At 69.7% G+C, this 112,890-nt stretch carries 101 protein-coding genes and 2 riboswitches (2 of these 103 cut by a window edge); of the genes, 54 read left to right on the top strand and 47 right to left on the bottom strand.

The annotated features are described in order from the left end of the window. The 3 genes from ACT53U_RS10715 to ACT53U_RS10705 form a co-directional block, all read right to left on the bottom strand. Window positions 1–1,732, bottom strand: the 5' portion of a protein-coding gene (locus ACT53U_RS10715; protein WP_476154889.1) for a chromosome segregation SMC family protein. The gene continues 1,724 nt to the left of window position 1, outside the view; 1,732 of the gene's 3,456 nt are visible here — the first part of the coding sequence; it begins with the start codon at window positions 1,730–1,732; its stop codon lies beyond the left edge, outside the window. Between the two features lie 40 nt (window positions 1,733–1,772). After that, window positions 1,773–2,399, bottom strand: a complete 627-nt coding sequence (locus ACT53U_RS10710) for a DsbA family protein (protein WP_476154887.1) — start codon at window positions 2,397–2,399, stop codon at window positions 1,773–1,775. Between the two features lie 162 nt (window positions 2,400–2,561). Continuing rightward, a complete protein-coding gene (locus ACT53U_RS10705) occupies window positions 2,562–3,038 on the bottom strand; it encodes a DUF721 domain-containing protein (protein ID WP_476154886.1) in 477 nt (158 codons plus the stop codon). Between the two features lie 181 nt (window positions 3,039–3,219). Between ACT53U_RS10705 and mutY the strand changes: the two genes are divergently transcribed. Continuing rightward, window positions 3,220–4,293: an A/G-specific adenine glycosylase gene (gene mutY, locus ACT53U_RS10700; protein WP_476154884.1), complete on the top strand. Its 1,074-nt coding sequence runs from the start codon at window positions 3,220–3,222 to the stop codon at window positions 4,291–4,293. 125 nt (window positions 4,294–4,418) lie between these two features. Here the strand turns inward: mutY and ACT53U_RS10695 are convergent, their stop codons facing one another. After that, window positions 4,419–5,570, bottom strand: a complete 1,152-nt coding sequence (locus tag ACT53U_RS10695) for a DNA methyltransferase (protein WP_476154882.1) — start codon at window positions 5,568–5,570, stop codon at window positions 4,419–4,421. A gap of 183 nt (window positions 5,571–5,753) precedes the next feature. Here ACT53U_RS10695 and ACT53U_RS10690 point away from each other — a divergent pair, with 183 nt between their 5' ends. Continuing rightward, a complete protein-coding gene (locus ACT53U_RS10690; protein WP_476154880.1) occupies window positions 5,754–6,431 on the top strand; it encodes an HAD family hydrolase in 678 nt (225 codons plus the stop codon). Between the two features lie 51 nt (window positions 6,432–6,482). Continuing rightward, window positions 6,483–7,985, top strand: a complete 1,503-nt coding sequence (locus ACT53U_RS10685; protein WP_476154878.1) for an AMP nucleosidase — start codon at window positions 6,483–6,485, stop codon at window positions 7,983–7,985. 15 nt (window positions 7,986–8,000) lie between these two features. Here the strand turns inward: ACT53U_RS10685 and ACT53U_RS10680 are convergent, their stop codons facing one another. The 9 genes from ACT53U_RS10680 to ACT53U_RS10640 all read right to left on the bottom strand — a co-directional run bounded on the left by ACT53U_RS10680 (window position 8,001) and on the right by ACT53U_RS10640 (window position 19,386). Beyond that, entirely contained in the window at window positions 8,001–8,978 is a 978-nt protein-coding gene (locus tag ACT53U_RS10680) for a DUF4424 family protein (RefSeq protein ID WP_476154876.1), read from the bottom strand. A gap of 133 nt (window positions 8,979–9,111) precedes the next feature. Further along, window positions 9,112–10,488 carry a M16 family metallopeptidase gene (locus ACT53U_RS10675; RefSeq protein WP_476154874.1) on the bottom strand — a complete coding sequence of 459 codons (1,377 nt, stop codon included), beginning with the start codon at window positions 10,486–10,488 and terminating at the stop codon, window positions 9,112–9,114. Between the two features lie 20 nt (window positions 10,489–10,508). Next, window positions 10,509–12,026 (bottom strand): M16 family metallopeptidase, encoded by a 1,518-nt coding sequence (locus tag ACT53U_RS10670; protein WP_476154872.1) that lies wholly within the window; start codon window positions 12,024–12,026, stop codon window positions 10,509–10,511. A 59-nt stretch (window positions 12,027–12,085) separates the two neighbouring features. Then, complete coding sequence (locus ACT53U_RS10665) at window positions 12,086–12,715, bottom strand: hypothetical protein (RefSeq protein WP_476154870.1); 630 nt, start codon at window positions 12,713–12,715, stop codon at window positions 12,086–12,088. Between the two features lie 97 nt (window positions 12,716–12,812). Beyond that, window positions 12,813–13,319 (bottom strand): signal peptidase II, encoded by a 507-nt coding sequence (gene lspA / locus ACT53U_RS10660; RefSeq protein ID WP_476154868.1) that lies wholly within the window; start codon window positions 13,317–13,319, stop codon window positions 12,813–12,815. Beyond that, window positions 13,316–16,309, bottom strand: a complete 2,994-nt coding sequence (gene ileS, locus ACT53U_RS10655) for an isoleucine--tRNA ligase (RefSeq protein ID WP_476154866.1) — start codon at window positions 16,307–16,309, stop codon at window positions 13,316–13,318. The genes lspA and ileS overlap by 4 nt, the downstream gene beginning before the upstream one ends. Window positions 16,310–16,647: 338 nt before the next feature. Then, entirely contained in the window at window positions 16,648–17,337 is a 690-nt protein-coding gene (locus ACT53U_RS10650; RefSeq protein ID WP_476154864.1) for an outer membrane protein, read from the bottom strand. A gap of 121 nt (window positions 17,338–17,458) precedes the next feature. Further along, the gene (locus tag ACT53U_RS10645; protein ID WP_476154862.1) at window positions 17,459–18,379 is read right to left on the bottom strand and encodes a DMT family transporter; all 921 of its coding nucleotides are present in this window, start codon (window positions 18,377–18,379) and stop codon (window positions 17,459–17,461) included. Further along, window positions 18,376–19,386, bottom strand: coding sequence for a bifunctional riboflavin kinase/FAD synthetase (locus ACT53U_RS10640; RefSeq protein ID WP_476154860.1), 1,011 nt, complete (start codon window positions 19,384–19,386; stop codon window positions 18,376–18,378). The genes ACT53U_RS10645 and ACT53U_RS10640 overlap by 4 nt, the downstream gene beginning before the upstream one ends. Before the next feature lie 433 nt (window positions 19,387–19,819). On the opposite strand from ACT53U_RS10640, the gene ACT53U_RS10635 reads away from it, so the two are divergent. Beyond that, complete coding sequence (locus ACT53U_RS10635) at window positions 19,820–20,203, top strand: response regulator (RefSeq protein ID WP_476135147.1); 384 nt, start codon at window positions 19,820–19,822, stop codon at window positions 20,201–20,203. Window positions 20,204–20,271: 68 nt separating this feature from the next. Then, the gene (locus tag ACT53U_RS10630; protein WP_476154858.1) at window positions 20,272–20,937 is read left to right on the top strand and encodes a protein phosphatase CheZ; all 666 of its coding nucleotides are present in this window, start codon (window positions 20,272–20,274) and stop codon (window positions 20,935–20,937) included. Window positions 20,938–21,021: 84 nt separating this feature from the next. Here ACT53U_RS10630 and ACT53U_RS10625 read toward each other — a convergent pair whose 3' ends face one another. Further along, on the bottom strand, window positions 21,022–22,584 hold the full coding sequence (locus tag ACT53U_RS10625) for an EAL domain-containing protein (protein ID WP_476154856.1): 1,563 nt from the start codon (window positions 22,582–22,584) through the stop codon (window positions 21,022–21,024). Between the two features lie 248 nt (window positions 22,585–22,832). On the opposite strand from ACT53U_RS10625, the gene ACT53U_RS10620 reads away from it, so the two are divergent. The 6 genes from ACT53U_RS10620 (at window position 22,833) to groL (ending at window position 28,599) form a co-directional block, all read left to right on the top strand. After that, window positions 22,833–23,027 carry a heavy-metal-associated domain-containing protein gene (locus tag ACT53U_RS10620; protein ID WP_476154854.1) on the top strand — a complete coding sequence of 65 codons (195 nt, stop codon included), beginning with the start codon at window positions 22,833–22,835 and terminating at the stop codon, window positions 23,025–23,027. A 124-nt stretch (window positions 23,028–23,151) separates the two neighbouring features. Further along, entirely contained in the window at window positions 23,152–24,909 is a 1,758-nt protein-coding gene (locus ACT53U_RS10615) for a glucan ABC transporter ATP-binding protein/ permease (RefSeq protein ID WP_476154852.1), read from the top strand. A 108-nt stretch (window positions 24,910–25,017) separates the two neighbouring features. Beyond that, on the top strand, window positions 25,018–25,653 hold the full coding sequence (locus tag ACT53U_RS10610) for a cupin domain-containing protein (protein ID WP_476154850.1): 636 nt from the start codon (window positions 25,018–25,020) through the stop codon (window positions 25,651–25,653). Between the two features lie 558 nt (window positions 25,654–26,211). Further along, window positions 26,212–26,358 carry a hypothetical protein gene (locus ACT53U_RS10605; protein ID WP_476154848.1) on the top strand — a complete coding sequence of 49 codons (147 nt, stop codon included), beginning with the start codon at window positions 26,212–26,214 and terminating at the stop codon, window positions 26,356–26,358. Window positions 26,359–26,605: 247 nt separating this feature from the next. Continuing rightward, complete coding sequence (locus ACT53U_RS10600) at window positions 26,606–26,899, top strand: co-chaperone GroES (RefSeq protein WP_476135135.1); 294 nt, start codon at window positions 26,606–26,608, stop codon at window positions 26,897–26,899. Window positions 26,900–26,955: 56 nt separating this feature from the next. Beyond that, on the top strand, window positions 26,956–28,599 hold the full coding sequence (groL, locus tag ACT53U_RS10595; protein ID WP_476154846.1) for a chaperonin GroEL: 1,644 nt from the start codon (window positions 26,956–26,958) through the stop codon (window positions 28,597–28,599). A 196-nt stretch (window positions 28,600–28,795) separates the two neighbouring features. Here the strand turns inward: groL and ACT53U_RS10590 are convergent, their stop codons facing one another. After that, entirely contained in the window at window positions 28,796–29,665 is an 870-nt protein-coding gene (locus ACT53U_RS10590) for a TIGR01459 family HAD-type hydrolase (RefSeq protein ID WP_476154844.1), read from the bottom strand. Window positions 29,666–29,815: 150 nt separating this feature from the next. On the opposite strand from ACT53U_RS10590, the gene mutL reads away from it, so the two are divergent. Then, complete coding sequence (gene mutL / locus ACT53U_RS10585) at window positions 29,816–31,714, top strand: DNA mismatch repair endonuclease MutL (protein WP_476154842.1); 1,899 nt, start codon at window positions 29,816–29,818, stop codon at window positions 31,712–31,714. Window positions 31,715–31,775: 61 nt separating this feature from the next. Here the strand turns inward: mutL and ACT53U_RS10580 are convergent, their stop codons facing one another. The 3 genes from ACT53U_RS10580 to ACT53U_RS10570 form a co-directional block, all read right to left on the bottom strand. After that, window positions 31,776–33,452 carry a methyl-accepting chemotaxis protein gene (locus ACT53U_RS10580; RefSeq protein ID WP_476154840.1) on the bottom strand — a complete coding sequence of 559 codons (1,677 nt, stop codon included), beginning with the start codon at window positions 33,450–33,452 and terminating at the stop codon, window positions 31,776–31,778. Between the two features lie 220 nt (window positions 33,453–33,672). Then, complete coding sequence (gene rsmD, locus ACT53U_RS10575; protein WP_476154838.1) at window positions 33,673–34,224, bottom strand: 16S rRNA (guanine(966)-N(2))-methyltransferase RsmD; 552 nt, start codon at window positions 34,222–34,224, stop codon at window positions 33,673–33,675. After that, window positions 34,221–36,185 (bottom strand): pseudouridine synthase, encoded by a 1,965-nt coding sequence (locus tag ACT53U_RS10570; RefSeq protein ID WP_476154836.1) that lies wholly within the window; start codon window positions 36,183–36,185, stop codon window positions 34,221–34,223. Before ACT53U_RS10570 ends, rsmD begins: the two co-directional genes overlap by 4 nt. Before the next feature lie 161 nt (window positions 36,186–36,346). Between ACT53U_RS10570 and ACT53U_RS10565 the strand changes: the two genes are divergently transcribed. After that, window positions 36,347–36,775, top strand: coding sequence for a nucleoside deaminase (locus tag ACT53U_RS10565; protein ID WP_476155066.1), 429 nt, complete (start codon window positions 36,347–36,349; stop codon window positions 36,773–36,775). A 124-nt stretch (window positions 36,776–36,899) separates the two neighbouring features. Then, on the top strand, window positions 36,900–37,955 hold the full coding sequence (locus ACT53U_RS10560; protein ID WP_476154834.1) for a hypothetical protein: 1,056 nt from the start codon (window positions 36,900–36,902) through the stop codon (window positions 37,953–37,955). Here ACT53U_RS10560 and ACT53U_RS10555 read toward each other — a convergent pair. From ACT53U_RS10555 to purD, 4 genes are all read right to left on the bottom strand, one after another. Then, complete coding sequence (locus tag ACT53U_RS10555; RefSeq protein ID WP_476154832.1) at window positions 37,918–38,763, bottom strand: patatin-like phospholipase family protein; 846 nt, start codon at window positions 38,761–38,763, stop codon at window positions 37,918–37,920. The two genes, ACT53U_RS10560 and ACT53U_RS10555, sit on opposite strands and share 38 nt — an antisense overlap. A 53-nt stretch (window positions 38,764–38,816) precedes the next feature. Then, the gene (locus tag ACT53U_RS10550) at window positions 38,817–39,734 is read right to left on the bottom strand and encodes an alpha/beta fold hydrolase (protein ID WP_476154831.1); all 918 of its coding nucleotides are present in this window, start codon (window positions 39,732–39,734) and stop codon (window positions 38,817–38,819) included. An 86-nt stretch (window positions 39,735–39,820) separates the two neighbouring features. Then, window positions 39,821–41,536: a phospholipase D-like domain-containing protein gene (locus ACT53U_RS10545; protein WP_476154829.1), complete on the bottom strand. Its 1,716-nt coding sequence runs from the start codon at window positions 41,534–41,536 to the stop codon at window positions 39,821–39,823. Window positions 41,537–41,711: 175 nt separating this feature from the next. After that, window positions 41,712–42,992: a phosphoribosylamine--glycine ligase gene (gene purD, locus ACT53U_RS10540; protein ID WP_476154828.1), complete on the bottom strand. Its 1,281-nt coding sequence runs from the start codon at window positions 42,990–42,992 to the stop codon at window positions 41,712–41,714. Window positions 42,993–43,179: 187 nt separating this feature from the next. Between purD and ubiA the strand changes: the two genes are divergently transcribed. After that, on the top strand, window positions 43,180–44,133 hold the full coding sequence (ubiA, locus tag ACT53U_RS10535; protein ID WP_476154826.1) for a 4-hydroxybenzoate octaprenyltransferase: 954 nt from the start codon (window positions 43,180–43,182) through the stop codon (window positions 44,131–44,133). A 68-nt stretch (window positions 44,134–44,201) separates the two neighbouring features. Here ubiA and ACT53U_RS10530 read toward each other — a convergent pair whose 3' ends face one another. Continuing rightward, entirely contained in the window at window positions 44,202–44,798 is a 597-nt protein-coding gene (locus ACT53U_RS10530) for a DUF6101 family protein (protein WP_476155064.1), read from the bottom strand. Window positions 44,799–45,068: 270 nt separating this feature from the next. Between ACT53U_RS10530 and ACT53U_RS10525 the strand changes: the two genes are divergently transcribed. The 6 genes from ACT53U_RS10525 (at window position 45,069) to lpxK (ending at window position 50,702) form a co-directional block, all read left to right on the top strand. Then, window positions 45,069–46,412, top strand: coding sequence for a TldD/PmbA family protein (locus tag ACT53U_RS10525; protein ID WP_476154824.1), 1,344 nt, complete (start codon window positions 45,069–45,071; stop codon window positions 46,410–46,412). Then, window positions 46,399–47,196, top strand: coding sequence for a 3'(2'),5'-bisphosphate nucleotidase CysQ (locus tag ACT53U_RS10520; RefSeq protein WP_476154822.1), 798 nt, complete (start codon window positions 46,399–46,401; stop codon window positions 47,194–47,196). The genes ACT53U_RS10525 and ACT53U_RS10520 overlap by 14 nt, the downstream gene beginning before the upstream one ends. Window positions 47,197–47,251: 55 nt before the next feature. Then, complete coding sequence (locus tag ACT53U_RS10515; protein ID WP_476154820.1) at window positions 47,252–47,488, top strand: DUF4170 domain-containing protein; 237 nt, start codon at window positions 47,252–47,254, stop codon at window positions 47,486–47,488. Window positions 47,489–47,684: 196 nt separating this feature from the next. Beyond that, on the top strand, window positions 47,685–48,380 hold the full coding sequence (locus ACT53U_RS10510) for a lysophospholipid acyltransferase family protein (RefSeq protein WP_476154818.1): 696 nt from the start codon (window positions 47,685–47,687) through the stop codon (window positions 48,378–48,380). After that, window positions 48,373–49,674, top strand: a complete 1,302-nt coding sequence (locus ACT53U_RS10505) for a 3-deoxy-D-manno-octulosonic acid transferase (protein ID WP_476154817.1) — start codon at window positions 48,373–48,375, stop codon at window positions 49,672–49,674. The genes ACT53U_RS10510 and ACT53U_RS10505 overlap by 8 nt, the downstream gene beginning before the upstream one ends. After that, window positions 49,671–50,702, top strand: coding sequence for a tetraacyldisaccharide 4'-kinase (gene lpxK, locus ACT53U_RS10500; protein ID WP_476154815.1), 1,032 nt, complete (start codon window positions 49,671–49,673; stop codon window positions 50,700–50,702). The genes ACT53U_RS10505 and lpxK overlap by 4 nt, the downstream gene beginning before the upstream one ends. Window positions 50,703–50,715: 13 nt before the next feature. Here lpxK and ACT53U_RS10495 read toward each other — a convergent pair whose 3' ends face one another. From ACT53U_RS10495 to ACT53U_RS10480, 4 genes are all read right to left on the bottom strand, one after another. Next, a complete protein-coding gene (locus ACT53U_RS10495; protein ID WP_476135106.1) occupies window positions 50,716–50,937 on the bottom strand; it encodes a DUF2093 domain-containing protein in 222 nt (73 codons plus the stop codon). A gap of 464 nt (window positions 50,938–51,401) precedes the next feature. Then, window positions 51,402–53,279, bottom strand: coding sequence for a monovalent cation:proton antiporter-2 (CPA2) family protein (locus tag ACT53U_RS10490; RefSeq protein ID WP_476154813.1), 1,878 nt, complete (start codon window positions 53,277–53,279; stop codon window positions 51,402–51,404). A 162-nt stretch (window positions 53,280–53,441) separates the two neighbouring features. Further along, window positions 53,442–54,869 (bottom strand): metalloprotease TldD, encoded by a 1,428-nt coding sequence (tldD, locus tag ACT53U_RS10485; protein WP_476154811.1) that lies wholly within the window; start codon window positions 54,867–54,869, stop codon window positions 53,442–53,444. 164 nt (window positions 54,870–55,033) lie between these two features. Further along, the gene (locus ACT53U_RS10480) at window positions 55,034–55,552 is read right to left on the bottom strand and encodes an invasion associated locus B family protein (RefSeq protein ID WP_476136048.1); all 519 of its coding nucleotides are present in this window, start codon (window positions 55,550–55,552) and stop codon (window positions 55,034–55,036) included. Between the two features lie 429 nt (window positions 55,553–55,981). Between ACT53U_RS10480 and coxB the strand changes: the two genes are divergently transcribed. From coxB to ACT53U_RS10440, 8 genes are all read left to right on the top strand, one after another. After that, on the top strand, window positions 55,982–56,875 hold the full coding sequence (gene coxB, locus ACT53U_RS10475; protein ID WP_476154809.1) for a cytochrome c oxidase subunit II: 894 nt from the start codon (window positions 55,982–55,984) through the stop codon (window positions 56,873–56,875). A 35-nt stretch (window positions 56,876–56,910) separates the two neighbouring features. Next, on the top strand, window positions 56,911–58,575 hold the full coding sequence (gene ctaD, locus ACT53U_RS10470) for a cytochrome c oxidase subunit I (RefSeq protein WP_476154807.1): 1,665 nt from the start codon (window positions 56,911–56,913) through the stop codon (window positions 58,573–58,575). Window positions 58,576–58,638: 63 nt separating this feature from the next. Then, entirely contained in the window at window positions 58,639–59,565 is a 927-nt protein-coding gene (locus ACT53U_RS10465) for a heme o synthase (RefSeq protein WP_476154805.1), read from the top strand. A 10-nt stretch (window positions 59,566–59,575) separates the two neighbouring features. Next, window positions 59,576–59,752 carry a hypothetical protein gene (locus ACT53U_RS10460; protein ID WP_476154803.1) on the top strand — a complete coding sequence of 59 codons (177 nt, stop codon included), beginning with the start codon at window positions 59,576–59,578 and terminating at the stop codon, window positions 59,750–59,752. Beyond that, the gene (locus tag ACT53U_RS10455; protein ID WP_476154801.1) at window positions 59,749–60,381 is read left to right on the top strand and encodes a cytochrome c oxidase assembly protein; all 633 of its coding nucleotides are present in this window, start codon (window positions 59,749–59,751) and stop codon (window positions 60,379–60,381) included. Before ACT53U_RS10460 ends, ACT53U_RS10455 begins: the two co-directional genes overlap by 4 nt. Continuing rightward, window positions 60,374–61,246, top strand: coding sequence for a cytochrome c oxidase subunit 3 (locus ACT53U_RS10450; protein ID WP_476154799.1), 873 nt, complete (start codon window positions 60,374–60,376; stop codon window positions 61,244–61,246). Before ACT53U_RS10455 ends, ACT53U_RS10450 begins: the two co-directional genes overlap by 8 nt. 10 nt (window positions 61,247–61,256) lie before the next feature. Then, on the top strand, window positions 61,257–61,658 hold the full coding sequence (locus tag ACT53U_RS10445; RefSeq protein ID WP_476154797.1) for a DUF983 domain-containing protein: 402 nt from the start codon (window positions 61,257–61,259) through the stop codon (window positions 61,656–61,658). Continuing rightward, on the top strand, window positions 61,655–62,404 hold the full coding sequence (locus ACT53U_RS10440; RefSeq protein ID WP_476154795.1) for an SURF1 family protein: 750 nt from the start codon (window positions 61,655–61,657) through the stop codon (window positions 62,402–62,404). Before ACT53U_RS10445 ends, ACT53U_RS10440 begins: the two co-directional genes overlap by 4 nt. A 4-nt stretch (window positions 62,405–62,408) precedes the next feature. On the opposite strand, the gene ACT53U_RS10435 is transcribed toward ACT53U_RS10440, so the two are convergent. From ACT53U_RS10435 to ACT53U_RS10415, 5 genes are all read right to left on the bottom strand, one after another. Next, window positions 62,409–65,258, bottom strand: coding sequence for an EAL domain-containing protein (locus tag ACT53U_RS10435; RefSeq protein WP_476155063.1), 2,850 nt, complete (start codon window positions 65,256–65,258; stop codon window positions 62,409–62,411). Between the two features lie 88 nt (window positions 65,259–65,346). Next, window positions 65,347–66,009 carry a GNAT family N-acetyltransferase gene (locus ACT53U_RS10430; protein WP_476154793.1) on the bottom strand — a complete coding sequence of 221 codons (663 nt, stop codon included), beginning with the start codon at window positions 66,007–66,009 and terminating at the stop codon, window positions 65,347–65,349. Window positions 66,010–66,026: 17 nt separating this feature from the next. After that, the gene (locus tag ACT53U_RS10425) at window positions 66,027–67,295 is read right to left on the bottom strand and encodes a M16 family metallopeptidase (RefSeq protein ID WP_476154791.1); all 1,269 of its coding nucleotides are present in this window, start codon (window positions 67,293–67,295) and stop codon (window positions 66,027–66,029) included. Window positions 67,296–67,317: 22 nt separating this feature from the next. After that, window positions 67,318–68,718, bottom strand: a complete 1,401-nt coding sequence (gene thrC / locus ACT53U_RS10420) for a threonine synthase (protein ID WP_476154789.1) — start codon at window positions 68,716–68,718, stop codon at window positions 67,318–67,320. Window positions 68,719–68,853: 135 nt separating this feature from the next. Continuing rightward, complete coding sequence (locus tag ACT53U_RS10415) at window positions 68,854–69,447, bottom strand: YqgE/AlgH family protein (RefSeq protein ID WP_476155061.1); 594 nt, start codon at window positions 69,445–69,447, stop codon at window positions 68,854–68,856. A gap of 184 nt (window positions 69,448–69,631) precedes the next feature. Here ACT53U_RS10415 and ACT53U_RS10410 point away from each other — a divergent pair, with 184 nt between their 5' ends. Both ACT53U_RS10410 and ACT53U_RS10405 read left to right on the top strand, forming a co-directional pair. After that, complete coding sequence (locus ACT53U_RS10410; RefSeq protein ID WP_476154787.1) at window positions 69,632–70,450, top strand: protein-disulfide reductase DsbD domain-containing protein; 819 nt, start codon at window positions 69,632–69,634, stop codon at window positions 70,448–70,450. A gap of 42 nt (window positions 70,451–70,492) precedes the next feature. Then, window positions 70,493–70,978, top strand: a complete 486-nt coding sequence (locus ACT53U_RS10405) for a redoxin family protein (protein WP_476154785.1) — start codon at window positions 70,493–70,495, stop codon at window positions 70,976–70,978. A 203-nt stretch (window positions 70,979–71,181) separates the two neighbouring features. On the opposite strand, the gene rnhA is transcribed toward ACT53U_RS10405, so the two are convergent. Genes rnhA through ispH form a run of 3 tightly spaced genes read right to left on the bottom strand, consistent with a single transcriptional unit; the run spans window position 71,182 to window position 73,638 of the window. After that, window positions 71,182–71,661 carry a ribonuclease HI gene (gene rnhA / locus ACT53U_RS10400; protein WP_476154783.1) on the bottom strand — a complete coding sequence of 160 codons (480 nt, stop codon included), beginning with the start codon at window positions 71,659–71,661 and terminating at the stop codon, window positions 71,182–71,184. After that, entirely contained in the window at window positions 71,658–72,629 is a 972-nt protein-coding gene (locus ACT53U_RS10395) for a homoserine kinase (RefSeq protein WP_476154781.1), read from the bottom strand. The genes rnhA and ACT53U_RS10395 overlap by 4 nt, the downstream gene beginning before the upstream one ends. Before the next feature lie 4 nt (window positions 72,630–72,633). Beyond that, window positions 72,634–73,638 carry a 4-hydroxy-3-methylbut-2-enyl diphosphate reductase gene (gene ispH / locus ACT53U_RS10390; protein ID WP_476154779.1) on the bottom strand — a complete coding sequence of 335 codons (1,005 nt, stop codon included), beginning with the start codon at window positions 73,636–73,638 and terminating at the stop codon, window positions 72,634–72,636. A 174-nt stretch (window positions 73,639–73,812) separates the two neighbouring features. Here ispH and ACT53U_RS10385 point away from each other — a divergent pair, with 174 nt between their 5' ends. From ACT53U_RS10385 to ACT53U_RS10355, 7 genes are all read left to right on the top strand, one after another. Then, window positions 73,813–74,454: a hypothetical protein gene (locus ACT53U_RS10385; RefSeq protein ID WP_476154778.1), complete on the top strand. Its 642-nt coding sequence runs from the start codon at window positions 73,813–73,815 to the stop codon at window positions 74,452–74,454. A 141-nt stretch (window positions 74,455–74,595) separates the two neighbouring features. Further along, a riboswitch (glycine riboswitch) is annotated at window positions 74,596–74,696 on the top strand. Beyond that, window positions 74,697–74,818: riboswitch (glycine riboswitch) on the top strand. Between the two features lie 55 nt (window positions 74,819–74,873). After that, the gene (gcvT, locus tag ACT53U_RS10380; protein WP_476154776.1) at window positions 74,874–76,004 is read left to right on the top strand and encodes a glycine cleavage system aminomethyltransferase GcvT; all 1,131 of its coding nucleotides are present in this window, start codon (window positions 74,874–74,876) and stop codon (window positions 76,002–76,004) included. A gap of 18 nt (window positions 76,005–76,022) precedes the next feature. After that, window positions 76,023–76,394 (top strand): glycine cleavage system protein GcvH, encoded by a 372-nt coding sequence (gene gcvH, locus ACT53U_RS10375; protein WP_476155059.1) that lies wholly within the window; start codon window positions 76,023–76,025, stop codon window positions 76,392–76,394. Window positions 76,395–76,646: 252 nt separating this feature from the next. Then, on the top strand, window positions 76,647–77,990 hold the full coding sequence (gene gcvPA, locus ACT53U_RS10370; protein ID WP_476154774.1) for an aminomethyl-transferring glycine dehydrogenase subunit GcvPA: 1,344 nt from the start codon (window positions 76,647–76,649) through the stop codon (window positions 77,988–77,990). A gap of 14 nt (window positions 77,991–78,004) precedes the next feature. Next, window positions 78,005–79,570, top strand: coding sequence for an aminomethyl-transferring glycine dehydrogenase subunit GcvPB (gene gcvPB, locus ACT53U_RS10365; RefSeq protein WP_476154773.1), 1,566 nt, complete (start codon window positions 78,005–78,007; stop codon window positions 79,568–79,570). 332 nt (window positions 79,571–79,902) lie between these two features. Beyond that, complete coding sequence (locus tag ACT53U_RS10360; protein ID WP_476154771.1) at window positions 79,903–81,321, top strand: bacteriohemerythrin; 1,419 nt, start codon at window positions 79,903–79,905, stop codon at window positions 81,319–81,321. A gap of 17 nt (window positions 81,322–81,338) precedes the next feature. Next, window positions 81,339–82,412, top strand: coding sequence for an acyltransferase (locus tag ACT53U_RS10355; RefSeq protein ID WP_476154769.1), 1,074 nt, complete (start codon window positions 81,339–81,341; stop codon window positions 82,410–82,412). A gap of 28 nt (window positions 82,413–82,440) precedes the next feature. On the opposite strand, the gene hisG is transcribed toward ACT53U_RS10355, so the two are convergent. The 3 genes from hisG to hisS are packed head-to-tail and all read right to left on the bottom strand — an operon-like array spanning window position 82,441 to window position 86,197. Continuing rightward, window positions 82,441–83,406 (bottom strand): ATP phosphoribosyltransferase, encoded by a 966-nt coding sequence (hisG, locus tag ACT53U_RS10350; protein WP_476154767.1) that lies wholly within the window; start codon window positions 83,404–83,406, stop codon window positions 82,441–82,443. Then, window positions 83,403–84,689: an ATP phosphoribosyltransferase regulatory subunit gene (locus ACT53U_RS10345; RefSeq protein WP_476154765.1), complete on the bottom strand. Its 1,287-nt coding sequence runs from the start codon at window positions 84,687–84,689 to the stop codon at window positions 83,403–83,405. The genes hisG and ACT53U_RS10345 overlap by 4 nt, the downstream gene beginning before the upstream one ends. 14 nt (window positions 84,690–84,703) lie before the next feature. Next, window positions 84,704–86,197 (bottom strand): histidine--tRNA ligase, encoded by a 1,494-nt coding sequence (gene hisS / locus ACT53U_RS10340; RefSeq protein ID WP_476154763.1) that lies wholly within the window; start codon window positions 86,195–86,197, stop codon window positions 84,704–84,706. Between the two features lie 277 nt (window positions 86,198–86,474). Here hisS and ACT53U_RS10335 point away from each other — a divergent pair, with 277 nt between their 5' ends. Next, window positions 86,475–87,596 carry a glycosyltransferase gene (locus tag ACT53U_RS10335; protein ID WP_476154761.1) on the top strand — a complete coding sequence of 374 codons (1,122 nt, stop codon included), beginning with the start codon at window positions 86,475–86,477 and terminating at the stop codon, window positions 87,594–87,596. 4 nt (window positions 87,597–87,600) lie between these two features. After that, on the top strand, window positions 87,601–89,094 hold the full coding sequence (locus ACT53U_RS10330) for an ArnT family glycosyltransferase (protein WP_476154759.1): 1,494 nt from the start codon (window positions 87,601–87,603) through the stop codon (window positions 89,092–89,094). A gap of 10 nt (window positions 89,095–89,104) precedes the next feature. On the opposite strand, the gene ACT53U_RS10325 is transcribed toward ACT53U_RS10330, so the two are convergent. The 3 genes from ACT53U_RS10325 to ACT53U_RS10315 form a co-directional block, all read right to left on the bottom strand. Then, entirely contained in the window at window positions 89,105–89,911 is an 807-nt protein-coding gene (locus tag ACT53U_RS10325; protein WP_476154757.1) for a dienelactone hydrolase family protein, read from the bottom strand. Between the two features lie 110 nt (window positions 89,912–90,021). Beyond that, window positions 90,022–90,663, bottom strand: a complete 642-nt coding sequence (locus tag ACT53U_RS10320; RefSeq protein WP_476154756.1) for a DNA-3-methyladenine glycosylase I — start codon at window positions 90,661–90,663, stop codon at window positions 90,022–90,024. A 94-nt stretch (window positions 90,664–90,757) separates the two neighbouring features. Next, window positions 90,758–91,462 carry a protein phosphatase CheZ gene (locus ACT53U_RS10315; protein WP_476154754.1) on the bottom strand — a complete coding sequence of 235 codons (705 nt, stop codon included), beginning with the start codon at window positions 91,460–91,462 and terminating at the stop codon, window positions 90,758–90,760. Window positions 91,463–91,737: 275 nt separating this feature from the next. Between ACT53U_RS10315 and ACT53U_RS10310 the strand changes: the two genes are divergently transcribed. Then, a complete protein-coding gene (locus ACT53U_RS10310; protein ID WP_476154752.1) occupies window positions 91,738–92,475 on the top strand; it encodes a L,D-transpeptidase in 738 nt (245 codons plus the stop codon). An 84-nt stretch (window positions 92,476–92,559) separates the two neighbouring features. Here ACT53U_RS10310 and ACT53U_RS10305 read toward each other — a convergent pair whose 3' ends face one another. After that, window positions 92,560–93,369, bottom strand: a complete 810-nt coding sequence (locus tag ACT53U_RS10305) for a DUF2189 domain-containing protein (protein WP_476154750.1) — start codon at window positions 93,367–93,369, stop codon at window positions 92,560–92,562. Window positions 93,370–93,714: 345 nt separating this feature from the next. On the opposite strand from ACT53U_RS10305, the gene ACT53U_RS10300 reads away from it, so the two are divergent. After that, complete coding sequence (locus ACT53U_RS10300) at window positions 93,715–94,104, top strand: c-type cytochrome (RefSeq protein WP_476154748.1); 390 nt, start codon at window positions 93,715–93,717, stop codon at window positions 94,102–94,104. A gap of 86 nt (window positions 94,105–94,190) precedes the next feature. Here the strand turns inward: ACT53U_RS10300 and ACT53U_RS10295 are convergent, their stop codons facing one another. Next, window positions 94,191–95,501 carry a DUF3422 family protein gene (locus ACT53U_RS10295; protein ID WP_476154746.1) on the bottom strand — a complete coding sequence of 437 codons (1,311 nt, stop codon included), beginning with the start codon at window positions 95,499–95,501 and terminating at the stop codon, window positions 94,191–94,193. Between the two features lie 299 nt (window positions 95,502–95,800). On the opposite strand from ACT53U_RS10295, the gene ACT53U_RS10290 reads away from it, so the two are divergent. The 6 genes from ACT53U_RS10290 (at window position 95,801) to ACT53U_RS10265 (ending at window position 100,835) form a co-directional block, all read left to right on the top strand. Beyond that, the gene (locus ACT53U_RS10290) at window positions 95,801–96,589 is read left to right on the top strand and encodes a (Fe-S)-binding protein (protein ID WP_476154745.1); all 789 of its coding nucleotides are present in this window, start codon (window positions 95,801–95,803) and stop codon (window positions 96,587–96,589) included. Then, window positions 96,586–98,022 (top strand): LutB/LldF family L-lactate oxidation iron-sulfur protein, encoded by a 1,437-nt coding sequence (locus ACT53U_RS10285; protein WP_476154743.1) that lies wholly within the window; start codon window positions 96,586–96,588, stop codon window positions 98,020–98,022. The genes ACT53U_RS10290 and ACT53U_RS10285 overlap by 4 nt, the downstream gene beginning before the upstream one ends. Then, on the top strand, window positions 98,019–98,687 hold the full coding sequence (locus ACT53U_RS10280; RefSeq protein ID WP_476154741.1) for a LutC/YkgG family protein: 669 nt from the start codon (window positions 98,019–98,021) through the stop codon (window positions 98,685–98,687). Before ACT53U_RS10285 ends, ACT53U_RS10280 begins: the two co-directional genes overlap by 4 nt. Before the next feature lie 13 nt (window positions 98,688–98,700). After that, window positions 98,701–99,210: a hypothetical protein gene (locus ACT53U_RS10275; RefSeq protein ID WP_476154739.1), complete on the top strand. Its 510-nt coding sequence runs from the start codon at window positions 98,701–98,703 to the stop codon at window positions 99,208–99,210. 114 nt (window positions 99,211–99,324) lie between these two features. Then, window positions 99,325–100,266 carry a DMT family transporter gene (locus ACT53U_RS10270; protein ID WP_476154738.1) on the top strand — a complete coding sequence of 314 codons (942 nt, stop codon included), beginning with the start codon at window positions 99,325–99,327 and terminating at the stop codon, window positions 100,264–100,266. A gap of 74 nt (window positions 100,267–100,340) precedes the next feature. Continuing rightward, entirely contained in the window at window positions 100,341–100,835 is a 495-nt protein-coding gene (locus ACT53U_RS10265; protein WP_476154736.1) for a hypothetical protein, read from the top strand. Window positions 100,836–100,847: 12 nt separating this feature from the next. On the opposite strand, the gene ACT53U_RS10260 is transcribed toward ACT53U_RS10265, so the two are convergent. Further along, window positions 100,848–101,732 (bottom strand): LysR substrate-binding domain-containing protein, encoded by an 885-nt coding sequence (locus ACT53U_RS10260; RefSeq protein ID WP_476154734.1) that lies wholly within the window; start codon window positions 101,730–101,732, stop codon window positions 100,848–100,850. Window positions 101,733–101,913: 181 nt separating this feature from the next. Between ACT53U_RS10260 and ACT53U_RS10255 the strand changes: the two genes are divergently transcribed. Further along, entirely contained in the window at window positions 101,914–102,291 is a 378-nt protein-coding gene (locus ACT53U_RS10255; protein ID WP_476154732.1) for a DUF1127 domain-containing protein, read from the top strand. Here the strand turns inward: ACT53U_RS10255 and ACT53U_RS10250 are convergent. Continuing rightward, complete coding sequence (locus ACT53U_RS10250) at window positions 102,273–103,103, bottom strand: DUF937 domain-containing protein (RefSeq protein WP_476154730.1); 831 nt, start codon at window positions 103,101–103,103, stop codon at window positions 102,273–102,275. The two genes, ACT53U_RS10255 and ACT53U_RS10250, sit on opposite strands and share 19 nt — an antisense overlap. Window positions 103,104–103,276: 173 nt before the next feature. Here ACT53U_RS10250 and ACT53U_RS10245 point away from each other — a divergent pair, with 173 nt between their 5' ends. Beyond that, complete coding sequence (locus ACT53U_RS10245) at window positions 103,277–104,650, top strand: glutamate--cysteine ligase (RefSeq protein ID WP_476154728.1); 1,374 nt, start codon at window positions 103,277–103,279, stop codon at window positions 104,648–104,650. Here the strand turns inward: ACT53U_RS10245 and ACT53U_RS10240 are convergent, their stop codons facing one another. Then, the gene (locus ACT53U_RS10240; protein ID WP_476154726.1) at window positions 104,651–105,397 is read right to left on the bottom strand and encodes a 16S rRNA (uracil(1498)-N(3))-methyltransferase; all 747 of its coding nucleotides are present in this window, start codon (window positions 105,395–105,397) and stop codon (window positions 104,651–104,653) included. 151 nt (window positions 105,398–105,548) lie between these two features. Between ACT53U_RS10240 and xseA the strand changes: the two genes are divergently transcribed. From xseA to ACT53U_RS10220, 4 genes are all read left to right on the top strand, one after another. Beyond that, a complete protein-coding gene (xseA, locus tag ACT53U_RS10235) occupies window positions 105,549–107,012 on the top strand; it encodes an exodeoxyribonuclease VII large subunit (protein ID WP_476155057.1) in 1,464 nt (487 codons plus the stop codon). 19 nt (window positions 107,013–107,031) lie between these two features. After that, the gene (locus tag ACT53U_RS10230; protein WP_476154724.1) at window positions 107,032–107,811 is read left to right on the top strand and encodes an SDR family oxidoreductase; all 780 of its coding nucleotides are present in this window, start codon (window positions 107,032–107,034) and stop codon (window positions 107,809–107,811) included. A 135-nt stretch (window positions 107,812–107,946) separates the two neighbouring features. Next, complete coding sequence (locus tag ACT53U_RS10225) at window positions 107,947–108,807, top strand: universal stress protein (protein ID WP_476154722.1); 861 nt, start codon at window positions 107,947–107,949, stop codon at window positions 108,805–108,807. Window positions 108,808–108,992: 185 nt separating this feature from the next. After that, complete coding sequence (locus ACT53U_RS10220; protein ID WP_476154720.1) at window positions 108,993–111,719, top strand: bifunctional acetate--CoA ligase family protein/GNAT family N-acetyltransferase; 2,727 nt, start codon at window positions 108,993–108,995, stop codon at window positions 111,717–111,719. On the opposite strand, the gene ACT53U_RS10215 is transcribed toward ACT53U_RS10220, so the two are convergent. Next, on the bottom strand, window positions 111,713–112,890 hold the 3' portion of the coding sequence (locus ACT53U_RS10215) for a bifunctional aminoglycoside phosphotransferase/ATP-binding protein (protein ID WP_476154718.1). It continues 442 nt past the right edge of the window; 1,178 of the gene's 1,620 nt are visible here — the last part of the coding sequence; its start codon lies beyond the right edge, outside the window — the gene reads right to left on this strand; the stop codon is at window positions 111,713–111,715. The genes ACT53U_RS10220 and ACT53U_RS10215 overlap by 7 nt on opposite strands.

Here is a 112,890-nt window from a genome sequence, read left to right as displayed (position 1 = left end):
GACGCGACAGCAGCGCCGGCGCGCGGACGTGTTTCGCCAACGGCTCGGCGCCGGGCGGCAGGGCGGGATCGGCGGTGCCGGGACCGGGATCGAGCCAATGGACCGGGGCGCCCTCGTCGGCGGAAATCTCGAGGTCGTCGCCCAGCGCCGCAGCGAGGGCCGCCTCGAGGCCGGGGGCGACGGCGATGTGCTCGACGATCGGCGGCCACAGTTGTTCGGCGGCGACGTCGAGCATGCGGGCGAGCGTCTTCGCCTCGGCCTCGAGCCGCGAGAGGTCGCGTTCGGCCTCGGCGAGCGCGACGCGGGCGGCTTCCGATCCCTCGCGGGCGGCATGCGTCGCCTCTTCGGCCTCGGCGACGCGATCCTCGGCCTCGACCACCGCGGCGGTCGCGGTCTCGCAGTCGTCGCGGGCGATCTCCAGCGCCTCGTCGTCGCCGCTCGCCTCCAGCGCGGCGCGGTCGCGGGCGCAGGCGGCGGCTTCCGTCGCGAGACGGGCGAGCCGTTCCTCGGCGGCGCGGCGGGCCTCGTCGAGGGCGCGGCGGCGAGCCTCCGCTTCGGCGAGACGGGCCTGGCGATCGGCGAGATCGGTCTCGGCGACGGCGAGACGCGCCTCGGTCTCGGCGAGACCGTCCTCGGCGTCGGCGAGGATGGCGGCGCTCTCCTCGGCTTCCGCCGCGAGGGTCTCCTCCTCGTCGGCGAGACGGGCGAGCGCCGAGGTCATGTCCTCGGCGAGGCTCGCCTCGCGGGCGGCGTCGGCGGCGAGCTGGGCGAGGCGGCGCTCGAGATCGGCGAGGCGATCGCGGATGCGGCGCTCCTCGGCGTCGATCTCGGCCGAGGCCATGCGCAGGCGCTGCAGCGTCGCGCCGGTCTCGGCCTCGACGCGGCGCAGTTCGGGCAGGTCGTGGGCGGCGACGGCCGCATCGCGGGCGGAACGCGCCTGCGCCTCGGCGCGTTCGTCGGCGCCCCGCGTCGCCTCGGCGAGGGCGGCGGCGGCCTCGTCCTCGCGCGCCACCGCCTCGCACCAGCGCAGCCAGCCGATGGTCGCCTCGGCATCGCGGATCTCGGCGGAGAGGTTGCGATAGCGCACCGCCTGACGGGTCTGGCGCTTGAGGCTCTCGACGCGGGTCTCGAACTCGGTCAGCACGTCCTCGACGCGCTCGAGGTTCTGCTCGGCCGCCTTGAGGCGGATCTCCGCCTCGTTGCGGCGGGAATGGAGGCCGGAGATGCCCGCCGCCTCTTCCAGCACGGCGCGGCGCGCCGTCGGCTTGGCGGCGATCAGTTCGCCGATCTGGCCCTGACGCACCATCGAGGGCGAGCGCGAGCCGGTCGAGGCGTCGGCGAAGAGGAGCTGGACGTCGCGGGCGCGGACGTCGCGGCCGTTGACCCGGTAGCTCGAGCCGGCCTCGCGCTCGATGCGGCGCGAGACCTCGAGCAGATCGGCATCGGCGAGCGGCAGCGCCACCGTGCGGTCGGTGTTGTCGAGGGTGAGCGTCACTTCCGCCGAGTTGCGGCCCGGGCGGCGGCCCGAGCCGGCGAAGATGACGTCGTCCATGCCGGAGGCGCGCATGGACTTCCACGAGTTCTCGCCCATGACCCAACGCAGGGCCTCGACGAGATTGGACTTGCCGCAGCCGTTCGGCCCGACGACGCCCGTCAGCCCCGGTTCGATCCGGAACTCGGTCGGCTCGACGAAGGTCTTGAAGCCCGAGAGCCTCAGCCGGGTGAACCGCACCGTCCCCTCCCCCGTTCGGGCGAAGGCCGCCCGCCCCGCCTCACTTGAGGAAGGGCGCCAGCGCCTCGTCCATCTCGGCGATCGTGCCGATGCCGACGATCTTCTTGCCGTTGACGAAGAAGGTCGGGGTGCCGTCGATCTTGAAGTCCTTGGCGCCGCGCTCGCGGGTCGCGGTGATGCCGTCGAGGAGCTTCTGGTCGGTCAGGCAGGCATTGAACGTGTCGCGGGTGAAGCCCGACTGCTTGGAGAGCTGGAACAGCGCCTCGACCGGGTTCGCGGCCCGCGCCCATTCGCCCTGCTTGGCGTAGAACAGGCCGGCGACATCGAAGTAGCGGTCGCCGGGGGCGCAGCGCGCCAGCATCGAGACGGCGGCGGCGAGCGCATCGAGCGGGAACTCGCGGTAGATGAAGTAGACCTTGCCGGTCTTGATGTACTTCTCGTCGAGATGCGGGAACACCGCCTCGTGGAAGTGGGCGCAGTGGCCGCAGGTCATCGAGGCGTATTCGATCACCGTGACGGGGGCGTTCGGGTCGCCGAGCGTCTTGTCGGGCAGGGTGCCCGGCTGCTTCAGCGCCGTCGTGTCGAACGTGCCCTGGGCGGCGGCGGGGGCAAGCCCCGCGGCGAACACGGCGGCGGAGGCGAGAAGGAGGCTGCGGCGGGTCTGCATCGGGGGAGGATCCTCGAAGGGGCGGGTCGCGGCGAAATCGGCCGATCTTCCCCCTTCAATAGCCCGAATGTGGCGAGACGTCGCCCCCGCGCGCCCGATCACGTCATCGTCAACGGTGGACAACCCGGCGGATATCAACGGATTTCCGCGGGATCAGGCCGCTCACCGCCGCCGCGAGGCGACGACCGCGTGGCCGAGGCGGGAAAGCGCCGCCTTCAGCCCCTCGTCCTCGATGCCCTCGACGAGGGTCGCGAGGTGGGCCTCCTCGCTCGCCGCCAAGGCCCGCAGGCGCGGCGGGCGGGTGACGCGCGGGCGCTCGATCGGCTTCTGCACGATCTTCAGCCGCGCCACCGCGGGAAAGCCGAAATGGGCGTTGATGCGTTCGAGCACGCGCGGCGCGTCGTGCTGGAGAAGGAGGGCGCGGGCGCCCTCGCAGCGCACGATCAGCGTCGCCGGTTCGAAGCCCTCTTCGCCGCCGTCCTCCAGCCGACGCGGCCAGGAGAGACGCTCCGGCTGGGTCGCCTCGGCATGGGCGGCGCCGACGATCTCGGCCCAATGGGCGAAGAGATCGGTCGAGGCGAAACCACGCTTCTTCGCCGCCGGCTTCAGCACGTCGCCGAGCGCCTCGGCGACCGACACGGGTCCGCGCCGGCGGTGAGGCCGGGAGCCTTGGGACGAGAAACGGGTGTCGGGGGCGTTCGCCATGGCGTCACCATGGCGAAGCGGGCGGGCGGAAACAAGGCGGGGAAACGCGCGGGAGGGCCGACGCCACGCGCCCGCGGGCTTTTCTCCCCGCCATCCCCACGCTAGGTGAGGAGGCATGGATGCTGCCCTCACCCTCCCCGCCCCGCGCGCCGCCGATCTCCTTGCCTGGTACGACCGGCACCACCGCCGCCTGCCGTGGCGGGTGACGCCGCCGGAGCAGGCGCAGGGCGTCGTCGCCGATCCCTATCGGGTGTGGCTCTCCGAGATCATGCTGCAGCAGACGACGGTCGCGGCGGTGAAGAGCTATTTCGAGGCCTTCACCGCGCGCTGGCCGCGGGTCGGCGATCTCGCCGCGGCCGACGAGGCCGAGGTGATGAAGGCCTGGGCGGGGCTCGGCTATTACTCCCGCGCGCGCAACCTGCACGCCTGCGCCAAGGCGGTCGTGGCGGAGCACGGCGGGCGCTTCCCGGCGAGCGAAGAGGCGCTCAAGGCACTGCCCGGCATCGGCGCCTATACCGCGGCGGCGATCGCGGCGATCGCCTTCGACCGACGCGCCACCGTCGTCGACGGCAACGTCGAGCGCGTCGTCGCCCGGATCTTCGCCGTCGAAGAAGAGATGCCCGCCGCCAAGCCGGCGCTGCGTCGCCTCGCCGCGACGCTGACGCCGGACGTCCGGCCCGGCGACTTCGCGCAGGCGACGATGGACCTCGGCGCGACGATCTGCACCCCGCGCAAACCCGCCTGTGCGCTCTGCCCATGGACGGCGTCCTGCCGGGCGCGCGCGCTCGGGATCGCCGAGACCCTGCCGATGCGGGCGGCGAAGACGGCGCGGCCGGAGCGGGTCGGCGTCTGCCACGTCGCGGTGCGCGAGGACGGTGCGGTGCTGTTGCGGCGGCGGCCGCCGAAGGGGCTGCTCGGCGGCATGAGCGAGCCGCCGGGCGGCGACTGGGGCGCTGCGGGAACGATCGCCGAGATCGCACCGCCGGTCGCCGGGCACTGGCGGAAGATCGCGACGCCGGTCGTTCATGTCTTCACCCATTTCCGCCTGGAACTGACGGTGATGCGCGGCGACGTCGAGCGCTCGACCCCGGCACCGGCGGGGCACTGGTGGTCGCCGCCGAAGGACATCGCGAGCGAGGCGCTGCCGAGCGTCTTCCGCAAGGCGGTCGATGCGGCGCTGGAAGGCTGAGGCACGGGGCATCGTCCCCGCCCGCGACGCCCGCGAACGAAAGCGCCCCGGGATCGCTCCCGGGGCGTTTCGTCGAGCAACGTGCGCCTCAGGGGGGGACGGCGCGTCGTTCTCGGAACGAAGGGTCAGGCGGCGTCGCCGTGGCGGGTGCGCCATTCCTTGCGCAGCTCGTCGATCACCAGCGGCTGGCCGTTGCGCGAGGCGTGCCAGTAGGTCCAGCCGTTGCAGGCCTCCGCACCCTGGACCAGAGCGCCGACCCGGTGGATCGAACCGACATGACCGAGCGCCTCGAGGCTGCCGTCGATGCGGACGGTGGCGAGATGGCGCCCCTTGGCGTCGAACAGCACTTCACCGGGGGTGATCAGGCCGGTCTCGATCAGGGCGCCGAAGGGGATGCGCGCCTCGGCGCGCTTGCCCCTGACCAGCGACAGTGCCGTCGCGTCGAAGGGCTCGACGGCGGCGATGCGGGCTTCCGCCGCCGCGGCATAGGTGCGGTCGCGCTCGACGCCGACGAAGTGGCGGCCGAGGCGCTTGGCCACCGCCCCCGTCGTGCCGGTGCCGAAGAAGGGATCGAGCACCACGTCGCCGGGGTTCGACGAGGCGAGCAGCACCCGATGCAGCAGGCCTTCCGGCTTCTGGGTCGGGTGGACCTTGTCGCCGGCGGCGTCCTTCAGGCGTTCACCGCCGTTGCAGATCGGGATCGTCCAGTCCGAGCGCATCTGGGTGTCTTCGTTGAAGGCCTTCAGCGCGTCGTAGTTGAACGTGTACTTCTTGGCGTTCTTGTCGCGACCGGCCCAGATCAGCGTCTCGTGGGCGTTCTGGAAGCGCTTGCCCTTGAAGTTGGGCATCGGGTTGGTCTTGCGCCACACCACGTCGTTGAGGATCCAGAAGCCGAGATCCTGGAGGATGGCGCCGACGCGGAAGATGTTGTGGTAGCTACCGATGACCCAGAGCGTGCCGTCGGGCTTCAGGACGCGCCGCACCGCCAGCAGCCAGGCGCGGGTGAAGGCGTCGTAGGCCTCGAAGCTCTCGAACTGGTCCCAGGCGTCGTCGACCGCGTCGACCAGGCTCTGGTCGGGACGATGGAGGGCACCGGCGAGCTGGAGATTGTAGGGCGGGTCGGCGAAGACCAGATCGACCGAGGCCGAGGGCAGTTTCTCGAGCTCCGCGACGCAGTCCCCGATCAGGATCCGGTCGAGGAAATCGGCGCGCGCATGCGGCGTCGAGAGAGAGGCAGGCGAGCCCGTTCGGGCCGTCCGGATACGCGACTGGGACATGAACACGCTCGCCTGAGTTACGCGGCTACTCGATGGCGTCATGGTTACCGATCGCGGTAAAGGCGAGGTAAAGAGCATCGGGCACGGCGCCGCGGGAGGCCGGGGTGCGCGGCGCGCTCTTCCAACCGTCGCATCGCCCCCCTACAAAGGACGGAGACATCCACCCCCGACTCGGGACCAGACATGCTCGTCATCTTCGATTGCGACGGCGTCCTCATCGACAGCGAGGTCGTCGCCGCGCGCCTCGAGGCGGAAGCCGTGACCGAACTCGGCCTGCCGATGACCACGGAAGAGATCTGCCGCCGCTTCGCCGGCGTCACCACCCGCGAGGTGTGGGCGACGCTCGAGAAGGAACTCGGCCGGCCGTTGCCGCCCGGCTTCTTCGAGGCCTTCCTCGTTCGCGTGCGCGAGGTCTTCGCCGACGATCTCGAGGCGATCCCCGGCGCGCGCCGGGCGCTCGAGGCGATCCGGGCGCGGTCGATCCCCTATTGCGTCGCCTCGTCGACGCAGATGCACTCGCTCGTCACCAATCTCGGCACCGCCGGGCTCGCCGACCTCTTCGACGGCAACGTCTTCTCGGCGAGCCTCGTCAAGCGGCCGAAGCCGGCCCCGGACGTCTTCCTGCTCGCTGCCTCGCAGATGGGCGCCGACCCGGCCGACATCGTGGTGATCGAGGACTCGATCGCCGGCGTCACCGCGGCGCGGCGGGCCGGGATGGCGGTCGTCGGCTTCGTCGGCGGCAGCCACGTGACGCCCGGTCACGACGAGCGGCTGACGGCGGCCGGCGCGCGGGCGATCTTCTCGCGCATGGACGACCTCGCGGCGGTGCTGGCGGCCCAGGGCTTCGCCCTCGCCGCTTGAGGAAACAGGGACGCGCGAGGCGGCAGGAGACCGCCCGCGGGAGGAGGAACGATGCAGACGATCGGTCAGGGCGTTCCCTTGGGGACGACCGTCGAGACCCCGGCGGTGCCGGAGCCGGCGTTCTTCGGCGACGCGGCCGCCGCCGTGGCGCGGCTCGAGGCGCTCTACGGCGAGGCGATCGCCTTCCTCTCGCGTCGCTTCCGCGAGGTGGCGGAGAGCGGCGAGGTGAGCGCGCGCATCCGCGCCTTCTATCCCGAGATCCGCATCGCCATCGACACCCATGCCCGGCTCGATTCGCGCCTCGCCTTCGGCTACGTGCAGGGGCCGGGACGCTATGCCACCACGGTGACGCGGCCCGATCTCTTCCGCCGCTACCTGACGATCCAGATCGAGCAACTCCTCGCCAATCACGGCGTGCCGGTCGAGATCGGCGTCTCCGAACAGCCGATCCCGCTGCATTTCGCGCTGACCAGCGACGTCTCGATCAATGGCGACGTCGAGGAGAAGATCGGTCGCCCCCTGCGCGACGTCTTCGACGTGCCGGATCTCGCCGTCACCGACGACGCGATCGTCAACGGCACCTGGACGGCGAAGAACGGCGAGGCGGCCCCCCTCGCGCCCTTCACGGCGCCGCGCATCGACTATTCGCTCGCGCGCCTGCAGCACTACACCGCGACGGCGCCGACGCATTTCCAGAACTACGTGCTCTTCACCAACTACCAGTTCTACGTCGACGAGTTCGTCGCCTTTGCGAAGCGCGCGCTCGACGAGCCGGAGCGCGGCTTCACCGCCTTCGTTGAGCCGGGCAACGTCGTCTGGCGGCCGGGCGAGACGGTGCCCGAGGGTACACAGCCGCCGCGGGCGCCGCAGATGCCGGCCTATCACCTCGTCCGGCCGGGGCATGCCGGCATCACCATGGTCAACATCGGCATCGGCCCGTCGAACGCCAAGACGGCGACCGACCACGTCGCGGTGCTGCGGCCGCACGCCTGGATCATGCTCGGCCACTGCGCCGGCCTGAGGAACACCCAGAAGCTCGGCGACTACGTGCTCGCCCACGCCTATGTCCGCGACGACCACGTGCTCGACGCCGACCTGCCGCTGTGGGCCCCCGTCCCGGCGCTGGCCGAGATCCAGGTGGCGCTGGAACAGGCGGTGGCGGAAGTGACCGGGCTCGCCGGCTTCGAGTTGAAGACGATCATGCGGACGGGCACCGTCGCGACGATCGACAACCGCAACTGGGAACTGCGCGACCAGCAGGAACTGGTCGAGCGCTTCTCGCAGTCGCGCGCCATCGCCCTCGACATGGAATCGGCGACGATCGCCGCCAACGGGTTCCGCTTCCGCGTGCCCTACGGCACGCTGCTCTGCGTCTCCGACAAGCCGCTGCACGGCGAGCTGAAACTGCCCGGCATGGCGAGCGAGTTCTATCGCCGGCAGGTCGGCCAGCACCTCGAGATCGGCATCCGCGCGATGGAGAAGCTCCGCTCGCAGCCGGCGGAGAAGATCCACTCCCGCAAGCTCAGGAGCTTCGAGGAAGTGGCGTTCCAGTGAGGGGGCTGAGCCCCCTCAATACGTGATCGACGGCTTGACGATCAGCACGTTGACGTCGTGCTTCGGCGTGAAGTTCTGGTAGCGGACCTCGAACCGCGTCGGGGCGATCTTCTTGACGCCGGTGCCGCAGAAGGACACCAGGTTCTTCGGGTCGCCCTTGTCGATCACCATGCGGAAGTCGCCGATCGGACCCTTCCAGTTGGCGCCGGAGGTCAGCACGTAGGCGATCCACAGATCGGGGCGATAGCTGTCCTTCCTGGTCACGCCGGCGTCGAAGCCGCGGATGAAGTCGTCGTCGATGCAGAACTTGGCGCGATAGGCGGCGACCTGCTCGGCGAGATCCTTCGCCGTGCGCAGGTCCTTCTTGAGGATCGAGCCGACCGAGCCGCCGACGAAGGGCTTGTAGGCATGCGACACCCGGATCGGGCGTCCGGCCGGGAAGATCTGGGTGCGACTGACGGTGGTCTTCGTCGTCCACAGCGGCGTCCAGCTCGGCGGGGTCGACTGGCCGTCCTCGATCAGGCCTTCGGCGACCAGCGCCTCGCGCTCGGCGGGGGTGAGCGCCTTCACCGCCGCGTCGTACGGCTCCCAAACCGGCATCAACGGGATCTTCGCCGCCTTCAGCCGCGCCGTGACGTCGCGCCCCTTCAGCACCGCGGTCTGCGTCACCGTCAGGTCGGCCGGCTTGCCGTCGACCAGCGTGCGGAAGCCGAGTTCGCCGGTGAAGTCGTAGGCCGGCTTCTCGATGCCGTTCTCGATGTCGGGCAGCGGGAAGGCGACGACCGTCTCGATGTCGGCGCCGGAGGTGTTGAGGAAGACGTAGTCGACGGTGACCTTCTGCTCGGAAATGAACAGGTCTTCCGACTGCATGACGATCGCGTCCGACTTGGTCAGCGTCAGGCCGCCGAGACCGAGTTCGGCGGTACTGTCGTTGGCGAGCGCCGGTTGGGCGACGGCGGCGAGAAGGGCTGCGAACACGACGCTGCGAGACATGGTGACCTCCGACCCGGATCGGAGGGCACGCCACCCTCCCCGTCGGAGTAGAGCCGCAACGGCGCCGCGAGGCAACGGGGATCGCGCATGCGACCGGGCAAGGCCCGGTGCGGACGCCGCCCCCCGGCTCGGCTCACTTCTTCGCCGGTTCGGCGGGCTTCGGCGCCGGGGCGGGCGCGGCGCCGGCGGGCGTCGAGACCGGGCCGACCACCACGACGCTCGGGGCCTCGGCGAGGATGCGCTTGGCCGCCCGCTTGACGTCGTCGAGCGTCACCGCCTGGATCATCGCGTTGCGCCGGTCGATGTAGTCGATGCCGAGATCCTCGATCTGGATGCCGAGGACGGCGCCGGCGATCTTGTCCGACGTGTCGAAGCGCAGCGGGTAGGAGCCGATCAGATAGGCCTTGGCGGCGGTCAGTTCGGCGGCCGTCGGCCCCTGGTCGCGCATCCGCTCCAGCTCCTTGCGCACGATCGCCATCGTCTCGTCGACCTTGTCGGCAGAGGTGCCGAGCGCGCCGACGAACTGTCCGGCATGCAGCTGCGGCGCGAGGCCGGTCGCCACCGAATAGGCGAGACCGCGCTTCTCGCGGACCTCCTGGTAGAGCCAGGACGAGAAGGTGCCGCCGCCGAGGATGTGGTTCATCACATAGGCGGCCATGAAGTCGGGATCGGCCCGCTTCAGCCCCGGACCGCCGAAGCGGACGGCGGCCTGCGGCACGTCCATCGCCTCGCGGGCGGTGACGCCGGCCTTCGGCACCACGTCGGCGACGGCGACGAGTTTTCCCTCCGCCGGCAGCGCGCCGAAGATCCTGTCGAGCGCCGGAGCGAGCGTCTCCGCGTCGATGTCGCCGACGACGGCGATCTTCAGGCCCTTGCGGGTGAAGATCTCGGCGTGGGCCTTCTTCAGATCGGCGACCGTGATGGTGGCGACCGAGGCCTCGGTACCCTCGCCCGGTCGGGCATAGGGATGATCGGGGAACACGGTCTTCGCCCAGGTCCGGGCGGCGACGGCGTCGGGATTGCGCGCGGCGCGGCGGATGCCGGTGATCGTCTGGACCCGCATGCGCTCCACCGCCTCGGCGTCGAAGCGCGGCTTGGCGAGCGCCAGAGCCAGCAGATCGAAGGCGGCGGTGCGGTTCTCCGACAGAACCTTCATCTCGCCGGAGAAGCGGTCGAGCTCGTCGGAGAAGGAGAGATCGATCGACAGTTCCTCGAGGCGCTTCTGGAAGGCCTGCGAGGGAATGTCGCCGGCGCCCTCGTCGAGCAGCGTCGACAGGAGGTTGACGGTGCCCTCCTTGCCCGGCGCGTCCTGGGTCGAGCCGCCGAGGAAGGAGAAATCCAACGCGACGATCGGAACCGCGTGTTCCTCGACCAGCCAGGCCTCGATGCCCGAGGGACTGACGACGCGCTGGATGCGGCCGGCCGAGGCCGGGGTCGCAGCGGCGAGAAGACCGAAGCCGACGACGAGGGCCGCCGTGGCGTGCCGCAGGCGGGAGGCGAAGAAGGTCATGATCGCGATCCTCGTGCGGTTCAACGGAGGGCGTCGAGCGTGGCGAAGCCGGCCGGCGGCTCGGCGTAGCGGATCGGTCCGCCGCCCATCGAGCCGCCCCCCACGGGGAAGGCGGCGCGCGGCCGCGGCTTGCCGGTGGGCGGCGCGCTCTTCAGCTCGCCGGTGACAGCGCCCTGCGGCGAGAGCCATTCGGCCGCCGCCGCCTTGATCGCACTCGGCTCGACGGCACGGATGCGCGCGGGCCAGTTGCGGACGAGGTCGATGTTGCCGCCGGTCGCCATCTCGGCACCGAACAGGCGGGCGAGCGAGGCCTGGTTGTCCTGCACCTTGATCGCCTCGGCGTAGACCTTGGACTTGGAGCGGGCGACTTCCTCGTCCGGCACGCCCTTCTCGGCGACGTCGGCGATCACCGCCTCGATCGCCTTCGACAGCGTGTCGAAGGAGACGCCGTCACGCGGGCTGGCGGCGACGACGAAGCGGCCGTCGTCGAGCGCGTCGCTCTGGTAGAAGGCGCCGACGTTGCTGGCGAGCTGCTTCTCGATGACGATGGTGCGGTAGAGCCGGCTGGTGGCACCGCCGCCGAGCGTGTCGGCGAGCAGTTCCAGCGTCTCCGACTGGCCGGGCGCGGCGGTGTGGCTCGACGGCACCCGCCACATGCGCCGCCACGAGGGCTGGTTGACCAGTTCGTCGGCGAGCGACACGGTGATCGAGGCGACCGCCTCCGGGTCCTTGGGGCGCATCCGCTTCGGCGGTTCGGCGCGGCGGGGCACCCGGCCGTAGTGGGTCAACGCCAGATCGCGCACCGCCACCTCGTCGACGTCGCCGGCCACCACCAGCACCGCATTGTTGGGCGTGTAGAAGCGATCGTAGAAGGCCTTGGCATCGTCGACCGTCAGCTTCTCGATCTCCGAGCGCCAGCCGATCACCGGGATGCGGTATGGATGGCCGGGGTGCAGCGCCGCGTCGACCGCCTCGCCGAGCTTGGCGGAGGGATCGTTGTCGGTGCGCATCGAGCGCTCTTCGAGCACGACCTTGAGTTCGGGCGCGGCGGTCGCCGGATCGAGCGCGAGGTTCTGCATCCGGTCGGCCTCGAGGCTCATGACCAGCCCGAGATGCTCCTTGGCGACCCGCTGGTAATAGGCGGTGTAGTCCCAGGAGGTGAAGGCGTTCTCCTGGCCGCCGATCGCGGCGACCTTGTTGGAGAAGGTGCCGCCCGGATTGGCCTTGGTGCCCTTGAACATCAGATGTTCGAGATAGTGGGCGATGCCCGACTTGCCGGCCGGTTCGTCGGCGGAGCCGGCGCGATACCACACCATGTGGGTGACGACCGCGGCGCGCCGGTCGGGGATGACCACGACGGTCAGCCCGTTCGGCAGCTGGAAGGTCGAGACGTTGGCGCCGATGACCGGGGCGGCGGCGGGGGCCGCCGTCGGTGCCGTGGCGGGCGGGGTCGCGACGGGGCCTTCGGCGAAGGCCGGTGCGGCGAGCGTGGCGGCGAGGACGGAAACGGCGACGAATCGCCCGAGCGAGCGCGGCAAGAACCGAACCTCCTGGAACAGGTGCAGGGCGGCCGGCCACCCGACCGCCGTCGTCTCGATCAGAACGGCAACCAGGACGGCTTCCAGGAGGACTTCTCCTCCGGCGCCGCGACCGGGGCGTTGGGCGAGGGCTTGCGATACTGGTCGGGCGGCTCGATCAGCGTCTTGCGACCGCCCGGATTGGCGGCGCGCTTGATCGCTTCCTCGTTGGCCATGCCCTGACCACGCAGTTCGTCCGGCTTCAGCGGCCGGCTGGTGTCGACCGGCACCGAGGTCGGGCCGGCGGCGCCGTTCTGCATGCGCCAGCGGGCGAGTTCGTCGGGCGACATGATGCGGCCGTCGGTGCCCTTGTCGCCGTCGCGCGCGGCACGGCGCTGCTCGTCGGCGACGTCTTCCGGATTGCGCGGGAAGCGCGGGTCGGCGACGGCGGCGGTCCGCGGCGCCGGCAGCGCCTTGTTCGGCGGCACCACCAGCGGCGCGCGCGGCTTGTATTCGACCGGACGTTCGTTGGTGTCGATCGCGCCGAGACCCTGCATGACGCCCTTGATGGCATTCTGCTCGAGCGTCGTGTCCTCGTCGGCGCCTTCGGGCACGAATCCGTCGGAGGAACTGGCACAGCCGCTCGTCAGAGCGGCGAGGAGGAGGACGACTGGCGCGCCGACGGCGCCGGACCGGAACTTCGTCGACACAGAACACCCTCTCCCTGTCGACCGGCCGCGCGCCGGTCGCCCGCGACCCTTCGGTCGCCATCTGACGTCCGCCCGGCGTCCGCCGGGCCTCTCCGGCTCAGGAAGAGCCTGACTTTGTGGCATCCTCGGGGCCGGAACGAAACGCATCGATCAGAAGACCGACCACGCCCGCCACGATCCAGACGTCCGCCGGATTGAACACGTACCACGAACGCGAGCGATCCGGCAGGAAGAGATGCACGAAATCGACGACCGCGCCCGCCCAGGCCCGGTCGATCGCGTTGCCGATCGCCCCGCCGATCAGAAGTCCGAGCGACAGCGCCAGCAGAACCGACGTCGAACGCCACAGCCAGACCGCCATCACCGCGGAAGCGACCAGCGCCAGCGCCACCAGCACCCAGCGCCCCCACGGATTGTCCTGTTGAAAGAGACCGTAGGAAATGCCGTAGTTCCAGACGAGCCGGAACTCGGCGAAGGGGGCGAGGCGCACCGGACCGTTCTCGGCCAGCCCGTAGCCGTAGACCAGCCACAGCTTGGAGATCTGGTCGACGGCGAGGCCGAGCCCCGCCGTCAGGATGCCGAGGGTGCGGGCCGACACGGTCATGCCGAGGCGGCCTCCGCGGCGAGCCACTCGCGATAGGCGGTCGCGTCGCGGGCCGAGAGATCCGGGAACTCCGGATCCGAGCCGACGTCCGCGACGATCCGCCACGAGCGGGCACAACGCTGCCCCTCGAGCTTGACCGGCACCACCGCGACGCCGGCGACGTCGGCGAGGCGGAAGGCCTCGGCCGGGCCCTCGTCGGCACGCACCACGATCGACGAGGTGATCGCCACCTCGGCGAGGTCGATGCCGTCGAGCGCCGCCATGAGGTCGGCATCCGTCACATGGACGACCGGGCCGGCCTCGAGGCTGGAGCCGATGCGCTTGGCGGCGCGTTCGATCTCCAGCGCGCCGGTGACGACGCGGCGGACGTCGCGGATCTTCGCCCACTTCGCCGCGAGAGCGTCGTCGCGCCAGGTCTCCGGCACGTCGGGGAAGAGCTCGAGATGGATCGAGCCGGCCGCGGGGAAGCGATGACCCCAGGCCTCTTCCATGGTGAAGGGCAGCATCGGCGCCAGCCACTTGGCGAGCGCGTCGAACAGCCGATCGACCACGAAGAGCGCGCCGCGGCGCTTGGCCGAGGACTTGGCCTCGCAGTAGAGCGCGTCCTTGCGGACGTCGAACCAGAAGGCCGAGAGATCGACCACCATGAAGTTCAGCACGGCGCCGACGACCTTCTTGAAGTCGTAGGACGCATAGCCCGCCTTCACCGCGTCCGACACTTCGACGAGGCGATGCAGGATCAGCCGCTCGAGCTCCGGCAGTTCGCTGAAGGCCGGGTCGCCCGCCGCGTCGTGATGGGCCAGCGTGCCGAGCATCCAGCGGATGGTGTTGCGGATCTTGCGATAGCTCTCGACGTTGGTCTGGAGGATCTCCTTGCCGATGCGCAGGTCGTCGGCATAGTCGGAGGTCATCACCCACAGACGCAGGATGTCGGCGCCGGACTGCTTGATGACGTCCTGCGGCGCGACGATGTTGCCGAGCGACTTCGACATCTTGCGGCCGTCCTCGGCCATGACGAAGCCGTGGGTGAGCACGGCGTCGTAAGGCGCGCGGCCATTCGTCCCGCAGCTCTCGAGCAGCGAGGAATGGAACCAGCCGCGATGCTGGTCCGAGCCCTCGAGATACATGTCGGCCGGCCACTTCAGGTCCGGACGCTTCTTCAGGCAGAAGGCGTGGGTCGAACCGGAATCGAACCAGACGTCGAGGATGTCGCGCACCTGCTCCCAGGGGCCGAGATCGTCGACCAGACCGCCGAGGAAGCGCTCCTTGGCACCGGCCTCGTACCAGGCGTCGGCGCCGTGGGCGAGGAAGGCGTCGTAGACGCGCTTCCGCAGCTCGTCGTTCTTGGCGAACGTCGGCCCCGGCGCCAGTTCGCCGGTCACGGTGTTGCGGAAGACGGCGATCGGCACGCCCCAGGCGCGCTGGCGCGACAGAACCCAGTCCGGGCGATTGGCGATCATGCCGTTCAGCCGGTTCTGGCCCGCCGGGGGATAGAAGGTCGTCTCGGCGATCGCCTTGAGGGCGCGGGCGCGCAGCGTATCGGGCTCGTTGGAGCCGGCGGCCTCCGCGGCCGTCCCGCGGATCTGGCGGTCCATGTAGACGAACCACTGCGGCGTGTTGCGGAAGATCACCGGCTTCTTGGAGCGCCAGGAATGCGGATACTGGTGCTTCATCCGCCCGCGCGCGATCAGCGCGCCGGCCTCGACCAGCGCGGCGATGACACGGGGGTTGGCGTCGCCCTTGTCGCCCTTGTCGGTGATGACCGAGGCGCCGACGAAGCCCGGCGCGTCTTCCGTCAGGAAGCCGCCGTCGTCGACGGTGAAGGGGATCGCCGGATCGATGCCGCGCAGCTCGAGCGCGCGGGCATTGTGCATCCAGATCTCGAAGTCCTCGCGGCCGTGGCCCGGCGCGGTGTGGACGAAGCCGGTGCCCGAATCGTCGGTGACGTGGTCGCCGTCGAGCATGGGGACCTTGAAGCCGTAGCCGAGATGGGCGAGCGGGTGGGCGAGGACGAGTCGGTGCAGAACGTTGTCAGGAAGATCGTAGACCTTGGTCAAGGTCTCGATCTTGGCTGCATTTTTGACGTCTTCAGCCAGTTTCGTAGCCAGAAGCAAATGTTCTCCGGGCTTCGCCCAATTTCCCTCGGGTGAGGCGTCAACTCTGTAGAGGGCGTAGGAGACGCGCGAGGAGAATGACACCGCGCGATTGCCGGGGATTGTCCAGGGCGTTGTTGTCCAGATTACAACAGATGAGGCCACATTCAAAATATTTGAAATCATGGCATCTTCGAGAGAAAGTGGGTCGCCATCGAGCTTTCCCACCACCGGGAACTTCACGAAGATCGTATCCGACTGATAGTCCTGATACTCGACCTCGGCCTCCGCCAGCGCGGTGCGCTCGACGACCGACCACATCACCGGCTTGGAGCCGCGATAGAGCTGGCCGGAGACGGCGAACTTCTGCAGCTCGCCGGCGATCACCGCCTCGGCCTCGTAGGCCATGGTGAGATAGGGGTTCTCGAAGTCGCCGATCACGCCGAGGCGCTGGAACTCGGCCGACTGCACGCCCACCCAGTGCTCGGCGAAGGCCCGGCACTCGGCGCGGAACTCGTTGATCGGCACCTCGTCCTTGTTCTTGCCCGCGGCGCGATACTTCTCCTCGATCTTCCACTCGATCGGCAGACCGTGGCAGTCCCAGCCCGGAACGTAGTTCGAATCGAACCCTTCCATCTGCTTCTGGCGGGTGATCACGTCCTTGAGGATCTTGTTCAGCGCGTGGCCGATGTGGAGGTTGCCGTTGGCATAGGGAGGGCCGTCGTGCAGCACGAACTTCGGCCGGCCGGCGGCCTCGGCGCGCTGGGCGCGATAGAGGTCGGCGTCCTTCCACTTGGCGAGGATCTTCGGCTCGTTCTCCGGCAGGCCGGCGCGCATCGGAAAATCGGTCTTGGGCAGGAAGAGAGTCTTGGAATAATCGACGGTCTTGTCGGTCATCTCGGGTCCTCGAGAGAGCGCTCGTGTCTGGGGCAGGCCCGCGCCTCGTGAGCCGAGGGGGCCTCTGGGGCGGGTGTCGCGCGGGGACACGCGACGTCGTTCCCGAACCGGCGGCGTCGCGTCAGGCGCGCGCGCGCAGGTCCGGGCCGATAATTCGCGCGATCGGGCGCGGGGACGGTAGCGCCGTCCGGTCGGTTCGCCGCTGGGTCATGGCCCGCGTTCTAACAGGAGACGCCGAGGATCGGAAGAGGCGAAGGGCCGCGCGCGGCCACGAACGACGACCCCCGCGGACCCGGCAGGGCACGCGGGGGCGAAACGGGCGCGCGGGCGCCGGCGCTTCAGAAGCGATAGTTGACCTTGGCGAGCACCGCATCCGAGGTCGAGCGGAAGCGGACCGAGCCGCCGAGGTTGCTCGACCGGGTCTCGCGGCCGAAGTCGTAGTGCTTCCACTCGAGGCCGGCCGACCAGTTGTTGGTCAGGGCATATTCGAGCCCGAAGCCGGCGGTCCAGCCGACGCGCGAGGTCTTGCCCCAGTCCTGGGTCAGGACGCGGGTCTGGTCGTGGCGGAACTCGGAGAAGGCGATGCCGGCGGTGCCGTAGACGAGCAGGCGATCGAAGGCGTAGCCGGCCTTGGCACGCGCGTCGACGACCCAGCTCTGGCGCGAGCGGCATTCGGTGCCGAGCGCGTTCGAGCACTGGCCCTTGGCGTTGCTGCCGAGCAGACCGACGGAGAGTTCGCCGCCGAGCACGAAGGAATCGATCTGGTAGTTGTAGCCTGCCTGGACGCCGCCGAGCACGCTGCCGGCGTTGAGATCGAACGACGGGGTGGCGAAGCCGTCCCAATGGGTGCCCGACCAGATGCCGCCGAGATGGGCGCCGGCATAGAAGCCGGTCCAGTTGTAGGCCGTCGCGACCGGCGCCATCATCGCCGCCGACGGGGCCGGACGATAGAGATCGGCAGCCGAGGCCGAGCCGGCGATCAGGGCCGCCGGCAGGACGATCGTTGCGAAGACGAACGATTTGCGCATGACGTAATCCCCCCAAACGCAGTTTTACGTATCCAAACGTCAAGATTGCATGTTTCCACGGAAACGCAATCAGAGATTCGAACGCGAAGTCTCGATCGGGGGGCCCTGTGGCGCTTGTGCCTCACTCGGTCGGCGGCAGCACCCGCGACATGCCGCGGATACGCTCGCGGTGCACGATGTAGAGACCCGAGGCGACGATCAGCGCGATGCCGGCCCAGGTCGGACGGTCGGGGAAGTCGCCGAAGACCAGGAAGGACAGCGCCGTCGCCGAGACGATCTCGAGATAGCCGAAGGGCGCCAGCACCGCGGCGGGCGCATGACCGAACGCGGTGACGATCATCCCGTGAGTGACGAAGGAGATGACGCCGATCGAGAAGAAGATCGCCCAACTCCAGCCCGTCGGCCACACCACCGGTCCGGAGAGCCAGCCGGCGTTCGACGAGATCGCCAGCCCGATGCCGAGCGCCACGGTGCCGATCAGGCCGGTGGTGAACTGCACCGCCGTCAGCGTCCCCTGCCCCGACAGGCGCCGCGTCATGACGTGGTAGCCGGCGAAGGTGAAGGCGGCGGCGAGCGGCAGCAGCGCCGTCGTACCGAACTGCTCGAAGCTCGGGCGGATGATGATCAGCGTGCCGAGGAAGCCGACGCCGCAGGCCGCCCAGCGCCGCCAGCCGACCGTCTCGCCGAGGAGCCAGGGCGACACCGCCGTCAGGATCATCGGCTCGGCGAAGGCGATCGCCAGCGCGTCGGTCAGCGGCATGGTGGCGAGCGAGGTGAAGAACAGAAGCGACGTCGCCGCCAGGAACAGGCCGCGCAGCAGATGGCCGGCCGGGTTCGGCGGCATCAGCTGCCGCCCCTCGCCGATGGCGAGACCGACGAGCGTGGCGACCAGCAGCTGACCGACGAAACGCGCGAAGGCCACTTCCATCGCCGGCATCGAGCGGGTGAGGACCTTGGCCAGCACGTCCATCGACGGGACGATCAGCATCGCCGCGGTCATGATGGCGATGCCGCGGACGATCGAGGAGGAACCGGGGGTCACGCGATCTCTCCCGCCAGAGCCCTGTCGAGCGCGGTGCCCGGCGACATCGAGGAGAGGACGGCGCGCGCCTCGGCGGCGTCGAGCCGCATCTGCGCCACCAGTGCGTCGACCGAGGCGAACCTCGCCTCCGGCCGCAGGAAGGAGACGAAGCCGACGTCGACGCGTTTGCCGTAGAGATCGCCGGAGAAGTCGAAGACATGGGTCTCGAGCACCGGCGCGCCGTCGTCGAACTGCGGCCGGCGGCCCCAGTTGGCGACGCCGTGGCGGGTCAGGCCGTCGATGGTGAAGGTCACCGCCCAGACGCCCTGCTTCAGCCGGCAGTTCTCGGGAAGCCGCATGTTGGCGGTCGGGAAGCCGAGCAGGCGGCCGCGGGCGTCGCCGTGGACGATCTCGCCCTCGACGAACCAGCGATAGCCGAGCAGCCCGTGCGCCTCGGCGATGTCACCGGCCTCGAGCGCGGCGCGGATACGGCTCGACGACACCGGCTCGCCGCCCTCGCAGGCGAAGGGCTCGACCACGTCGACGCCGAAGCCGTGGCGCCGTCCCGCCTCGTGCAGGAAGCCGGGCGTGCCCTGGCGGTCGCGGCCGAACTGGAAATCCCAGCCGATGGTGATGCTGGAGGCGCCGAGCCGGCCGACCAGCACGTCGGCGACGAAGTCCTCGGCCGAGAGTGCCGCGAAGGCGGCGTCGAAACGGCCGACCACCAGCCCGTCGAGCCCGAGGGCGTCGACGATGCGGGCCTTGGCCTGCGGCGGCGTCAGGCGGAAGACCGGCCGATCGGGCGTGAAGAAGGAGCGCGGATGCGGTTCGAAGGTCAGCGTGAGCGCCGGCTTCCCCTCGGCCCGCGCCCGGTCGAGCGCCGCACCGAGCACCGCCTGATGGCCACGATGGACGCCGTCGAAGTTGCCGATGGCGACGTGCCCACCGCGAAGGCGGTCGGGCAGGCGATCTGCGAGATCGTACGGCTGCGGCGCGGCGCCTGCACGGCGCTCCACTTCTTGCGACATCGGACCACGTTCTTTCGGAGGCGGCGAAGGCTCGGAGACGATGAATCGACGCCTCGGCGCCCTGATCGTCGCGCCGACCGTGCCGTGCCCGCCCCGGCGGGTCAAGACCGATGCGGAAGGGCCGATCTGCACGCGAAGAGGAACAGGGTTAATCTTCGGTATCCCGAGAAACCACAGAAAAACTGCCGAAATTCGCGATCGTTCGCCCCCCGGTCGGTGGATGGCGAGGTCCAACCCCGGTTCGTTGCGGCGTTTCCGGCGGTTTCATTGGTTTCCCGGCGGGTTCCATTAACGGAATGTTCGAAACTGATGCCTAGATTGCGGTAAAGGCCGGTGATCGACGTCGCGAATGCATGTGACGGCGGTGGGACCGGAGAGTGCGGAAGGGGGCATTCCTCGCCGGGATGCCGCGCAATGTTCGGAGTACCCACTCATGGCGCTTGATCTTTCGATGCCGGTTCTCGTGGTCGACGACTACAAGACGATGATCCGGATCATCCGCAACCTCTTGAAGCAGCTCGGCTTCGAAGACGTCGACGAGGCGTCGGACGGCACCGAGGCGCTCGGCAAGATGAAGGAGCGCCGCTACGGCCTCGTCATCTCCGACTGGAACATGGAGCCGATGACCGGCTACGAGTTGCTCAAGCACGTTCGCGCCGACGGCGGTCTGTCCAAGACCCCGTTCATCATGGTCACGGCCGAATCCAAGACCGAGAACGTGATCGCCGCCAAGAAGGCCGGCGTGAACAACTACATCGTGAAGCCGTTCAACGCGCAGACGCTGAAGGGCAAGATCGAGGCGGTCTTCCAGGACTGACGCACCACACCGCCGGCGAGGGAGGGGATGCCCGCGCCGGAACGGACTTGAACCCAAGGGGACGTATCATGGCTCCGGTCAAACCGGAGCAGCTCAGCCGGATCGTCGAGTTCCTGCAGACGGAACGTCGCGATCTGTCGCTCGACGACGTCATGGCGCTCGCCGAACGCATGGCCGAGACGCTGGACGACACCGTCGCCAGGGTCGATGAGCTGCTCCACGACGAATTCCGTTCGATCGTCGGTGAAATCGCGTCGCTGCGTCGCGACATCGGCGCCTTCCGGCCCGGCCAGATCCGCTTCCAGAAGATTCCGGAAGCCGGACGCGAGCTCGACGCCGTGGTCGAATCGACCGAAGCCGCGACCAACGCCATCATGGAATCCGCCGAGGCCATCATGGCCGCCGACGGGTCCGACCCGGAGGCCTTCAAGACTCTGGTCGACGAGAAGATGGTGACGATCTTCGAGGCCTGCTCGTTCCAGGACATCACCGGCCAGCGCATCCGCAAGGTGGTGCGCACGCTGACCTGGATCGAGGAGCGTCTCGCCGGCCTCGCCAGGACGCTGAAGATCGACGACGCCGAGGGCGAAGCCGAGGAGAGCGAAGAGGAACGCCGCATGCGCGAGCTGATCCTCCACGGTCCCCAGCACGCCGGCGAGGGCGTCGATCAGAACTTCGTCGACGACGTCATGTCGACGTCCGACCAGGACGACATCGACGCGCTGTTCCGCTGATCCCATCCGCACCGACAATCAGAGCCGCCGTCCGGACCCCTCCGGGCGGCGGTTTCGCGTCTCGGGCTCTCGATGTCGGTCGGCTCAGGGATTGCGGCGGGCGGGCGCCGGCGCGCCGGCGGGCACGATCCGGATGCCGGGCCGCGGCGGCTCCTCGGCGACCGGAGTGCCGGCGCGCGCGGGCGCGGGCCGCTTCGATGCCGCCGATCGCGCCTCGGCCATTCTCGCCTCGGCCTGACGCGGCGCGGCGATGCGCGCGGCGACGGCCTGCGGCGTCGCCTCCGGGGCCGGGGCCGGCGGCGGCTCGACCGGGCGGGTCGCGGCGGCGGCACGGGCGAGCGCGCTCGGTTGCGGCTTTTCCGCCATCGCCTCGACCCGGACGGGCCGCGGCGGGGCGAAGAGATTGCCCTGACCGAGGCGGACGCCGTAGTCGAGCACGTCGACCACCTCGGTCTCGCGCTCGACGTGGTCGGCGATCAGCTCCATGCCGAAACGGCGGAAATAGTCGGTGAGGTCGACCGGATGGATGTCGGTGCCGAGCTCGTCGCCCTTGTGCAACAGCCGCTCGGCCGAGATCTTGGCCCAGCGGAAGCCGCGGTCGGCGAGGTTCTGGAACGAGATCTTGAGGTCGGTCATCTGGTCGACCGAGAAGCGGAAGCCCAGCTCCTTCAGCGCCTTCATGCCCTCGCTCTCGATCGGCCCCATGGCGCGCACCGAGGCCTGCGGGAATTCGAGCACCAGCATGTCGGCGAGGTCGCGGTTCTTCTCCATGAACTGGAGGAAGTCGCGGAAGAAGCCGGCGTGCGACAGGCTGGCCGAGGAGAGATTGAGGAAGACGCCGATGTCGCGCGAGCGTTCGGCGAGGCGGCGCAGGATCGCCACCGACTTGATCAGGATCTGCTCGTCGATCGACGCCATCAACCCGCGCGCCTCGGCGATCGGGATGTAGTCGGAGGGGTGGATCACCTCGCCGTCGTCGCCGCGCAGCCGGGTCAGCGCCTCGTAGAAGCGCACCTTGCGCTGCGGCAGCGAGACGATCGGCTGGAGATGCAGGTCGATGCGGTCGGCGTCGATGGCGCGTCGGACGTAGGCGAGGAAGCCGTCCTCGTCGAGATCGGCGAAGCGATCCGGCACCAGCTCCGAGCGCGACGTCGCCGCCGCCGGTCGTCCGCTCGAAAGCGCCGAGGGCCGTTCGCCGAGGCCGCGACGCGGCTCCTGGCGGATGTCGCCGCGGATCAGCGCCGAGCGCGTCTCGGTGAACTGCACCTCGAGATCGGCGACCGCCTCGATCACCTGCCGGGTGAGCGTGCCGATCACCTCGACCTCGGCGACGACCTGGTCGATCTCCTCGCGCCGCGCCCGCGCGCCGCCCTCTTCGAGCATCAGCAGCCGACGTTCGACCGCGCCGACGTCGGCGGCGACGTCGGCGATGCGGCGGACGAGGAACTCCAGCCGGTCGTCCTCGGCGGCACGTCGACGCCGGATGCTCGTCGCCCAATGGATCGCCGTCAGCGCCAACAGCACGATCGCGCCCGAAGCCGCCGCTCCCGTCGCCGACGCCGCGAACTGCCAATAGGCGATCGCGCCGACCGAGAGGGCGACGATCGGGATGCAGATCGCGATGAAGAGGTCTGCGAAACGGCGCATGTGACGGGCCCGGCGCGACGATCGTCGCTCGTGTTCGCGCCACCATGCCTGATTCACCATCGCCGAGCCAATCGCCTCGCGCCTCACCGTGCGCGTTCATTCGGCGCGGAAGGAGGTTATCCACGGATCGCGGCATCGCGGGGCCGTGAAGGCGACGCCCCTTGACCCTCGCCGGGGCCGCCGCCAAATGGTCGGTGAGAGCCAATGGGCACCGGCGCGACGCCGCGCCCCGCGAAAGGATCGACGACATGATCACGCTGAAGATCGAAGGCATGACCTGCATGGGCTGCGTCCAGTCGGTGGAACGCGCCGTGCTCAAGGCCGATCCGAACGCCAAGGTGACGATCGATCTCGCGAGCGGTCGCCTCGACCTCGACGGCGGCCTCGATCGCGACGCCGCCCGCAAGGTGATCGAAGCGACCGGCTTCGACGTCGTCGACTGACGCAGCGTCGGCCGAGGCCGCCGCGGCCGTTGCAACCGGCGATCCGCCGGTGCATGACGAGGTCGTTCGCGCTCGCGGAATCGGTCCGCGAGCCTGAAGCGTTCGACCAGCGGGCCGCCTGCCGATGAGTTTCTTCCGTCTCTATCTCCGTGCCGTCGGCCTCGTCGGCCCCGATCGCGGCCTCGCCTTCGGTCTCGGCTTCGCCGGCATCGTCCTGGCGCTGCTCGGCTTCGCCGAACCGATCCTGTTCGGCCGCGTCGTCGACGCGCTGACCCACGACCGCCCGGCCATGGGGTTGGTGGCGCTGTGGGCCGGCCTCGGCTTCGTCGGTATCGCCGCCGGCATCTTCGTCTCGCTCCACGCCGACCGGCTCGCCCATCGCCGCCGGCTCGAGGTGATGCGGAACTTCTTCGAGCACGTCATCCAACTGCCCGCCTCGTTCCATTCCGACGAGCAGTCGGGCCGGCTGATCGGCGTCATGCTGCGCGGCACCGACCATCTCTTCTCGCTGCTGCTCGCCGTCTTCCGCGAGCATCTGACGGCGATCGTGATGCTGGTCGCGCTGATCCCGGTGTCGCTCACCATGAACTGGCGCATGGGCCTGCTCCTGATGGCGCTGATGGTGGTCTACGGCACGCTCTCGACCATCGTCGTGCGCAAGACCCGTTTCGGCCAGGAGCGCGCCGAAGCCTATCACTCCGAGCTCTCCGGCCGCGTCGTCGACGTCATCGGCAACGTCTCGGTGGTGCAGAGCTTCTCGCGCCTGCAGGAAGAGGCCCGCGCGCTGCAGGCGATCATGGGCAACCTGATCGCCGCGCAGTTCCCGGTGCTGAACTGGTGGGCGCTCGCCTCGGTGCTGACGCGGGCGGCGGCGACGATCACCATCGTCTCGCTCTTCGCGCTCGGCACCTCGCTCCATGCCAAGGGCGAGATCTCGGTCGGCGAGATCGTCTCCTTCGTCGGCTTCGCCGGCATGCTGATCGGCCGCCTCGACCAGCTGACGCAGTTCCTCTCGTCGCTGGTCTTCGAGGCGGCGGGCATGCGCCAGTTCTTCGACGTGCTCGACCAGACCTCGACGCTCGTCGAGAAGCCCGGCGCCCCGGCGTTGAAGGTCACCGGCGGCCGCGTCGTCTTCGATACCGTGAACTTCCGCTATCCGCGTTCGAATTCCGGCCTCCACGACGTCTCCTTCGTCGCCGAACCGGGCAAGACGACCGCGATCGTCGGCCCGACCGGCTCGGGCAAGTCGACGGCGATCGCGCTGCTCCAGCGCGCCCGCGATCCCTCGGGCGGGTCGATCACCATCGACGGGCAGGACCTGCGCGACGTGACGATCGACAGCATCCGCAAGTCGATCGGCGTCGTCTTCCAGGACCCGGGCCTGTTCGATCGCTCGATCGCCGAGAACCTGCGCATCGGCCGACCCGAGGCCACCGACGACGAGATCCGCGAGGCCGCCCGCCTCGCCGAGGCCGACGGTTTCGTCGAGAGCAAGTTCGGCGGCTGGGACGCGCGGGCCGGCGAGCGCGGGCGCGGCCTCTCGGGCGGCGAGCGCCAGCGCCTCGCCATCGCCCGCGCGATCCTCAAGAACGCGCCGATCCTCATCCTCGACGAGGCGACCTCGGCGCTCGACAACGAGACCGAGCTGAAGATCAAGCGCGCGCTCGATCATCTGGCGAAGGACCGCACCACCTTCGTCATCGCCCATCGCCTGTCGACGGTCCGCAACGCCGACCAGATCCTCTACATGGAGGCCGGCCGCATCGTCGAACGCGGCACCTTCGACGAACTGGTGGCCGCGGGCGGCCGTTTCGCTGCGCTGGTGGCGGCCGGCGAGTTGCAGGACGAGGAAGAGGAGGCCGCGGCGATGTCCCCGGCGTGAGACTTCGATAAAATTCGAGCGGTCGAGAAAACCGTGTCTCGAGACGGCTCTGATAGGACGGGAGGACGGGCGCGAGTGCCCGGCCTGTCACAGGAGATCCGTCCGATCATGGCTTCGAACGCTCTTTCCGCCGCGAACGGCCCCGCGAAGGGCTCGCCCGTCTTCTCCGACGACGCCCGCGACGACTGGCAGGACTGCCCGATCGATCCCTCCTGGGTCCTCGAAGGTGCGCCGCAGGCCCGCATCGTCGCGCTCGCCAGCGGTGCCGACGGCTTCGCCTCGACGGCGCTGTGGGACTGCACCCCCGGCACCTTCCGCTGGCAGTTCCATTGGGACGAGACCGTCCACGTCATGGAGGGTGTCGTCGAGGTGACCATGCCCGACGGCAGCGAACACGTGCTGCGCGCCGGTTCCGTCGCCTTCTTCCCCGGTGGCTCCCACGCCGTCTGGCGGGTGGTCGAACCGATCCGCAAGCTCGCCGTCTGCCGCCGCACCGTGCCGGCGCCGCTCGCCCGGATCATGACGACCGGCGATCTCGCCCGTCGGGCCGTGCGCTTCCTGAAATACGCCGCGCGCGTCATCTTCATCGGCACCGTGCCGGAGAGTGCGACCCTTCCCAAGGGCGAACCCGCACTCGTCCCGATCCCCGTCCGCGCCGCCGCACCGCGCCGCATCGCCGCCGTCGCCGGTATCGCGGCCGCCGCCGCGGCAGCCGCCACCATGGCGGCGCTCGACTTCGTCTGATCGCGTCGCCCGCCTCCGCGCACGCCTCGTCCGCCCTCCCCGTTCGACAAACCGCCGCAGCGCGGTCGGCCCCTCGCCCAGGGGCCGGCCGCGCCGTCGCGCGTCGTCTCACGGCCGACCCGCGCGTCTTGCCGCCTCGCCCTCGCTCGACGCGGGCACGACGCCGGAAGAAGTCCGTTCTCCCGCGCTCGTCCACATCGACTCATGCCATTTTTGCATTCCAGATATGCGAAAACATTGGCTGATCTACACGCAAAACTGGCAGAGACGTAACGTTATGTCCGATTGAGCATATCTAACAGATGGTTTATGACGCGGGGTTATTTAAATTACGCCTGAAATATTACGAGAAACGCGATTTGATATGCGTATTTGCCCGAGTTATCATGGTCCCAGATAGTCCTCGTACACCATTTTCCGGGCTATCCAAAAGCGAAGACGTTCTTCCGGGCGGATACGATGACAGACGACGACAGTTCTCGCAAAAGAGCGCCAGGCGTCACCTATGGAACGGCCGGAAATTGCCCCGACGGCATCTCCTTCATCGAGCATTTCCTGGTGGACGACGCACCGCCGGAACTCGAGGCGGTCGAGGCGGCGATCGACGCCGAGCCGCGGCCCTGGTGGCTCCGTTGGGTGCGACTGGGTGCCGTCGCGCTGTCGCTCGGCTTCTGGGCGCTGGTGATCCACGTCCTCTTCTGGTGAGGGCGCCAGAAATTGCTGGCGCCCCGCCGCGCCGGATCGACCGGGCGGCGGCGGCCCGAACGGCGGAAAACGTCCTCCGCCTTGACTCGTGCCGCCTTCGTCCCTATCTCCGAGCGACCCTGTTGGCACTCGATTTCGACGAGTGCCAACAGGTCGAATTCCCGGCGTCCCCCACCCCGATCCATTCATCGCGCGGACGGGTCACGGGCGACAGCCGAACGAACGTGTTCCAGAGAGGATCGCATCCATGTCCATCTCCTTCCGTCCGCTCGCCGACCGTGTCGTCGTCAAGCGCATCGAAGCCGAGCAGAAGACCGCCGGCGGCATCATCATCCCCGGCACCGCGCAGGAGAAGCCGCAGGAAGGCGAGATCGTCGCCGTCGGCCCCGGCGCCCGTGACGACGCCGGCAAGCTGATCGCGCTCGACGTCAAGGTCGGCGACAAGGTGCTGTTCGGCAAGTGGTCGGGCACCGAGATCAAGCTCGGCGGCCAGGACCTCCTCATCATGAAGGAGAGCGACATCCTGGGCATCGTCGGCTGAGGCCGTCCGATCCGGATCGTTCTCCCACCCGTTTCTCTCTTTCGGAGTAGGCCCACATGGCTGCCAAAGACGTCAAGTTCTCCGCCGATGCCCGCGAGCGCATGCTGCGCGGCGTCGACATTCTCGCCAACGCCGTCAAGGTGACGCTCGGCCCGAAGGGCCGCAACGTCGTCATCGACAAGTCCTTCGGCGCTCCCCGCATCACCAAGGACGGCGTCTCCGTCGCCAAGGAGATCGAGCTCGAGGACAAGTTCGAGAACATGGGCGCCCAGATGGTGCGCGAAGTGGCCTCGAAGACCGCCGACCTCGCCGGTGACGGCACCACCACCGCGACCGTACTCGCCCAGGCCATCGTCCGCGAGGGCGCCAAGGCGGTTGCCGCCGGCATGAACCCGATGGACCTCAAGCGCGGCGTCGAGCTCGCCGCCGCCACCGCGGTCAAGGACCTCGAGGGTCGCTCGCGCAAGATCAAGACCTCGGCCGAGGTCGCGCAGGTCGGCACGATCTCCGCGAACGGCGAGAAGGCGATCGGCGAGATGATCGCCGAGGCGATGCAGAAGGTCGGCAACGAGGGTGTCATCACCGTCGAGGAAGCCAAGACCGCCGAGACCGAACTCGACGTCGTCGAAGGCATGCAGTTCGACCGTGGCTACCTGTCGCCCTACTTCATCACCAACGCCGACAAGATGGTGGCCGACCTCGAGGATCCCTACATCCTGATCCACGAGAAGAAGCTCTCCAACCTGCAGGCGATGCTCCCGGTCCTCGAGGCCGTGGTGCAGACCTCCAAGCCGCTCCTCATCATCGCCGAGGACGTCGAGGGCGAGGCGCTCGCCACGCTCGTCGTCAACAAGCTGCGCGGTGGCCTGAAGATCGCCGCCGTCAAGGCGCCGGGCTTCGGTGACCGTCGCAAGGCCATGCTCGAGGACATCGCCATCCTGACCAACGGTCAGGTCGTGTCGGAAGACCTCGGCATCAAGCTCGAGAACGTCACCCTCGACATGCTCGGCCGCGCCAAGAAGGTCACGATCGCCAAGGAAAACACCACGATCGTCGACGGCACCGGCGCCAAGTCCGAGATCGAGGCGCGCGTCGCCCAGATCAAGGCCCAGATCGAAGAGACCACCTCCGACTACGACCGTGAGAAGCTCCAGGAGCGTCTCGCCAAGCTCGCCGGCGGCGTCGCGGTCATCCGCGTCGGCGGCGCGACCGAGGTCGAGGTCAAGGAGAAGAAGGACCGTGTGGACGACGCGCTCGCCGCGACCCGCGCCGCGGTCGAAGAAGGCATCGTCCCCGGTGGCGGCGTGGCTCTGCTGCGCGCCAAGAAGGCGGTCGAGGCCCTGTCGTCCGACGTCGCCGACGTCCAGGCCGGCATCAACATCGTGCTGAAGGCCCTCGAGGCCCCGATCCGTCAGATCGCCGAGAATGCCGGCGTGGAAGGCTCGATCGTGGTCGGCAAGCTGCTCGAGAACCCCGACGCCGAGATCGGCTTCGACGCTCAGACCGAGCAGTTCGTCAACATGGTGTCGGCCGGCATCATCGACCCGACCAAGGTCGTCCGCACGGCGCTCCAGGACGCGGCTTCGGTCGCCGGCCTGCTGATCACCACCGAGGCGATGATCGCCGAGAAGCCGCGCAAGGAAGCTGCTCCGGCGATGCCGGGCGGCGGCATGGGCGGCATGGGCGGCATGGACTTCTGATCCGCCAGGATCGGAAGGCCGTGAAGGCCGCCCATCACCGAGAAGTGCCGAAGTCGGGCAAGCCCGACTTCGGAGGGCGGCATGGACTTCTGAGGAAGTCCTCCGCGAACAAAAAAGAGAGGCGGCCTTCGGGCCGCCTCTTTCGTCTTCGGGGTGTTCGGTCAGGCCGAGGCAAGCGCGCCGACGGCGCCTCCGCTCACCAGCAGAGGCGCGGCACGAAGGCGGTGGCGCCGAGCTTTTCGGCCTCGAGGCGCGCCGAGACGCGGGTGGCGTCGGGGTCGTCGATCGGGCCGAAGTCGGCGGCGTGGATGCCGCCGGTGACGAAGAGCGTGTCGATCTTCTGCAGGAAGGCGCCGCGCACGTCGGTCGCCAGACCGTCGCCGATCGCCAGCGTGCGCACCTCGTCGAAGGGCTTGCCGTAGAGTTCCGAGATCCGCATCCGCGTCTCGTCGTAGACGGGTCCCCAGGGCTTGCCGACCAGGGTGATGTCGCCGCCGAGTTCCTCGTAGAGACGGGCGAGCGCGCCGGCGCACCAGACGCGTTGATGGCCGCGTTCGACGACGATGTCGGGATTGGCGCAGACCAGCGGCAGGCGGCGTTCCGCGAGCACCGCGAGGCGGGCGCGATAGTCTTCCGGCGTCTCGACCGTGTCGTCGAAGAGGCCGGTGACCAGAACGATCTCGGCATCGGCGTCGCCGACGCGCAGCATGTGCAGGCCGTCGATGAGCGGCAGGTCGCGCGGCGGGCCGACGTGGAGCACGCGGCGCTCGGTGCGGCGGCGCAGGATCTCGCGGGTGACGTCGCCGGAAGTCAGCAGGTCGTCGTAGGCCTCGCGCGGCACGCCGAGCCTGGCGAGCTGTTCGTGGATCGGCGCCGAGGGCCGCGGCGCGTTGGTCAGGAGCAACACCTTGCCGCCCGCCTCGCGCCAGCGCACCAGTGCGTCGCAGGCCGGGCCGAAGGCCTCCACCCCGTTGTGGACGACACCCCAGACGTCGCAGACGAGGGCGTCGTAGCGTCCGACGAAGGCGGCGAGACCGTCCACGCGGGGCGGCGAATTGGTGAGCATCGAGAACCTCTGGCTTGTGGGCGCGACGACATTACCCTTCCCCATGCTGCACCGCAACAACCAGCCTTTCGGTGGACGGCAGACATGCATCCGTCGACGCGGGCGCCCGAATCCGCGAAAATGATCGTTCGAACCCGCGAAAGGCAGCGCATGATCGTTCGCCAACTCTCCGAGACGACCGTCAATCGCATCGCCGCCGGCGAGGTGATCGAACGGCCGGCGAGCGTCGTCAAGGAGCTCGTCGAGAACGCGCTCGACGCGGGGGCGACCCGCATCGAGGTGGTGACGGCGGGCGGCGGCAAGACGCTGATCCGCGTCACCGACGACGGGTTCGGCATGACGCCGGACGATCTGGCGCTCGCCGTGCAGCGCCACTGCACCTCCAAGCTCGCCGAGGACGACCTCTTCCGCATCGAGAGCCTGGGCTTCCGCGGCGAGGCACTGCCGTCGATCGGCGCGGTGGCGCGAATGGCGATCGCCACGCGGCGCGCCGACGACGTCAACGGCTGGGAGATCGGTCTCGACGGCGGCCGCGTCTCCGACGTCCGCCCGGCGGCGATCTCGCGCGGCACCCGGGTCGAGGTGCGCGACCTGTTCTTCGCCACGCCGGCGCGGCTGAAGTTCCTGAAGTCCGACCGGGCCGAGACGGCGGCGATCACCGAGACGGTGAAGCGGCTGGCACTCGCCCGCCCCGACGTGCGCTTCTCGCTTTCGGGCTCCGACCGGTCCTCGCTCGACTACCCGGCCTCGCGCGCCGAGGACGCGCTCGCCGCGCGGGTGGCATCGATCGTCGGCGACGACTTCGTGGAGAACTCGCTGCTGGTCGACGCCGAGCGCGAGGGGGTGCGGCTCTTCGGCCGGATCGGCCTGCCGACCTATCACCGCGCCGCCTCGACGCATCAGTATCTGACGGTCAACGGCCGGCCGGTGCGCGACAAGATGCTGTTCGGGGCGATCCGCGGCGCCTATGCCGACGTGATGTCGTCGGATCGCCATGCCGTCGTCGTGCTCGACGTGGCACTCGATCCGACCGAGGTCGACGTCAACGTCCACCCGACCAAGGCCGACGTGCGCTTCCGCGACGCCGGGCTGGTGCGCGGCCTCATGGTCGGGGCGATGCGTCAGGCGCTCGCCATGGCCGGCCACCGCGCCACCTCGACCGGTGGTGCGGCCACCCTCGCCGCCCTGCGCTCCGGCCTCACCGCGGCGACCGGCTCGGCGCCGCGCGCCTCCGGCTGGACGCCGCCGTCGGGGCCGCTGTGGCGGGCGACCGATCGGCCGTCGTCGCCCTTCGACTGGCGTCAGGACGCGGCCCGGCCGGCGGATGCGCCCACCTTCGACCTCGCCTCGCCGCGCTCGATCGCCGGCAACGTGCTGTCGGAAGGCGGCGCCTCGCCCTTCGACGCGGTGACCCAGCCGTCCGCCGACGCCAGTGCCTACGCCGTGCCGCTCGACGAGGCGGCGGAGGCGCAGCCACTGGGAGCAGCGCGAGCGCAGGTCCATGCCAACTACATCGTCGCCCAGACCCGCGACGGGCTCGTCATCGTCGACGCCCACGCCGCGCACGAGCGGCTGACCTACGAGAAGCTCAAGGCCCAGCTCGCCGAGACCGGCATTGCCCGTCAGGGCCTGCTGATCCCGGAAGTGGTGGAGCTGCCGGAGGAAGACGTCGCCCGCCTTCTCGCCCGCGCCGAGGATCTGGCGCAGGTCGGGCTGGTGGTCGAGAGCTTCGGCGGTCGCGCCGTGGCGGTGCGGGAGGTGCCGGCGATCCTGCGGAACGGCGACGTCGCCGGCCTCGTGCGCGACATCGCCGACGATCTCGCCGAATGGGAGACCTCGGACCGGGTCAAGGCGCGGATCGACGAGATCCTCGCCACCATGGCCTGCCACGGCTCGGTCAGGACCGGCCGTCGCCTCAAGCCGCAGGAGATGGACGCCCTCTTACGCGAGATGGAGGCGACGCCCAACTCCGGCCAGTGCAATCACGGCCGACCGACCTGGGTCGAGCTCAAGCTCTCCGACATCGAACGGCTGTTCGGGCGGAAGTGAGCCCGCAAACGCGAACGGCGCCCCTCGCGGAGCGCCGTCCATGATCGTCCATGCGCCGCGTTCAGGCCGAGCGCAGGGTGCGCACGAAGTCCTCGACCTCGTGGGTCAGGCGGTCGGCCTGGCCGGAGAGCCCGTCGGAGAGCGTCATCAGCTGGGTCGCCGCAGCGCCGGTCATCTCGGCGGCCTGGCCGACGCCGGCGATGTTGGTCGTCACCTGATTGGCACCCTGAGAGGCGCGATGGGTGTTGCCCGAGATCTCCTCGGTGGCGGCACCCTGCTGGGTCACCGAACCGGCGATCGAGGTCGACATCTCGCGGATCTCGGCGATGGTCGAGACGATGCGGGTGATCGAGTCGACCGTCTCCGAGGTCGCCGACTGGATCTCGCCGATCTTCGAGCCGATCTCGTCGGTGGCACGCGCCGTCTGGGCGGCGAGCTGCTTCACTTCCGCCGCGACCACCGCGAAGCCCTTGCCGGCCTCGCCGGCACGCGCCGCCTCGATGGTGGCGTTGAGCGCCAACAGATTGGTCTGGCCGGCGATGTCGCGGATCAGGTTGACGACGTCGCCGATCTTCTCGGCCGCTTCCGTCAGGCTGCGGACGTTCGTCTGGGTCTGTGCCGCCTCGTCGGCCGCCGACGAGGCGATCTGCGACGACTGATCGACACGACCGTTGATCTCGCGGACGGAAGCCGCCAGTTCCTCGGTCGCAGCGGCGACGGTCTCGACGTTGGCGGAGGCTTCCTCCGCGGCTTCGGCGACCGACTGGGCCTGACGCGAGGTCTCTTCCGCGGTGGCGGAGAGATTGCGGGCGGCGTCGGCGACCTCACCGGACGACTTCACGAAGCTCTGGGCGAGTGCGCCCATGGTGCGCTGGAAGCTGTCGGCGATGCGGTTGCGCTCCTCGACCATGTGCCGCGCGGTCTCTTCCTCGCGGCGGGCCTGCTCGGTGCGCAGATGTTCGGTCTCGGCAAGGCCGTCGCGGAAGACGACCAGCGTGCGGGCCATGTCGCCGATCTCGTCGCCGCGCTCGCGGCCCGGGATCTCCGCCTGGAGATTGCCGGCCGAGATGGTCGCCATGGCGGCCGTCAGGGAGGTGAGCGGCGAGGTGACGCGGACGACGACGAAGACGCCGGAGGCGATGCCGAGAACCAGCGCGAAGCCGACGAAGCCGAAGACGGCGAGACGAGCCTGATCGTGGACGTTGTCGGCGGTCGCGGCGGAATCGGCCGCTCCCTTGTCGTTGAGCGCCACGTCCTTGTCGAGCACCGCCAGCGCCTTGTCGAAGACCGGGGTCGCCTCGGCGAAGGCTCGACCCGCGGCCTCGTTCTCGTTCTTGCGGCTGTGGACGAGGGCGATGTCCTGCGCCCCGACATAGGACGCCCAGTCCTTGCGGAACACGTTCCAGAGATCGCGCTCTTCATCGCTCGAGATCAGTTTCTCGTAGGTCGCGAAGAGCGCGACGTTGCGCTTCGCCTGCTCGACGATCTGCTCGTCGAGCCGCTTCATCTCGCTCTCGTCGGTGCTCAGTACGTGGCGCGTACCGTAGAGACGATAACGCGTGATCGAATACTTGATCTCGCTGACCGCCTTGACCGACGGCAGCCAGTTTTCGGCAATGTCCTTTTCCGCCGTGGACATGGCGTCCAGGCGCGAGAGCGCCAGCCAGCCCTGACCGGCCAGCATGACGACGAGAAGCGCGACGATCGCCACCAGCGACGCCTTGACCGAGATCCGCATGTTTTCCTCCGAAACCGACGCGGTTCCCCGCGCACGTGTTCTTGACCGCGATACCTGCGGCTACATGCAGACAAGATAATATACACTTCTCAACGAGCAATTAACGCGAAACATTCGACGCCAAATTGCACAATCAATCTGAACAATTACAATTTTATACGCATTCCGACACACACGACATGACGAATGACGTGCTGTGGCGAACTATAATTTCAACAATTCAGACGCGCAGAAAGTGCAGACGCGTGTCGCCCTGCGCGCGCTCGTCGATCTTCTCCCAACCTTCCGGCAGGGCGAGTTCCGCGCTCGCGACCTCCTCGACGACGACGATACCACCCGGCTTCATCCAGCCGCCGGCCTGCATCGCGTGCATGGCGCGATCGGCGAGACCCTTGCCGTAGGGCGGGTCGAGCAGGGCGAGGTCGAAGGGCTCCATCGGCGCGCAGCGGCCGAGATCGGTGGCGTCGCGGCGCCAGATCTTGGTGACGCCGGTGAGGCCGAGGCGTTCGACGTTGGCGCGGATCACGCCGCGAGCCTCCGCCGCCTCTTCGACGAAGAGGCAGAAACGGGCGCCGCGCGACAGGGCCTCGAGGCCGAGCGCGCCGGTGCCGGAGAAGAGATCGAGGACGCGGCCGTCCTCGATCGTGTCACGATGGCCGTGCCACAGGATGTCGAACAGGCGTTCGCGCAGCCGGTCGGTGGTCGGCCGGGTGTCGTCGGACTTCGGGGTCGCGAGGTTCGTCCCGCGAAAGCGACCGCCGACGATCCTCACGAACGCTCTCCGCCGCCTCGCGGACCGCGGTTGCCGCCCTTGGGACCGCCCTTCGGGCCGCCGCCACCGCCGCGCGGGCCGAACTTCGCACCGCCGCCGCCACGGGGACCGTCGCCGCGGGGGGCGAACTTGCCGCCACCACCACCGCGCGGACCGTCGCCACGGGGACCGAAGCTCTTGCCGCCACCCTTGGGACCGTCGCCGCGGGGGCCGAAGCTCTTGCCGCCGCCCTTCGGACCGGCGCCACGCGGGCCGTCACCCTTGGGACCGGCGCCGGCCGGTGCATTGCGGCCGCCGGGGCTCATGCCGCGCGGACCGCGCGGACCGAAGCCCTCGGAGCGCGCCGGCTTCGGACGATCGCCCTCGGGACGATCGCGGAAACCACCGGAACGCGGACGCTCGCCGTCGGGGCGGCCACGGAAGCCCTCCGAACGCGGACGATCACCTTCCGGGCGATCGCGGAAGCCGCCCGAACGGGGACGATCGCCGTCGGGACGACCGCGGTAGCCCTCGGAACGGGGACGATCGCCCTCGGGACGGCCACGATAGCCCTCGGAGCGGGGACGATCACCCTCGGGGCGGCCACGATAGCCCTCGGAGCGCGGACGATCACCCTCGGGGCGACCGCGATAGCCTTCCGAACGGGGCTTGTCGCCCTCGGGACGGCCCTGACGGCCTTCCGAGCGGAAGCCGCCGCCTTCGCCGCGCGGGCGCTCGGGGCGCTGGCCGCGCGAGGGCAGATGATCGCCGAAGCGCTCGCCGGTCTTGCCGCCGGGGCCGCGCGGACCGCGGGGGCCGCCTTCACCGGAACCGGGCCGATCGCGGAAGCCGCCGGAGCGCGGGGCATCACCCTCGGTGCGACCGCGGAAGCCTTCCGAACGGAACTTGCCGCCGGGCCCACCGCGGAAGCCCTCGGAGCGGAACTTGCCGCCGGGGCCGCGCGGGCGCTCGTCGCCGCCGTCGCGATCGCGGACGCGCTTCTCGCCGGTGCCGACGAACTCCATCTTGGTGCGCGGGGCGCGACCGCCCCTGGCGTCGCGTCCGCCCTTGCCGCGGGTGTCCTCGGCCGGGTCGAAGTTGCGGATCCTCCGCTTCTCGCCCTCGTCGGCCTCACCGTGCAGGTGATGGATCAGCGGCGCGTCGAAGTCGGCGCCCGATTCCTCCACCAGCCGATTGCCCAGCTGATCGCGCAGCACACGGCCGCGGATCTCGCGGATCTCGCCCTCTTCGAGGTCGGCGAGCTGGAACGGGCCGAAGGAGACGCGGATGAGGCGGTTGACGGTCAGGCCGAGCGAGGCGAGCACGCGCTTCACCTCGCGGTTCTTGCCTTCGCGCAGACCCAGCACCAGCCAGATGTTGGAGCCCTGGACGCGTTCGATCACCGCCTCGATCGGGCCGTAGTCGACGCCGTCGAGCGACACGCCGTTGGCCAGTTCCTTCAGCGCCGCCTCTTCGACGTTGCCGTAGGCGCGCACGCGGTAGCGGCGCAGCCAGCCGGTCGAGGGCAGTTCGAGCACGCGGGCGAGGCCGCCGTCGTTGGTGAGCAGCAGTAGGCCTTCGGTGTTGATGTCGAGACGGCCGACGGTGACGACGCGCGGCATGTCCTCGGGCAGCACCGAGAAGATGGTCGGGCGACCCTCGGGGTCCTGGTTGGTGGTGACGAGGCCGCGCGGCTTGTGGAAGAGCCACAGGCGGGTGCGCTCCTTCGTCGGCAGCGGCTGGCCGTCGACCACCACGCGGTCGGACGGGGTCACGGTGAAGGCCGGGCTTTCCAGCACCTTGCCGTTGACGGCGACGCGGCCGGCGGTCACCCAGTCCTCGGCCTCGCGGCGCGAGCACAGGCCGGCGCGGGCGAGCACCTTGGCGATGCGCTCGCCGGCGGCGGGGGTGGCGGGATCGGCGGCGACGCCGGTGTTGGCGCGCGCCGCGGGCGCGTCGTCTTGATTTCGTGTCTCGGTCATGGCGCCTTACTAGACGAAAGCGCCGAGACATGTAAGCGGTGGAGGCGAAAATCGGCGAAGGTCCGGCGTATTTCGTCGGCTTCGCCGCCGTCCGGGCGCTTCGCCCGTCCCCGTCGCCCCCGAGGAGACCCGACGTGACCCATCCCCGCTACCGCTCCTTCATGGACGAAGCCCTCGACGAGGCGCGTCTCGCGGCAGCGGCGGGCGAGGTTCCGGTGGGTGCGGTCGTGGTCAGGGACGACCGGATTGTGGCGCGCGGCCGCAACCGGACGCTGGAGAAATCCGACCCGACCGCCCATGCCGAGATCGAGGCGATCCGCGCCGCGGGCGCCGCCCTCGGCTCGCAGCGGCTGACCGACTGCGACCTGTGGGTCAGCCTCGAGCCCTGCCCGATGTGCGCCGGCGCCATCTCCTTCGCCCGCATCCGCCGCCTCTACTACGGCGCCGCCGACCCCAAGGGCGGCGCGGTGGAGAACGGGGTGAGGCTCTTTGCGAGCCCGACGTGCCATCACGTGCCGGAGGTCTATCCGGGGATGGCAGAGGGGGAGGCGGCGGAGTTGTTGAAGGGGTTCTTCAAGGGAAGGCGGTGACGGGCAGGTCCCGTCGCTCCCGTTATACAATCTAAGGTTTTATTATCAGTATTATCATCCATTGAGAGCATAGACCATGACTCGCTAGGATCGCCGCAGCGATTCACTGCGGCGAGCAAGACGGATGGACCTGATCGAAACGCTGAGGAGCAAGGTTCGCGCATTGCCGGCGGGCGCGCATTCGGCGGGGTTGTTCGCCATCCTCGAACACGTGGAAACGGCCTTCGCACACTATGCGCGCGGCAACCGCGACGGCGTACGCTCGGCCTTCACGGATGCCGTCTACCGATCGAACCAGGCATTCGAAGGGTCTCTCAAGGAGGCCTACCGCATCTTGGCGGGCAAGGAGCCGGCTCGTCGCACGATCCACGACATCGAGACCTTCTTCGAGAAGAACTCGATCTTCCGCCCACGTGTCCTGACGCAGTTTTCTTGGTACCGTCGGGAATGGCGCAATCCTTCGACGCACGACTACGTCTTGAATTTCGACGGCAACGAGTCGTTGCTCGCCATCCTGTCGGTCTGCGTCTTCGCGATCGTTCTGATCGAACAGATCGAGGAGAAGCTGTCGCGCGACCGTGTCGTCGACATGGCGACCGCTCCCAAGGCGGCGGCACCGTCCCGAGAGACGCCCACTGCCGATGCGACGGAGGCACCGACGACCGCATCGCGAAAGACCGATGAGCGACGAGGCAGCCTGCTGGACATTGTCGCCGCCTGCGTGCTCGACTTCTGCAATGCGATCGGTCTCGATCCCCGCTTCGGAGAGATCGAGAGCGAGGCACAACTGCTCGGATACTTGACCGGGTTCGTCGAGGAGGGCCTGCATCGTCGCGGTCCACATCTCGTCGGCACGACGTTCCTCCCCTATCATGGCGTCGGCGATGATGGAAAGACGAGCTTCCGCTTCCTCGATCTCGTCGTCGAAGACCGGTACGGCACCAAGGTCGCCATCGAAGTCAAACGAACGAAGTCGATCGGATTGGCTCCGCGCGACGGCGACGCGATCGCCGCGCTGATCACCCGCCGCCAGATCTCGGGCGCATTGGTGGTACTGGTGCCGGACGACACGCACCGCGGCTACGGCACAACGATGCCGCGCGACGAAAAACCGATCATCCTGATCGCTCCCCTCGACCAGATCACCACGCCTCGATCAACCGCCCGAGCTTGCGCTTGACCTCGTCCTTCACCGGTTCGGCGGCGGCGAGGATCTTTTCGGCGCCGAGGAAGTCGAGGACGTGGACGTCGTTGACCGGGGGGCGGATCAGCACGTCGGGGCGGCGGGTCTCGAACTTGTAGGCGGCGATCTGCTGCTGCATCAGCTGGGTCGCGCCGATCACCGCCTGCAGCGCGCCGGGCAGGGCCTTGCCCTCGTCGGGCTCGGGATAGGAGACGACGTCGACGGCGACGACGAGGTCGACCTCGCCGGGCAGCGCGTCGACCGGCACCGGGTTCATTACGCCGCCGTCCATCAGCACGCGGCCGTCGATCACCACCGACTTGAAGATCGAGGGCAGCGCGATCGAGGCGGCCACCGCGCGGCGCAGGTCGCCGCTCGACAGCACCGCCTCGCGGCCGCCCCAGAAGTCGGTCGCCACCACGGCGAGCGGGATCGAACAGTCGGCAAACGTCGCAGCGAAGGCCTCGGGCACGAAGATGTCGAGCACGGTCTCGGGCGACAGCTGGCCGAGGCTCCAGTTGCCGGAGAAGAGGTCGCCGAACTTCCGCGGCCGGCGGTTCCACAGCTTGGCGAAGGCGGCGGAGCGATCGCCGAAGCTCTCGAGCGTGCGGGCGCGCAGGCTCGCGCCGTCGAGGCCGGAGGCCCGCGCGGCGGCGTAGATCGCGCCGATCGAGGTGCCGGCGAGCGCCGTCGGCACGATGCCCATCTCGTCGAGCGCCTCGATCACCGCGACATGGGCGATGCCGCGCGCGCCGCCACCGCCGAGCGCGAGGCCGACGCGAGGGAAGGTACGGAGCTCTTGCATGGGGATTCCTCGGGAAGGGACACGGGGAAAGATCGGATGTGTCCGCCTCGTATTCAACCCATGAGAAACGGCAGGATCGCGGCGAGCGTCTCCTCGGGCGCCTCTTCGGGGAGGAAATGGCCGGCGTCGACGGCCGCCCCTGTGAGCAGCGCCGGATCGGCCATGAAGCGCGCCCAGGCGTCGAGCGGCGACAGGCCGGTCTTGGCAGGGAAGCCGCCGGCGCCCCAGAGCACCCGGGTCGGCACCGTGATGCGGCGTCCGCTCGCGAGGTCGGCCGCATCCGCCGCGCGGTCGAGCGTCGCCCCGGCGCGATAGTCCTCGCAGGTGGCCGAGAGGCGTTCGGGCACGGTGAAGAAGGCGCGGTAGTGCGCCAGCGCCTTGCCGCCGAAGACCTTGGGATCCTTCGACTTGGTCCATGCGAGCAGGGTCTCGCGCTGCCACTGGCCGGCGTCCTCCGCCGCGATACGGTTCTCGGGCGCGGGCGCCGGTTCGGCGAGCCATGTCCAATGGGGGGCGAGGTCGACGCCGGCCTCCATCTGCTCCCACATGACGAGCGTCGGCACGATGTCGAGCAGCGCCAGCCGGTGCAGCCGGTCGGGGTGTCCGAGCGCCAGCCGGTAGCCGACGCGGGCGCCACGATCGTGGCCCATCAGGGTGAAGCGGGTGTGGCCGAGCTCGTCCATCAGCGCGACGACGTCGGCGGCCATGGTCGACTTCGACATCTGGGCGTGATCGGGGAGGACCTTCGCCACCGACGACCAGCCGTAGCCGCGCAGGTCGGGGACGATCACGCGGAAATACTCGGCGAGCTTCGGCGCGATCTTCGCCCACATGACGTGGCTCTCGGGGAAGCCGTGCAGGCAGACGAGCGGCGGAGCATCCTCGCGACCGCCGATGCGGGCGAAGATCTTCACCTCGCCGACGTCGATGGTCTCGGCGGCGAAGCCGGGGAAGAGATCGGCGAGATCCATGGGGCCCTCCTTGAGCGTCGTCGACGAGATCGGAACCATAGCTCACCCGCAGCGTCGGTACGATGCCCGATCGACCTCACTCGCGGTCAGGCGAAGAGTTCGCGGTCGAGACTCTTCCGGTGATCGGTCCAATCCTCGAGCCACCACGTCGTCTCTCCCGCCTCGCGCGGCGGCCGCTTCAGGCGAAGCGTCTTCGCGGCCCGCGAGGCTTCCGCCTGCGCCACCCGGAAATGATGATGGTCGAAGATGCGCAACGCCTCGACCATGTAGGAGACGGCAATCCGGCGATCCCGCACGAGAACCAGATTTTCGCCGTTCGTGCGGTCGGCCGGCGAGGAAAAGTTGTAGGAGCCCAGATAGACGCGAGCGGTCGACCGGTCGAAGTCGACGACCAGAAACTTGTGGTGCATCCGGATTCCACCGCCACCGGTCGCCTCTTGCTTGAAGGGCTCGGGGACGTTCTTGGTCAGGGCACTCGGATAGACCGATGCGAGATTGCCGTCGGGCTTCTGCAGATCGAGACCGCCGACCTTGCGATCCGAGATCCCGTAGACGAAGACGGCGTCGTCGGCCGTCAGTTTGGTGATCGCGTCGCGGATCGGGCCTCGCGTCTGGTAGAGGAAGGCCAAGGAATAGAACAGGCTCGACGTCGTGCCGTCGCGGAGATCGTCGGCGATGGCGTTCAACACGGCGTTGCCGGCGGCGTGGGGCGAGAAGGTGATCTTCGCATCGATGCCCGGCAGGCCGAGGTCGACCCAGTCGGCGACGGCCGCGGCTCCGAAGGCGCGGACCGCGTCGCTCGCCCAATAGCGATCGAAGGCCGCGAGGAACGGTGCGATCGCGCTCGCGCCCTCGACGACGACCGCGTTGTTGGACTGGACGTAGAAGCCACGCCAACTGAAGTTGGTCGAGCCGCACACCGCCCGCTTCACGGTCGGCCCATCGACGACGATCGTCTTGTTGTGTTGGAGATTTCCCATGTGTTGGCGTTTGACGTTGCCGGCGCCGGCGCTGGCGGCGAGACGCGCCGCCGCCCTGGTCTCGCCGGAGCCGGGGGCGCCGTGATCGCCGCTGTCGTCGACGACGATCTTCAGCCGAGGCCCCAACCGCTCGAGGCGCTCGACGATCTCCGGCAGATTGAGATCGTAGGCGACGACGCGGACCTGTGCCTGGGGATCGGCGATCGCCAGATCGAGCGTGTCGAGAATCGCGCGGCGCGCCTCGAAGCCCATCCATTCCAAGGCCTCGCCGGCTAGGGGATGCGACGGTTGAAAATCGAGGCCCGCCTCGGCGTCCTCGGGCAGGAGCGTGGAGATCGGTCCGGCGGACAGGTAGCGATCGACGAAGGCCTGCGAGGAGACGAAGCCGCGCGTGTAGGCGACATTGAGCACGCCCGGCACGGTCTCCCGAGCCAACACGATCGACGCCTCCTGCGCCACGCCGTAGCTGAGCTCGTCGCGCTCGTTCATGAAGACGGGCGTGACGCGGTATTGGAAAAGCCCGTCCATTTCGGCGTTGCGGGGGAAATGCACCCAACGGAACTTCTGGATCGGCGACAGCATCGTCGAGAGTTGGACGCTCGAGACCTTGCCGCCCGCGCCGGCGAAAGACAGGCGGTTCTTCAGTGTGAAGAAGCGCGTGCCGCCCGGCTCGCGATATTCGATGGCGAAGCCGACGAAGTCGTCCGGCGGCCGGCCGACCTTCCAGTTCATCGCCAGCAGCGCCATGCCGTCACCGCGATGGACCCGCAGGGTGAACAGCGCTTCCGCCACACCGCCGTTCGCTTCGAATTCGTTCGACATTCGCCCCTCCTCCTCGCCTCGCGCCCGCGAGCCGGAGCCCGACGGTCCGCCGCGACGGATCATGAGAGAAGATTGTGACGAACGTCAAATCACAACAGGAAATTGCGTCGAGATCGGAGAGCGAACGTGCGCTCGACCCGCGCTCGAACCGACGAGAGGCCGATCTATCGGACGCTCACGCGCCCGCTTCGCGAGCCACGGCCCGCCAGCCGATGTCGCGGCGACAGAAGCCTTGCGGCCAGTCGAGGGCGTCGACGCCGGCATAGGCGCGGGCCTGGGCCTCGCGGACGCTACCCCCGCGTGCCGTCACGTTGAGGACGCGGCCGCCGGCGGCGACGATGCGGCCGCCGTCGGCCTTGGTGCCGGCGTGGTAGACGGTGACGCCCGGAAGCGCCGCGGCCTCGTCCAGACCGCGGATCTCGGAGCCCTTCTCGACCGTGCCGGGATAGCCCTTCGCCGCCACGACCACGGTCAGCGCCGTGTCGGGGGAGAGCGTCACGACCTTGTCGGCGAGGGTGCCGTCGGTGGTGGCGAGCAGCAGCTCGAGCAGGTCGCTCTCGAGGCGCTGCATCATCACCTGCGTCTCGGGGTCGCCGAAACGGGTGTTGTATTCGATGAGTTCCGGACCCTTGGCGGTGATCATCAGGCCGGCGAAGAAGACGCCGGTGAAGGGGCAGCCCTCCGCGATCATCGCCTCGACGGTCGGGCGGACGATCTCGGCCATGACGCGCTCGGTCAGCTCGGGCGTCATCACCGGGGCGGGCGAATAGGCGCCCATGCCGCCGGTGTTGGGGCCGGTGTCGCCGTCGCCGACGCGCTTGTGGTCCTGCGCCGAGGCGAAGGCGAGCGCGGTCTTGCCGTCGCACAGCGCGAAGAAGCTCGCCTCCTCGCCCTCGAGGAAGCCCTCGATCACCACTTCGGCGCCGGCCGAACCGAAGGCGCCGGCGAAACAGTCGGCGAGGGCTGCTTCCGCCTCGGCCATGGTCATGGCGACGGTCACGCCCTTGCCGGCGGCGAGCCCGTCGGCCTTGACGACGATCGGGGCGCCGACCTTTGCCAGGTATTCGCGCGCCGAGGCGAGATCGGAGAAGCGGCCGTAGGGCGCGGTCGGGATGCCGTAGCGGGCGCAGATGTCCTTGGTGAAGCCCTTGGAGCCCTCGAGCCGGGCGGCGAGCTTCTTCGGGCCGAAGGCCGGGATGCCGGCGGCCTCGAGATCGTCGACGATGCCGGCGACCAGCGGCACCTCGGGGCCGACGACGACGAAGCCGATGTCGTGCGCCTTGCAGAAGGCGACGACGGCGGCGTGGTCGGCGACGTCGAGGGCGACGCATTCGGCGACCTCGGCGATACCGGGATTGCCGGGGGCGGCGAAGAGCTTGGTCAGGCGGGGCGAACGGGCGAGCGCATGGGCGAGCGCATCCTCGCGGCCACCCGAACCGATCAGCAGAACCTTCATCGCGCGAACTCCCTCGCCTTGCCCTTCCGGTGGCGCGATCTAGCAGCGCGGGCGCCCCCGAGTCCACCGCCGGCTTAGCCGCGCGCGGGGATTTCCGCGACCGGCCGACCGTCGGACCGCGCCGTCGACGCCCTTGACGGCGGGCGCATTTCGTCTCACCTCGGGGCGACGCCAACCGAGAGCGACCATGTCCCGACCGACCAGCCCCGATCCCGCAGCCTCCGTCGTCGCCGATGCCGAGCGCGGCCATTGGGCCGACACGCTGCTGCCGCCGTGGCTGCGCCCCTATGCCCGGCTCGCCCGTTGGGAACGGCCGATCGGCTGGTGGCTGCTCCTGTGGCCGTGCTGGTGGTCGGCGGCGCTGGCCTCCGATGCCGCCGGCAGGGCGCTGCCGAACCTCTGGCATCTGGTGCTGTTCTTCGTCGGCTCGGTCGCCATGCGCGGCGCCGGCTGCACCTGGAACGACATCGTCGATCGCGACATCGACGACAAGGTCGCCCGCACCCGGTCGCGGCCGATCCCCTCGGGCCAGGTCGACGTCACGCAGGCCCGGCTGTTCCTCGTCGTCCAGGCGCTGGTCGGGCTCGCGGTGCTCCTGCAGTTCGGGTCCTTCGCGATCGTGCTCGGCCTGTCGTCGCTCGGCATCGTCGCGGCCTATCCCTTCGCCAAGCGGATCACCGACTGGCCGCAGGCCGTCCTCGGCCTCGCCTTCTCGTGGGGCGCGCTGATGGGCTGGGCGGCGGCGCGCGGCGAACTGGCGCTGGCGCCCGTCGCGCTCTACCTCGGCGCCATCGCCTGGACGATCGGCTACGACACGATCTACGCCCATCAGGACAAGGAAGACGACGCCGTCGTCGGCGTGCGCTCGACGGCGCTGCTGTTCGGGGCGAAGACGCGGATCTGGGTCGGCGGGCTCTACGGCGGGACGATCGCCTGTTTCGCGGTGGCGCTGTTCTCCGCCGGTGTCGGTCCCCTCGCCTTCCTCGGGCTCGCGGCCTTCGCGACCCATCTCGGCCGGCAGGTCGTCCGCCTCGACATCGACGACCCCGACCTCTGCCTCGCGCTCTTCCGCTCGAACCGCGAGGCGGGCGCGCTGTTCTTCGCCGGGCTGGTGCTCGACGGGCTCGTCCGCGCGCTCTGAACGCAGAAGACCCCGCGTCGGGGTCGCAACGCGGGGTCAGTCACAGGGGGACTTCGTTGTCTCCTCGGTCAGTCGCGACCGAAGATCTCGTGCTTCTCGATCACCACCGTCTCGCCGGCGAGGCCGGGCTTGCGGCGGGTGAGGAAGCGGGGGCGGCGGTCGGCCAGCACCGTACGGCGACGGCGCGGACGGACGGCGGCGATCTCGACGGCGCCGAGGCGGGTTTCGACCGAATGCCAGGAGCCGTCGGTTTCCACCACCAGCTTCGGCAGCATCAGGACGCGCGACCAGGCCTTCCAGTCGGCCACCACGTCGGCGAGGTCGTCGGCGACGGAGAGCGGCAGCGACAGATGCGGGTCGCGGTGAAGGAGTTCCAGCACGACCCGCGGTTCGGCCTCGGGCCGCGCCGGGTCGACGCTCATGCGGACGGCGACGCCTTCGAAGGCCGCCATCGGGAAACGCAGCGCCATCGGGATGCCCGAAGGCAGGCGACGGCACACCTGTACCATCGATGCCTCGAGGATCACCGCGGCCTCGCCCATCGGGCGGCCGCTGCGCGGATCGACGCCGGTGTCGTAGCGAAACCGCTGCGGCAGCGTCATCGGATCGAGGCGCACGGTTGCGCCGGCTCGAAGATCGACATCGCTGCCGGTCTTCGAGGTCATCATGGCTCGATGCCTCACGATAGCCTCCTGCGGGTCTCGATTCTTCTGCCGAGAACCTCGCCTTGGACTGGAGATTGACTCGGTGCCCCCCAGAACCGGCTTAAGAAACGCGGTTGAGAAACCGTTGATCTGCATAGGGTTTACGGCCGGTCACGAAACGCGGTTGAAAAGTCGTGACCGTCTCGCCGGGAGGCGCGCGCCGTGCCACCCTTGCCCACGGCGGATTCGACGCCTAAACCCGAAGTCGCCGCATCATCCGAGGGATCTTCCATGACCGACGTGCTCGACCAGTCCGCCCTCGAGGCCGCCGCAAGGCGGCTGGTGGAGGCGGCGCGCAGGGCCGGCGCCGACAAGGCCGACGCGGTCGCGGTGCGCGGCGTGTCGATGTCGGTGGGCGTGCGGCTCGGTGCGGTCGAGGACAGCGAGCGCGCCGAGGGCGACGACTTCGGCCTGCGCGTCTTCGTCGGCCGGTGCACCGCCACGGTCTCCGCCAACGTGCTCGCCGATCCGACCGTGCTCGCCGAACGTGCCGTCGCCATGGCGCGCGTCGCGCCGGAAGACCCGTGGGCCGACCTGATGGACGAGGCGATGCTCGCCCGCCGGATCGCCGATCTCGACATGGTCGATCCGTCGACGCCCGACGCGGCCGAGCTGACGGCACGGGCGCTCGCCTGCGAGGACGCGGCGCGGGCGGTCGCGGGCGTCACCAACTCGGGCGGCGCCTCGGCCTCGTGGTCGCTCGCCGGTCTGGTGCTCGTCACCTCGCACGGCTTCTCCGGCGGCTGGCTGCGCACCTCCCATTCGCTCTCCGTCTCGGCGGTCGCCGGCACCGGCACGGGGATGCAGCGCGACTGGGACGCCTCGTCGAAGATCTTCGGCGCCGATCTCGATCCGGCCGAACTCGTCGGCCGTCGCGCCGGCGAGCGCGCCGTCGCGCGCCTTGCGCCGCGCAAGATGGAGACCGGCACCGCCACCGTGATCTGGGAGCCGCGGGCGGCGACCGGGCTGGTCGGCCACTTCGTCTCGGCGATCAACGGCGCGGCGATCGCCCGCAAGACCTCGTTCCTCAAGGATCGCCGCGGCGCCCGCGTCTTCGCGCCGGGCATCACCATCCTCGACGATCCGCGCAAGGTCCGCGGCCTCGCCTCGCGTCCCTTCGACGGCGAGGGCGTGGCGGGGGCGCCGCTGACGCTGGTCGAGGACGGCATCCTGCAGGACTGGCTGCTCGACGGCGCCACGGCGCGCGAGCTCGGCCTCGTCTCCAATGGGCGGGCCTCGCGCGGCACCGGCTCGCCGTCGCCGGGCTCGACCAACGTCACGCTCGGGCCGGGCAGCCGCTCGCGCGAGGAGATGATCGCCTCGATCGATCACGGCCTCCTCGTCACCGACATGATCGGCTCGGGCGTCAACGGCATCACCGGCGACTACTCCCGCGGCGCGTCGGGCTTCCTGATCGAGAAGGGCGAGATCGGCCCGGCGGTGTCGGAAGTCACCGTCGCCGGCAATCTCTCCGACATGTTCGCCCGGCTGGTGCCCGGCTCCGATCTCGAGAGCCGTTTCGCCATCGCCGCGCCCTCCGTGATGATCGAGGGCCTCACCATTGCCGGACGCTGAGCCAGACCGCGCCGAGGATCTCGCCCTGCTCGAGGCGGCGGCCCTGGAGGCCGGCGCCATCGCGATGCGGTATTTTCGGCGGGATCCGGAAGTCTGGCACAAGCAGGGCGGCTCGCCGGTGAGCGAGGCCGACATCGCCGTCGACCGGCATCTCGATGAGAGGCTGCGCACGGCGCGGCCGGACTACGGCTGGCTGTCGGAGGAATCGGTCGACGATCCGACCCGCCTCGCTTGCGCCCGCGTCTTCGTCGTCGATCCGATCGACGGTACCCGCGCCTACCTGCGCGGCGAGGAGGACTGGGCGGTGTCGCTCGCCGTGGTCGAGAACGGGCGGCCGGTCGTCGCGGCGCTCCTGCAACCTTCGACGGGGCGGCTGATGACGGCGGTCGCCGGTCTGGGTGCCCATCTCGAAGGCAGGCGGATGCAGGTCGGCCACCCCGGCTCGCTCGCCGGGGCGCGGCTCGGGGCACCATCCAAGTATCTGGAACGACGGGAAGTTCGCGAGATCGGCTTTGCCTCGCGCCGAACCGTTCCGTCGCTGGCGCTGAGGATCGCGGCGGTCGCCGACGGCAGCCTCGACGTCGCCTATGGAACGGGCAATGCCCATGATTGGGATCTTGCGGCGGCCGACCTGTTGGTGCATGAAGCCGGCGGGCGGTTTTGCAATCGCCGCGGCGAAGCGCCGCAGTACAACAGGCCCGTACCGCGCCACCCGGCGCTGGTCGCCGCCACGCCGGATCTCTTCGACGACGCGCTCGCGCTGCTCGAACGTCTGGCGGGGTGATCGATCCAGCCGGCGCGACACGGTGTTCGGCCCACCCCCGGTTCGGTAGATCGACATGAGCGCGAAAACCAAGAAGTCCTTGCCCCACCTCGTTCTCGGCGGCGAACTCGAGAATCTCGACGGGCATGAATTCCGCGATCTCTCCAAGGTCGATCTGGTCGGTCTCTTCCCCGACTACGAATCGGCCAAGACCGCCTGGAAGGCCAAGGCACAATCGACGGTCGACAATGCGCACATGCGCTACTTCATCGTCCATCTCCACCGCCTCCTCGACCCGGATCATCCGCACTGATCACCGGCGCGTCGCTGCGACACCGTGTTGAAATGTCGAGGGTGACGCGACGAGAGATCGGCGCTATGGAGTCTCTCCGAAATCGAATTCGGGGGCGAATTCCTGCGATGATGCGCGACAGGACCACGGCGACGCCGATCGCCGTGACGGTAGGCGTGCTCGCACCGGTTCGGTCGGGTGAACCGGGAGCGGCGGCATGCTGAAGAAACTCGTCGAGAAGCCGGCCTTCCGCCGCTTCGTCGCCGGCTTCATCGCCGCCTATTTCCGTCTCGTGAACCGCACCTGTCGCCGCATCCAGGAGCCCGCCGACTTCTTCGAACGGTTCGAACCGCGCGGCCTGATCGCCACCACCTGGCACGGCGAGCACTTCATGTTCCCCTTCGTCGCGTCGACGAAGACGTGGAAGCTCGCGGCGATGATCTCGCGTTCGCGCGACGGCGACCTCAACGCGCTGGTGGCCGAGAAGCTCGGCGTCACGACCATCCGCGCCTCCGGTGGGCGCGACGGCGCGGAAGTGGCGCGGCGCGGCGGGGTGCGCGGCTTCGTCGAGGCGGTCCGCATGCTGCGCGACGGCTATGCCACCACCATCACCGCCGACGTGCCGAAGGTCGGCAAGGTGGCGGGCGAAGGCATCGTGCAGATCGCCCGGCGCGCCGGCGTGCCGATCATCCCGATCGCCGCCGTCACCTCGCGACGCAGGCGGATGCGCTCCTGGGACCGCGCCGCCTTCAATTTGCCGTTCGGACGGTTCGTGGTGGTCATCGGCGAACCGATCGACGTTCCCGAAGATGCCGACGAAGCGACGATCGAGACCATACGTCGCGAACTCGGCGAGACGCTCGACCGCCTCTTCCGCCGCGCCTACGAGATCGCCGGAGGCAAGGATGCCTGACATGCTGGGCGAAGCAGCCCTGACGCTCTATCGCGCGACCGGCAGGGTCCTTCGCCCGGGCCTCGGGCTGGTCCTCGAATGGCGCGCCCGGCACGGCAAGGAAGACCGCTCGCGCCGCCACGAGCGACTGGGCGCACCGCGCCGTCGCCGCCCGAGTGGACCGCTGGTCTGGGTCCATGCGGCGAGCGTCGGCGAGACGGTCGCGGTGCTGCCGCTGGTCGAGCGCCTGACCCAGGAAGGCTTCGTCGTGCTGACGACGACCGGAACCGTGACCTCGGCGCGGATCGCCGCCGACCGCCTGCCGGTCGGCGCCATCCACCAGTTCGTGCCGCTCGACGTCGACGTCAACATCGACCGTTTCCTCGACCACTGGCGCCCGGGCGCCGCGCTCTTCGTCGAGTCCGAGATCTGGCCGGCGACGGTCGATCGGCTGCGTCGGCGCGGCATTCCGCTGGTGCTGGTCAATGCCCGCATGTCGGAGCGCTCGCACCGCCGCTGGGCGCGGCTCGACGGCATCGCGCGGGCGCTGTTCGGCCGGCTCGACGGGGCTCTGGCGCAGAACGACGGCGACGCCGAACGGCTGAAGGCACTCGGCGTCGGCCAGACCGTCGTCACCGGCAATCTCAAGTTCGACGGCGCCGCGCTCGGCCACGACCCGCGCGAGCTGGCGCGCCTCATGGGCGTGATCGGCCAGCGCCCGACCTGGGCGGCGGCCTCGACCCATCCGGGCGAGGAACTGATGGCGGCGGAAGCCCATCGGATCATCCGCCAACGGATGCCGCGCATCCTCACCGTGATCGCGCCGCGCCATCCCGAACGCGGCGACGCGCTCCGGGCCGATCTCGCCGATCTCGGTCTCTCGGTCGCCTCGCGCTCGCACGGCGAACTGCCGGGACCCGGCACCGACATCTATCTCGCCGACACGATCGGCGAGATGGGCCTCGTCTACCGGCTGGCGCCGATGGCCTTCGTCGGCGGCTCGGTGACGCCGCGCGGCGGGCAGAACCCGATCGAACCGGCGCGGCTCGACTGCGTCGTGCTGCACGGGCCGTCGACCCACAATTTCGCGGAGGTCTATGCCGATCTCGATGCCTGCGGCGGCGCCGTGACGATCGACGGGGCGGCCGATCTCGCCGCGGCGATCCTCGACCTCCACGCGACGCGCGAGCATCGCGAGACCATCGCGGGCGCCGCACGTTCGGTCGTCGACCGTTCGACCGGCGCGCTCGGCCGCACGCTCGATGCGCTCGCACCGGTGCTCGAGGCGGCACGGAAACGGGAGCCGGCGGCATGAACCGTTGGCACGCGCGGATCTGGGCCGAGGACTGCGCGCTGACATGGGTGCTGGCGCCGCTCGCCGCTCTCTACGGCAAGATCACCGGCGCACGGATGATGCGGCCGCCGGCCGGTCGGGTCGGCATTCCGGTGATCGCGGTCGGCAACTTCACGGTCGGCGGCGCCGGCAAGACGCCGACCGTCGACCACATCGTCCGCCTGACGCGCGAGGCGGGTCTCGCGCCCTTCGTCGTCACCCGCGGTTACGGTGGGCACGAGCGTGGACCGCTGCAGGTCGACCCGTCGCGCCACGACGCCGGCGACGTCGGCGACGAGGCGCTGCTGCACGCCCGCGTCGCCCCGACGATTGTCTCCCGCGATCGTCTGGCCGGCGCGCGCGAGGCCGAACGAATGGGCGCGAACCTCGTCATCCTCGACGACGGGTTCCAGAACCCGCGGCTCGGCAAGGATCTGTCGCTGGTGGTGGTCGATCGCGCGTCCGGCCTCGGCAACGCCCGGGTGATGCCGGCGGGGCCGCTCAGGGCGCCGCTCGAGGTGCAGTTCGCCAAGGCCGACGCACTGGTCGTCGTCGACAACGGCGAAGGCATCCACCCGACCACCGAGGGGCTGATCGCCGGCGCGACGGAGGCCGGCATTCCGGTCCTGACGGCGCGGCTCGCCGCGCGCAATCCGGAAGTGGTCAAGGGCCGGCGCATCGTCGGTTTCGCCGGCATCGGCCGGCCGGCCAAGTTCGCCGCCACGCTCGAAGCCTGCGGCGCGCTGGTCGCCGACTTCGTCGCCTTCCCCGATCACCACGCCTTCACCGGCGAGGAGGCGGCCGACCTGATCCGTCGCGCCACCGCCGTCGACGGCGATCTCGCCACCACGGCCAAGGACGCGGTCAGGCTGGTGCGCGGCCAAGGGCCGCTGGCGCGGCTCGCGGCGAAGATCCGGGTGGTGGAGATCGGCCTCGTCTTCGACGACGAGATGCGGCTGGCGCATCTGATCGCCGCGGCGCTCGGCCCGGCCGGTTCGTCGGCGCGCTGAGCGCGACGCGGCCTCAGCCGCGGCCGACGATCTGGAGGTGGCGCCGCAGCGAGGCCTCGGCGTCGACGTAGGGTTCCTGGCGATCGACGTTCCAGTAGCGCAGCTCGTCGAGCGGGATCGTCGCCCCGGTCACGGCGCAGACGACGTGGGAACCGTTGGAGATGATCTGGAAATCGCCGTCGAGGTAACGGATCTGGGCTTCGCCGCCGCGGCGGGAGGGCTCGAAACGGTTCATGTCGGTGGTCGCGTCCTGAAAAGTCGAAGACCCATCCTAGCGGCAAGACGCGGTCGCGTCACCTCTCGAGACGGTGAAGCGCCGTCCGGGGGCGCGATCCGCCGGCCGCATGGACGAAAAGAGCCGCTCATACGAAAAGAGCGGCACCGGCGTCGCCGGTACCGCTCTTCCGAAAGCAATGTCGTCGCGTCACGGGGTCGGGCGCGTGCCCGAACCCGCTTCGCCCACGAGCATCAGCCCTTGACGACGGCCGGAGCCGGAGCCGGGGCCTTGGCGCAACCGGCGACGGACAGGCCGGCAGCGGCGACGAGGGCGAGAACGACGATACGAACGGTCTTCATGGGTAATCCCCCTGGAAAGAGTTGCGAATCGGAATCTAGCACGTTCGGTCGCCCTGTGAATCCCCTATCGGTGCGCGCAACGACGGCGACGCCACGGCAGGACATTCACCGGGGGCCTGTTGCTCAAATACCACTGGCGAGGCGTGTTTCGGCCGGCAGGTCTTCGTTCTCGGCGGCGAGATCGCGGGTCTCCTCCGACAGGGCGCGTGCCGGGCGGCGCGGCGGCTCGAGCGGTTCGGGCTGGGGCGGCGTGCGCTGATGGATCATCGCGGTGCCGGCGAAGAGGCCGTCGGTCTGCTGCAGGGCGAGGCGCGTCAGATCGCGGCGGCGGACGTCCTCCTCGATCGCGGCGGCGCGCTCGGCGTCGATGCCGAGGGCCTGGAGCGTCTCGCGACCGGCGAGAACCGCCGATTCGTAGGTCTCGCGCACCAGGAAGTCGGCGTTGCGATCGAGCAGTTCGAGCGCATGGGCGCGGTCGAAGGCGCGGGCATGGACGCGGGCGAGCGGGAACTCGGCCTTGACCAGCTCGACGATGCGGTTGGTGACGGCGGGGCTCTCGGTCGCCACGACGATCACGCGCGCCCGATCGGCGCCGACCGAGCGCAGCACGTCGAGACGGGTGCCGTCGCCGTAGAAGATGCGGAAGCCGAATCGGCCGGCGGAGCGGATCATCGACGGGTCCTTGTCGATGATCGTCAGGTCGATGCCTTCGGCGAGCAGCATCTGCGACATGATCTGGCCGAAGCGGCCGAAGCCGATGAGCACCACCGTGCCGTCGGCGTCGGAATAGTCCTCCTCCATCGCCGGCACGGCCTTCTTGCGCCCGAGCATGGCGTTGCCGGCGGCGACCACCAGCGGCGTCAGCGCCATCGAGAAGGTGACGACGGTGATCAGCACCGAACCGAGCTCCTTCGGCATGACGCCGGCGCCGACCGCGGCGGAATAGAGCACGAAGCCGAATTCGCCACCCTGCGCCAGCACGAAGGCGACGCGGATGGCGTCGGACCGCGGCACCCGGGCGAGGCGGGCGATTGCCCACAGGACGCCGATCTTGACGACGACGAGGGCGAAGAGGCCCTCGAGCATCTGGTCCCACCAGCGCCCGACCACGCCGACGTCGATGGTCATGCCGACCGACATGAAGAACAGGCCGAGGAGCAGGCCGCGGAAGGGTTCGATGTCGACCTGGAGCTGGTTGCGGAAGTTCGATTCCGCCAGCATCACGCCGGCGAGGAAGGCGCCCGTCGCCATCGACAGGCCGACCAGCGAGACGAGGCTCGCAGCCCCGATGACCACGAAGAGCGCCGCCGCCGTCATGATCTCGCGGGCGCCTGCGGCCGCCAGCATGCGGAAGAGCGGGTTGAGCAGCCAGCGACCGACCGCCACCACCACCGCCACGGCGCCGAGCACCTCGGCGAGCGCTGTGAGGAACGAGGTGCCGCCGAGCGCCGGCTGGGGCGACAGGAGCGGCAGCAGCGCCAGGAGCGGCACTATCGCCAGATCCTGCATCAGCAGGATGGCGAAGGCCTTGCGGCCGAAGGCGCTCTGGGTCTCGTTCTTCTCCTCGAGCAACTGCATCACCAGCGCGGTCGAGGACAGCGCGAGACCCGCACCGGCGACCAGCGCGCCCTTCCACGGCAGATCGAACATCAGGATGCCGAAGCCGGCGATCGCCGCAGCCGTCACCACGATCTGCGCGAGGCCGAGACCGAAGATGTCGCGCCGCATCGCCCACAGCCGCGACGGCTTCAGCGACAGGCCGATCAGGAAGAGGAAGAGCACGATGCCGAGTTCGGCGTAGTGCATGATCTCGGCCGGGTCGTCGAAGAAGCCGAAGACGGCCGGGCCGACGAGGATGCCGGCGGCGAGATAGCCCAGCACCGAGCCGAGGCCGAGACGCTTGAAGATCGGCACCATCACCATCGCCGCGCCGATCAGGATCAGCGGCGCGGCGAAAGGAATGGTGGAGGCGATGCGCGCGACGCCCGCGTCGACGGCCATGAGCCCGCTCCCGGCAGAATGATCGGATTTCGACACCGCAGAGCGAGACCCCGCCGACGCGTCGACGGGGCAAAGACTGGCCAGCCGATGTGGCGACGAGAAGGCGGCGACGGGATCATATCGGGGCAATCGGGGAGGCCCGCGACGAAGCCGCCGATCGGGTCAGACCCGCGTGCCGCCGATGGTGATGCCGTCGAGGCGCAGCGTCGGCTGGCCGACGCCGACCGGCACACCCTGCCCGCCCTTGCCGCAGGTGCCGATGCCGGGGTCGAGCATCAGGTCGTTGCCGATCATCTTCACCCGGGTCAGCGCGTCGGCGCCGTTGCCGATCAGCATGGCGCCCTTGACCGCCGGGCCGATCCTGCCGCCCTCGATGCGGTAGGCCTCGGTGCATTCGAAGACGAACTTGCCGGAGGTGATGTCGACCTGACCGCCGCCGAAATTGACGGCATAGATGCCGTCCTTCACCGACGAAAGGATCTCCGCCGGATCCATCGTCCCGGCCCGCATGTATGTATTCGTCATGCGTACCTGAGGCTGGTGCGCATAGGACTGGCGGCGGCCGTTGCCGGTCGGCGCGACGCCCATCAGGCGGGCGTTCTGGCGGTCCTGCATGTAGCCGACGAGAATGCCGTCCTCGATCAGCGTGGTCGAGGAGGTCGGCGTGCCCTCGTCGTCGAAGGAGAGCGAACCGCGCAGGTTCGGCAGCGTGCCGTCGTCGACGATCGTCACGCCGGGGGCGGCGACGCGCTCGCCCATGAGCCCTGCGAAGGCCGAAGTCTTCTTGCGGTTGAAGTCGCCCTCGAGACCGTGGCCGACCGCCTCGTGCAGCAGCACGCCGGTCCAGCCGGTGCCGAGGACGACGTCGAAGGTTCCGGCCGGTGCCGGCACCGCCGAGAGATTGACCAGCGACTGGCGCAGCGCCTCGTCGACGGCGTGGCGCCAACGGTCGGGCGAGACGAAGCGGGCGAAGCCCTCGCGGCCGCCGAAACCGTGGGAGCCGGCCTCCTGCCGATCGCCCTCGCCGGTCACCACCGAGACGTTGAGGCGGACGAGCGGGCGGACGTCACGCACCCGGTATCCGTCGGGGCGCAGGATCTCGACCACCGACCAGGTGGCGGCGAGCGAGGCGGTGACCTGACGCACGCGCGGGTCGGCGGCCCGCGCATAGGCGTCGATCTCGGCGAGCAGCCTGACCTTCTCGTCGAAGCTCGGCGCGCCGATCGGGTTCTCGTCGGTGTAGAGGCGGGTGTTGGTGAGGCTCGGCGCATCGGCCCAGGTGCCGGCGCGACCGCCGCGCACGGCGGAGACGGCATCGGCGGCGCGGCGCAGCGCCGGTTCCGAGATCTCGCCGGAATGGGCGAAGCCGGTCAGCTCGCCGGTGACGGCGCGCAGGCCGAAGCCTTGAGAGGTGTTGAAGGAGGCGCCCTTGAGGCGGCCGTTGTCGAAGGTCAGAGCCTCGGACTGGGCATATTCGACATAGAGCTCGCCGTCGTCGGCCCCGTCGAGCGCCGCCCCGGTGATGCGCCGCGCCACCTCCGGATCGAGGCCGGAAAGGGCGAAGAGATCGGTCTTGTCGGTCGCGGCCATGGGCGGGGGATACTCCGGAGCGATGCGGTTCGTCCGGTCAATCTAGGGCGCGACGGGGCGGATGGCGAGAGCGGAGGTCGGAAGAGACCGATGCGAAAAAAGCGGTGCCTCGCGGCACCGCCCTTCGAAATCGTGTCGTATCGTGGCGCGCAGCGCGCCTCGCCTCACGGCAGCTTGTCGAAGCCTTCGCCGAAACCCTTGAGCGCGATCGGGATGCCGATGCCCTCTTCCGGGGTCTGGAAGACGATGAAGGTGGCGTTGGTGCCGGCCTTCAGCTGGTCGAGCAGCTTGTCGTCCATCACCACTTCGGCGACGCAGCCGTTGGGCAGGCAGCGCACGAAGGGGGTGCGGCCGATGTCGGTCTGGTCGATCTTCAGGCCGAGGCCCGAGGGCAGCAGCACGCCGAGGGGGGCGAGCACGCGCAGGATGCGCTGCTTCTTGTCGGCGGTCTTCAGCACGATCACCGAGAGGCCGACGTTGGGACGGTCCTCGGCGGTGACGTTCTGCACCAGCGCGCACTGCTCGGCCTTGGCGCCCGGCGGGGTGTCGCAACGCACCTGCCAGTCGCCGTGGGCGGACTTCACCGCGCCCTGGGCAAAGGCGGGGGCGGCGGTCGCGAGGCCCAGGGCCAGCACCGCGCCCGACAGGGCGGCGGCGCGACGGACGATCCATCCGGCCGGCATCACGGTCATGCTTCGTCTCTCCTCGTGTCGCGGGAGTGTCCGCGAATCGACGTCAAAAGGTCTGCCCACGTTGCCCGACGCAGGGGGCCTGCGCCAGTGGGGCGGCTCCTTGTCGCCCGCGATCGTGGCGGTTCCGTGAGCGCGCGCGACGGCGCGGCGACGCGGTGGAAACCCCGTTGCCGCTGCGTACGGGTATTTCCGTAGAAGGCCATTGCCACTCGTCGAATTTCGGGCGTAGTCTATCTAATCGATTGGTGCCGCGCGTCTTCCGGCTCGGTCGAGACATCCGGGATCGGCGCCCTCAGGGGCGCGGAGTTCGGATCCGCCGACGCTTCGAGGGGAAGCGGCGGCAACAACAACGAAAGACGCAGACGGACGTCGCCCTCGGACGGGAGGGCGGCGAACCGTCGGGAAGGGGGGTGTCGAACGATGACTTCGACGAATGTTCCGCCGTTCCGCATTCGGTCGCTCGCGGCCGCGCTGCTCTCTCTGCCCGTGTTCGCCGCCCCGGCTCTCGCCGAGGGCCGTGCGGAGCCGTGGCAGATCGGCATGCAGGCGCCCAACACGATCGTCCATCAACACATCCACGGTTTCGCCGCCTTCACCTTCTGGATCGTCATCCCGATCACGCTGTTCGTGCTGGCGCTGCTCGTGGTGGTGGTGATCAAGTTCAACGCCAAGGCCAATCCGGTGCCGTCGCGCACCACCCATCACACCGGCCTCGAGGTCGCCTGGACGGTCGTGCCGATCCTGATCCTGGTGGCGCTGGCGATCCCCTCGTTCCGCCTCCTCTACGAGGAGATGGTGATCCCGCCGGCCGACATGACGATCAAGGTCACCGGGTACCAGTGGTACTGGGGCTACGAATATTCCGACCTCGTCTCCGACAAGCAGAAGCCGGTCGCCTTCGACGCGGTGATCCTGAAGGACGAGGATCGCAAGGATCCGGCGAAGCAGCCGCGGCTGCTGGCGGTCGACAACGAGGTGATCGTGCCGGCCGGCAAGGTCGTGCGCCTGCAGATCACCGCGGCGGACGTGATCCACTCGTGGGCGATGCCCTCGTTCGGCGTGAAGATGGACGGCGAACCGGGACGGCTCAACGAGACCTGGTTCAAGGCCGACAAGACCGGCGTCTTCTACGGCCAATGCTCGGAACTCTGTGGCCGCGACCATGCCTTCATGCCGATCGCCGTGCGCGTCGTGACGCCGGAGCAGTATGCGGCCTGGGCCGAGACCGCCCGCAAGGATCTCGACGCGGCGCGCGCCCGGCTCGCCGCTCTGATCGAGGCCGACGAAGCGCAGACGCGCCTCGCCGCCCGCTGAAACCCCACCCGTCCGTTCCCGAAAGGGAGGCCCGCATGGCCGTCGTCGATACCCATTCCGACTTCAAATCGATTGATGATGCGACCGGACACGGTCATTCCGGCGCCCATGCCGATCACGGGCCGCCGAAGGGCATCAGGCGCTGGCTGTTCTCGACCAATCACAAGGACATCGGCACGCTCTACCTGATCTTCGCGATGTTCTCGGGCATCGTCGGCGGCTCGCTCTCCATCGCCATCCGCATGGAGCTGCAGAACCCCGGGCTGCAGATCTTCACCGATCCGCACACGTTCAACGTCTTCACCACGGCGCACGGCCTCGTCATGATCTTCTTCATGGTGATGCCGGCACTGATCGGCGGCTTCGCCAACTGGTTCGTGCCGATCATGATCGGCGCGCCGGACATGGCCTTCCCGCGGATGAACAACATCTCGTTCTGGCTGTTGCCGCCGGCGCTGACGCTGCTCGTGATGTCGATGTTCGTCGAAGGCCCGCCCGGCGCCAACGGCGTCGGTGGCGGCTGGACGATCTATCCGCCGCTGTCGTCGACCGGCCAGCCGGGACCGGCGATGGACTTCGCCATCCTGTCGCTGCACATCGCCGGCGCCTCGTCGATCCTCGGCGCGATCAACTTCATCACCACGATCCTGAACATGCGCGCGCCGGGCATGACGCTGCACAAGATGCCGCTCTTCGCCTGGTCGGTGCTGGTGACGGCCTTCCTGCTCCTGCTGTCGCTGCCGGTGCTGGCGGGCGGCATCACCATGCTGCTGACCGACCGCAACTTCGGCACGTCCTTCTTCAAGCCGGAGGGCGGCGGCGATCCGATCCTGTTCCAGCATCTGTTCTGGTTCTTCGGACACCCCGAGGTCTACATCCTGATCCTGCCGGGCTTCGGCATCATCTCCCACATCGTCGCGACCTTCTCGAAGAAGCCGATCTTCGGCTATCTCGGCATGGCCTATGCGATGGTGGCGATCGGCGTCGTCGGTTTCGTGGTGTGGGCACACCACATGTACACGGTCGGTCTCGACGTCGACACGCAGGCCTATTTCGTCGCCGCCACGATGGTGATCGCGGTGCCGACGGGTGTGAAGATCTTCTCGTGGATCGCCACGATGTGGGGCGGTTCGATCGAGTTCAAGACGCCGATGGTCTTCGCCATCGGCTTCATCTTCCTCTTCACCATCGGCGGCGTCACCGGCGTGCAGCTCTCCAACGCCGGTTTCGACCGGGTGCTGCACGACACCTACTACGTCGTCGCCCATTTCCACTACGTGCTGTCGCTCGGTGCCGTCTTCGCGATCTTCGCGGCCTGGTACTACTGGTTCCCGAAGATGAGCGGCTACATGTATTCGGAAGTGATCGGCCAGATGCACTTCTGGGTCGCCTTCATCGGCGTCAACATGATCTTCATGCCGCAGCACTTCCTCGGCCTCGCGGGAATGCCGCGCCGCTACGTCGACTATCCCGATGCCTATGCGGGATGGAACTACGTGTCGTCGATCGGCTCCTACATCTCGGGGCTCTCGGTGCTGATCTTCTTCTTCGGCGTGTGGAAGGCGTTCCGCGACAAGGTGCCGGCCGGCGACAATCCGTGGGGCGTCGGCGCGACGACGCTCGAATGGACGATCTCCTCGCCGCCGCCCTACCACCAGTTCGATACCCTGCCGGTCATCGCCGAGGACGCCGAACACTGAGAACGCCGGCGACGGGGCCGCGAGGCCCCGCCCCCCGCCGATCCCATCCGAGGAGCGTGGACCATGACCGACATCGGCCTTTCGAGCCCGGCCCGGCTCTCGACGGCGACGCGGCTCTCGACGGCGACGCCGGGCGACTATTTCGCTCTGCTCAAGCCGCGCGTCATGTCGCTCGTCGTCTTCACCGCGCTGGTCGGCATGATCGCAGCGCCCCACGTCGCCCATCCGCTGCTCGACGCGGTCTCGGTCTTCGCCATCGCGCTCGGGGCCGGAGCCTCGGGCGCGTTGAACCAGTGGTGGGACGCCGACATCGACGCGGTCATGAGCCGGACGAAGAACCGGCCTATCCCCGCCGGCCGCATCACGGCCGATCAGGCGCTCGCCTTCGGCATGGTTCTGTCGGTCGGCTCGGTGCTGCTGCTCGGGCTCTCGGCCAACTGGTTTTCCGCCTTCCTGCTGGCCTTCACGATCTTCTACTACGTCGTCGTCTACTCGATGTGGCTGAAGCGGCGGACGGTCGAGAACATCGTCATCGGCGGGGCGGCCGGCGCCCTGCCGCCGGTCGTCGGCTGGGCGGCGGCGACGGGGTCGATCGCGCTGCTGCCGGTGCTGCTCTTCGCCGTGATCTTCTTCTGGACGCCGCCGCACTTCTGGGCGCTGGCGCTGCTCAAGTCCGAGGACTACATGCGCGCCGGCGTGCCGATGCTGCCGGTCGTCGCCGGCACAGCGGCGACGCGGCGGCGGATCCTCGCCTACGCCGCGCTGATGCTGCCGGTGTCGCTCGCGCCCTTCGCGCTCGGGCTCGCCGGGCTCGCCTACGGCCTCGTCGCCGGGATCGGCGGCGCGCTCTTCGTCGGGCTGGCGATGCTGGTCTTCACCCGTCGCGACGGGGCGGCGGGACGGCAGGCCTGCGGACGGCTCTTCGCCTTTTCCATCCTCTGGCTGACGGCGCTCTTCGCGGCGATCGCGGCCGAACGCCTCTTCGCCTGAGGGCCATCCCATGAACGCACCGACCGGATATCCCCGCCGCTTCTTCCACGAGCCGACCGCGGCCGAGCTCTCGGCCCGGCGCGCCCGCAACATCGCCCTCGGCGTCGTGCTCGCCGGGCTCGTCGTGCTGTTCTACGTCGTGACGCTGGCCAAGCTCGGCCTCAGGCTGCCGGGGGTCGCGGGATGACGAACACGGCGCGGCAGGACGATCGGGCGAGAGCGGCACGCGCCAACGGACGCGTCGGGATCGCGGCCGCCGGCCTCGCCGTGGTCATGCTCGGCGCCGCCTTCGCCGCCGTGCCCTTCTATCGCTGGTTCTGCACCACCACCGGCTACGGCGGTACGCCGCTGATCGCCACCGCCGCGCCGACAGAGGCACCCGGCCGGCCGATCGAGGTGCGCTTCGACACCAACGTGCGCGGGGCGTTGTCGTGGTCGTTCCATGCCGAGAAACCATCGGTGACGGTGCCGCTCGGCGAGACGGTCACGGTCAACTTCCGCATCGAGAACACGTCGGATCGCGTGCAACGCGGCATCGCCGCCTTCAACGTGACGCCGGCGCTCGCCTCGCCGCACTTCATGAAGCTCGCCTGCTTCTGCTTCGAGGAGCAGACCCTGAAGCCGGGCGAGGTGCTGGAGGCGCCGGTCACCTTCTGGGTCGACCGCGACATCGACACCGACAAGAACGTCGCCGGGCTCGCCGCGCTGACGCTCTCCTACACGTTCTTCCCCGTCGGCGAACCGCAGCGCGCGGCCGAACAGGGGAAACGCCCACCCGAGACGACGACACAACCGAGGGAAGACGGCCATGGCTGACGCCCACGCCCGCAATCACGACTACCACATCGTCGATCCGAGCCCCTGGCCGCTGGTGACGTCCTTCGCGGCGCTGGTGACGGCGATCGGCGCGATCGGCCTCTTCCGCTGGCGAATGGGCGACCATCTGGTGATCGGCGGCCTCGACATCGCCACGCCGTGGATCTTCGTCGCCGGCTTCACCCTGCTGCTCTACGCCATGGGCTCGTGGTGGGCGGACGTGGTGTCGGAGGCCCATGCCGGCCATCACACGCCGGTCGTCGGCCTGCACCTGCGCTACGGCATGATCCTGTTCATCGCCTCGGAGGTGATGTTCTTCGTCGCCTGGTTCTGGGCGTGGTTCGACGCGGCCCTCTTCCCCGGAGAGGCCAAGCAGTATCTGCGCGCCGCCTTCACCGGCGGGGTATGGCCGCCGCACGGGATCGAGACCTTCGACCCGTGGCACCTGCCGCTCCTCAACACGCTGATCCTGCTGCTCTCCGGCACCACGGTGACGGCGGCGCATCACGCCCTGATCGAAAACGACCGCGCCGGCTTCCGCCAGGGGCTCGCCGCGACCGTGGTGCTCGGCATGCTCTTCACCTGCCTGCAGGCCTATGAATACGGCCACGCCCATTTCGGCTTCTCCGGCTCGATCTACGGCGCGAGCTTCTTCATGGCGACCGGATTCCACGGCTTCCACGTGATCGTCGGCACGATCTTCCTCGCGGTCTGCCTGATCCGCGCCGAGAAGGGCCACTTCACGCCGAAGCAGCACTTCGGTTTCGAGGCGGCGACCTGGTACTGGCACTTCGTCGACGTGGTCTGGCTGTTCCTCTTCGTCGTGATCTACGTGCTCGGCCGCGGCGTCGTGGGAGCGCACTGAGGAGGATCCGGTGGCCGTCGACCATGCCGATCCCGCAACGCCGTCGCTCGTTCGCACCGTCCTCCTCGCGCGCTGCCCGCGCTGCGGGGAGGGACGGCTGTTTTCGGGTTGGCTCACGGTGGCGCCGGCCTGCACCGTCTGCGGCCAGGATCTGAAGCGCGCCGACACCGGCGACGGGCCGGCGGTCTTCGTCATCCTGATCGTCGGTGCCGTCGTCGTCACCGCGGCGCTGGTGACGGAGGTGAAGCTCTCCCCGCCCTACTGGGTCCACGCCGTGCTGTGGGTGCCGTCGGTGATCGGCCTGTCGCTCGCGCTGCTGCGCCCCGTCAAGGCGCTCGCCGTCGCCCTGCAATGGAAGAACAAGGCCGCCGAGGGCCGGACCCGGACCACCGCCGAGGAGGATCGCCCATGACCAACCGCGGTCGATGGATGGCGGGGGCCGCGACGCTGCTCGTCTCGGGCCTGCTCGCCGGGCTCGGCACCTGGCAGATGCAGCGCCTCGCCTGGAAACATGCGCTGATCGAGACGATCCGTGCCCGCACCGCCGCTCCGGCGATCCCGGCGCCGCCGCTCGGCGCGGCGCTCTCCTCCGACAGCGAGGCGGTCGACTACACGCTGATGCGGGTCGAGGGGCGCTGGCGCGGCGATCTCGAGGTGACGGTCGATGCGCTCGTCGGTTCACCGCGCGGCCGCTTCGGCGGGCCGGGCGTCTGGCTGGTGACGCCGGTCGAACGCGCCGACGGCAGCTTCGTCTGGGTCAATCGCGGCTTCGTGCCGGCCGGCCGAAGGGCCGAGGCCACGCCGGCCGCAGGCCCCGCGGCGATCGAGGGACTGGCGCGCCGACCGGAGACGCGCGGCTTCTTCATGCCGCCGGACCAGCCGGCCAAACGCAGCTTCTTCGTGCGCGACGCGCGGTCGCTGTCGGCGGCTGTCGGGCTGCCGGTCGACAGGACGCTGCCCTACTCGGTCGACGCCGGGGTCGGCGCGACGCCGCCCTCCGGCCTGCCGCAGGCGGGCGAGACGCGGCTCGCCTTCTCCGACAACCACCTCGGCTACGCCATCACCTGGTACGGCCTGTCGATCGCCTCGCTGGTGGTCTTCTGGTTCCGCATGCGCGCGGAACGCCGACGCGACGAAGGGTTCGCGGCGGCGGAGTGAGGCGTCACTGCGCCGCGACGCGCGAGGTCCGGGAGATGAAGCGGCGGGCTTCCTCGGCGGTCATCGGCTCGCCCCAGACGAAGCCCTGCGCCGATTCGCATCCCAACCGCTGCAGCATCTCGACGTCGGCGCGGGTCTCGGCGCCCTCGGCGATGACGCTCATGCCGAGGTCGTGGGCGAGCGTCACGATCGAACGCAGCAGCACCGGCTGGTCCTTGGCCGCACCGCGGACGAAGGACTGGTCGATCTTGATGCTGTCGAAGGGGAAGCGCTGCAGGTAGGAGAGCGAGGAATAGCCGGTGCCGAAGTCGTCGAGGGCGAGGCTGGCGCCGAGCTCCTTGATGCGCTCCAGCACCTTGGCGGCATATTCCGGGTTCTCCATGACGAGGCTCTCGGTGACCTCGATCTTGAGCGTGCCACGGGTGACGTCGACGCGGCTGAGCACCGCCTTCACGTCGTTGATCAGGTCGTGACGCAGCAACTGACGGGACGACACGTTGACCGAGACGAAGATGCCGAGGTCGGAGCCGAACTCCTCCTGCCAGTGGGAGAGCTGGCGGGCGGCCTTCTCGAGCACCAGGAGGCCGAGCGGGATGATCAGTCCGGAGCGTTCGGCGATCGAGATGAACTCACCGGCGCCGAGACGGCCGCGCTTGGGGTGATCCCAGCGCACCAGCGCCTCGAAACCGGCGATCGACTCGTCGGCGAGCGCGATGATCGGCTGGAAGAGGACCTTGATCTCCTCGCGCTCGAGCGCGCGGCGCAGGTCGGACTCGATCGCCAGCGTGTCGACGGCGTGCTGGCGGAGCGAGGGCCGGAAGACCTCGATGCGGTCGCCGCCGAGGCGCTTGGCGTGATACATGGCGATCTCGCCGTCCTTGACGAGATCGTCCTCCTTCTTCGCCGTGCCGTCCCAGATGGCGACGCCGATCGAGGTGGTGAGGAAGACCTCGCGTTCGCCCAGCGTGATCGGCGTCTTGAGCGCGCGGCGGATGCCGTCGGCGAAGGCGGCGATGCGTTCCGGCTCGTTCTCGGAGATGACGACGACGCCGAACTGGTCGCCGTCGATACGGGCGAGCGTGTCCTGCGGCTTCATCTGGCGGGCGAGGCGGCGGGCGACCGTCAGCAGCATCGAATCGCCGATCGAGAGCCCCAGGCTGTCGTTGACGTTCTTGAAGCGGTCGATGTCGACGATGATGATCGACGGGCGACCGATACCCTCGGCGCGGGCGCGGACGATCGCCGAGGAGATGCGGTCGAAGAACAGCTCGCGGTTGGGCAGGCCGGTCAGGTTGTCGTGAACGGCGTCGTGCAGCAGCCGCTCCTCGGCATTGTGCACGTCGGTCTCGTCGAGCAGCGTGCCGACGCAGCGCACCACCTCGCCGTCGGAGCCGACGACCGGCCGGGCGCGCAGCTTGAACCAGCGGAAATGGCCGTCGCGGGCGCGCAGGCGGAAGGTCACCGAGACACGGCCGCGACGCTGTTCGACCACCGCGTCGAGGGTCGAGCGGAAGGGGTCGCGGTCCTTCGGGTGCAGGATCTCCAGCCAGTCGCGCGCCGCGCTCTCGAGCGCGCCGGGCTCGAGGCCGAGCAGATCCTCCACCTCCGGGCTCGCCCAGATGTGGTCGCGCATCACGTCCCAGTCCCACACCATGTCGCCGGAGCCGACCAGCGCCAGCGCGCGTCGCTCGGTCTCGCCGGTCGCCCCTTGGGCGACGACGCCGCCGGCGAAGGCGTGCTGCATCACGGTGAAGCCGATCAGCATGACGATCAGTACCAGACCGGCGGCGAGCGCCGGCTGGACCGCGTCGTTGTCGATGCCGCCCGACACCGCGAGGCCGGCGGCCATCAGCCAGGCGATCAGCAGCACCCAGGTCGGGATCAGCATGATGGCGCGGTCGTAGCCGTGGGCGGCGAGCCAGGCGACGAGGCCGGCGCCGATCACCGCGAGGACGGCCAGCACGATACGGGCGAGGCCGGCGGCGATCGACGGGTCGATCACCGCGACGCCGAGCAGGCCGAGCAGCACCAGCACGGCGGCGGCCACCATGTGGCTGTAGCTGACGTGCCATCGGTTGAGGTTGAGATAGGCGTAGAGGAACAGGACGAGCGTCGTCGCCAGCATCACCTCGGCGCCGGCGCGATAGACTTGGTCGGCGCCCGGTTGCAGGCGGAAGAGCTTGTCCCAGAAGCCGAAGTCTATGCACAGATAGGCCAGCACCGCCCAGGCCATGGCGGCGGTCGCCGGGAACATCGCCGAGCCCTTGACCACGAAGAGAATGGTCAGGAACAACGCCAGGAGACCCGAGATGCCGAGGATGATGCCGCGGAACAGCGTGTAGGCGTTGACGCTGTCCTTGTAGGCCTCGGGCTCCCACAGCACGAGCTTGGGCAGGCGGGGGCCGCGCAGTTCCATCACCACCGTCACCACCGCGCGCGGGTCGAGGGTGATGAGGAAGGAATCGGCCTCGGCGTTGATCTGGCGTTCCGGCGCCAACCCTTGCGACGTCGAGATCGAGGCGATGCGCGACGAGCCGAGGTCGGGCGACAGCACGCCCGAGCCGGCGAGGCGGAAGAAGGGCGCGACGATCAGACGGTCGATCTGTTCGTCGGAATTGTTCTTGAGCGCGAAGACCACCCAGTCGGTGTCGCCGGCTTGCGTGGCGCGCACCTCGATGCGGCGGACGATGCCGTCGGCGCCGGGGGCGGTGGAGACCTGGAGACGGTCACCGGCGCCGAGGCGCATCTCGACCGCGTGGGTCATGTCGAGGGCGGGGATATCCTGGGGGACGGTGATGGCTTCGACGGCCGAGGCCGACGGGGCGTGCGCGAGCACGACCACGAGAGCCGCCATCAGCACGAAGGCGATCGTGCGCAGGACCTTCAAGGACCGTTCCTTCCCTCGCCCATGCGCCCCAGCGCGCGGGAATCTCATGCGAGTGTTACCGACCGGAGGTTCGATCGACAAGCGATTCGCGCCCGATACCCACCGTGGAGAGGTCGGCGGGGTCTTCGGCGCGGGCGGGCACCGGGTCGTCGTGCAGCAGTCCCCACAAAACGTGGTCGCGCCAACGGCCGGCGATGCACAAATAGGCACGCGCCAGACCTTCGCGGCGAAATCCGACCTTTTCGAGGAGCCGAATCGAGCGGGTGTTCTCGGGCAGGCAGGCGGCCTCGAGGCGATGGAGCCCGAGCGTGCCGAAGGCATGGCGGGCGAGCAGCATCACCGCCTCGCTCATGTGGCCGCGGCCGGCATGGGCCTCGCCCATCCAGTAGCCGATGGTGCCGGCCTGGGTGACACCACGACGCACCTGCGCCAGCGTGACGCCGCCGAGGAGTTCCCCGGTCGCGCGCGAGAACAGGAAGAAGGGCTGGGCGGTGCCGTCGCGGATCTCGTTCGACCAGCGCACCAGACGGCGGGCATAGGCGCGACGCAGCAGGTCGTCCTCGCCCCAGGTCGGTTCCCACGGCTCGAGGAAGGTGCGCGAGGCGTGGCGCAGTGCCCGCCATTCGGCATGGTCGGCGACGTCGGGACCGCGCAGCGTCACGGTCGGGCCGCGCAGCGTCGGCAGGAGTTCGGAGGGATCGACCCGGAAGAGGCCCATGCCCCGCCCTCCCCGTCTCAGGCTCGGCCGGCGAGGCGGGCGGCGAAGGCGCTCGCGTCCATGGCGCCGTCGACCGGGCCGACCAGCGCCAGCGTCGGCGCCGCGCCGAGGAAGATCTCGGCGGCGAGACGCGAGACGCGCGCCCGGTCGACCGCCTCGATGCGATCGAGTGTCTCGCGGGTGGTCAGCGGGCGCCCCCATATCAGCATCTGGCGGGCGATCTGCGAGGCGCGCGACACCGGGCTCTCGAGGCTCATCAGGAGCCCCGCGCGCATCTGCGCCTTGGCGCGGGCGACCTCGGCGTCGTCGATCGAGGCGACGGTGCGGGCGATCTCGTCGGCGACGCCTTCCATCAGCCGGCCGAGGTCCTCCTCGCCGGTGGCGGCATGGATGCCGAAGAGGCCGGTCTCGCGATAGCCCCAGTGGAAGGCCGAGATCGAATAGCAGAGGCCGCGATTCTCGCGGATCTCCTGGAACAGGCGGCTCGACATGCCACCACCGAGCACCGTCGCCAGAACCTGGGCGGCGTGGTGGTCCTCGCTGGCGTAGCGGCGGCCCTCGAAGGCGAGCGTCATCTGCGCCTCGGAGAGATCGCGCACCTCGCGCACCTCGCCGCCGGTCCAGGTCGCCGGTTCGTCGCCCGGCGTCGCGCCGGTCGGCAGATCGGCGAAGCGCTCCGTCACCAGCCGCACCACCTCGTCGTGATCGACCCGGCCGGCGGCGGCGACGACCGCGTTCTCGGTGCGGTAGTGGCGCTCGAGATAGGCCTCGAGGTGCTCGCGGCCGAAGGAGGCGACGGTCTCGGGCGTGCCGAGGATCGGCCGACCGATCGGCTGGTCGCGGAAGGCCTGTTCCTGGAGGAGGTCGAAGACCAGATCCTCGGGCGCATCGTCGGCGGCGCCGATCTCCTGGAGGACGACGTGGCACTCGCGCGTCAGTTCCTCGGGGTCGAAGACCGAGCGGGTGAGGATGTCGGCGAGGAGGTCGACCGACAGCGGCAGATCGTCGGCGAGGATGCGGGCGTAGAAGCAGGTGTTCTCGATCGAGGTCGCGGCGTTGATCTCGCCGCCGACCGCCTCGATCTCCTCGGCGATGCGCCGGGCGGAACGGGTGGTCGTGCCCTTGAAGGCCATGTGCTCGAGCAGGTGCGAGATGCCGTGTTCGTGCGGACGTTCCGATCGCGAGCCGGCGCCGACCCAGACGCCGAGCGTCGCGGTCTCGAGATGGGGCATTCGCTCGGTGGCGACGGTGAGCCCGCTCGCCAGTTTCGTCACCTCGACGGTCATGCTCGGCCCGGCCCTCCTGCGATCAGACGTGCACCGCGCGCGAACGTTCCTCGACGAAACGCTCGACGGCGAGGAGGTCGGCGGCGACGACCTCGAACTTCTCGGTCCGCTCCATCAGGTCGGCGAGCCAGACCGGCAGACCCGGCCGGATACCGCTCGCCGCCTCGACCGCGTCGGGGAACTTGGCGGGATGGGCGGTCGACAGCGTGATCATCGGCACGTCGTCGGTGAGGAAACGCTCGGCGACGGCGACGGCGACCGCGGTGTGCGGGTCGATCAGCTCGCCGGTGGTGGCGCGGATGCGGGCGATGGTCGCCGCGGTCTCGGCCTCGTCGGTGCGGCCGGAGGCGAAGTCGGCGCGGATGGCGGCGAGCGCCGCCTCCGGCACCGTGAAGGAGCCGGCCTGACCGAGGCTGCTCAGGAGCGCGCCGACGGCGGCGCCGTCGCGGTCCATCGCCTCGAACAGCAGGCGCTCGAAGTTCGACGACACCTGGATGTCCATCGACGGCGACTGCGAGGCGATCACCTCGCGCAGCTCGTAGACGCCGGTCTCGAGGGTGCGGTGGAGGATGTCGTTGACGTTGGTGGCGATCACCAGCTTGTCGATCGGCAGGCCGAGCTTCTTGGCGACGAAGCCGGCGAAGATGTCGCCGAAATTGCCGGTCGGCACGGTGAAGGACACCTTGCGGGTCGGCGCGCCGAGCGCGCAGGCGGCGTAGAAGTAATAGACGACCTGCGCCACCACCCGCGCCCAGTTGATCGAATTGACGCCGGTCAGGCGGATCCGATCGCGGAACGAGAAGTGGTTGAACATCCCCTTGAGGATGCCCTGGGCGTCGTCGAACGTGCCTTCCAGCGCAATCGCGTGGACGTTCTCGTCGCCGACCGTCGTCATCTGCCGGCGCTGCACGTCGGAGACGCGGCCGTGCGGATACATGATGAAGACGTCGACCCGCTCGCGGCCGCGGAAGGCCTCGATCGCCGCGCCGCCGGTGTCGCCCGACGTGGCTCCGACGATGGTGGCGCGCTCGTTCTTCAGGCTCAGGACGTGGTCCATGACCCGGCCGAGGAACTGCATCGCCACGTCCTTGAAGGCGAGCGTCGGTCCGTGGGAGAGCTCGAGCAGGAAGTGGTTGGCGGCGAGCTGCGTCAGCGGCGTCACGGCGGCGTGGTGGAAGGAGCCGTAGGCCTCCTCGATCATCGCACGCAGCACGGGTTGAGGAATGTCGTTGCCGGTGAAGCGCGAGATGACGCGGAAGGCGACCTCCGCGTAGCTCTTGCCGGCGAGGTCGGCGATCTCTCCCTGCGCGAAGGTCGGCCAGGTCTCGGGCACGTAGAGGCCGCCGTCACGGGCGAGGCCCGCGAGCAGCACATCGGAGAAACCGAGGCCGGGGGCCTCGCCGCGAGTGGAGACGTAACGCACGGATCGAACTTCCTCGTCGAATTCGCCGAGCCGCGACGCTCGTCGGCGGCGAGGCGGGACACTAGGCCGCGCCCCGCCGTCGGGCAAGCGCGGCGTGATCCATGAGACGGCGAAATCGACGAAAGGGCGCGAAAATCAGCCGTGACCGGCTTCGCGCGACAGGAGACCGATGTCGATGCCGATCGACTTCAGCGCCCGGTCGTACTTGTGGTCGAGGTCGGGATCGAACACCAGTTCGGGCTCGGCCGAACAGTGCAGCCAGCCGTTCCACTGGATCTCGTTCTCGAGCTGACCGGCCGACCAGCCGGCATAGCCGAGCGCCAGCATCGCCTTCTTCGGGCCGCGGCCCTCGGCGATCGCCTTCAGCACCTCGAGCGTGGTGGTGAGAGAAAAGCGCTCGTCGATGGTCAGGGTCGAATCCTCGACCTGCCAGTCGGAGGAATGCAGGACGAAGCCGCGGGTGGTCTCGACCGGGCCGCCGGTCTGGACCTTCATGGCGCGGACCTGATCGGGCAGGCGGATGCGCTCGGCCTCGTCGACGATCTGGAGCTGGACCAGGAGATCGGGGAAGGAGGCGTGGTCGGCCGGGCGGTTGATGATGACCCCCATCGCGCCCTCTTCGGAGTGCGCGCAGAGATAGACGAGCGTGCGCTCGAAGCGCTCGTCGCTCATCCCTGGCATGGCGATCAGGATCTTTCCGCCGAGAAACCGGCTCTCTTCGTCCGTCATGAACCCCGTCTCGTTGCGATCGCCCGCGGCGACCCATGCCGCGAATCTAACCTCGCGACCGGGGCGGAACAAGGGCAGGCGGACCAGGGAGACGATCACGTCGCCTCGCGCCTCTCCCGCGACGACGTGAGGAGACGGGAGCGACGCGACGCGCTAGGGTCCGCCACCCTTTCGCAGAGTGCCCATGTCCCGTCTCTTCCGCCTCGCGCTTCTCCTCGCCCTCGCCGCCCCATCCGCAGCCCTCGGCACGGAAGCGAACGTGCGCCTGCTCGTCGCCGGCGTCGCCGGGGGCAAGGTTTCCGCCGCCATCGCCGTCGATCTCCCCGAGGGCTGGAAGACCTATTGGCGGACGCCGGGAGATGCCGGCATTCCGCCGACCTTCGACACCGCCGCCTCGACCGGGCTCGCGCCCGTCACGGTGCGCTATCCCGCCCCCGAACGCTTCGACGAGGCGGGGCTGACGGCGATCGGCTACACCCGCTCGGTCGTGTTGCCGATCGACACGGCGCTCGCCGATCCAGCGAAGCCGGGAAAGCTGGTGGTCGCGGTGATGATCGGCCTCTGCCACGACGTCTGCATACCCTTCGAGACCCGGCTCGAAGCGACGATTTCCCCGAATGCCCCCTCCGACCCGGCCGCCGCCGCGACGATCGCGACGGCCATGGTGCGGGTGCCGGTCGCCACCGATGCGAAGTCTCCGCCCCGCGTCGTCTCGGCCCACCGCGAGGGCTCCGCTCCGCACGAGATCGTGGTCGTCGAAGTCGCCATGCCGCCGGGCGGCGGTGACGAGGACGTGTTGGTCGAAGGGCCGACCGCCGAGTGGGCGTTGCCGCTGCCGCGCCGCGACGGACCGGCGGGGACACGCGAACGGTGGACCTTCGCCGTCGACGGCGTGCCCAAGGGCGCCTCGATCGGCGCGGCCGACCTGCGCTTCACCCTGCGATCGGGTCCGCGCGCCGTCGAACAGGTGGTGCGGCTGGACGGCACCGGGGCAGCGCCCTAGGTCCAACGCATCTTCATGTCCATCCAACCAGGAGACGACCCCATGACCATCGCCGTCGGCGACCGCCTGCCCGCCGTGACCTTCAAGACCATGATCGACGGCGTGCCGACCGCCATCACCACCGACGAGGTGTTCAAGGGCAAGACCGTCGCGCTCTTCGCCGTGCCCGGCGCCTTCACGCCCGGCTGCTCGAAGACCCATCTGCCGGGCTATCTCGCCAACCACGACGCGCTCAAGGCCAAGGGCGTCGACACCATCGCCTGCACCGCTGTCAACGACGTCTTCGTGATGGACGCCTGGTCGAAGGCCAATGCCGCCGACGGCAAGATCCTGTTCCTCGCCGACGGTTCGGGCGTCTTCGCCGACGCGGTCGGGCTGACGCTCGACGCCGTCGCCGCCGGCCTCGGCCTGCGCTCGCAGCGCTATTCGATGCTGGTGGTCGACGGCGTGGTGAAGGACCTGGCGCTCGAGGAGAAGCCCGGCACGATCGAGCTCACCGGCGGCGCCTGCATGCTCGGCAAGCTCTGAGACGAGACGGACGGCGTTCCCGTCCGTCACCTCTGTTCGGCTTCACCCTGAGGTGCCCGATCGCAAGATCGGGCCTCGAAGGGCGAAGCCACGACGGGCGGTGCCACTCGACCCTTCGCCCTTCGAGGCCCGGCTCTGCCGGGCACCTCAGGATGAAGGGTCTCCGCGACAGGCAGAAAGCATCGGCCTCCGGTCCGCCTCGCTCACCCCTCCCCGCGCGGGCGCGGCGTCTTGTAGGGCGCCATGCCTTCGCGGGCGAGTTCGTCGGCGCGCTCGTTCTCGGCGTGGCCGGCGTGGCCCTTGACCCAGTGCCAGCTGACGCGATGGCGCTCGATCGCCGCCTCGAGGCGCTGCCACAAATCGACGTTCTTGACCGGCTTCTTGTCGGCGGTCTTCCAGCCGTTCTTCTTCCAGCCGTGGATCCAGCCGGTGATGCCGCCCTTGAGGTAGTTGGAGTCGGTCGTCAGTTCGACGGTGCAGGGGCGCGTCAGCGTCTCCAGCGCGGCGATGGCGGCCATCATCTCCATGCGGTTGTTGGTGGTGTCGGCCTCGCCGCCGCTCAGTTCCTTGACCTTGCCGCGCCATTCGATCAGCGCGCCCCAGCCGCCCGGGCCGGGGTTGCCGGAACAGGCGCCGTCGGTGTGGATGCGCACCACGTCGGCCGCAGTCTCCGTCTCGCTCATCGTTCGAGCCCGTAGCCGGCAGGGCTCGTTATCGCCCGGTGGAAGCGCAGCTTGCGATGATACTCGAGCGGGTCCTTCGGCTTCACCAGGGCGCCCGGCGGCACGTTCAGCCAGTCGTGGAGCCGGGTCAGCAGGAAGCGCAGCGCCGAACCACGCGCCAGCAGCGGCAGCGCCTCGACTTCCGCCGGCTCGAAGGGCCGCACCGCCTGGTAGGCGGCGAGGAAGGCGCGGCCCTTGGTCAGATTGAAGGACATGTCCGGCTCGAAGCACCACGAGTTCAGGCACACCGCCACGTCGTAGGCGAGCGCGTCGTCGCAGGCGAAGTAGAAGTCGATCAGGCCCGACAGTTCGTCCCTCAGGAAGAAGACGTTGTCGGGGAAGAGGTCGGCATGGATGACGCCGAACGGCAGATCGCCCTTCTTCGGCCAGTCGCGCTCGAGCAGGGCGAGTTCCGCCTCGATGTCGGCGCCGAGACCGGCGGAGACCTCGTCGGCGCGCGCCGCCGAGCGCTGCCACAGCGGCCGCCACGACGGCATCGACAGGGCGTTGGGGCGGCGGATGGCGAAATCGCGACCGGCGAGATGCATCTTCGCCAGCGCCTCGCCGAGGAGGCCGCAGTGGCGCGCCGTCGGGCGCCGCACCCACTGACCCTCGAGGAAGGTGACGATCGCCGCCGGCCGGCCGGCGAGCGTGCCGAGCGTCGCGCCGGAGCGGGCGTGGACCGGCAGCGGACAGCCGAGGCCGCGGGCGGCGAGATGGTCCATCAGCCCGAGGAAGAAGGGCAGATCGTTCGGATCGACCCGCTTCTCGTAGAGCGTCAGGATGAAGTTGCCGCTCTCGGTGTGGAGCAGGTAGTTGGAGTTCTCCACGCCCTCGGCGATGCCCTTGCAGGAGAGCACCCGGCCGATGTCGTAGAGGGCGACGAAGGCGTCGAGATCCTCGTCGGAGACTTCGGTGTAGACGGCCACGGGATCAGTCCTCGGTGTTGGCCTCGGCGCGTGCCTCGGCGTGGGCCTCGGCACCGGCCGCGTCGTCGCGCAGGCCCTTGGGGAGATTGAAGACGACGGTCTCTTCGGCCGCCACCACGGTTTCGACGCGCACCTCGCGACGTGCGGCGAAGGCGTCGATCACCTCCTCGACCAGCACTTCCGGCGCAGAGGCGCCGGCGGTGATGCCGAGGCGGTCGACGCCTTCGAAGATCGACCAGTCGATGTCGGCGGCGCGCTGGATCAACACGGCGCGGCAGCCCTGGCGCTCGGCGACCTCGCGCAGGCGCTGCGAGTTCGACGAATTGGGCGCGCCGACGACGATCATCGCCTCGACCCGCGGCGCCACCGCCTTGACCGCCTCCTGGCGGTTGGTGGTGGCGTAGCAGATGTCCTGGCGATGCGGCCCGTGGATCTCGGGGAAGCGACGGCGCAGCACCGCGACGATCGCCGCGGTGTCGTCGACCGACAACGTCGTCTGAGTCGTGTAGGCGATCTCGCGACCCGCGGGCGGCACGACGGTCTCGGCATCCTCGGTCGAGGTGACCAGCGTCACCGCGCCCTCGGGGAGCTGACCCATGGTGCCGATCACTTCCGGGTGACCGGTATGGCCGATCAGGAAGACGTGACGACCGCGTTCGTGGTGCTGCTCGGCGGCGCGGTGGACCTTGGTCACCAGCGGACAGGTCGCGTCGAGCGAGAAGAGACCGAGCCGTTCCGCCGTCTCCGGCACCGACTTCGGCACGCCGTGGGCGGAGAAGACCACCGGGCGGCTGCGGTCGGGGATCTCGTCGAGTTCCTCGACGAAAATGGCACCGCGCCGCTTCAATCCATCGACGACGTGGCGGTTGTGGACGATCTCGTGGCGGACGTAGACCGGCGCGCCGTGGATGGCGAGCGCCCGCTCGACGATCTGCACGGCGCGGTCGACGCCGGCGCAGAAACCGCGCGGGGAGGCGAGAAGAATCTCCAGCGGGGGCTCGGTCGCCATGCGGATCTCCGACGGGGCGGGAAGGTCCCGGGAATAGAGGGAGCGGGCGCCCCGCTGTCAAGGACGCGGAGGGTGCCGGTGCACCTTCGCGGCGAATGACCGTGGCGAGGCCGGCGCGGCGATGCTATGGAAGGCGTCCTCGCCCTTCCAAGCGACGAACGGGAGCCGCGTATCATGTCTCTCCGGCACAAGACGATGTCCGGTCGTGCCCGCATTTCCATCGCTGCTCCGGCGGCCCTCGCCATGCTGGCGCTCTCGGGCTGCGGCACCAGCGACAGCATCGGCTCGAACTTCTCGCCGATGAAGGCGCTCTCCGGCACGCTGAGCGACCCGAAGCCGATCGATCCGGCGGTCTTCGCCGCGACCCCGGTCTGCCCCGAGGCGATGGTGCGCGAAGGCACCGAGTTCATGCCGATCTTCGAGGCCGGCAAGCCCGGCAACCTCGACGCGGTGCGTTTCCAGGCCTCTGTCCAGCGCGTGGCGCGCGACTGCGAGGAGGCGATCGGCGGCGGCATCAAGGTGCGCGTCGGTGTCGCCGGCCGCGTGCTCGCCGGCAAGAGTGCGGCGACCGGCACGGTGACCATCCCGGTCCGCGTCGCCGTCACGGCGGGCGACAAGGTGCTCTATTCCAAGCTCACCACCACCCAGGCGACGGTGCAGGCGCCCGACTACTCGGCGCTGTTCTCGATCGTCGACGAGGGAATCACCCTGTCGGTCGCGGAGAGCCAGGCGGTCACCATCTACGTCGGTCTCGACGGCAAGGGCGACGTCGGCGGCAAGCCGAAGAAGCCGGCACGCGTCCCGACCAAGGGCTGAACCGAAACGACAGGCGCGATGCCGCGAAAATCCGCGACGCCCGTCGGATCGGGCGTTGACGCGGGCCGTGCGCTTCTCTATCGCTCGATGGATCGGGGTCACGTCGCGCCCCGTGGCGAACGGGTCTTCGGACCCGCGCGCACTGCCCCGGCGGGAGAGCCCGGAACCCTCGCGAGAGGATGTCCGGCGCCGAAGGAGAAACCGCCCCGGAAACTCTCAGGCCCAAGGACCGCGGGGGCGAGCGACACTCTGGAAAGCAGGCACGGGCTCGCCCGCTGCCTCACCGAAGGCGTAACCGGAATGCCCTGCCTCACGAGGCACTGGCCGCCGGGAAACTCTCAGGTCGTCCGACAGAGGGGGCGCGAGCGGATCACGCGATCCGATCGCCGCCCCACGAGTCGAATTCCGGAGTGCGCCCGATGGCTTCTTCCGCCGATACCGCCGTTCTCGAGACCCCGCTCGCCGCCTCGCACGTCGCCCTCGGCGCGCGCATGGTGCCCTTTGCCGGTTACCTGATGCCGGTCCAGTACCCGACCGGCATCATCGCCGAGCACGCCTGGACCCGCGAACACGCCGGCCTCTTCGACGTCTCCCACATGGGCCAGGGCGCCCTCGTCGGTCCCGACCACGCCACCACGGCCGCAGCGCTCGAGGCGCTGGTGCCGGCTGACGTGCTGAACGTCGGCGAAGCCCGCCAGCGCTATTCGCAGCTGCTGAACGCCGAAGGCGGCATCCTCGACGATCTCATGTTCTCGCGCGAGACGGGCGCCGACGGGCGCATCCTCCTCGTCGTCAACGCCGCCTGCAAGGCGGCCGACTGGGCCCACATCGCCGCCAACCTGCCGGCGAACGTCCGGCTCGAGACCTACGACGACCGCGCGCTCCTCGCCCTCCAGGGTCCGGAGGCGGAAGCCGTGCTCGAGGCGCTCGGCGCCGACGTCTCGTCGATGCGCTTCATGGACGTCGCCGCCCACACCATCGCCGGCGTGCCGATCCTCGTCTCGCGTTCGGGCTACACCGGCGAGGACGGGTTCGAGATCTCGGTCGCGGGCTGCGACGTCGTCCGCCTGTGGGATCTGCTGCTGCAAGATTCGCGGGTGAAGCCGATCGGCCTCGGCGCGCGCGATTCGCTCCGCCTCGAGGGCGGGCTCTGCCTCTACGGCCACGACATCGACACCACCACCTCGCCGATCGAGGGTGGGCTCTCCTGGTCGATCCAGAAGCGCCGCCGCGTCGCGGGCGGCTTCCCCGGCGCCGCGCGCATCCAGCGCGAACTCGCCGAAGGACCTTCGCGCATCCGCGTCGGCCTGCTCGTCGCCGGCCGCCAGCCGGCGCGCGAGGGGGCGGAGATCGCCACCAAGGACGGCACGGTCGTCGGCGTCGTCACCTCCGGCGGCTTCGGGCCGACCGTCGAGGGGCCGGTCGCCATGGGCTACGTGCCGCTGACGCAGTCGATGCCCGGCACCGATCTCGATCTCATCGTGCGCGGCAAGGCGCTCGCCGCCCGCGTCGTCGCCCTTCCCTTCGTCCCGGCGCGTTTCCGCCGCTGATTCCTCCACCGGAGACCCATCATGAAGCTCTACACCAAGGACCACGAGTGGATCGTCATCGACGGCGACGTCGCCACGGTCGGCATCACCACCTATGCCCAGGAACAGCTCGGCGACGTGGTCTTCGTCGAACTGCCGGACGCCGGCAAGATGCTCTCCAAGGGCGGCGAGGCGGCGGTCGTCGAGTCGGTCAAGGCGGCGAGCGAGGTCTACGCGCCGCTCGACGGCACGGTGATCGAGGCCAACACCCGACTCGCCGACGATCCGGGCCTCGTCAACCTCGAGCCGGAGACCGACGGCTGGTTCCTCAAGATGAAGCTCGCGGCGGGTGTCGACACCTCCGAGCTGATGGACGAGGCGGCCTACGAGGCCTTCGTCCAGACGCTGTGAGGACGACGGGCGATCGACCCGATCGTGCCTTTCGCGGAGGCCCTTCATCCTGAGGTGCGAGCGCAAGCGAGCCTCGAAGGACGAAGGGCCGAGTGGCAAGGCCCGTCGACGCCTTCGCCCTTCGAGGCCCGGCTGTGCCGGGCACTTCAGGGTGAAGCCGAACAGGGGTGACCGATCGCCCCCCCATTCCCACGGAAACACCGGCCGCGGCTCCCCGCCCGGTCCTCCTCATTCGAGCCGCAGAGGCCCTTCATGCGCTACCTGCCCCTGACCGACGGCGATCGTGCCGAGATGCTGGCGCGGATCGGCGTCGAGACCATCGACGCACTCTATGCCGACGTGCCGGCCGACGAACTCATCGCCGCCCTGCCCGACCTTCCCCGCGCCAAGGGCGAGATGGAGGTCGAGCGCATCATGGCCCGCATGGCGGGTCGCAACGTCGTCGCCGGCTCGGTGCCGTTCTTCTGCGGCGCCGGCGCCTATCGCCATCACGTGCCGGCCACCGTCGATCACCTGATCCAGCGCTCGGAGTTCCTCACCTCCTACACGCCGTATCAGCCCGAGATCACCCAGGGCACGCTGCAGGTCCTCTTCGAGTTCCAGACGCAGGTCGCGAATCTCCTCGGTATGGAGGTCGCCAACGCCTCGATGTACGACGGCTCGACCGGCACCGGCGAGGCCGTGCTGATGGCCCATCGCGTCACCAGGCGGCGCAAGGCGGTCGTCTCCGGCGGGCTCCATCCCCATTACGCCGAAGTCATCGCCACCCTCTCCGACATGGCCGGCGACAACGTCGTGCGGCTCGCCCCCGACGTCGGCGGCGGCGAGGATCTGCTCTCCGCGATCGACGGCGAGACCTCCTGCGTCGTCGTCCAGTCGCCCGACGTCTTCGGCCGCATCGTCGATCTCTCGCCCATCGCCGAGAAGGCGCATGCGGTCGGCGCGCTGCTGGTGGCGGTCGTCACCGAAGTCGTCTCGCTCGGCGCGATCGAGCCGCCGGGGGCGCAGGGTGCCGACATCGTCGTCGCCGAAGGGCAGTCGCTCGGCAATCCGCTCGGCTTCGGCGGCCCCTATGTCGGCCTCTTCGCGACGCGTCAGAAATACGTCCGCCAGATGCCGGGCCGGCTCTGCGGCGAGACGGTGGACGCCGAGGGCAAGCGCGGCTTCGTGCTGACGCTGTCGACCCGCGAGCAGCACATCCGCCGCGAGAAGGCGACGTCGAACATCTGCACCAATGCCGGGCTCTGCGCGCTGGCCTTCTCGATCCACCTGACGCTGCTCGGCGAGGCCGGCCTCACCCGGCTCTCGGCGCTGAACCACGAGGCGGCGATCGAGGTGGCCGACGCGCTCGGCAACCTGCCGGGCGTCGAGGTGCTGAACGACACGTTCTTCAACGAGTTCACGGTGAAGCTGCCGACGAACGCCGCCGCTCTGGTCGAGAAGCTGGCGAAGGACGACGGCATCATCGCCGGCGTGCCCGTCTCGCGGCTGATGCCCGACGCCGGCCTCGACGATCTCCTGATCGTCGCCGTCACCGAGACCACCACCGCCGACGATCGCGCCGCGCTCGTCGCCGCGATCTCCGAAGCGATCTGAGAGGGGAACGAGACATGGCGCTCAACGACAAGGGCCGTCCGACCCGCCCCGAAGAGGTCACCGAAACCGCCGCTCCGGCCGGCACCTTCACCGGCAACCGCGCCCTCGACGTCGAGGAAGGGCTGATCTTCGAGATCGGCCGTCCGAACGTCACCGGCGTCGACCTGCCGGCGCCCAGAGGCACGAAGTCCCGCCTCGGCGGTCACGCCCGCAAGGCGCCGCTCGATCTGCCGGGCCTCGCCGAGCCCGAGGCGGTGCGCCATTACGTGCGGCTGTCGCGGCGCAACTATTCGATCGATGCCGGGCTCTATCCGCTCGGCTCCTGCACGATGAAGCACAACCCGCGGCTCAACGAGAAGATGGCGCGGCTGCCGGGCTTTGCCGACGTCCATCCGCTCCAGCCGGTCTCGACCGTCGAGGGCGCGCTGGAACTCGTCGCCGAGCTCGGCCGCTGGCTGGTCGAACTGACCGGCATGAAGGCCGTCGCCATGAGCCCCAAGGCGGGTGCCCACGGCGAACTCGCCGGCATGATGGCGATCAAGGCGGCGCTGCGGGCCCGCGGTCTCGACAAGCCGGTCGTCCTCGTCCCCGAGAGCGCCCACGGCACCAATCCGGCGACGGCGGCGCTGATCGGCTTCGAGGTGAAGGCGGTTCCGGCGCGTGCCGACGGCACGGTGGCGGTCGCCGACGTGAAGGCGGCGATCGACGATCGCGTCGGCGCGATCATGCTGACCAACCCCAACACCTGCGGCATCTTCGAGCCGGAGGTGGCGGAGATCGCCGCGGCGATCCACGAGGCGGGCGGCTACTTCTACTGCGACGGCGCGAACTTCAACGCCATCGTCGGCAAGGTGCGCCCGGGCGACTTCGGCGTCGACGCCATGCACATCAACCTGCACAAGACCTTCTCGACGCCGCACGGCGGCGGCGGGCCGGGTGCCGGTCCGGTGGTGCTCTCCGAGCGGCTCGCCGCCTTCGCGCCCTACCCCTTCGTGCGGATCGAGGGCGGACGGCCGACGCTGGTCGAGGATCCCTCCTCGGTGGCCGCCGGCGAGACGCCGTACGGCCGGCTCACCGCCTTCCACGGCCAGATGGGCATGTTCACCCGCGCCTTCGCCTACATGCTCAGCCACGGCGCCGACGGGCTCCGCCAGGCGTCGGAGGACGCGGTGCTGTCGGCGAACTATCTCAGGGCCTGCCTTTCGGACCTGATGACGGTCGCCTTCCCCGACCATCCCTCGATGCACGAGGTGCTGTTCGACGACCGCTTCCTGGAAGGCACCGGCGTGACCACGCTCGACTTCGCCAAGGCGATGATCGACGAAGGTTATCATCCGATGACCATGTATTTCCCGCTGGTCGTCCACGGTGCCATGTTGATCGAGCCGACCGAGAGCGAATCCAAGGCCTCGCTCGATCTCTTCGCGGCGACGCTGCGCGACCTCGTCATGGCGGCGAAACGCGGCGAGACGGCGCGGTTTTCCCAGGCCCCGCGCTACGCGCCGCGTCGCCGTCTCGACGAGACGCGCGCGGCCCGCGCGCCGAAACTCAAGTGGGACAAACCTGTCGTTGCAGGGTAATTCCCGTCATCCACGACTTTGAGGCGAGTGGCGGCGGCGACGCCGCCACTTTTTCATTGCTGAAGTCAACGCACTGACGCGAAGTAAATCGAGTTTCGATCGATACCGTTTCTGTACGCATGCGCGGCCCACCCGGCAAAGTCTTGCGCCATCACTGAAATCAGCGCGGCACGTGACATTCCGCGACAGCGCGTCGCAGCCCAAACACGTCGAAAACCAAATTGTCGCCTTTCGCGACAAGGAATTGGCAACTCTCCGCCACCAAGATCGTTCATCGACCGATCGACGACGAGGGGCGACCCACCTCGAACCGACCGGGGAGGAATGACGTCGTGGAGTTCTTCTATTGGAATGCCAGCTTCGAGATCGGCATCCCGCTGATCGACGAGCAGCATCGCAAACTGGTGGATCTCATCAACAGCCTCGCCACCGCGATTTCGGAGGGCGGGCGGCTTCCGCACGTCGAGGCGTTGATCGGTGAACTGACCGACTATGCGGCGCGCCATTTCGACGACGAAGAACAGATCATGGCGGATGCCCCGCTCTCGGAGAACGAGAAGGAGCGTCATCGCAAGTCGCATCGCGGCTTCGTCGAGAAGGTGCGCGAGATCGCCAAGCGCGACGACCTGCTGCGCGCCGACGTCTCCGAGCAGGTGCTGGAGTTCCTCGTCACCTGGCTCGTCTCCCACATCCTCGGCTCGGACCGCAAGATCAGCCAGGCGCTGAAGGCCGAACAGAACGCGCAGGAACAGACCGCAGGCCCCAGCGTCGAGCAGGTGCTGATCGCCGCGCTCGGCGAGACCGAACGGCGCTTCCGGCTGGTCTCCGACTATGCCCCGGCGATGATCTGGGTCTGCGATCCCAAGGGTACGCGCGGCTACGTCAACCGTGCCTGGTCGAACTTCGTCGGCGTCGAGGACGGCGAGGCGCAGGACTGCGACTGGTGCATCTACGTCCACCCCGACGACCGCGACGCCTATCACGACCGCATCGGCACGCTGGTGGCGGTGCGCGGCTCGGGCGAGATCGAATATCGTCTGCGACGCGCCGACGGCGAATGGTGCTGGGTGCTCGAGCGCATCCTGCCGCGCTGGGACTCGTCGGGCACCTTCATGGGGCTGATCGCTTCGGCCGTCGACATCACCGCCATCAAGCGCTCGGAAGAGATGCTGAGCCTCGCCAATCGCGAGCTCGAGGCTGAGGTGGCACGCCGTACCGCCGAGCTCGAACAGCTGATGCAGACCGATCCGCTGACCGGCATCGGCAACCGCCGCCTGCTCGGCGAACGTCTCGGCCGCGCCATCGAGCGGGCCGGCCGCGACGGAACCGCGCTGACCGCGATCTTCATCGATCTCGATCACTTCAAGCGCATCAACGACGCCTTCGGCCATCCGATCGGCGACCGGGTGCTCGCCCGCGTCGCCGGCGTGCTGCGCGCCAACGTGTCGCGCCACGACACGGTGGCCCGCTACGGCGGCGAAGAATTCGTCGTCCTGCTCGACGAATGCGATCTCGACGACGCCTTCCGCGTCGCCGAACGGCTGCGCGCGGCGATCGGACGGATCCGCCTGCACGAAATGGACGGGACCGTCTCGGCCAGCGCCGGCGTCGCCCAGTGGCATCCCGGCCAGTCGGCCGACGGATTCCTGGCGGCGGCCGACAAGGCGCTCTATCGTGCCAAGAAGAACGGGCGTGATCGCACCGTCCTCGCCGACCCCGAGGCCGACACCGAGACCGCCGAAGCCGCCTGAACGCGATGGCGCCCGCCATGTCCGACGACGTACCCTCCCCGCACACGCGCGACGACGCCGTCGATGCGACGCGCTTCCTCGGCTTCACGGCCGTGGTCCTGCTCCACGTCATGCCGAATCGCTATTGCGACGCGACGCTCTGGCACCTGGCCATCGACGGCACCAGCCGCTTCGCCGTCCCGGCCTTCTTCATGATCGCCGGCATGATGCTGGCGCATTCGTCTCGCGGGCCGTCGGAGGACATCCGGCGACGCGTCGTCCATCTGGTGCCGGTGTTCCTGTTCTGGGAAGTCGTGTTCCAGGCGATGCGGGCGGTGGGGATCTGGAAGCGCGGCGACGATCCCTTCGGCGCCGACTTCGTGCATGAACTCGCGCGGATCCCGATCGACGGCGGTTTCGCCTTCCATCTCTGGTACATCCCGTGGATGCTCGTCACCTGCGCCGTCTTCCTCCTCGCCATGGCGGCGATGCGGCGTCCGGTGGTGACGGCGATGGCCGCCGTGACCCTTCTCGCGGGGCTGGCGATCGGCCCCTACGATCTCCTGTCCGGCCCCATGGCGGCGATCGGTGCGGAAACCCCGGGGACACGGCTGCCGATGCTGCGCGACAGCCCGGTCTACTGGCTGTTCTTCCTCAGCCTCGGCCACGTCCTCGGCTCGACGACGGCGTGGCGACGGATCGGCGTACCGGCGCTGATCGCGCTCGCCGCCTCAGGGTGGCTGTTGCAGCTCTTCGAACGGGCGCACGTCCAGAATGCGCTCTGGGCCGACTGCCCGCCGCAGCAGGCCGGCGTCGACATGGTCTTCGGTACGGTCCTGTGGACGGTCGCCGTGGTGATGCTGGCGGTCGGTCACATGCCGGTGGGGCTCGCCCGGAGGCTGGCGCCGATGGGACGCTTCACGCTCGGGCTCTATTGCGTCCACGGCATCTTCGTCATCGTCTTCGACACGCTGAGCCGCCGCCATGCGCTCGGCGAGGGTACGACCGGGCTCCTGCCGCGCATCGCCGCGGCGGCGGTGATCATCGCCCTGTCGGTCGGCGTCGTGTCGGTGATGGCGCGGCTGCGCCCGCTCCGCCGCTTCGTCACGTGAAGCGGCGAGCGGCGCGTGCCACGGACGCTCAGCCGAGCGCCGCCTCGAGCGCGTCGGCCATCTCGTTCTCCGGCGCGAAGATCCAGTCGACCGCCGCCACCGTCACCATGGTCGCCCCCTCGGCGCGCAGCGCGTCGGCGAGCGCCGCGACCTGCTTCGCCGGGGCGTGAAGGACGAGCGGATTGCCCGCCGTCGGCACGCCGAAGGGCGCGGTGGCGCCGAAGCGGGCGGCGGTCGCCACCGCGACGGCGGCATCGCTCACGGCGCAGCGCAGCTCGCGGGTCCGCCGGGCGCGGGCCTCGGAGGCGACGCGGTCGAGGATGGTGCGGGCGCGGGCGCGGTGATCGTCGGTCCACGCCGCCGTCTTGGAGGCGACGAGATGGGCCTGGCTCTTCAGGATCACGCCGTCGGTCAGGATCTTCAGGGCGTTGGCCTTGAGGGTCGAGCCGGTCGTGGTGATGTCGACGATCGCCTCCGCCGCACCGGAGGCCGGCGCGCCTTCGGTGGCGCCGAGGCTCTCGACGTTGCGATAGTCGGAGATGCCGTGTTCGGCGAAGAAGCGGCGCGTCGTGTTGAGGTACTTCGTCGCGATGCGCAGCTGGTGGCCGTGGCGGGCGCGGAACTCGGCCGCGACGTCGCCGAGATCGGCCATGGTCACGACGTCGATCCAGGCCTGGGGCACCGCCACCACGACGTCGGCGAAGCCGAAGCCGAGTTCGGCGACGAGATGCACCTTGGACGACCAGTCGGCGACGTTCTCGTGGACGAGATCGAGGCCGGTGACGCCGAAGTGGACGTTGCCGGCGGCGACTTCCTTGGTGATCTCGGAGGCCGAGAGGAAGGCGATCTCGACGCCGTCGATGCCGCCGAGGCGGCCGCGATAGTTGCGTTCGCCGCCCGGCTGCAGCACGGCGAGGCCGGCGCGCTGGAAGAAGCCGTTGGTGTTTTCCTGAAGCCGGCCCTTGGAGGGGATGGCGATGATCAGATCGGTCACGGGCGATCTCCCAGTTCCTGGCCGTAGCCGCCGATGCCGAGGCGATCGAGCCACATCGAGAAGCCGCAGGCGGCGACCGGCGTGGTCGAACCCAGCCGCTCGAGCAGGCCGTCGTAGCGACCGCCGCCGATCACCGGCTTGTCGAAGCCCGCCTGCCCGGCGCGATCGGGGTCGCGCATCTCGAAGACGAAGCCGGTGTAGTAGTCGAGGTTGCGGCCGAAGTCGGCGCGGAACGTCGGACGGTCTAGGCCGATGCCGCAATCGCGGAAGGCCTCGTTGCGGCGGGCGAAGAGGTCGATCGCCGGCGCGATGTCGATGCCGACCTCGCGCTGGAAGGCGTCGAGCGCGTCGACCGCGCGTTCCGGCGAGGTCTCGAGCGCGAGATAGCGCGTCAGCACGCCCGCCGCCTCCGGCGTCAGGCCGCCGGCCGAGGCGACCGCGGCACGTTCGAGGAAGCGCTCGGCGATCTCGTGGGCGGTGCGGCCGCCGACGGTGGCGATGCCGGCGAGGCCGAGCAGGTCCTCGACGAGGCTGCGCGCCTCCTCGGGCTTCGAGCCTGCGAGCGCGCCGAGGATGCCGGCATGGCGGATCGCCTCGTCGGCGCCCTCGCCCGCCGACAGGCGGCGGATGGTGGCGACGAGGCGCTCGGGCGTGCCGAAGAGGCCGCGCAGACGGCGGCGCAGGGGGGCGGCGAGGCCGAGCCCGTCGAGCAGCGCCAGGAACAGGCCCTCGTCGCCGATCTTGACGATCGGCTCGTCGAGGGCGAACAGCGTCGCCGCCTCGAGCGCCAGCGCCAGCACGTCGGCGTCGGCCGCGGCGCGATCCTCGTTGCCGAAGAGTTCGATGCCGGCCTGGAGGAACTCCGCCGGCTCGTCGACGCGCTGGCGGAACACCGGACCGAAATAGCCGAGCGCCGCCTCGCGGCCGGCGGCGCCCTGCTCCAGGTAGTGGCGGCAGATCGGAATGGTGAAGTCGGGACGCAGGCAGAGCTCGTGGCCTTCGGCGTCCGTCGTCAGGAACAGGCGGCGGCGGATGTCCTCGCCGGCGGTGTCCAGGAAGAGATCGGCCGGCAAGAGGATCGACGGCTCGACCATCTCGGCCTCGGTCTCGCGCTGGAACAGCGCGACGAGTTCGGCGGTCGGGTCGAAGGCGGAGAGCTCGTCGCCGGCTTCGGCGTCGGCGCCTCCGTCGAGCAGTTCGGCCAGCGCCTCGGGCGTGTCGATGCCGACTTGCCTCAGCAGGCGGAGCATCTCGGCGGCGTTGGGATCGGTCGGGGTCGCCATGGGGATCTCCCGGGTCAGGCTTGACGAGCGAGGATGTCGCGCACGGTCGCGACGAGGTCTTCGACCTTCGCCTCGACCTGGGCGGGGCGCGCGGCCTTCCATTCGGCGTTGGACTCGATCGACTTGGCGGCTTCGGCGCCGGCGACCAGATCCTTGATCTGGACGATGCCGGCGTCGCGCTCGTTCGAGCCCTGGATGATGACGCAAGGCGCCTTGCGGCGGTCGGCGTATTTCATCTGTGCCTTCATGCCGGACGAGCCGAGATAGCACTCGGCGCGGATGCCGGCGTCGCGGAGCGTCTTGGTCAGCGCCAGGTAGTCGCCCATGCGGTCCTTGTCCATGACGAGGACGACGACGGGGCCGATGGCATCGGCGTCGGCGAGGATCGGCGACTTGACCGCCTTCAGCGCCGAGACGAGGCGAGACACGCCGATCGAGAAGCCGGTCGCCGGCGCGGGCTCGTTCAGGAAGCGCGAGACGAGACCGTCGTAACGACCGCCGCCACCGACCGAGCCGAAGCGGACGATCTGGCCGGCTTCGTTGGGCACCTCGAAGGTCAGTTCGGCCTCGTAGACCGGGCCGGTGTAGTACTCGAGGCCGCGCACGACGGAAGGGTCGATCAGGATGCGGTCGCCGTAGCCGCCGGCGGCGACGAGGCTGGCGATCTCGGCCAGTTCGGCGACGCCCTCGGCGCCCTTCGGCGTCTCGCCGACGAGGCGGGCGAGTTCGGCGACGGTCGCGTCGGCGCCGTCACGGCGGGCCGCGGTGAAGGCGAGGACGACGTCGATGGCGGCAGCTTCCAGCCCCGCGCCCTTGGTGAAGTCGCCGGACTTGTCCTTCGGGTTCTCCCAACGGCCTTCGCCGAGGAGGTCGCGGACGCCTTCGGGTCCGATCTTGTCGAGCTTGTCGATGGCGCGCAGCACGGTCAGGCGCTTGGCCGCATTCTCGTCGCCGGAGAGGCCGATCGCCTCCATCACGCCGTCGAGGACCTTGCGGTTGTTGACCTTGACGACATAGTCGCCGCGCTTGAGGCCCACCGCCTCCATGGCGTCGGCCATCATCATGCAGATCTCGGCATCGGCGGCGACGGAGGCAGCACCCACCGTGTCGGCGTCGAACTGCATGAACTGGCGGAAGCGGCCGGGGCCGGGCTTCTCGTTGCGGAAGACCCAGCCGCAGCGATAGCTGCGATAGGGCTTCGGAATCTGCGTCCAGTTCTCGGCGGCGAAGCGGGCGAGCGGCGCGGTCAGGTCGTAGCGCAGGCTCATCCACTGCTCGTCGTCGTCCTGCAGCGAGAAGACGCCCTCGTTGGGACGGTCCTGATCGGGCAGGAACTTGCCGAGCGCATCGGTGTATTCGAGCAGCGGCGTCTCCACCGCCTCGAAGCCGTAGAGCTCGTAGATCTCGCGGATCTTCGTCAGCATCGCCTCGGTGGCGCGCACGTCGGCGGGGCCGCGATCGGCCAATCCACGGGGCAGACGCGCCTTCAACTTCTGTTCCGATGCCATGACCCGCTCGCTTCCCGTCTCGCCAACACGAAAACCCGCCGAAACGGGGCGGGCGCCACGGTTCCTAGACCGGATCGCCCGCAGGGACAAGCCGAGAGGCGCCTCCGACGTCGCGGGACTGCGTAGATCGTTGCGCATTACGTCGAATTCACGCGCCCACCAGTTGCCAACCCCTCACAATTCCGCCACGTTGCGGCTCCATCGGGCAAGGGCTGCACGCGGACGCGTCCTCGGTGCGCCGCCCGACTTCCGCCGAGCATCGAAAGGCTCCGCCCGCATGGATTCCGCCCGTCCGGACTTTGCCCAGTCCGCCGTGTCCCCCGAGCTTTCCATCGTCGTCCCGACCTACAAGGAGAGCGCCAACGTTCCGCGCCTCGTGGAGTTGCTGGACGCCGCGCTCGGCGGCATCGCCTGGGAGGTGATCTTCGTCGACGACGACAGCCCCGACGGCACCTCGCAGGTCGCCAAGGCGATCGCCGTACGCGACCCCCGCGTGCGCTGCCTGCGCCGCGTCGGCCGCCGCGGTCTGGCGGGCGCCTGCATCGAGGGCATGCTGTCGTCGGCGGCCCCGGTCGTCGCCGTGATGGACGCCGACCTGCAGCACGACGAGACCATCCTGCCGCAGATGTATGCCGCCATCCGCGGCGGCGCCGATCTGGTGGTCGGCAGCCGCTACGTCGACGGCGGATCGTCGAACGAGGGCCTGTCGTCGATCCGCCAGTGGGGTTCGGAGACGGCGACGTCGCTCGCCCGCCGCTTCCTCAGGATCGAACTCTCCGACCCGATGAGCGGCTTCTTCATGATTCGTCGCGAGCGGGTCGAGGCGATCGCCGGCGAACTGTCGCGCGAGGGCTTCAAGATCCTGCTCGACATCGTCGCCTCCTCTCCGGAGCGGCTGAAGACGGTCGAGGTGCCCTTCACCTTCCGCGAGCGGCAGGCGGGCGAATCCAAGCTCGACACGCTGGTGACCGCCGAATATCTCGGCCTCCTCTTCTCCAAGCTCTCCGGCGGTCTGGTGCCGGTGCGCTTCCTGATGTTCCTGCTGGTCGGCGCCTCGGGCATCGTCATCCATCTGGCGACGCTGAAGGTGGCGCTGCACGTCTTCGAGACGACGTTCTTCACCGGCGAGCTCTCCGCCTCGGTGGTCGCCATGACGTGGAACTTCATCCTCAACAACCAGCTGACCTATCGCGACCGTCGTCTGACCGGCTTCGCCTTCGTCTGGGGCCTCTTCACCTTCTATCTGGTGTGCAGCCTCGGCACGATCGCCAACATGGGCGTCGCCACCGGCCTCTTCGAGATGGCCGAGACCGGTCCCTGGATCGCCGGCTTCGCCGGTGCGGTAATGAGCGCGGTGTTCAACTACACCGTCTCCGCCGTGCTGACCTGGCGCAAGTGAGACCATGAGCGAGGCGACGCCGCGCACGACGACGACCGGGTGGCCCGCCGCCCGGATCGTCGCCCTGCTCCTCGGCCTGACCGCGGTCAGGCTCGCGGTCGCCGGATCGACCGGGCTCGTCGACGACGAGGCCTATTACCGCCTGTGGTCGGAACATCTCGCCCCCGGCTATCTCGACCACGCGCCGATGATCGCCTGGATGATCGCCGCCGGGCGCGCCATCGCCGGCGACGGGCCGCTCGGCGTGCGTTTCCTCGCCCCCTTCGCCACGCTCATCGGCTCGCTGCTGCTGTGGCGGGGTGCTGCGCTGCTGTCGGGCCGGGAGATCGCCGATCGCGCCGTCGTCTGGTTCAACGCCATGCTGCTGATCGGCGCCGGCTCGGTGCTGGTCACGCCCGACGGACCGTCGGTGTTCTTCTGGGGCGCGACGGTCTGGGCGATGGCGGAACTCGTCGCCTCGCGCGATCCGCGCTGGTGGCTGGTGGTCGGCGTCACCGCCGGCTGCGGCCTCGCCTCGAAATACTCGGTGCTGTTCCTCGGTATCGGCATCCTGATCTGGCTCGCCGCCACGGCTGAGAATCGGCGCTGGTTCAGGGCGTGGCAGCTGTGGGCGGGCGGCGCGATCGCGGCGGCCATCTTCGCGCCGGTCCTGTATTGGAACGCCACCCACGAATGGGTCTCCTTCGCCAAGCAGTTCGGCCGCACCGTGCCGCACGGCTTCCGGCCGGAGAAGTTCGGCGAGTTCGTCGGCGTGCAGCTCTTGCTGATCGGTCTGCCGATGGTGCCCTTCTTGGCGATCGGCGTGCGCTCGGCGGCACGGGCGCGCGACGTGGCCGGGCTGCTGGCACTGCTGACGTCTGCGCCCTTCCTCGCCTATCTCGTCTTCCACTCGATGCACGGCGGCATCGAGGGCAACTGGCCGGCGCCGCTCTACGCGGCGATCGCCTGGCTCGCGGCGCGCGGGGCGGGTGAGACGGGCACGCTCGCCGAGGCTTGGCGCGGCCGGCTCGAACGGCTGCGGCCGTGGGTGGTACCGGTCGGCTTCGCGCTGACGGGCCTCGTCTATCTCCACGTCCTGGTGCCGCTGGTGGTGCTGCCGGCCGATCGCGATCCGACGGCCCAGATGAAGGGCTGGCCGGCCTTCGGTCGGGCACTCGAGGCCAAGGCGGCCGAGGTCGGCGCGACGGTGTTCGCCGGGCCGAACTACACGCTCGCCTCCCAGCTTGCGGCGACGCTGGGGGCGCGCCGCGTCATCCCCTTCGACGAGCGGGTGCGCTACATCGATCTGCCGGTGCTCGATCCGAGGACCGTCTGCGCCACCGTCCTCGACGTCGAGCGGCCCGGCCGCGAACCCAGTGCCGAGGTGCGGGGACTGTTCGGCACGGTGACGCCGCTCGGCGCGCTGGCGCGCACGGCCGGAGGGCGGGTGGTCGAGGACCATCCGCTGTTCCTGCTCTCCGATGCGAAGGCCTGCGCGGGGGCGAAGCCCGCCGGCTGAGCCCCGCCCGTCAGGTCGGGGCGACGAGCCAGCGACGCAGAAAGAAGGCGGTCCGCTCGTAGGCTCGATCGGTCGCGTTCTGGTCGTAGCGGCGCGGGTCGGGGTCGGTGGCGAAGCCCGACACGACGCCGGAATAGAGATAGGCCTCGAACACCTTGCCCGTGCCGATCAGCCGCTTCTCGATCGCGTCGACCAGCGGCGCGGTGCGCGGGTCGTTGTCGGCCCAGTGGAAGAGGATCGGCACGCGCGTCCCGGCGATGCGCTCGGGCGACGGCGGCACGGCATAGAACGACACGACCGCACGAATACGCTGGCTCGCCGCGGCGAGTTGCAGCGCGAAGGTGCCACCCCACGAGAAGCCGACGGCGCCGACCGCGCCGGTGCATTCGGGATGTTTGGCGACGAGTTCGATGCCGGCCTCGAGCGCCGCGTTCACCTCCGCCGAGGCGAGGCGGGCGAGCGCGCCCTGGATCTCGTCGACCTGATCGGGCGAGATGCCCTGCGGCGAGGCGAGATCGGGCAGGAGCACGATGAAGCCGTCGAGCGCGAGGCGGCGGGCGAAGGCGCGGTGGAGGGCATCGGGGCCGCGCTGGCCGTGGATCAGCAGCACGCCCGGCCGGCGGCCGCCGCTGCGCAGGCGACTCAGCTGTCCCTTGAAGACCTGCCGGCGGACCTGGAAGGTCACCGTCTCCACCGTCAGACGCGGGTCGGGCTGCTCGGCCTCCTGCGCCGCGGCCGTTCCGGCGCCGAAGGCGGCGACCGACAGGCCGGCGGCGAGGGCGAGAAAGCGGCGGCGGTCGGGCGTCTCGGCGGTCATCGCGACGGCGGTTCCTGTGGGTGGACGGCGCCGCCGTCGAATCGACGGCGTCCGCGGAGGTTCACCATGACAGCGCGCGAGGTCGGCGAAAAGACGGCGGCGCTCCCCGGTCAGCGGCGAGGTCGGACGAAGGCGCTCCGCGCCGCTTCGATCACATCGCGCACGGCGCAGCCGTGGACGTGGTCGTTGACGAGACCCATCGACTGCATGAAGGCGTAGCAGGTGGTCGGCCCGACGAAGGCCCAGCCGCGCTTGCGCAGTTCCTTCGACAGGGCGGTCGATTCGGCCGTCACCGAGTTGGCGCAGAGCTCGGCCTTGGTCGGCTGCGTCGGGCGGGTCGCGGGGTCTGGCTCGTAGCTCCAGACGAAGGCGGCGAAGGAGCCCTCGCGATCGCGCAGCTCGAGGAAACGGCGGGCGTTGTTCAAGACCGCCTCGATCTTGCCGCGGTGGCGGACGATGCCGGCGTCGGTCAGCAGCCGGTCCATGTCCTGCTCGTCGAAGGCGACGATCGCCTCGGCGTCGAAATCGGCGAAGGCGCGGCGGAAGTTCTCGCGCTTCCTCAGGATGGTGAGCCAGGACAGACCCGACTGGAACCCCTCGAGGCAGATCTTCTCGAAGAGGCGCCGGTCATCGGCGACGGGGCGGCCCCATTCCTCGTCGTGATAGCGGCGATAGAGCTCGTCGTCGCCCGGCCACCAGCAACGGTCGTGCCCGTCCGGCCCCGTGATCAATCCGTCGACCTTCCCGTCCATCGCGCCCTCCCTCGGTTCGGCGGGAGCCTAGCAGAGCGTGAACAAAAAGGAAACGGGCGCCGAAGCGCCCGTCGTCGCGTGCCGTGGATCGTCCTCAGGAGAAGAGGGCGTCGATGTCGTCCTGGCTGGCGATGCCCTGGTCGGAGCCGAGCGCCGGGCCGTTGAGCAGAGACTGGTCTCCGAGACGGTGCTCGAGCTCGATCTCGATTTCCTTGAAGCTCTCCACGCCGCCCCAGATGTCCATCATCTTGATGATGCGTTCCTCGACGAAGCGCAGCGTGCCGACGACCTTGGAGATGCGCTGGCCGGTCAGATCCTGGAAGTTGCAGGCCTCGAAGATCTGGACGGTCGCCTCCTGGATGTCGGCGGCCATGCCGCGATCGGAGCCCTTGAGCTTGGCGGAGAGCGTGCCGGCGCGCTCGTCGATCAGTTCGGCGGAGGCCAGAATGACCTCGGTGGCGTTCTCGGTACCGAGCACGACGGCGTCGAGCTCGTTGGAGACGCGCGACAGTTCCTGACCGTTGCAGCCGGAGACGTGGAGGGTGGCGATCTCGCGCTTGGTGCGGTTGATGGCCTCGTAGATCAGGTCCATCTCGGCCTTGATCTTGCGGGCCTCCGCCTGATCGCGGCGCAGCTGTTCGAGCGCCTTCTCACCGAGTTCCTGGGTCGGCTGAACGAGGGCTCGCAGGGCGCGGATCTCGTCGATCACCTCGCGGTGGCGGTCCTCGTCCCGACCAGCCGCAGGTCCCGTCGCGGCGGAGCCCATCGCCTCGATGCGGAAGAGCTTTCTGGCGGCCATGAATGAATGCCCTCGTCGTCTTGCGGGTCGTCGTTTCCGGATCATGGCCCGTCGTCCTTAAGGAATGGTTTGCCGACGAGGTTGCGTCGAAGCGATCGCGGCGGAATTCCAACCGGCGCGGGAGTGCAACCAATCGGTAACCATGACGAAAGGTTTCCGCCTTCCCGAGAGGCATGGTCGATCTCGTTCACCATTCGGTTGCGGGGACGCGCCCAAGATACGGGAAGGACCGGATCCGAACGGAGGCCGGGCTTCACGACGACCGAGTGTGTGCCATGTATCGATCGTTTCTCTCCGCGGCGCTGATCGCCGGCGGGATCGCCGGGGCGACGACGCCCGCCGCCGCCTTCGACCGCTATGTCGACCGTCCGCCGGTGATGCTGTCGCCCAACGCCGTCTCTCCGTGGGTCAACCAGTTGCGCCAGCGGCCGGTTTCCTATCGCGACGTGACGGGGCCGGTGGTCTACGGCACCCGCACCGACATGTCCGCGCCGCCGAGCCGCTTCGCACCGCAGCCCGCCCACACCGCGGCGCTGGCGCCGAGCGAGGGACCGGGGCGCGACGAGATCGATCCGCGCTATCTGCCGACCGAGGTCGACTACAAGACGGCGCAGGCGCCGGGCACGATCGTCGTCGACACCTCCGAACGACGGCTCTATCTGGTGCTGCCCGGCGGCAAGGCGCGGCGCTACGGCGTCGGCATCGGCCGCCCCGGCTTCCAGTGGGCCGGCACCCACACCATCACCCGCAAGGCGGAATGGCCGGACTGGACGCCGCCGGCGGCGATGCTGAAGCGCAAGCCCGACCTGCCGCGCCACATGGAAGGCGGGCCGGACAACCCGCTCGGCGCCCGCGCCCTCTATCTCGGCTCGACCGAATACCGCATCCACGGCTCCAACGAACCGTGGACGATCGGTCAGGCCGTCTCTTCGGGCTGCATCCGCATGCGCAATCAGGACGTCACCGACCTCTACGGTCGGGTCAAGGTCGGCACTCGGGTCGTCGTCATGTGACGTGGTCCGCGACCGTAAAAAACGAAAGAGCCCCCGGAAGGTGACCTTCCGGGGGCTCTTTCGTTTCGGCAGGCGCGCGGTCCGTCAGGCGCGGGGGACGGCGCGACGATAGAGGTGCCAGGTGGCGTGGCCGAGCCAGGGCAGGACCACGACGAGGCCGAGGAACATCGGCATGATGGCGATCAGCAGCATGGTGGCGACGAAGATGCCCCAGCCGAGCGTCACCTGCGGCGCGGCGAGCACGGTGCGGATCGAGGCGATCATCGCGGTGACGAAGTCGACGTCGCGGTCGAGCAGCAGCGGATAGGCGACGATCGACACCGAGAAGATCGCGGTGGCGAGCACGGCGCCGAGCAGGTTGCCGGTGACCAGGAAGAAGACGCCGCGCGGGGTCGAGAACAGCATGTTCAGCACGTCCTCGGTCGGCAGCGGCCGCACGCCGAAGAACAGCGCCCAGCTGAAACCGGCGGCATAGACCCAGACGATCATGCCGAAGAGCGTGACCAGCGCCATGTAGCCGAGTTCGCGCCGGGCATGGGGCGGCACGGAGCCGATCAGATCGGCGATCCTCAGGCTCTCGCCCGTCTCCATGCGGCGGCTGGTCTCGTAGATCCCGACCGCGGCGAAGGGCGCGATCAGCGCGAAGCCGGCGGCAAGCGGATAGACGAGGAAGATCATGTCGAAGGACATCGCCGCGGAGAAGACGGCGAGGCCGCCGATCGCGTAGACGAGCCCGACCAGCAGGCCGAAGGTCGGCGCGGCGCGGAAGTCTCTCAGGCCGTCGGCGAGGGCGGCGGAGAGATCGTCGACGGTCAACGCGCGGACGTCGATCGCCGCGGTTGCCGGATGGGATGGTCCCGTTCTCGACGGGACGGTGTCTGCCACGATCGTCATGCGCGCCTCCTCGACCCGAGGGTCCGCGTACATGGCGCGGACCACTGCGTCAGAGTGCCACAGAATGGCGAGATTTCAACCGATTCAATCAGTGTTCCTTGGGTATTTTCACGTAAGCTTGACCGCAAGGACGTCCCGAGAGGGCGTCGGGAGGTGCCCAAACCTCGATCCTTCGTCCAATTTCGGGGCACGAAGGTCGGTTTTTGGTGACGACTCGGCCGAGGTCGGAGGGTGCCCCGGCGGAATGATCTCGATTTGGCCGAATTTCCCGGTAGGACTCGGAACCGCGGTCGTTTAGACACGTTCTCGGGTAAAACCGATGACCACGCCCAGCGGAGATCCGAAATGAAGAAAGTCGTCCTCCTCGCCGCCCTCGGCCTCGTCGCTTCGGCCGGCGCCTCCTTCGCCGGCGACGCCGCCAACGGCGAGAAGCTGTTCGCCAAGTGCAAGATCTGCCACGCCGTCCCCGGCCCGGACGCCACCACCAAGCCGACCGGCCCGAACCTGACGGGCGTCATCGGTCGCCCGATGGCCGGCGACGCCAACTACGCCAAGTACGGCGACGATCTGAAGAAGATGGGCGCCGACGGCAAGAAGTGGGACGAGGCTCAGCTCGCGGCCTATCTCAAGAACCCGAAGGAATTCAACCCCGGCACCAAGATGGCCTTCGCCGGCTTCGGCGAGGACAAGGCCGCTGCCGAGGACGTCATCGCCTTCCTCGCTTCGAAGAAGTGATCGGCGCCGCGAGCCTCTCGCGGACGGATGTGGAAGGGCCCCGGGAAACCGGGGCCTTTTTCGTTTCGGCCGAAGAAACGCGGCGCTCAGTGCTCGCCGTCGGGGGCGTGCTTCTTGCGGATCGAGCGCACCACCCAGAAGACGCAGGCGATCACCACCGGCACGACGAGGCCGGTCGCGAGCCCCGGATCGATCGGCAGGAGATGCGCCTCCTTGGCCGCCTTGAAGAGGTAGCCGAAGAGGCCGACGACGTAGTAGCTGACCGCCGCCACCGACAGGCCCTCGACCGTCTGCTGCAGGAGAAGCTGTTGGCGCGAACGGGCGTTCATCGAGGAGAGCAGATCGCGGTTCTGCTGTTCGAGATCGATGTCGACGCGGGTGCGGAGCAGTTGAGCGGCGCGGGCGAGCTTGCGCGACAGGTCGTTCATCCGCTCCTGGATCGACACCACCGTGCGCATCGCCGGATCGGAACGGCGGGCGAGGAAGTTGGTCCAGGTGCCGTAGCCCGGCACATGGTGTTCGTGCAGCAGCACGATCAGGTCCTTGACGATCTGGTCGTAGGCCCGCGTCGCGCCGAAGCGATAGGAACATTCGGCGACATGGGCCTCGAGATCGGCGGTCAGCCCCGACAGGCGCTCCAGCAGTTCACGGTTGGCGGCGAGCCCTTCGGTGGTGCGGATGGCGGCGGCGATCGCGGCGAGTTCGCGCTCGATGCGACGGACCTCGGGGCCGACGCCCTGCGCCACCGGCAAGCCGAGCATGGCGAGCGTTCGATAGGTCTCGATCTCGACGAGACGCTGCACCAGCGCGCCGGCCTGCTGTTCGTTGAGGCCGCGGTCGAGGCAGAGGATGCGGGTGTGGCCGTCGCCGTCCTGACGGAAGTCGGTCAGCGCCACGCCGGCGCCGCCATAGGCCTCCGAGACGCAGCAGCTCGCCGGATCGAACAGCGCGGCGGCGGCCGCGAGGTCGCCGCGGTCGGCCATCAGGTCGAGACGGATGGCGACCATCAGCGGGCCGGGCTGGACGAATTCGGTACCGAAGGGGTGGGTGCTCGGCAGCTCGGCGAAGAAGCGCTCGCCGTCGGTCGCCGGACCGTCCCAGGTGTAGCCGACGAATTCGGCGTGGCGTTCCCACTTGAGCCAACCGCCACCGACAGCCACGACGTGATGGCGCGTCTCCGGTCCCGGCCCGGCGAGGCCGCGGGCGCGGCAGAAGCGCTCGAGGAACAGCCGGTCGGCCTCGATCGCCTCGCGATGCACGAGGAAGGCGTAGTGCAGGAACACCCGCGGTGCGACCGCCGGCCGGAAGGGGCGGGCATGGACCTCGCCGAGGATCTCGGCACGGCGGGGATGGAGCACGAAACCGCGCGACAGGACGGCGGGAGCGTCGGTCGTCATCGGGCACTCCTTGGTCGACGGCGCGGAACTCATCTCGGCGGAGCGGAGGCCGCGGGTCAAGCCCGCCCGGCCATGCCGCACTGCGGAAAAACACATAGGCCGAAGCGGTCGGCGCGGCCACCATCCATGGTGCGACGCAACAACGCGGCAGCGCGCTTGCCAGCCGGACAGGCGACGCACGCGCGGCGCGGGCACCGGCCGGCCGCCGAGACGGCTTGACGATCGCGGTTCGACGGGTTCGAACTCGGCGGACCGAACGGCGCGCGCCGCTTCGGCGTCGCATCGGAGTATCCGCCCGCATGTCCGCCCCCTCCCCTCGCCGCCCGAGCGTCGGCCTGTTCGTGACCTGCCTCGTCGACACGATGCGGCCGACCGTCGGCTTCGCCGCGGCGAAGCTGATCGAGGATGCCGGCTGCGACCTCGTCGTGCCGGCCGACCAGACCTGCTGCGGCCAGCCGAACTTCAACGCCGGCGACCGCGACGGCGCTCGGAGCATGGCGAAGCGGGTGATCGCCGCCTTCGAGGGCTGCGACTACGCGGTGGCGCCGTCGGGCTCCTGCGCGGCGATGATCGCGCGGCACTATCCCGAGCTCTTCGAGGCGTCGGACCCGTGGCGCGCCCGCGCCGAGGCGCTCGCCGCGAAGACCCACGAACTCACCGCCTTCCTCGTCGACGTGATGGGCGTGACGGCGACCGCCGCGCGGTTCGAAGGCCGTGTGGCGCTGCACGACTCGTGCTCGGGCCTGCGCGAACTGGGGGTTCGCGACCAGCCGCGCCGGCTGCTCTCCGCCGTCGAGGGGCTGGAGCCGGTCGAGATGCGCGACTCGGAGGCCTGCTGCGGCTTCGGCGGCACCTTCGCGGTCAAATACCCCGACATATCGGGGGCGATCGTCGCCAAGAAATGCGCCGACATCGCCGCCTCCGGTGCCACGACGCTGGTCGCGGGCGATCTCGGCTGTCTCCTCAACATCGCCGGCAAGCTCACGCGCGAGGGCTCGGACGTCGAGGTCCGCCACGTCGCCGAAGTGCTCGCCGGCATGGCCGACGAACCGGCGATCGGCCGGTCGAGCGAGGAGGGCACGCGATGAAGGTCACCTCGCCCGCCTTTCCGGAGAATGCCGCCCGCGCCATGGCCGATCCGGTGCTGCGCAAGGCGCTCGGCAACGTCGAGGTCGGCTTCATGGCCCGTCGGCGCATGGGTGTCGCGAGCCTTCCCGAGTTCGAGGCGGTGCGCGACGCGGCGCGCGACGTGAAGGTCCACGTGCTCGCCCATCTCGACCTCTATCTCGAAGAGTTCGAACGCAAGGTCGTCGCCTCGGGCGGTCACGTCCACTGGGCGGAGACGGCGGAGGACGCGCGCACCATCGTCGCCGACATCTGCCGCCGGCTGGAGGCCAAGACCGTCACCAAGGGCAAGAGCATGATCTCGGAGGAGATCGCGCTCAACGAGCACCTCGAGGCGCTGGGCATCACGCCGGTCGAGACCGATCTCGGCGAATACATCATCCAGCTCCGCGGCGAGCATCCCTCCCACATCATCGCCCCGGCGATCCATCTGACCAAGGATCAGGTGGCGGAGGACTTCCGCGCCGCCCATGACCATCTCTCGCCGACGCGCGATCTCTCGGAGCCCGCGACCCTGATGGCCGAGGCGCGCGCGGTGCTGCGCGACCGCTTCGCCGCGGCCGACGTCGGCATCACGGGGGCGAACTTCCTGGTGGCGGAGACCGGATCGTCGGTGATCGTCACCAACGAGGGCAACGGCGATCTGACCCAGACGCTGCCGAAGGCCCATGTCGTGCTCGCCTCGATCGAGAAGATCGTGCCGACGCTCGAGGATCTCGACACGGTGATGCGCGTGCTGGCGCGCTCCGCGACCGGGCAGGAGATGAGCGTCTATACGACCGTCTCGACCGGCCCACGCCGCGCCGACGACCCCGACGGGCCGAGCGAATATCACGTCGTGCTGCTCGACAACGGCCGTTCGGCGATGCTCGGCACCGAGTTCGAGGACATGCTGCGCTGCATCCGCTGCGGTGCCTGCATGAACCATTGCCCGGTCTATCATCAGGTCGGCGGACATGCCTACGGCTGGGTCTATCCCGGCCCGATGGGCTCGGTGCTGACGCCGACGCTGGTCGGCATCGACCAGACCGGCCATCTGCCCAACGCCTCGACCTTCTGCGGTCGCTGCGAGGAGGTCTGCCCGATGCGCATCCCGCTGCCGCGGATGATGCGGGCCTGGCGCGGGCGCGAGCACGAGAAGGCGCTGAGCCCGGCGACGCAGCGCCTCGGATTGAAGCTCTGGGCGGCGCTCGCCACCCGGCCGGCGCTCTATCGGCTGGCCACCCGGATCGGCCGGGCGGGGCTGGCGCTCATCGCCCGCGGGCGCGGACGCATCGCCCGCCTGCCCCTCGGCGACGGCTGGACGAAGCATCGCGACATGCCGGCACCGCAGGGCGCCACCTTCATGCAGCGCTGGGCCGCCGGCGAACGCCCGCAGCGGGGAGAGACGCGATGAGCGGACGCGACGCCATTCTCGGCCGCCTGAAGCGCGGCATCGCCGGCGACGAGGCGACGCGACGCACCGCCGTCACCGAACGCCTCGCGGCGCGCGCGCCGGGGCCGATCCCGGCCAAGGCGAAGCTCGAGGGCGCGGCGCTGGTCGATCACTTCACGGCGCAGGCGGAGAGCGTCGCCACCACGACCGAGCGGGTCTCGAACGCGGCCGACGTGCCGGCGGCGATCGCGGCCTATCTTCGCGCCCGCAACCTGCCGCAGGCGATCCGGCGTGGCGCCGATCCGCGTCTCGCCGCGTTGCCCTTCGAGACCGAGGCGCAGCTCGACGTCTCCGTCGGGCCGTCGAGCGGGCGCGATCTCGTCGGCCTGTCGGCGGCGCTCGCCGGGGTCGGCGAGACCGGGACGGTGGTGCTGGTGTCGGGCGAGGACAACCCGACGACGCTCAACTTCCTGCCCGATCATCATCTCGTCGTGGTCTTCGCAGAGGATCTGGTCGGCAGCTACGAGGACGCCTGGGCGCGGATCCGGGCGCGGTGGGGCGAGGGCGTGATGCCGCGTGCCGTCAACATGATCACCGGGCCGTCGCGCTCGGGCGACATCGAACAGACCATGCTGCTCGGCGCCCATGGGCCGCAGGCGCTGCATCTGATCGTGGTCGGGGCATGAGAGCGAGGGCGGCATGATCCGGTTCTTCAAACACATCTTCGGCCGTCGGCCGACCCGCCGGCCCGCGACGCCGAGCGAGGCGAAGAGCGAAGAGGCGGTCGCCGCCGACACCGGCGCGTCGGCTTCGCCGGCAGCCCCTGCCGCAGCCGCGAGCCAGTCCAATGCCGCAGCCGCGGCTGCGGCCGGCGCCGCCTTCGTGCTCGGCGCGGCGATGAGTGCGCGCCCCGCCGCCGCGGGCGACGACGCCCCGGCCGCGGCGCCGAGCGCCGAACCGTGGAAGCCGGAGACCGAAGCGAAAGAAGACGCCGCGCCCGACCACGGGTCGAGCGGCCATGCCGCTTCGGATCCTGCGCCCGATGCCGATCCGGGCGAAGCCGGTCCCGCTCCGTCGCACGGCGACACTGGCGCGGACGCTGGCCCTGCCGACATGGGGCACACCGACACCGGCAGCGACATGGGCGGTGCCATGGACGGCGGCGATTTCGGCGGCGACGGTGGTGGCGGCGACTCGGGCGCCGACTGACGATCGATCGACCGCGTCGATCGGACCGATCAGAACTATTCGCTGGACCGAGGCGCCACGTCGCACGATCGTGCAACGAGCCGTCGCGATCGACGCATTCACCAACGAGGCCCCATGACCGAGACAACCGCCGCGTCGACCACGGCGCCGGCTGCCCGTGCGACGCCGGCTCCGCCGCGTTTCAGCGCCTACGATGCTCTGCTCTACGGCGTGACGATGTTCGGCTGGTCGACCAGTTGGATCGCCATGAAGGCGCAGGTCGCCGCGCCGGTCTCGCCCGAAGCCTCGCTCTTGTGGCGCTTCGTGCTCGCCACCGTGGCGATGTGGGTCTGGGTCGTCGTCGGCGGGCTGCGCATGCGCTTCTCGCTCCGCGCCCACGCCGGCTTCGCGGCGCTCGGCTTCTTCATCTTCTCGACCAACTTCGACCTGTTCTACCACGGCGCCAAGGGGCTGCCGTCGGGGCTGCTGTCGGTCGTCTTCTCGCTCGCCTCGGTCATCAACCTGCTGATGGGGCGGGTGTTCTTCGGCCACCGGATCTCGGGACGGGTGCTCACCGGCGGTCTGCTCGGCTTCGCCGGCGTCGCGGCGATGTTCTGGCCGACGATCGCCGGCGCCGACTTCGACCATGCCGCCGCGCTCGGCCTGTTGCTCTGCATCGCCGGGACGACCTGTTTCTGCACCGGCAACATGATCTCCGGCGTGCTGCAGAAGCGGTCGATCCCGGTGCTCTCGGCCACCGCCTGGGGCATGACCTGGGGCAGCGGCATCATGCTCGTCTACGTGCTCGTGGGCGGCGAAGGCTTCCGCTTCGACACGTCTGCGCCCTACGTCGCCTCGCTGGTGTGGCTGGCGCTGGTTTCGTCGGTCGCCGCCTTCTGGGCCTACCTCACCCTGCTCGGCCGGATCGGTGCGGCGCGCGCCGGCTATCTGACGGTGATGTTCCCGGTCTTCGCGCTGGCGATCTCGACCGTGGTCGAAGGCTACGTCTGGACCTGGCCGGCGATCGTCGGCCTCGCCGCGGTGCTCGCCGGCAACCTCTTCGTGCTGCGGCGCTGACGCGAAAGGCGACGGAAAGCCTTAACCGATCCTGAAGGGTCGGTGTGGGATGATGGCGACGAGAGAGGTGTCAGATGACCACCGTCGCCCGTCCCGTTCCCCGTCCCGCGCCGGCCGCCCATGTGGGCGGACGACCCGTGCCGCAACGGCCGACGGCGAAGCCTCTGCCCCATGCCGCCAAGACCGATCCCGCCCACGGTCATGCCCAGGGCCACCATGCCAAGGCGCCGAACTACCTGCTGATCGCGGCGGCCCTCGCCGTGGTGATGGTCACGGCCGCCGTCGCCGTCTGGGGCGGCGGAACGGCCCGTGGCTTCCGGTTCTTCGGCGGCGCCGAGGTCGGCGAGCCGCGGCGCGACGCCGACACCACCATGCTCTATCGCGACCTCAAGAACGGCCGGCTGATGGTGATGGAGGTCGGGAAGAACGGCACCAAGATGAAGGGCACGATCGACAAGAAGACGCTGCCCCTCGCCAACGACGAGACCGCCAATCAGCAGACGTCCCGCGGTTCGGCCGAAATCACCTCCTTCGACCGCGTCCAGGCGCTCGGCGCCGCCTTCCGCTGAGGCGCCGGTCGATCAGCCGAACATCGTCACCCCCGACGCCGACAGGTTGTCGAGCGAGGAGACGATGTGGCCGGTGAGCGCGTCGACCACCGGCAGGCTGGCGCCGCGGGCACGCAGCAGACCGATCTCGACCTCGGGCAGACGCGGCAAACCCTCGCGTTCGCCGAGCACCCGCATGCCGGGGCGCAGCGCCGATTCCGGCAACACCGACACCGCCAGCCCCGCCAACACCGCGGCGCCGACCGCCGTCGAGTTCCACGACACGTAGAGCAGGCGATGGCGGCGGCCGACGAACTCCAGCCCGTCGAGCGCGGCGCGACGCCAATTGCAGTTCGGCCGCCCCAGCGCCACCGGCAACGGGTCGATCTCGTGGGCGGCATGGCGCTGCGAGCCGACCCACAGCAGCGGCTCGCGTCGAATGATCTCGGCCGGCCCCTTCTCTCGCACGTGGGTGATGATGGCGACGTCGAGATCGCCCGCCGACATGGCCTCGACCAGCGTCGGGGTGGGCGCACAGACCACCGTCACCTCGGCGCGCGGGTTGGAGGCGGCGAAGCGGGCCAGGATCTCCGGCAGGAAGCGATCGGCATAGTCGTCGGGCGTGCCGAGGCGGACGCGGCCGGAGAGCTCGGCCTCCTCGAAGGCCGCCAGCGTCTCGTCGTTGAGCCGCAACATCCGGCGGGCATAGGCGAGCAGCCGCTCGCCGTGCTCCGACAGGCGCGACTGGCGGCCGTCGCGCGAGAAGATCGGCTTGCCGACCCGCTCCTCCAGCCGGCGCATCTGCATCGAGACCGCCGACTGGGTCTTGGCGACGCGGTCGGCGGCGCGGGTGAAGGACCCGCTCTCGGCGATCGCCACGAAGGTCTTCAGCTGATCGAGGTCCAGGGTCGCGGGCATCGGATCGATCCATCGATTTTGTTGATGCCAACGATTACCAACATTCGTTTGATCGATCAATCGACGTGAGGCACGGTGAGGACATTCCGGTCTCACCCTCGAACGCACCGCCGAATCACCCGATTCGGCGGATTTTCGTCGCGAGATCGGCCTTTCGGGACCTAAACCGCAGGAGAGCGCCATGTCCCCCGTCGTCGATCGCTTCGCCCTCGCCCCTCTCGCCGGCGCGCTTCACCGCGCCGTCGTCGCCGTGGCGAAGTCCTGGGCGCGCGCATGGACGAAGCGGCGAAACCGCCGCGCCGTGGTGACGCTGCTCGACCTCGACGACCGCATGCTCGCCGACATCGGCCTCAGGCGCGGCGACGTGGTGGCGGTGCTGGCCGGGTCCGGCCACGACGATCCTTCGACGCGGCTCCGCATCCTCTCCGTCGAACGGCGGGCCGGACGGCGGGCGATGCAGCGCGAGGCGCTGGCGGCGATGAACCCGGCATCGGTCCTCCCCCCGCCGATGCCGAAGCCGACCGCGTCGCGGTCGGCGCCTCAGGGCTCCGTCGCCTGAGGCGGCTCGGCCGCCGCCGGATCCCCTCCGGCGGCGGCCGCAGCCTCACCGGCGTGGGCCGCGGCGATCTCTGCGGCATCCTTCCAGAAACGGTCGAAGACCGCCTCGAGGGCGCGCGCCTGTTCGTCGCCGGCGGCGCGCGATGCCTCGAAGAGATGACCGACGGCGCGGGAGGGCGGCGGTACCGCGTCGTGTGCGGCGACCGGCTCGTCGATCGGCGGGCCGCCGTTGTTGAAGCCGCGCATGAACTCGCCGAGGATCTCGCCGAAGACGTTGCCCGGTCCGATCGGATTGGGCGTCTCGCGCAGGGTCTTGCCGACGAGGCGCGAGGTCGCCGGGCCGAAACTGTCGGTCAGGATCTCGTCGAGGGTGGGCGCGGCCCGCGGCTTGGGCTCGGCGAGATCGGCGAGCCCCTCGGTCAGGGGATTGGCTCGAAGCGTCTCGGCCAGCGCCGCCATCGCCCCTTCGGCGGCGAGCGGCAGGGCCTGTTCCAGCACCCGTTTGTCGACCCCGGACCCGGCCGCGACCGCATCGATCACCGCGGCGGTGACCGCCTGCGAGCCGAAGAGCCGCCCCAGCGCCTCGCCGCCGGGCAGGCTGGCGGCGAAGTCGGGCTTGGCCTTCACCAGACCCATCATCTCGGCGAGACCGCGCGGATCGGCGGCGCGACGGCGCATCGCCGCCGAGATCGCCGGCCCCAGCGCCTCGAGCGCGGTGCGCGCGTCGGCCGCTCCCAGACCGGTCGCGGCGAGGCGCTCGCCCAGCGCCGCGGGGTCCCAGAACTGGCGAAGGGCTTCCAACGTATCCTTCATCGGCGTTCGTCCCCCGGTATCGAATCGATCTTCGCGCGTGCCGGGGAAGCCGTCAAACCATCGCCCACCACCGACGATCGGTCAGAGACGCTGAGCCTTCCTTTCGGTATTTCGCATTTGTCCGGTCATCGACGGGCCTATAATGTGCGCGGCCCGACCAACCGGAACCGCCCATGGCCCGCGACACGATCGACGAACGTCCCATCGAGAGCCGCGACGACCTCGTCGCCTGGATCGCTGCCGGCGAGAAGCCGGCGGATCGCTGGAAGATGGGCACCGAGCACGAGAAGTTCCCCTTCCGCCGCACCGACGGTTCCCCCGTCGCTTACGAGGGCGAGGCGGGCATCCGCGCGGTGCTCGAGGGGCTCGCGGCGCGCACCGGCTGGGAGCCGATCCACGACGGCGAGGCGATCATCGGGCTCGCCGACGACGTCGGCGGCGGGGCGATCAGCCTCGAGCCGGGCGGCCAGTTCGAGCTCTCCGGCGCACCGGTCGACGACGCCCATGCGACCGCGGCCGAACTCGACCGCCACCTCGCCGACGTGAAGGCGGTCGCCGATCCGCTCGGCCTCGGCTTCTCCGGGCTCGGCACCTCGCCCGCCTGGTCGATGGCCGAGACGCCGGTGATGCCGAAGTCGCGCTATCGCATCATGATGAACTACATGCCGAAGGTCGGCACGCGCGGCCTCGACATGATGTTCCGCACCTCGACGGTGCAGGTGAACGTCGACTACGCCTCGGAGGCCGACATGGCCGCCAAGATGCGGGTGGGTCTGGCGCTGCAGCCGATCGCCACCGCGCTCTTCGCCGCCTCGCCGCTCCTCGACGGCAAGCCGACCGGGTTCCTGTCGACCCGCTCGGCGATCTGGCTCGACACCGACGGCGACCGCACCGGCATGCTGCCGCAGGCCTTCGAACCCGGCTTCGGCTATGCCGACTACGTCGAATGGGCGCTCGACGTGCCGATGTATTTCGTCAAGCGCGGCGCGACCTATCACGACGTCACGGGCACCACCTTCCGCCAATTCATGGCCGGAGCGCTCGCGGAGCGCATCCCCGGCGTGGTGCCGGAGATGGGCGACTGGACCAACCACGTCGGCACGCTGTTCCCGGAAGTGCGGCTGAAGCGCTACATCGAGATGCGCGGCTCGGACTGCGGCCCGCGCTCGCACGTTCCGGCGATGCCGGCCCTGTGGGCGGGCCTCCTCTACGACGCCGAGGCGCTCGAGGCGGCGACCCGCTTCATCGCCGACTGGACGGCGGAGGAGCGTCAGGCGCTGCGCGAGACCGCGCCGCGCCTGGCACTGGCGACGCCGTTCCGCTCGTCGACGTTGCGCGAGACCGCGCGCGAGGTCCTGGCGATCGCCCGCGAGGGTCTGAAGCGCCGCGGCCGAATCGATCCGGCGAGCGGGCGCGACGAGAGCGTGCATCTCGAGGTGCTCGACGAGATCGTCGCCTCGGGCAAGACCTACGCCGAGCGCCTCCTCGCCGATTTCACGGCGAACGGCGGCGACACGGCGGCGATCCTGCGCGCGACGGAGATGTGATCACCAGTCGCCGAGCACCGCCTGGACGATCGTCAGGGCCGCGACCGCGGCGGTATCGGCGCGGAGAATCCGGGGGCCGAGGGGGATCGGCGTGACGAAGGGCTTGGAGCGCAGCACCGCGCGCTCCTCCTTGGAGAAGCCGCCCTCCGGCCCGATCAGCACCGCCAGCGGGCCGCGCTCGAGGCCCGACAGGATCGCCATCGGGTTGGTCGTGTCCTCGTGCTCGTCGCAGAAGAGAATGCGGCGGCCGCCCTCGTGGACGTGCCAAGTGTCGAGCAGATGCTCGAGCGCGACGGGTTCCTCGACGCTCGGCAGCGTGATGACGCCACACTGTTCCGCCGCCTCGACGACGTTCGCCTGCATGCGCTCGACGTTGACGCGGCCGACCTGGGTGTGGCGGGTGACGACGGGGCGCAGGCGGCCGACGCCCATTTCCACCGCCTTCTGCACCATGTAGTCGAGCCGGGCGTGTTTCAGCGGCGCGAAGAGCCAGTCGAGATCGGGCCGCGGCGTCTGCGGCCGGGTCTGCTCGACGATCGACAGATGGCAGGCGCGCCGACCGGCCGGCGCCACATGGGCGAGCCATTCGCCGTTCTCGCCGTCGAAGACGAGAAGGCGGGCACCCTCCTCCATGCGCAGCACGTTGAGGAGATAGCTCGCCTGCTCGCGATCGAGATCGATGTCGGCGCCCTCGCGCAGATGGGCACGGACGAAGAGGCGCTGGAGGCGAAAATCGTAGCGGGCCATGGGCTTCGGAATCGCGAGAGGTCGGTCGAACCGTCATACCATGCCACGGGGGACGGCGTCAGGGCGGGCGACGCCGCGGGACGGAGTTGACCCCCGCCTTGACGGCCGCGACCCGCCCGGCCACCCTCGCCGCTCGACATCCCAGAGAGGAATCGCCTTGTCCGAACCGGTCGCCAACGTCGTCGAATTCTCCGTCTCGGAACTGTCGCAGGCGGTCAAGCGGGCGATCGAGGACGGGTTCGGCTGGGTGCGGTTGCGCGGCGAGGTCTCGGGCTGGCGCGGGGTGCATTCCTCCGGCCACGCCTATTTCTCGCTCAAGGACGCCAACGCCAAGATCGACGCCGTCGTCTGGCGCGGCTCGTTCCAGAAGCTGAAGTTCAAGCCTCAGGAAGGGCTGGAAGTGGTCGCCACCGGGCGGCTCACCACCTTCCCCGGCTCGTCCAAGTACCAGATCGTCATCGAGCAGCTCGAGCCCGCCGGCGTCGGCGCGCTGATGGCGCTGCTCGAGGAGCGGCGCAAACAGTTCGCTGCCGAGGGTCTGTTCGACGCCGCGCGCAAGCAGCCGCTGCCGCGTCTGCCGAAGGTGGTCGGCGTCGTCACCTCGCCGACCGGCGCCGTCATCCGCGACATCCTCCACCGCATCTCCGACCGGTTCCCGGTCCGCGTCGTCGTCTGGCCGGTGCGCGTCCAGGGCGAGACCTCGGCGCGCGAGGTGGCCGAGGCGATCGCCGGCTTCGACGCGCTGCCCGCCGACGGCTCCGGCCCGGTGCCGCGGCCCGACGTCGTCATCGTGGCGCGCGGCGGCGGCAGCCTCGAGGATCTGTGGAGCTTCAACGAGGAGATCGTGGTGCGCGCGGTCGCCGCCTGCACGATCCCGCTCGTCTCGGCGATCGGCCACGAGACCGACTGGACGCTGATCGACCTCGTCGCCGACCTACGCGCCCCGACGCCGACGGGCGCGGCCGAGATGGTGGTGCCGGTCCGCGCCGAACTCCTCGACCAGACCGAGGCGCTGGGGATGCGGCTCGGCCATGCCATCCGCCGTTCGCTCGAGCAGCGCCGCGCCGAACTGCGCTCGGCCGCGCGTGCGCTCCCCTCGGCGCGGGCGACGCTGGAGACGGCGCGCCAGCGGCTCGACATCGCGAGCGGAAAGCTCGGCCGGGCGCTCGACGCCGCCACCCGCGTCCACGCGACGCGTCTGGCGCGGGCCGCCGGGCGGCTGTCGCCGAACCTGGTGACCACGAGACTCACGCGCGAACGCGATCGGCTGGCGCGGGCCGGCGAACGGCTCGACCGTGCCGTCGGGATCGCTGCGACGCGGCGGCGCGACCGGCTCGACGGACTGTCGAAGCTCCTGTCGGCGCTGTCCTATCACGGGGTTCTGGCGCGCGGCTTCGCCGTGGTGCGCGACGCGGTCGGCCGGCCGATGCCGCGCGTGGCCGGGGCGACCGCCGGGGCCGCGCTCTCGATCGAGTTCGTCGACGGACGGGTCGGCGTCACCGTCGGCGAGGGGGCACCGCCCGCAGCGGTCGAGGCGCCTGCGCCTGCCCCCGCCCCAGCACCGCGCGCCAAGCGGCGGCCGGCATCGTCGGGCGATCAGGGATCTCTGTTCTGAACCATCGGAGGGACGACGCATGGATCTCGGGATCGCCGGCCGCAAGGCCATCGTCTGCGCCGCCTCCAAGGGGCTGGGACGCGCCACCGCGCTGTCGCTCGGCCGCGCCGGGGTCGACCTCGTGATCGTGGCGCGGGGCCGCGAGGCCCTGGAAGCGACCGCCGTGGACATCCGCCGCGAGACCGGCGCGCGCGTCGCCACGCTCGCCGCCGACGTCACGACGAAGGAAGGCCGCGCGGCGATCGTCGCGGCGCGGCCCGATGCCGACATCCTGATCAACAATGCCGGCGGCCCGCCGCCCGGCGACTTCCACGACTGGGACGAGGAGACCTGGCACGCCGCGGTCGAGGCCAACATGGTGGCGCCGATCATGCTGACGAAGGCCCTCGTCGACGGCATGGCTGCGCGCGGCTTCGGGCGGATCGTCAACGTCACCTCGGGAGCGGTCAAGGCGCCGATCCCGGTGCTGGGGCTTTCCAACGGTGCACGCTCGGGCCTGACCGGCTTCATGGCCGGGCTCGCCCGGCAGATGGTGGGAAAGGGCGTCGTCATCAACAACCTGCTGCCCGGCCAGTTCGACACCGATCGGCTGGCCGCGACGATGCGGGCGGAAGCCGCCCGGATCGGCATCTCGGAGGACGAGGCACGGGCCAAGGCGCGCGCGGCGATCCCGGCGGGGCGGATCGGCGACCCGGCCGAATTCGGCGAGGTCGCCGCCTTCCTGTGCTCGGTGCAGGCCGGATTCCTCGTCGGACAGAACATTCTTCTGGATGGCGGCAAGTATCCGGGAACGTTCTGATCGCGCGCCCTTGCGCTCGATCAAAGCCCGAACGAACGTGTCATGCGAAGGTCGAACATCCCCGGCGCGAACCGCCGGTCCGACGCCGCGGTCGGGGCCCCGAATCGCGGCAAGCGAACAACGAAGGAGGCCGCCATGACGATCAAGGACATGTTGGTTCTCGTCGACAACGGCTCGGCTGCGCCCGCCGGCGCGACGCCGCGCCCGCTCGGCCCCGCCCCGTCGGCGGCATTGGAACTCGCGGCAAGGCTCGGCGCCCACGCGACGGGCGTGGCACTGGCGGTCGATCCGATCGTGCCCGGATTCGTCGTGGCACCGCTGCCGGTCGAGGTGATCGAACAGGCCCGTCGCCAGGCGATCGCCGTCGCCGACGAGGCCGCCGCCGCCTTCTCGGCGGAGGCGACGCGGCTCGGCGTGAGCCACGAGACGCGGATCTCCGAGATCCTGATGGGCGGCGTACCGGAAGGCTTCGCCGCCGCGGCGCGCACCACCGATCTGGTGGTGATCGGCCAGGACGATCCAGACCATCCCGAGCCGATGCGCGAGGCGATGATCGAGACCGCCCTCTTCGAAGGCGCCGCACCGATGCTGCTGGTGCCCTACATCGTCAAGGCGCCGCTGTCGTTCGACCGGGTGATGATCGGCTGGGACGGCGGCCGCACCGCCGCGCGCGCGGTCCATGCCGCACTGCCGATCCTCAAGCTCGCCAAGAAGATCTCGGTCGTGATGATCGACCGGGCCGGATCACAGCCGGGACAGCCCGGCGCCGATCTCGCCGAATGGCTGGCGCGCCACGACCTGAAGATCGAGGTCGAGCAGATCGAGGCCGGCGACGTCGCCGTCGCCGACGCGCTGCTCGATCACGCCGCCGACCGGTCGTACGACGTGCTGGTGATGGGCGGATACGGGCACAGCCGGGTCAGGGAGTTCCTGCTCGGCGGCGCCACCCGCGGCATTCTCGCCTCCATGACCCTGCCGGTCCTGATGGCGCACTGAACGACCACGCCCCGACGAAGGAGACGGCGGGGCGACGGTCGACGAGACGCGGCGAGACGGCGCAAGACCGCCCGCCGCGGCGGACTCGAGGGAGGAGACGCTCGGGTCGAGGCGAACCCGCAACCCGACGCGTGCCCATTCCGAGGAATGGCCGCGTCCCGCTGCCGCGCATCCCGAGGAATTCCATGGCCATTCGCAATCTCGACGGCATCTTCCAACCCCGCTCGATCGTGATCATCGGACCGGAACACATCGGAGCGGGGGCGCTCGACGTGTTCTTCCGCAACTTCCGGCGGGCCGGCTTCAAGGGGCAGGTGACGCTCGCCGGCATCACGCCGCCGGCCGAGTGGACCGGCGAGGTCGTCGCCTCCTTCGCCGACTTCAAGGGCGCGGCCGACCTCGCGGTCGTGCTGTCGGGGGCGGACAGCGCGCTGGACGTGGTCGAGGCGCTGGGCGCGCGCGGCATGAAGGCGGCGCTGTTCCTGTCGCGCGGCTACGACGAATGGCCTCTCGGCGTCACCCGCCAGGTGCTGGCGGCGGCGCGCGCCCACGGCATCCGTCTGGTCGGGCCGGGCAGCCTCGGCGTCGTCAGCCCGCATGCCGGGCTCGATCTCTCACTCGCCGCGCGTGCGGTGAAGAAGGGCGAGCTGGCGCTGGTGTCGCGCTCGGGCGCGGTGATCAACTCGACGCTCGCCTGGGCCGAGGCCCACGGTATCGGCTTCTCCTCGGTCGTCTCGCTCGGCCAGAAGGTCGACGTCGACATCGGCGACCTGCTCGACCACTTCTGCGCCGACTATCGCACCCGCGCCGTGCTGGTGCAGCTCGAGGCGATCGGGTCGCCCTCCAAGTTCCTGTCGGCGGCGCGCGCCTGCGCCCGCACCAAGCCGGTGATCGTCATCCGCTCGGGAACCAGCCGCGACAACCGGATGGTCGGCAACACCCATTCGACCCGGCTCGCCACCACCGACTGGGTCTACGACGCCGCCTTCCGCCGCGCCGGACTGGTGCGCGTCGACAGTATCGACGAGCTGTTCGACGCCGCCGAGACCATCACCCGCGTCAAGCCGGTGCCCTGCCGCAAGGTGGCGGTGATCGCCAACGGCCGCAGCCTCGCCACCATCGCCATCGACCATCTCGCCAAGAACGGTGGCGAGCTCGCCGCCTTCTCGCCCGAGACCATCGAGGCCCTGTCGCCACTCGTCCGGCTCGGTCGCGAGGCCGGCAACCCGCTGACGCTGCCCGACGACGCCGATGCCGAGACCTTCGGCAAGGCGATCGAGGCGGTCGTGGTCGATCCGGCGGTCGAGTCCGTCATGGTGCTGCATGCGCCGTCGGTCTTCGTCGACGCCACCGAGGTCGCCAAGCGCATCGCCGGGATCGCCCAGGCGCAGGCCAAGAAGATCGGCCGCAAACGGCCGATCGCCACGTCGTTCCTGGATCTCACAGAAGAGGCCGACGCCATCCTCCATGCCGCCGGCGTGCCCTGCCACCCGACGCCCGAAGAGGCCGTGCGCTCCTTCGGCCATCTGGTGCGCTACATCCAGGCGCAGGAACGGCTGATGGCGATCCCCGAGCGCCTGCCGGAGAGCTACCAGCCGCGACGCGACGTGGGGCGTGCAGTCGTCGAGGCGGCGCTGGCGGAGGGCCGCGAGTGGTTGTCGCCGGTGCAGGTGCGCGATCTGCTCGCCGCCTACGACATCCCGGTGCTGCCGACGGTGCTCGCCCCCGACGCGGCGGCGGCGGTGGCGGCGGCGCGGCCGCATCTCGCCGAGGGCAAGCGTGTCGTCCTCAAGATCGCGTCGCGCGAGATCGCCTTCAAGTCGGACGTCGACGGCGTCAAGCTCGGCCTGCGCTCGGAGGCCCAGATCGAGGCCGCGGCGGCGGAGATGATCCAGCGCATCCGCGCCCGCTTCCCCGACAAGCACGTCGACGGCGTCATCGTCATGCCGATGGTCGAGAAGCGCTTCGGCATCGAGCTCCTCGCCGGCATCGCCGACGACGTCGTCTTCGGTCCGGTCGTGGTGTTCGGCCAAGGCGGAACCTCGGTCGAGGTGGTGGGTGACCGCGCCCTCGATCTCGTGCCGCTCGACATGAACCTCGCCACGGCGCTGATCGCCGAGACCCGCGTCGCCAAACTGATGGCGGGCTATCGCAACCGACCGCCGGTCGACGGCCACGAGGTGGCGCTGACGCTGTGCAAACTGTCGCGGCTGGCGATCCATCTGCCGGAGATCCGCGAACTCGACCTCAATCCGCTGGTCGCCGACCACGAGGGCGTCATCGTCCTCGACGCGCGGGTCCGGATCCAGCCGATCGTCGAGCGCACCGGCAAGATCGGCCATCCCCGCCTCGCCATCCGCCCCTATCCGAAGGAATGGGAGCGCGAGACGCAGCTGAAGGACGGCCGTGCCGTGCTGATGCGACCGATCCGGCCGGAGGACGAGGCGCTCTATCCGGAGTTCTTCACGCAGGTGACGCCGGAGGATCTGCGCCTCAGGTTCTTCGCACCGATCAAGGACTTCTCCCACGCGTTCCTGGCCAAGCTGACCCAGCTCGACTACGACCGCGCCATCGCCTTCGCGGCGATCGAGAAGCAGTCGGGCAAGCTGCTGGGCGCCGTCCGCCTCCACGCCGACCCCGACCACATCACCGGCGAATACGCCATCCTGCTGCGCTCCAACCTCAAGGGTCAGGGGCTCGGCTGGAAGCTGATGAAGCTGATGATCGAATGGGCCAAGGCCGACGGGCTGTCGGCGGTCAAGGGCGAGATCCTGCGCGAGAACCGCACCATGATCTCGATGTGCGAGGCGCTCGGCTTCAAGGTCCAGTCCTCGCCCGACGACGAGTCGGTGGCGCTCGTCACCCTGCCGATCGACAAGGTCGACGACCCGGCCTCGTTGCCGGGTCAGTGATCGCGCGCCGCCCGTGCGCGGGCGAGGGCTGCCCGGGCGGCGGCCTGCGTCTCCTCGGGGGTGCCGCCCGCGGGGACGCGGTACCAGTCGATGGCGCCGGGGTCGAGCGTCGTCTGGAAGGCGACCACCGCGGCATCGGCGTCCGAGGCGTCGCCGACGCGGGCGCCGACACGGGTCGCGGCGATCGCCGGATCGACGTCGAGCCAGAGGCCGACGAAGTCGGCCTCGGCCGCCTCGGCGATGGCGGCGAAGCGCGAACGTTCCTCCGGGTGGAGCGCCACGGCGTCGGTGACGACCGAGCGGCCGGCGGCCAGCGCCGCGGCGGCGGCGGAGACCAGCAGGCGATAGACACGGTCGGAGGCGGCGCGGGTGTAGAACTCCGGCCCCAGCCGTTCGGTCTCGTCGACGCCCGCCAGGATCTTGCGGATCTCGTCGGTGCGCAGCAACAGGGCGCCGGGCGAGGGCGCGAAGTCGGGGGAGAGCGCGCGGGCGAGCGTCGACTTGCCCGCCCCGGAGAGGCCGCCGAGCGCCACCAGACAGGGCCGCGCCGGCTCGACGTAGTCGTGGGCGGCGGCGAAGAAGCGACGGGCCGAGGCTTCCGCGTCCGCCCGCGCGGCCCCTTCCAGATGGGTCGAGGTGGCGGCGGCGATCTTGGCCCGGAGGGCTGCGCGCATCGAAAGCCAGGACGGCAGCGCGGCGAGCGCCCGGACCTCGGGCAGGAAGATCTCCTCGAGGTCGGCGAAACGCGGCCGCATGCTCTCGTGGCGCACCACCTCGACCAGCCAGCGGTCGAGCAGGCGACGGGCGGCGCGACGATCGCCGCGCACCTCGAGATCCATGATCAGGAAGGCGACGTCGTAGAGCATGTCGCCTGTGGCGATGGCGTCGTCGAACTCGATGGCGTCGAAGAGCTGGGCGCGACCGTCGATCACCGCTATGTTGGCGCAGTGCAGGTCGCCGTGGCCGATGCGGATGCGGCCGAGGCGGCCGCGCTCGATCACCAGATCGGCGACGTCGGCGAGCCGTTCCTCCGACAGGCGGGCGAGACGCTCGGCGGCGGCCGGCGGGAAGAGGTCGGGGCGATCGGCGAAGGCGACGCGGTTCTGGGCGAGATAATCGCGCACGTCGGCGAGCCAGTCTTCCGCGTCGCGCAGAGTGGCGCGGGCCTGGG

The organism is Pinisolibacter sp. DMC19, from assembly GCF_056313985.1.
Note: the sequence above shows the minus strand (reverse complement) of the source record. Positions and strands in the feature narration are given on the sequence as shown.

Excerpts from the sequence above, each read along its gene's own strand:
- ACT53U_RS10555 (WP_476154832.1), bottom strand. The coding sequence starts at position 38,763 with ATGCAAGAGCTCCGTACCTTCCCTCGCGTCGGCCTCGCGCTCGGCGGT.
- ACT53U_RS10465 (WP_476154805.1), top strand. The coding sequence starts at position 58,639 with ATGACCGACATCGGCCTTTCGAGCCCGGCCCGGCTCTCGACGGCGACG.
- groL (WP_476154846.1), top strand. The coding sequence starts at position 26,956 with ATGGCTGCCAAAGACGTCAAGTTCTCCGCCGATGCCCGCGAGCGCATG.
- ACT53U_RS10415 (WP_476155061.1), bottom strand. The coding sequence starts at position 69,447 with ATGACGGACGAAGAGAGCCGGTTTCTCGGCGGAAAGATCCTGATCGCC.
- ACT53U_RS10610 (WP_476154850.1), top strand. The coding sequence starts at position 25,018 with ATGGCTTCGAACGCTCTTTCCGCCGCGAACGGCCCCGCGAAGGGCTCG.
- ctaD (WP_476154807.1), top strand. The coding sequence starts at position 56,911 with ATGGCCGTCGTCGATACCCATTCCGACTTCAAATCGATTGATGATGCG.
- mutL (WP_476154842.1), top strand. The coding sequence starts at position 29,816 with ATGATCGTTCGCCAACTCTCCGAGACGACCGTCAATCGCATCGCCGCC.
- ACT53U_RS10690 (WP_476154880.1), top strand. The coding sequence starts at position 5,754 with ATGCTCGTCATCTTCGATTGCGACGGCGTCCTCATCGACAGCGAGGTC.
- ACT53U_RS10335 (WP_476154761.1), top strand. The coding sequence starts at position 86,475 with ATGGATTCCGCCCGTCCGGACTTTGCCCAGTCCGCCGTGTCCCCCGAG.
- ACT53U_RS10615 (WP_476154852.1), top strand. The coding sequence starts at position 23,152 with ATGAGTTTCTTCCGTCTCTATCTCCGTGCCGTCGGCCTCGTCGGCCCC.
- ACT53U_RS10250 (WP_476154730.1), bottom strand. The coding sequence starts at position 103,103 with ATGAAGGATACGTTGGAAGCCCTTCGCCAGTTCTGGGACCCCGCGGCG.
- ACT53U_RS10290 (WP_476154745.1), top strand. The coding sequence starts at position 95,801 with ATGTCCGCCCCCTCCCCTCGCCGCCCGAGCGTCGGCCTGTTCGTGACC.
- ACT53U_RS10245 (WP_476154728.1), top strand. The coding sequence starts at position 103,277 with ATGGCCCGCGACACGATCGACGAACGTCCCATCGAGAGCCGCGACGAC.
- ACT53U_RS10640 (WP_476154860.1), bottom strand. The coding sequence starts at position 19,386 with ATGTCGCAAGAAGTGGAGCGCCGTGCAGGCGCCGCGCCGCAGCCGTAC.
- ACT53U_RS10300 (WP_476154748.1), top strand. The coding sequence starts at position 93,715 with ATGAAGAAAGTCGTCCTCCTCGCCGCCCTCGGCCTCGTCGCTTCGGCC.
- gcvPA (WP_476154774.1), top strand. The coding sequence starts at position 76,647 with ATGCGCTACCTGCCCCTGACCGACGGCGATCGTGCCGAGATGCTGGCG.
- ACT53U_RS10495 (WP_476135106.1), bottom strand. The coding sequence starts at position 50,937 with ATGAACCGTTTCGAGCCCTCCCGCCGCGGCGGCGAAGCCCAGATCCGT.
- ACT53U_RS10590 (WP_476154844.1), bottom strand. The coding sequence starts at position 29,665 with ATGCTCACCAATTCGCCGCCCCGCGTGGACGGTCTCGCCGCCTTCGTC.
- gcvPB (WP_476154773.1), top strand. The coding sequence starts at position 78,005 with ATGGCGCTCAACGACAAGGGCCGTCCGACCCGCCCCGAAGAGGTCACC.
- ACT53U_RS10450 (WP_476154799.1), top strand. The coding sequence starts at position 60,374 with ATGGCTGACGCCCACGCCCGCAATCACGACTACCACATCGTCGATCCG.
- ACT53U_RS10460 (WP_476154803.1), top strand. The coding sequence starts at position 59,576 with ATGAACGCACCGACCGGATATCCCCGCCGCTTCTTCCACGAGCCGACC.
- purD (WP_476154828.1), bottom strand. The coding sequence starts at position 42,992 with ATGAAGGTTCTGCTGATCGGTTCGGGTGGCCGCGAGGATGCGCTCGCC.
- ACT53U_RS10685 (WP_476154878.1), top strand. The coding sequence starts at position 6,483 with ATGCAGACGATCGGTCAGGGCGTTCCCTTGGGGACGACCGTCGAGACC.
- ACT53U_RS10265 (WP_476154736.1), top strand. The coding sequence starts at position 100,341 with ATGACCACCGTCGCCCGTCCCGTTCCCCGTCCCGCGCCGGCCGCCCAT.
- ACT53U_RS10545 (WP_476154829.1), bottom strand. The coding sequence starts at position 41,536 with ATGTCGAACGAATTCGAAGCGAACGGCGGTGTGGCGGAAGCGCTGTTC.
- ACT53U_RS10325 (WP_476154757.1), bottom strand. The coding sequence starts at position 89,911 with ATGACCGCCGAGACGCCCGACCGCCGCCGCTTTCTCGCCCTCGCCGCC.
- ACT53U_RS10295 (WP_476154746.1), bottom strand. The coding sequence starts at position 95,501 with ATGACGACCGACGCTCCCGCCGTCCTGTCGCGCGGTTTCGTGCTCCAT.
- ACT53U_RS10275 (WP_476154739.1), top strand. The coding sequence starts at position 98,701 with ATGATCCGGTTCTTCAAACACATCTTCGGCCGTCGGCCGACCCGCCGG.
- ACT53U_RS10550 (WP_476154831.1), bottom strand. The coding sequence starts at position 39,734 with ATGGATCTCGCCGATCTCTTCCCCGGCTTCGCCGCCGAGACCATCGAC.
- ACT53U_RS10505 (WP_476154817.1), top strand. The coding sequence starts at position 48,373 with ATGCCTGACATGCTGGGCGAAGCAGCCCTGACGCTCTATCGCGCGACC.
- ACT53U_RS10455 (WP_476154801.1), top strand. The coding sequence starts at position 59,749 with ATGACGAACACGGCGCGGCAGGACGATCGGGCGAGAGCGGCACGCGCC.
- mutY (WP_476154884.1), top strand. The coding sequence starts at position 3,220 with ATGGATGCTGCCCTCACCCTCCCCGCCCCGCGCGCCGCCGATCTCCTT.
- ubiA (WP_476154826.1), top strand. The coding sequence starts at position 43,180 with ATGTCCCGACCGACCAGCCCCGATCCCGCAGCCTCCGTCGTCGCCGAT.
- ACT53U_RS10285 (WP_476154743.1), top strand. The coding sequence starts at position 96,586 with ATGAAGGTCACCTCGCCCGCCTTTCCGGAGAATGCCGCCCGCGCCATG.
- ACT53U_RS10635 (WP_476135147.1), top strand. The coding sequence starts at position 19,820 with ATGGCGCTTGATCTTTCGATGCCGGTTCTCGTGGTCGACGACTACAAG.
- ACT53U_RS10710 (WP_476154887.1), bottom strand. The coding sequence starts at position 2,399 with ATGCAGACCCGCCGCAGCCTCCTTCTCGCCTCCGCCGCCGTGTTCGCC.
- ACT53U_RS10220 (WP_476154720.1), top strand. The coding sequence starts at position 108,993 with ATGGCCATTCGCAATCTCGACGGCATCTTCCAACCCCGCTCGATCGTG.
- ACT53U_RS10480 (WP_476136048.1), bottom strand. The coding sequence starts at position 55,552 with ATGCCGGCCGGATGGATCGTCCGTCGCGCCGCCGCCCTGTCGGGCGCG.
- ACT53U_RS10230 (WP_476154724.1), top strand. The coding sequence starts at position 107,032 with ATGGATCTCGGGATCGCCGGCCGCAAGGCCATCGTCTGCGCCGCCTCC.
- ACT53U_RS10695 (WP_476154882.1), bottom strand. The coding sequence starts at position 5,570 with ATGTCCCAGTCGCGTATCCGGACGGCCCGAACGGGCTCGCCTGCCTCT.
- ACT53U_RS10430 (WP_476154793.1), bottom strand. The coding sequence starts at position 66,009 with ATGGGCCTCTTCCGGGTCGATCCCTCCGAACTCCTGCCGACGCTGCGC.
- ACT53U_RS10530 (WP_476155064.1), bottom strand. The coding sequence starts at position 44,798 with ATGACCTCGAAGACCGGCAGCGATGTCGATCTTCGAGCCGGCGCAACC.
- ACT53U_RS10345 (WP_476154765.1), bottom strand. The coding sequence starts at position 84,689 with ATGGCGACCCCGACCGATCCCAACGCCGCCGAGATGCTCCGCCTGCTG.
- ACT53U_RS10330 (WP_476154759.1), top strand. The coding sequence starts at position 87,601 with ATGAGCGAGGCGACGCCGCGCACGACGACGACCGGGTGGCCCGCCGCC.
- rnhA (WP_476154783.1), bottom strand. The coding sequence starts at position 71,661 with ATGAGCGAGACGGAGACTGCGGCCGACGTGGTGCGCATCCACACCGAC.
- ACT53U_RS10385 (WP_476154778.1), top strand. The coding sequence starts at position 73,813 with ATGTCTCTCCGGCACAAGACGATGTCCGGTCGTGCCCGCATTTCCATC.
- lpxK (WP_476154815.1), top strand. The coding sequence starts at position 49,671 with ATGAACCGTTGGCACGCGCGGATCTGGGCCGAGGACTGCGCGCTGACA.
- coxB (WP_476154809.1), top strand. The coding sequence starts at position 55,982 with ATGACTTCGACGAATGTTCCGCCGTTCCGCATTCGGTCGCTCGCGGCC.
- ACT53U_RS10570 (WP_476154836.1), bottom strand. The coding sequence starts at position 36,185 with ATGACCGAGACACGAAATCAAGACGACGCGCCCGCGGCGCGCGCCAAC.
- ACT53U_RS10620 (WP_476154854.1), top strand. The coding sequence starts at position 22,833 with ATGATCACGCTGAAGATCGAAGGCATGACCTGCATGGGCTGCGTCCAG.
- lspA (WP_476154868.1), bottom strand. The coding sequence starts at position 13,319 with ATGACCGTGTCGGCCCGCACCCTCGGCATCCTGACGGCGGGGCTCGGC.
- ACT53U_RS10270 (WP_476154738.1), top strand. The coding sequence starts at position 99,325 with ATGACCGAGACAACCGCCGCGTCGACCACGGCGCCGGCTGCCCGTGCG.
- ileS (WP_476154866.1), bottom strand. The coding sequence starts at position 16,309 with ATGACCGACAAGACCGTCGATTATTCCAAGACTCTCTTCCTGCCCAAG.
- ACT53U_RS10580 (WP_476154840.1), bottom strand. The coding sequence starts at position 33,452 with ATGCGGATCTCGGTCAAGGCGTCGCTGGTGGCGATCGTCGCGCTTCTC.
- ACT53U_RS10320 (WP_476154756.1), bottom strand. The coding sequence starts at position 90,663 with ATGGACGGGAAGGTCGACGGATTGATCACGGGGCCGGACGGGCACGAC.
- ACT53U_RS10630 (WP_476154858.1), top strand. The coding sequence starts at position 20,272 with ATGGCTCCGGTCAAACCGGAGCAGCTCAGCCGGATCGTCGAGTTCCTG.
- ACT53U_RS10625 (WP_476154856.1), bottom strand. The coding sequence starts at position 22,584 with ATGCGCCGTTTCGCAGACCTCTTCATCGCGATCTGCATCCCGATCGTC.
- ACT53U_RS10410 (WP_476154787.1), top strand. The coding sequence starts at position 69,632 with ATGTCCCGTCTCTTCCGCCTCGCGCTTCTCCTCGCCCTCGCCGCCCCA.
- ACT53U_RS10525 (WP_476154824.1), top strand. The coding sequence starts at position 45,069 with ATGACCGACGTGCTCGACCAGTCCGCCCTCGAGGCCGCCGCAAGGCGG.
- ACT53U_RS10315 (WP_476154754.1), bottom strand. The coding sequence starts at position 91,462 with ATGGCCGCCAGAAAGCTCTTCCGCATCGAGGCGATGGGCTCCGCCGCG.
- ACT53U_RS10510 (WP_476154818.1), top strand. The coding sequence starts at position 47,685 with ATGCTGAAGAAACTCGTCGAGAAGCCGGCCTTCCGCCGCTTCGTCGCC.
- ACT53U_RS10305 (WP_476154750.1), bottom strand. The coding sequence starts at position 93,369 with ATGACGATCGTGGCAGACACCGTCCCGTCGAGAACGGGACCATCCCAT.
- ACT53U_RS10355 (WP_476154769.1), top strand. The coding sequence starts at position 81,339 with ATGTCCGACGACGTACCCTCCCCGCACACGCGCGACGACGCCGTCGAT.
- ACT53U_RS10260 (WP_476154734.1), bottom strand. The coding sequence starts at position 101,732 with ATGCCCGCGACCCTGGACCTCGATCAGCTGAAGACCTTCGTGGCGATC.
- ACT53U_RS10280 (WP_476154741.1), top strand. The coding sequence starts at position 98,019 with ATGAGCGGACGCGACGCCATTCTCGGCCGCCTGAAGCGCGGCATCGCC.
- ACT53U_RS10310 (WP_476154752.1), top strand. The coding sequence starts at position 91,738 with ATGTATCGATCGTTTCTCTCCGCGGCGCTGATCGCCGGCGGGATCGCC.
- gcvT (WP_476154776.1), top strand. The coding sequence starts at position 74,874 with ATGGCTTCTTCCGCCGATACCGCCGTTCTCGAGACCCCGCTCGCCGCC.
- ACT53U_RS10600 (WP_476135135.1), top strand. The coding sequence starts at position 26,606 with ATGTCCATCTCCTTCCGTCCGCTCGCCGACCGTGTCGTCGTCAAGCGC.
- ACT53U_RS10680 (WP_476154876.1), bottom strand. The coding sequence starts at position 8,978 with ATGTCTCGCAGCGTCGTGTTCGCAGCCCTTCTCGCCGCCGTCGCCCAA.
- ACT53U_RS10560 (WP_476154834.1), top strand. The coding sequence starts at position 36,900 with ATGGACCTGATCGAAACGCTGAGGAGCAAGGTTCGCGCATTGCCGGCG.
- ACT53U_RS10515 (WP_476154820.1), top strand. The coding sequence starts at position 47,252 with ATGAGCGCGAAAACCAAGAAGTCCTTGCCCCACCTCGTTCTCGGCGGC.
- ACT53U_RS10565 (WP_476155066.1), top strand. The coding sequence starts at position 36,347 with ATGGACGAAGCCCTCGACGAGGCGCGTCTCGCGGCAGCGGCGGGCGAG.
- tldD (WP_476154811.1), bottom strand. The coding sequence starts at position 54,869 with ATGGCCGCGACCGACAAGACCGATCTCTTCGCCCTTTCCGGCCTCGAT.
- ACT53U_RS10425 (WP_476154791.1), bottom strand. The coding sequence starts at position 67,295 with ATGACCGTCGAGGTGACGAAACTGGCGAGCGGGCTCACCGTCGCCACC.
- ispH (WP_476154779.1), bottom strand. The coding sequence starts at position 73,638 with ATGGCGACCGAGCCCCCGCTGGAGATTCTTCTCGCCTCCCCGCGCGGT.
- ACT53U_RS10225 (WP_476154722.1), top strand. The coding sequence starts at position 107,947 with ATGACGATCAAGGACATGTTGGTTCTCGTCGACAACGGCTCGGCTGCG.
- ACT53U_RS10650 (WP_476154864.1), bottom strand. The coding sequence starts at position 17,337 with ATGCGCAAATCGTTCGTCTTCGCAACGATCGTCCTGCCGGCGGCCCTG.
- ACT53U_RS10405 (WP_476154785.1), top strand. The coding sequence starts at position 70,493 with ATGACCATCGCCGTCGGCGACCGCCTGCCCGCCGTGACCTTCAAGACC.
- ACT53U_RS10440 (WP_476154795.1), top strand. The coding sequence starts at position 61,655 with ATGACCAACCGCGGTCGATGGATGGCGGGGGCCGCGACGCTGCTCGTC.
- ACT53U_RS10675 (WP_476154874.1), bottom strand. The coding sequence starts at position 10,488 with ATGACCTTCTTCGCCTCCCGCCTGCGGCACGCCACGGCGGCCCTCGTC.
- ACT53U_RS10490 (WP_476154813.1), bottom strand. The coding sequence starts at position 53,279 with ATGGCCGTCGACGCGGGCGTCGCGCGCATCGCCTCCACCATTCCTTTC.
- ACT53U_RS10435 (WP_476155063.1), bottom strand. The coding sequence starts at position 65,258 with ATGGCGGCTCTCGTGGTCGTGCTCGCGCACGCCCCGTCGGCCTCGGCC.
- ACT53U_RS10255 (WP_476154732.1), top strand. The coding sequence starts at position 101,914 with ATGTCCCCCGTCGTCGATCGCTTCGCCCTCGCCCCTCTCGCCGGCGCG.
- ACT53U_RS10240 (WP_476154726.1), bottom strand. The coding sequence starts at position 105,397 with ATGGCCCGCTACGATTTTCGCCTCCAGCGCCTCTTCGTCCGTGCCCAT.
- hisS (WP_476154763.1), bottom strand. The coding sequence starts at position 86,197 with ATGGCATCGGAACAGAAGTTGAAGGCGCGTCTGCCCCGTGGATTGGCC.